The organism is Variovorax sp. 278MFTsu5.1 (genome assembly GCF_048305045.1).
GTDB lineage: Bacteria > Pseudomonadota > Gammaproteobacteria > Burkholderiales > Burkholderiaceae_C > Variovorax > Variovorax guangxiensis.
Genome location: NZ_CP157622.1, coordinates 5,992,295 through 6,103,566, shown reverse-complemented (window position 1 = coordinate 6,103,566; position 111,272 = coordinate 5,992,295). Strand labels below are relative to the sequence as shown.

Below are 111,272 nucleotides of genomic sequence, written 5' to 3'. Positions count from 1 at the left end.
GGCACGGAGGGGCTCGTGATGGCGCTGGTCGATCCCGCGTTCGCTACGCTCGCCGGGCCGCCGAGCCTTGCGTCGTGCACACGCGACGTCTACGCCGAAGAGGCGAAGTGGACCGCCGGCGAGGCGATGCGCATCGCACGCGACATCGCCTCGGCCATGCAGCATCTGCATGCGCGCGGGATTCTTCACGGCGACCTCTACGCCCACAACATCCTGTGGCATGCGCAAGGCGGCGGCCGCCTGGGCGACTTCGGCGCCGCATGGCTCACCGGCGCGCTCGATGCGAGGCAGACACAGGCGTTCCAGGCGCTGGAGGTGCGCGCCTTCGGCTGCCTGCTGGAAGAACTTCTGGACCGCTGCATCGACGTGCCTGCGCCGGAGGCCGCAAGGCTGAAGGGCCGCTGCCTGCACCCCGACGCAGCAGCGCGCCCGACCTTCGCCGAAGCCCTGTCGATACTGCAGCAGCACGCCCTCCAGCCATGACCCGTCGCCGCCCTGCGCAGATGCCACTGCCCACGCGCGACGGCGTGGGCCCGAGCTGCATCGGCCTGCCTTACGGCGCCTGGCCGACCATCGCGGAGTTCCTGATCGAGCGCTTTCCCGTCATCACGCCCCAGGCCTGGATGGAGCGCATCGAGGCGGGAGACGTCGTCGACGAGCACGGCGTGCCCGTGACCGCCGCGCGCCGCTACCAGTCGCCGCTGCGCGTGTACTACTACCGCACGCTCGACGGCGAGGTGAGCATTCCTTTCGAGGAGGAGGTCGTCTTCCAGGACGACCAGCTGCTGGTCGTCGACAAGCCTCCCTTCGTGCCCGTGACGCCCAAGGGCAAGTACCTGAAGGAAAGCCTGCTGGTGCGCCTCAAGCGCAAGCTGGGGCTCGACGACCTCGTGCCGCTGCACCGCATCGACCGAAGCACCTCGGGGCTGGTGCTGTTCTCGGTGAAGCCCGCGACACGAGGCGTCTACCAGTCCCTGTTTCCGGAGCGCCGCATCGTCAAGCACTACGAGGCCGTGGTGCCGTGGCGGGAGGGCGTGTCGTCGGTGCCGGAGGTCTACCGCAGCCGCCTTGTGGACGACGACCATTTCATGCGCGTACGCGAGGAGCCCGGCGAGCCCAACTCCGAGACCCGCATCGAAGTGCTGAACGTGCAGGACGGCCTTGCGCTGCTGCGGCTGTCGCCCATTACCGGCCGCAAGCACCAGCTGCGCGTGCACTGCCTGGCGCTGGGCATGCCGATCGTGAACGATCCGATCTATCCCGTGCTGCTGCCCGAGGGCGCCGACGACTTCGCCCGGCCCATGCAGTTGCTCGCGCGTTCGCTCTCCTTCGTCGACCCGGTGACGGGGGCGCAACGCAGCTTCGGCAGCCGCCGCAGCCTGCTGCTGACACCGAGGTGACGCGCGCGCGGAGCGGCGCGCAATAAGCTCGGTTTCCTGAATCCGATCACTCTTTCAGGAGACATCCGCACCATGGACACCACCCAACTCTTCTCGCTGAAGGGCCGCACCGCGCTCATCACCGGCGGCTCGCGCGGCATCGGCCGCATGATCGCCGAGGGCTTCCTCGCGCAGGGCGCGCGCGTCTACATCTCGGCGCGCAAGGCCGCGGCCTGCGACCAGACGGCGAAGGAGCTGTCGGCTTTCGGGCATTGCGTTTCCTTGCCGGCCGACGTGTCGACGGTCGAGGGGGCGCAGGCGCTGGTCGATGCCTATGCGAAGCATGAAGGCTCGCTGGACATCCTCGTGAACAACGCCGGTGCCGCCTGGGGTGCGCCGTACGAGGAGTTTCCGGAAAGCGGATGGGACAAGGTGGTGGACCTGAACCTGAAGACGCCGTTCTTCCTGACCAAGGCGTTGACGCCGATGCTCAAGAAAGCCGCCACCGACCATCTGGCGAAGGTGATCAACATTGCGTCGATCGACGGGATCTCGGTCAATCCGCAGGAGACGTACTCCTATGCGGCGAGCAAGGCGGGGCTGATTCAGCTTACCCGGCGCATGGCGCTGCGGCTGGCGCAGGATCGCATCGTGGTCAGTGCGATTGCGCCTGGGGCCTTTGCTTCGGATATGAACAAGGTGGCTCGGGATCATGGGGATGAGATCAAGGGGCGGATTCCTGCGGGGCGGATCGGGGTGCCGGAAGACATGGCTGGGGCTGCCATCTACCTGGCCTCTCGGGCTGGGGACTATGTGATGGGGTCTACGTTGGTGGTTGACGGGGGTGTTACGCACGCTCGTTGAGTTTTTGGCTGGGTGTTTGTTTCCCGGGGCCGGGACTCGCCCCGGCGGGCGACCTACTTTCTTTTGCTTCGCCAAAAGAAAGTAGGCAAAGAAAAGGCGACCCCACTGTCTGCGACCCCTTCGCTTTGCGAAGGGGCAACCTGCGGTGCTCGCGTTTCGCGGGGTCTCGCAGAACTCGCTTCGCTCAGACAGCTGCGAGCCCTGATCCGCGAAACGCTGCGCTCCTCGGCGCAGCCAGAGGGGAGGGGAGATGCCCGGGCCTTTGCTTCGCTCGGCCCCCGGGGCACGACAGGCGCTTCGCGCCTGCCGTGCTTGGAATGGGGCGGTGAGGTTGCTGCGCGCGCTGCTGGCGCCGTCAAGACTAGTTCTGAACCTGTATCCCCGGCCGAGCGAAGCGAAGGCCAGTCCAAGGCTGTTCAGAAGCCGAGCGTAGCGATGGCGCGTGGAGATCCCTTCTGGCTGCGCCGAGGAGCGCAGACGTAGGAGGGACAAGGGCCGCAGCTGTCTGAGCGCAACGCAGTGGAGCGAGTTCTGCGGACCCCCTCCTACGTCGAGCACCGCAGGTTGCCCGTAGCGAAGCGGAGGGACGCGGACAGTAGGGTCGCCTTTTCTTTGCTTACTTTCTTTTGGCGAAGTGTATGGACCGGGGACCTGGGTAACGGGTGTGCGCGGACATAGGAAACACTTTCTGGGTCGAGATGACCGAGGAAGTGCCCCATGCCCTGGCAACCGAGAGACCTGATGGACACCAAGCGAGAGTTCGTGGAACTGGCTTTGCAGGAGGGGGCGAACCGGCGCGAGCTGTGCCGGCGCTTCGGCATCAGCCCCAAGACCGGCTATTCGCTGCTCAAGCGCCATGCGCTGCAAGGCATGGCGCAAGCATGCACACCGCGCAGCACGCGACCGCTGAACTCTCCTACGCGCAGCACCGATGCGCTGGAGCAGGCCGTGGTCCAGCTGCGGCTGGCCCACCCCAGTTGGGGTGGCCGCAAGATCGCCCGCCGGCTGGCCGACCAGGGCCTGGGCGAGGTTCCTGCGCCCAGCACCGTCACCAACATCCTGCATCGCCATGGGCTGATCACTCCAGAGTCCAGCAAGGCAAGCGAACACTGGTGCCGCTTCGAGCACGAGCAGCCCAATGCCCTGTGGCAGATCGACTTCAAGGGCGACTTCGCCATGGCTGCGGCGCGCTGCTATCCACTGACCGTGCTGGACGACCATTCGCGCTTCAATCTCGCGCTGAGGGCTTGTCCCAGCGTGGGCACCGACAGTGTGCGACCGCACCTGGAGCAGGTCTTTGCCCGCTATGGGCTGCCGGTGCGCATCAACACGGACAACGGCGCTCCCTGGGGCGCTCCGCGTCAACCGGCGCATGGACTGTCCGAGCTGGGCGTGTGGCTCATCAGGCTGGGGATTCGGCTGAGCCACAGCGCGCCGTACCACCCTCAGACCAACGGCAAGATCGAACGCTTCCACCGCTCGCTGAACACGGAGGTGCTCGCCGGGCGCAGCTTCGCCGATCTGGGCCAGGCCCAGGCGGCCTTCGAGCGCTGGCGCGGCATCTACAACCACGAGCGCCCACACGACGCGCTGGACCTTCTCACGCCCGCCAAGCGCTACGCGATCAGCCCCAGGCCCTATCCGCGGGCGTTGGCTCCCATCGAGTACCAGCAGGGGGACACGGTGGTGATCGTCAAGCACAACGGCGAGGCCAGCTTCCGCGGCCACAAGCTGAAGGTGCCAAATTGCCTTCTGAAACTGCCCATCGCATTCCGCGCGGATCCACAACACGACGGCCACTTCGACGTGTTCTTCTGCCATCAGCCGTTCATGCGACTGGACTTGAACTGCCTGACAGCAAGGCGATAACCTGCCAGAGTGTTTCCTATGTCCGCGCACACCCGTTACCCAGGTCCCCGGTCCATACAGCGAAGCAAAAGAAAGTGAGTCGGCCGCCGGGCCGAGACCCGGCCCCGGAAAGCAAACCCCAAAAGCCGATTGCTACCATCAACGGCACTCCAAAGGCCCAAAAACACAATGTCCCCTTTCCCCTTCTCAGCAGTCCTATTCGACTGCGACGGCGTCCTAGTCGACTCCGAACCCATCACCAACCGCGTCCTCGCCGAAATGCTCGGCGAGCTGGGCTGGCAGATCACCACCGAAGAATCGATGAACACCTTCACCGGCAAGGCCGTGAAGGACGAAGCCGCACTGATCGAGCAGAAGACCGGCTTCAGGATCACCGACGACTGGCTCAAGACCTTCCGCGCTCGCCGCAACGAGGCCCTGGAGCGCGACCTCGTCGCCATTCCGCGCGCCCCCGAAGCGATCCGCGAGATCCACGCCAGGCTCGACGGCCGCATCGCCTGCGCCTCGGGCGCCGACCGCCACAAGGTCGAGCTGCAGCTCGCCAAGGTCGGCCTGCTGGAGTACTTCGAAGGGCGCATCTTCAGCGGCCACGAGATGCCGCGCTCCAAGCCGCACCCCGACGTGTACCTCGCCGCAGCCAGGGCGCTGGAGGTGGACCCTGCGCGCTGCGCCATCGTCGAGGACACGGTCACCGGGGCGATGGCCGGCGTGGCGGCGGGCGCGACGGTGTTCGGCTACAGCACGGGCGAATCGGGCCACAGCGGGCCGGGGCCGCTGCTGAGCGTGGGCGCGGTGAGGGTGTTCAGCGACATGTCCGATTTGCCTGCGCTGCTTTCGGGGTACGGGCTGCAGGCGGCCTGAGTTTCTGTTGGAATGCGGGAGGAAGCCCGGGCACCCCCGAGCCAACCCCGAGCCGAAGGCAGGCAGGAAGGAAGTAAGCACATCCATGACCTCCGAATACAAAACCGAGCAGCCCGAGCGCAGCGAGATCGACGCGCTCACCGGTCCCGCCGTGGTCGAGTTCGGCACCAACTGGTGCGGCATCTGCAAGGCCGCGCAGCCGAACATCACCGAAGCATTCACCCAGTTCCCGAACGTGCGCCGCATCAAGGTGGAAGACGGCAGCGGCCGCCCGCTGGGCCGCTCGTTCAACGTGCGGCTGTGGCCCACGCTGGTGTTCATGCGCGACGGCAAGGAAGTCGCGAAGCTGGTGCGTCCGGAGGACAGCAAGTCCATCGCCGATGCGCTGGCGCTGATCGATCGGCCGGCCTGACCGCTCCCGGCATGGTGCCTGCCCATCGGTGCAGCGCCGCGAACCCATGAACGCCGAACTGCATCAGCTCGCGAAGACGGCCGATCTCGACTCGGAAGCGCGGCGGCTGCTGCGGCTGCGTTTCGGCTTCGCGTGCGTGCAGCGTGTGCGGCACCTGCTGGAGTCGCCGGAGGCCCTGGAAGGGCTGGACACGCTGGGCGCATTCCTCGAAGGCAAGATCAACTCCGCCGCCCTGGCATTGGCCGAACAGCGGATGGCTGTGGTGGCAGGAAGCCATCCGGGTTCCCGCTCCATCGACGGAACGGCCCATGCGGCAGTCTCGGCGACCTATGCGGTGTTCCAGGCGGTTGCCGGCCGCGCACTGCAGGCCGCGGAGTACGCGGCCTACGCAACCGTCTATGCATACGGCGCCTATGCGATCACCGATCCCGAGGCTTTCGCCGAGGAGTTCGCCTGGCAGGTCTCGGCGTTCGAGGCACTGCTGCGCGAAGAGCATCCACTGCCGGCGCGGGCTGGCTGACCCCGCAGCCGAACGCAGCGCCTATTTGTCCCGCTGCCTGAAGTCGCGCGGCGCCTGCCCAGTCCATTGCTGGAAGGCGCGCGAAAAGCTCTTCTCGTTGCGAAAGCCCACGGCCAGCGCGACCTGCTTGATGGGGCGGTTGGTCCGGCGCAATTGATCCACGGCCATCTCGTGGCGCACCTCGTTCTTCAGCGCCTGCAGCGAGGTGCCTTCCTCGTGCAACTGCCGGTGCAGCGTGCGGCCCGACACGTTGAGCAGCGCGGCCAGCGCCTCGGCGGTGGTGGCCTCGTTGGTGCGCGAGCGCAGCAGCTCGCGCACGCGCTGGCCCAGCAGGCGATCGCGGCGGTATTGCAGGATGGTGAGCGGCAGCGCGCGCTTGAGCATGGCACGCAGCGCGCGTTCGTCGCGCTGCAGGGGCAGGGCAAGGTAGCGCTCGTCGAAGGCGATGCCGGCCTGCGGCGCGCCGAAGCGCACGTCGGGTGCGAACATCAGCGGGTAGGCGTCGCTGTGCGGCGGCGCGGCGAACGGAAAGGCCGCATGGCGCAGCGAGATGCGCGAATCGATGGCCCAGCACATGTAGCCGTGCACGAAGCGCAGGATGGTCACCAGGCAGAACTCGCGGAAGGCGTCGTCGAGCGGGCGGTTCTCGGCGATGCGCAATGTGGCCACGCCGCCGGCCACGTCGAGCGACAGGCCGATGTCGTCGGTCAGCAGCCGGTGGTGGCGGCACCAGCGCTTGAGGGCCACGCCCAGGTTGGGCGAGCTCAGCGAAGCACGGCACAGCATGCCGTAGCTGCCCCAGGGCAGGCGCCGGGAGAACCAGCCGAGCGTTTCGTCGTCGAGTTCCTGCATGGCGTGGCTCGACAGCGCCTCGAACTGCGCCGCCGTCACCCGCGCCCCCGGCCGGGCCAGTTCGCGCGGCGTGATCTGTGCCACCCTCAGTGCCTCCGCTGGGTCCTTCCCGTAGCGCTCGTAGGCCTGCACGATGGCTCTCACGAAGGCCATCGGCGTGACGGCGCGGGTGGGGCGGAGGAACGACGGGGGGGGCATGGCTTGGGCGGCGGGTCGTGGCGCAATTTGCAACCATTGTGGCGCCAATTGAGGCGCAGCGAAGCGTAAGCTGCGGACTTTCAAGCAAGCGCCATTCCGCGCGGGTAGCTCTGCGCGCCGACCTCAGAGGAGACAAACCCCATGCACGATCCCGGCCTGAACTTCGACCTGGGCGAGACCATCGACTCGCTGCGCAGTGCGATCCAGGACTTCGCCGCCAACGAGATCGCCCCCCGCGCCGCCGACATCGACCGCGACAACCTGTTCCCGCACGACCTCTGGAAGAAGCTCGGCGACCTCGGCCTGCACGGCATGACGGTGAAGGAGGAGTACGGCGGCACCGAACTGGGCTACCTGGCCCACATCGTGGCCATGGAAGAGGTTTCGCGCGCATCGGCCTCGGTGGGCCTGTCGTATGGCGCGCACTCCAACCTGTGCGTGAACCAGATCCACCGCAACGGCAATGACGCGCAGAAGAAGAAGTACCTGCCCAAGCTGGTGAGCGGCGAACACGTGGGCGCGCTGGCCATGAGCGAGCCCAACGCCGGCTCCGACGTGGTGAGCATGAAGCTCAAGGCCGAGAAGAAGGACGGCTACTACGTGCTCAACGGCGGCAAGATGTGGATCACCAACGGCGGCGACGCCGACACGCTGGTGATCTACGCCAAGACCGAGCCCGAGATGGGCGCGCGCGGCATGACGGCGTTCATCGTCGAGAAGAGCTTCAAGGGCTTCTCGGCCGGCACCAAGCTCGACAAGCTGGGCATGCGCGGCTCCAACACCTATCCGCTGTTCTTCGACAACTGCGAAGTGCCGGAAGAGAACGTGCTCGGCGGCGAAGGCATGGGCGCCAAGGTGCTGATGAGCGGCCTCGACTACGAGCGCGCCGTGCTCTCCGGCGGCCCGCTCGGCATCATGGCCGCGTGCATGGACGCGGTGATCCCCTACATCCACGAGCGCAAGCAGTTCGGCCAGAGCATCGGCGAGTTCCAGCTGATGCAGGGCAAGATCGCCGACATGTACTCGACCTGGCAGGCCACGCGCGCCTACGTGTACGCCGTGGGCAAGGCCTGCGACCGCAACGACCATGCGCGCACCTTCCGCAAGGACGCGGCCGGCGCCATCCTGTACTCGGCCGAGAAGGCGACCTGGATGGCCGGCGAGGCGATCCAGACGCTGGGCGGCGTGGGCTACACCAAGGAATTCCCGGTCGAGCGGCTGTGGCGCGACGCCAAGCTGTACGAGATCGGCGCGGGCACGAGCGAGATCCGGCGCATGCTGATCGGTCGCGAGCTCTTCTCCGAAACGGCCTAGGATGTTTTGCGCCTTCCCCAGCGGGGAAGGTGCCGGACGAAGGAGACAAGGAAGGAAATGAGCATGACCGCCGCATTGACCGAGAGCTACAACAAGGGCGCCACCGATGTCCCGCTGATCGAACAACCCATCGGCGACTTCTTCGACGACATGGTCGCGAAGCAGCCCGATCGCGAGGCGCTCGTCAGCCGCCACGAAGGCAAGCGCTACACCTACCGCGAGCTGCAGGCCGAATCGAACCGCCTTGCCAGCGCGCTGCTGGGCCTGGGCCTCGTGCCCGGCGACCGCGTGGGCATCTGGTCGCACAACAACGTGCCGTGGGTGCTGATGCAGATCGCCACCGCCAAGGCCGGCCTGATCCTCGTCAACATCAACCCGGCCTACCGCACCTCGGAGCTCGAATACGCGCTCAACAAGGTCGGCTGCAAGGCGCTGGTGACGATGGCGCAGTTCAAGACCAGCGACTACCTCGGCATGCTGCGCGAGCTGGGCCCGGCGAAGCTGCCTCAGCTGGCCCACACCTTCTGGATCGACGCGAAGCCGGGCGAGGGCGAGGAGCAACCCGGCATGAAGCGCTTCTCGCAGCTGCTCGCCAGCGGCGACGCCAACGACCCGCGCGTCGCGCAGGTGCAGAAGACGCTGAAGGCCACCGACCCCATCAACATCCAGTTCACCAGCGGCACCACGGGCTTTCCCAAGGGCGCGACGCTCACGCACCGCAACATCCTGAACAACGGCTTCTTCATCGGCGAGTGCATGAAGCTCTCGCCGGCCGACAGGCTGTGCATCCCGGTGCCGCTGTACCACTGCTTCGGCATGGTGCTGGGCAACCTGGCCTGCCTCACGCACGGCTCGGCCATCGTGTATCCGAACGACGGCTTCGATCCGCTCACCGTGCTGGAGACGGTGCAGGCCGAGAAATGCACCGGGCTGCACGGCGTGCCCACGATGTTCATCGCCGAACTCGACCATCCGCGCTTCAAGGAGTTCGATCTGTCGACGCTGCGCACCGGCATCATGGCCGGCTCGCCGTGCCCCATCGAGGTGATGAAGCGCGTGGTCAGCGAGATGCACCTTAGCGAGATCACCATCGCCTACGGCATGACCGAGACCAGCCCCGTCAGCTGCCAGAGCAGCACCGACACGCCGCTGGACCGCCGCGTGTCGACCGTGGGCACGGTGCAGCCGCACCTGGAGGTGAAGATCGTCGACCCCGAGACCGGCGCCGTGATGCCCCCGGGCAAGTCGGGCGAGCTGTGCACGCGCGGCTACTCGGTGATGCACGGCTACTGGGACGACGAGGCCAAGACCCGCGAGGCCATCGACGCCGAGCACTGGATGCACACCGGCGACCTCGCCACCATGGACGCCGAGGGCTACGTCAACATCGTCGGGCGCATCAAGGACATGGTGATCCGCGGCGGCGAGAACATCTACCCGCGGGAGATCGAGGAGTTCCTCTACCGCCATCCGAAGGTGCAGGACGTGCAGGTCGTCGGCCTGCCCGATCGCAAGTACGGCGAGGAACTGTGCGCCTGGATCATCGTCAAGCCCGGCCAGAGCGCCACCGAGGAAGACATCCGCGAGTTCTGCAAGGGCCAGATCGCGCACTACAAGGTGCCCAAGTACATCCGCTTCGTCGCCGAGTTCCCGATGACCGTGACCGGCAAGATCCAGAAATTCAAGATCCGCGACGAGATGAAGGCGCAGCTGGGGCTGGACGAAGCTCGTACAGCGTAGAGGCCGTCCATGAACAGCCGAACGTAGAAGAAAGACAAGGGTACGCAGAAGTCGCAGAAGGACATCATCCTGTTTGAAGGTTTTCTTTGGCGACCTTTGCGAAACCTTTGCGCTCTCTGCGTTCGGTTCCCGCTTCCGAATTCCGAATACCCATGACCCAACTCGAAACCAAGCTCAATGCCCGCTCGGCCGACTTCCAGGCCAACGCCGCAGCCATGCGTGCACTGGTCGACGACCTGCGCGCGCAGTTCGCGAAAGTGGAGCAGGGCGGCGGCGAGGCCGCGCGCGCCAAGCACACGGCGCGCGGCAAGCTGCTGCCGCGCGACCGCGTGGCCGAGCTGCTCGACCCGGGCACGCCTTTCCTCGAGATCGCGCCGCTGGCCGCGCATGCGATGTACCTCGATGGCAAGGGCGTGGAGTCGGCGCCGGGCGCCGGCATCATCGCGGGCATCGGCCGCGTCAACGGCGTGGACTGCATGATCGTATGCAACGACGCCACGGTGAAGGGCGGTACCTACTACCCGATGACGGTGAAGAAGCACCTGCGCGCGCAGGAGATCGCCGAGCAGAACCGCCTGCCGTGCATCTACCTCGTCGACTCGGGCGGCGCCAACCTGCCGAACCAGGACGAGGTGTTTCCCGACCGCGAGCACTTCGGCCGCATCTTCTACAACCAGGCCAACATGAGCGCCCAAGGCATCCCGCAGATCGCTGTGGTGATGGGCTCGTGCACGGCCGGCGGCGCCTACGTGCCGGCGATGAGCGACGAATCGATCATCGTGAAGAACCAGGGCACCATCTTCCTGGGCGGCCCGCCGCTGGTGAAAGCGGCCACGGGCGAGGTGGTGACGGCGGAAGACCTGGGCGGCGGCGACGTGCACACGCGCCTTTCCGGCGTGGCCGACCATCTTGCGCAGAACGACCTGCATGCGCTGGCGCTCGCGCGCTCGGCGGTGGCGAACCTCAACGCCAAGACTGCCGAGGCCCCGGCGGGCGGCGAGGTGCGCGAGCCGGCGTACCCGAGCGAGGAGCTCTACGGCGTGATCCCCACCGACACGCGCAAGCCCTTCGACGTGCGCGAGATCATCGCGCGCATCGTCGACGGCAGCGAGTTCCACGAGTTCAAGGCGCGCTTCGGCGCCACGCTGGTGTGCGGCTTCGCCGAGATCGAGGGCATGCCCGTGGGCATCGTCGCCAACAACGGCATCCTGTTCTCCGAGTCGGCGCAGAAGGGCGCGCACTTCATCGAGCTGTGCTGCCAGCGCAAGACCCCGCTGGTGTTCCTGCAGAACATCACCGGCTTCATGGTGGGCCGCAAGTACGAGAACGAGGGCATCGCGCGCCACGGCGCCAAGATGGTGACGGCCGTGGCCACCGCCAACGTGCCCAAGTTCACCATCATCATCGGCGGCAGCTTCGGTGCCGGCAACTACGGCATGTGCGGCCGCGCGTACAGCCCGCGCTTCCTCTGGATGTGGCCCAACGCGCGCATCAGCGTGATGGGCGGCGAGCAGGCCGCGAGCGTGCTCGCCACCGTGAAGCGCGACGGCATCGAAGGCAAGGGCGGCAGCTGGAGCAAGGAGGAGGAAGAAGCCTTCAAGACGCCGATCCGCCAGCAGTACGAAGACCAGGGCCACCCCTACTACGCCACCGCGCGGCTGTGGGACGACGGCATCATCGATCCGGCCGACACGCGCCGCGTGCTGGCACTGGGCCTGGCAGCCGCGCGCAATGCGCCGGTGCCGGAGCCGAAATTCGGCATCTTCCGGATGTGAGGAGGCTGGCATGAGCGAATACACCAAGCTCCAGCTGAGCCTCGACGGCGCCATCGCCCGCGTCTGGCTCGACCAGCCCGACGCACGCAATGCCTTCGACGACGTCGTCATCGCCGAACTGACGCGCGCCTTCACCGAAGCCGGCGCCGCGCCGCAGGTCAAGGCCATCGTGCTCGGCGCGAACGGCCCGGCCTTCTGCGCGGGCGCGAACCTCAACTGGATGCGCCGCATGGCCGACTACACGCGCGACGAGAACATCGCCGACGCGGGCAAGCTCGCCGAAATGTTGCGCACCATCGCCGAGTGCCCCAAGCCGACTATCGCGCGCGTGCAGGGCGACGTGTACGCGGGCGGCATGGGGCTGGTGGCGGCCTGTGACATGGCCGTGAGCGTGGACACCGCCTGGTACTGCCTGAGCGAAGTGAAGATCGGCCTCGTGCCCGCGACCATCAGCCCCTACGTGCTGCGCGCGATGGGCACGCGCGCCTCGCAGCGCTACTTCCTCACGGCCGAGCGCTTCACCGCGGCCGAGGCGCATCGCATCGGCTTCGTGCACGAGGTGGTGGCCGCCGACGCGCTCGACGCGAAGGTCGACGAACTGCTGAAGGCGCTGACCGGTGCGAGCCCGGCGGCAGTGCGCGCCTGCAAGAAGCTGATCGCCGACGTGGCGGGCCGTGAGATCGACGACGCGCTGATCGCGCAGACGGTCGAAGGCATCGCGGACATCCGCGCCAGCGATGAAGGCCGCGAGGGCGTGCAGGCCTTCCTGCAGAAGCGCAAGCCCTCGTGGCTCGAGGCGAGCAAGTCCTGAAGACCCATTCTCCGGAGGTCGCGCCATGAACACCAGCCTCGACATGCCGCAGCTGCTCGCACTGGCCGCCGCCATCGGCTGGGCCAGTGGCGTGCGGCTTTACCTCGTCGTGCTGCTGACGGGCCTGGCCGGCTATTTCGGCTGGGTGCCGTTGCCCGGCGGGCTGCAGATGCTGGCGCATCCGGTAGTGATCGCGGCCAGCGGCTTCATGGTGTTCATCGAATTCTTCGCCGACAAGATCCCGGGCCTCGATTCGCTGTGGGACGTGGTGCACACGGCCATCCGCATCCCGGCGGGCGCGGCGCTCGCGGCCAGCGTGTTCGGTGTCGACCACGGCGTGATGGCCATCGTGGCGGCGCTGCTGGGCGGCAGCTTTGCGGCCACGGCGCATGCGGCCAAGGCCACGACGCGCGCGGCCATCAACACCTCGCCCGAGCCGTTCTCGAACGTCGGCGCCTCGCTGGCGGAAGACACCATGGTGCCCGCGGGGCTGTGGCTCGCGGTGGCGCATCCCTTCGTATTTCTCGTGCTGTTCGTGCTGGTGCTGGTGGCGAGCGTGTGGCTCATCCGCAAGAGCTGGCGTTTCCTCAAGGCGCTGTTCGCCCGCGTGGCCCGCATCTTCAGCGGCCGGCCCGATCCGGGCGTGGTGCCCGCGTTTCAACTGAAAAAGAATCCTCCGGGAGACACTCCGAATGTTTAAGAAGATCCTCATTGCGAACCGTGGCGAGATCGCCTGCCGCGTCGCGGCAACTGCCCGCCGCATGGCCATCCGCACCGTCGCCGTTTATTCCGACGCCGACGCGCACGCCAACCACGTGCGTGCCTGCGACGAGTCGGTCCATCTTGGCGGCAGCGCGCCCAAAGACAGCTACCTGCGCTGGGAAAAGATCCTCGAGGCCGCCAAGGCCACGGGCGCCGAGGCGGTTCACCCCGGCTACGGCTTCCTCAGCGAGAACGAGGAATTCGCGCAGGCCTGCGCCGACGCGGGCCTGGTCTTCATCGGTCCGCCGCCCTCGGCCATCAAGGCCATGGGCCTGAAGGCCGAGTCGAAGCAGTTGATGGAAAAGGCCGGCGTGCCGCTGGTGCCCGGTTATCACGGGCACGACCAGAACCCGCAACTGCTGCAGCGCGAGGCCGACCGCATCGGCTACCCGGTGCTCATCAAGGCCAGTGCAGGCGGCGGCGGCAAGGGCATGCGCGCGGTCGACAGGGCGGAAGACTTCGCCGCCGCGCTCGCCTCCTGCCAGCGGGAGGCCATCAACAGCTTCGGCGACGACGCGGTGCTGATCGAGAAGTACGTGCAGCGCCCGAGGCACATCGAGATCCAGGTGTTCGGCGACACGCACGGCAACTATGTCTACCTGTTCGAGCGCGACTGCTCGGTGCAGCGGCGCCACCAGAAGGTGCTCGAAGAAGCGCCCGCGCCTGGCATGACGGAGGCGATGCGCAAGCAGATGGGCGAGGCTGCGGTTGCTGCGGCGCGCGCGGTGAACTATGTTGGCGCAGGCACTGTGGAGTTCATCGTCGAGCAGCGAGAGGGCGGCGAGATGAACTTCTTCTTCATGGAGATGAACACGCGGCTGCAAGTGGAGCATCCGGTGACCGAGGCCATCACGGGTCAGGATCTCGTCGAATGGCAGCTGCGCGTGGCTTCGGGCGAGGCGCTGCCCGCGAAGCAGTCGGAGCTGCAGATCCACGGCCACGCCATCGAGGCGCGCATCTGCGCCGAGAACCCCGACAACAACTTCCTGCCCGCCACCGGCACGCTGCGCGTCTACCGCAAGCCTGCTGCCACGGCCTTCCAGCGCAGCCGCGTGCGCATCGACGACGGCGTGCGCGAGGGCGGCGAGATCTCGCCCTTCTACGACTCGATGATTGCCAAGCTGATCGTGCACGGCAGCACGCGCGAAGAGGCGCTGGCGCGGCTCGACGCCGCGCTGGCGCAGGTGCAGATCGTGGGCGTGGCGACCAACGTGCAGTTCCTGCGCGGCATCCTGGCGACCGAATCGTTCTCGAAGGCCAACCTCGACACCGCGCTGATCGAGCGCGAGCGCGCGGTGCTGTTCGACCGCGAGCCGCTGGGGCTGCCGCTGGCGGCAGCCGCCGCGATCACGCGCACGCTGATCGGCGAATGGCCCGGGAAGATGCCCGATCCCTTTGCGCGGCGCGACGGCTGGCGCTCGCTGGGCGAGTACCGGCGCCACTTCGACTTCGAGTTCCGCGGAGCGGAGCAGACCGCGCTGCTGACCTACAAGCGCGACGGCGGCCTGTGGCTCGAAGCCGGTGGCGTTGCGGGCCCGCTGGTCATCGGCCGGTTCCCGACCGGCGAGTTCGAGGTGGAGTTCGCGGGCAGCCGGCAGACGCTCGACGTGCACCTCGACGGCGCCGTGGCCCACGTCTTCGCCTCGAAGGGTGCGACGAAGATCACCGCCATCGACCGGCTGGCGCATGCCGGCGACACGCAGGCCGAGGGCGGCCGGCTCACCGCGCCGATGCCGGGCAAGGTGGTGTCCTTCGCGGTCAAGGCCGGCGACAAGGTCAGCCGCGGCCAGCCGCTGGCAGTGATGGAGGCCATGAAGATGGAGCACACCATCGCCGCGCCGGCCGACGGCACGGTGGAGGAACTGATGTTTGCGCCGGGCGAGCAGGTGGCCGAAGGCGACGAGTTGCTGCGCATGAGCGCCGCAGCCGCTGCGGCAGCCTGAAAAAAGTTAACCCCGTTGCGGGCGCCCGCCCGTATGAGCTGCGGTAGTCAACATTCAAGGGAACTCCTTCCATGACCTATCGCATGCCCAGTTTCTCCGTCCGCCGCCAAGCGGGCATCGCCCTGCTGGCTTTGACCGCGGCTCTTTCACTGGCCGGCTGCGGCCGCAACGGCGAGGAGAAGCGGGCGGCCGCCGTGCTCTCCGAGCCGGCCCCGCCGCCCGCGCCCATGCAGGCCGCGAGCGGGTACGCAGGCGGCGCGGACATGCGGATGCGGTCGGCCGAGGCGGCCACCGACGAGTCCCGGAACAGCCAGGACACACCCCTGCAGCGCTTCCTGGCCGTGCGCCAGGAGCTGAACGTCGAGGTGCCGGCCGACCAGCTCGCCGATGCCTGGGGCAAGGTGCGCGACCTCTGCGGCACGCTGAAGTGCGAGTTGCTGTCGTCGTCGCTGCTGCGCGAGACGCCGCAGCAGCCCGGCAACGCCATGCTGGAGATGCGCGTGGAGCCCGCCGACGTAGACAAGCTGCTCGGCGGCCTGGCGGGCGTGGCCAGCGTGGTCTCGCACACCACCACCAGCGAGGACAAGACCGCCGAAGTGATCGACGTCGAGGCCCGCATCAGGAACCGCACCGAATTCCGCGACAGCCTGCGCGCGATGCTGCGCGACACCGTCACCAAGCGCACCATGACCGACCTGCTGGCCATCCAGCGCACGCTGTCGGACACGCAGGCCGAGCTCGACGCCATCGCCACGCAGCGCAAGGTGCTGGCGCAGCAGACCAGCAAGCAGCACATCCAGATCCAGTTCACGGCCAGGCGCGCGCTGGTGAGCGGCGGCGACGGCTACAGCCCGATGCGCAATGCGCTGCGCAACGCGGGCTCGGTGCTGTCGGAAAGCGTGGGCTCGCTCATCACCTTCATCGCGGCCGTGCTGCCGTGGCTGCTGCTGGTGGTGCTGCCGCTGGGCTGGCTGGCGCGGGTGCTGTGGCGCCGCCGCCGCGCCAGCTAAGACGCGCCAGCTAAGAATCAGTCAGTAAGATCGCGCACCTACCGCTTCAAGGCCTTTTGTTTTACAGGCCCCCATTCGCGCAGGAGCCTTCTTCCCGATGCCGGACCCGCTACGCCTCCATGTGGACGCCCAGTTCGCCAGCCCCTATGCCATGTCCGTGTACGTGGCGCTGAACGAAAAGCAACTGGACTTCCACATCTCCCCGGTCGACCTGGGTGCGCTGGAGCACCGGGCGGCCGGCTTCTCCCGTTTGTCCTTGACCCAGCGCGTGCCGACGCTGGTGCATGGAGATTTCGCGCTTTCCGAATCGTCCGCCATCACCGAGTACATCGACGAGACTTTCGCCGGGACGGCGCTGTATCCCTCCGAACCCCGTGCCCGCGCCCGTGCGCGCCAGCTGCAGGCCTGGCTTCGCAGCGACCTCATGCCGGTGCGGCAGGAACGCTCCACGGAGGTGATCTTCTACGCTCCGGCGGGCGCTCCACTGTCGGCGGCCGCGCACCGCGCGGCGCAGACGCTCTTCCAGGTCGCGCAGGCGCTGCTGCCGGAAGGCGCGGAAAACTTGTTCGGCGACTGGTCGATCGCCGACGTCGACCTGGCGCTGATGCTCAACCGCCTGGTGATGAACGGCGACGCCGTGCCGCAGCGGCTGGCGTCCTATGCCGACAGGCAGTGGCAGCGGCCGTCGGTGCAGCGCTGGGTGGCGCTGGAGCGGCCGCCGCGCTGAGGCCGCGTCAGGGCTCTTTCGGTCAGCCCACCACCACTTCGCTGATCTGCGTCAGCGGCACGATGTCGGTGTAGTTCTTCACGTCGTCCCTGACCTCCTTCTGGTGCGGGCCGAAGGCCTTCAGGAAGGATTCGACCGATTCGGCGAACACGTGGCACATGGCGACGTAGGTGGGCGCGGAGCCCGGCGCGCCGCCGGACAGGCCCTTGTCGATGGCGTACGAGAGGCATGCATCGCCCATGCGGGCCTTGATCATGGGCATGTGCTTGTCGCGGTAGTAGTCGTGATCGAACCGTGCGCCGGGGGTGTGGGGGTACATCACGCTGAACTTGATCATTCCAAGAGTCTCCTGAGGTGGGCGTTCGAGGATAGGAGATGGCCAGTGCCCGCACAAGCCGATGGCGACGCGGGCGCGACCTAAGATGCGTGCCCATGCGAATCACCGTCTACCTCACCGACAACCGCCCAGACCCCTGGATCGAAGGCCTGAAGGCCGAACTCCCCGATGCCGTCATCGAAGCCTGGAAGCCCGGCGCGCCGCAGGCCGACCATGCCGTGGTGTGGGCGCCGCCGCAGGAGTTCCTCGACGAGCAGCCGAAGCTGCGCGGCATCTTCAACATCGGCGCGGGCGTCGATGCGCTGCTCAAGCTGAAGGTGCCGGCGCACACGCGCATCGTGCGGCTCGACGACGCGGGCATGTCGGTGCAGATGGCGGAGTACGTGTGCCACACGCTCATTCGCCATTTCCGCGAATTCGACGCCTACGAGGCCGACGCGCGCGAGGGCAAGTGGAGCTACCGCAAGCCGAGGATGCGGCGCGACTTTCCGGTGGGCATCATGGGCCTGGGCGTGCTCGGCGAGCGCGTGGCGAAGGCCGTGGGGCAGTTCGAGTTCCCGGTGCTGGGATGGAGCCGCTCGCCGAAGGAGATCGAGGGCGTGCGCGTGTTCAGCGGCGAGGCGCAGTTCGACGAGTTCCTCTCGTCCACGCGCGTGCTGGTCAACCTGCTGCCGCTGACCGATGCGACGCGCGGCATCCTCAACCGCGACACGCTGGGCAAGCTGCGGCCGGGGGGCTACCTCATCAGCATCGCGCGCGGCGGCCACCTGGTGGAAGACGACCTGATTCCGATGCTCGACGCCGGCCGGCTCGCGGGCGCGACGCTGGACGTATTCCAGGTCGAGCCGCTGCCCGCCGACCACGCCTTCTGGCGCCATCCGAAGATCACCGTGACGCCGCACGGCTCGGCACGCACGTTGCGCGAAGAGTCCATCGCGCAGATCGCCGGGAAGATCCGCGCGATGGAGCAGGGGCTGCCGATCGCCGGCGTGGTCGATCCGGTGCGCGGCTACTGACGACGGGGGCGCGTCCCCTCTCCGGGCCTGCCGGAGTGCATCGCGGGCAGGGGAAACCCTGAAACACTGATTTTTCACAAGTATGAAAATATTTTCATGACTGTGAAAACCGCGTTTCGGGTGATCGAGATCGTCGAACTCTTCGCCCGCGAGAAGCAGCCGCTGGCCCTTTCGGAGATGGCGCGCCTGCTCGACATGCCGGTGTCGAGCTGCCTGGGCCTGATCCGCACGCTCGAGGAGCAGGGCTACATGTACGAGACCGGCCGCCGCCAGGGCTACTACCCGACCGGCCGGCTGCTGGCGATGGCGCAGGTCATCGCCGCCCACGACCCGGTGCTCGACCGGGTGAAGGCCACGCTGGAGGAGCTGCGCGACGCGGCGCGCGAGACGGTGGTGTTCGGCAAGTTCCGCGACGCGGGGCAGGTGGTGTACCTGGAAGTGCTGAGCGCGCCGCAGAGCATCCGCTACACGGCCGAGTCGGGCGAGACGCGCCCGGCGTACGCCAATTCCATCGGCCGCGCGCTGCTTTCAACGCTGGACCCGGACGAGCGCCGCCGGCTGCTCGAAGGCGCGACGCTCGCGCCGCTGACCGACGCCACGCTCACCACCGCCGACGCCATCGAGGCCGAACTGCAGCGCTCCGCCACGCGCGGCTGGTACGGCAATCTCGGCGAGAGCATTCCCGACCTGATCGGCCTGGCCTGGCCGCTGCGCATCGGCGGCGAGGCCTACGCCATTTCCGTCGCAGGTCCGCGCTACCGCATGGAGGCGCGCATCGAGGAGATCGCCGCGATGCTGCGCTCGGCCTGCCTCGCCATCGAACCCAAGAACGAAAGCCCCCGATGACAGCAACGACAGCAGCAGCCCCCCGCTATTTCGTCCGCGAGGCCGAGATCGCCGGCTACCACCCCGCCAACCACACCGGCACGCTGAACAAGCGGCTGATCGGCCCCGAGACCGTGGGCGCGAGGCAGCTCGAAGTGCTGGTGGGCCACATCCAGAAGGGCAAGGGCGCGCTGCCGCATGCGCACCCGGGCATCGAGCAGGTCTGCTACATGCTCGAAGGCCGCGCGGTCGCCGAGGTGGGCGGCCAGCGGCAGGAGCTGCACCCGGGCGACAGCTGCTTCTTTCCCGCCGACGCGATGCACACCTTCACCGTGGTGAGCGACGAGCCGGTGCGCGTGCTGGTGATCTACAGCCCGCCCTACGAGGAATCGCCGGAGCGCGTGATCCGGCCCTGAAGCGACAGCAAACGACAACCGGAGACAAACCATGCAGACAACGAAGAACGCGACCGGGCAACCGGCCGCGATGGCGAACCGTCGCCGTTTCATTTCCATCGGCGCCGCCGCGGGCCTCGCGGGCGCCATGCCCTGGGCCTTCGCGCAGGACGGCTATCCGAAGCAGCCCATACGCATCGTCGTGCCTTTCGCGGCCGGCAGCGGCACCGATGCGGTGGCGCGCATCGCGGGACAGATGCTCGGCGATGCGCTCAAGGCCTCGGTCATCATCGACAACAGGGCGGGCGCCAACGGCGTGATCGCGGCCGAGTACGTCGCCAAGGCGGCGCCCGACGGCTACACGCTGTTCATGACCACCAACACCACGCACTCGGCCAACCCGAGCCTGATGAAGTCGCTGCCCTACGACCCGGTGAAAGACTTCGCGCCCGTCAGCCGCATGGGCAACCTGCCCTTCATGCTGGTGGTGAACAATGACCTGCCCGTGAAGAGCGTGGCCGAGCTGCTGGCCTGGGGCCGCGCGCATCCCGGCAAGCTGACCTACGCGAGCGGCAACAGCACCGGCATCGTGAGCGGCGCCACGCTCTCGCGCATGAGCGGCGTGCCGATGCTGCACGTGCCGTACAAGAGCACGCCGCCGGCCATCGCCGACCTGATCGGCGGGCAGGTGTCGATGATGGTGGTCGACCTCGCGGCGGGCCTTGTCACGGTGAAGGCCGGCAAGATGCGGGCGATCGCCGTCACCACGCAGGAGCGCACCAAGCTCTTCCCCGAACTGCCGCCGCTGGCCGACACGCCCGAACTCAAGGGCTTCGACATCACCTCGTGGAACGGCGTGTTCGCGCCGGCGGGCACGCCGCGCGACATCGTGCTGAAGCTCAACAAGGTGCTGGCCGACATGGCCAACGGCCCGGTCTTCCGCGAGCGCGTGGCGAAGCTGGGTTTCGATGCCTTCGGCAGCACTCCTGAAGAGCTGGGCGCGTTCACGGTTGCCGAACTGGCGAAGTGGAAGAAGCTGATCCAGGCGGCGGGGATCCAGCCCGAATGAGCGCCGGCGGACCTCTCCAGGGCATCCGTATCCTCGACCTCACGGCCGTGGTGATGGGCCCCTATGCCACCCAGACGCTGGGCGACCTGGGCGCCGACGTCATCAAGGTCGAGCCGCCCGGCGGCGACAACCTGCGCGCCGTCGGCCCGATGCGCAACCCGGGCATGGGCGCGATGGCGATGCACCTCAACCGCAACAAGCGCTCCATCGTGCTCGATCTCAAGCAGCCCGAGGGCCGCGAGGCCTGCCTGCGGCTGGCCGCGGGCTGCGACGCGCTCATCTACAACACGCGGCCGCAGGCGATGGCGCGGCTCGGGCTGGGCTACGAGGCGGTGTCGGCGGTGAACCCGAAGATCGTCTACCTCGGCGCATTCGGCTATGGCGAGCAGGGGCCGTATGCGGGCAAGCCTGCCTACGACGACCTGATCCAGGGCGCGGCCGGCGTCGCCTCGCTGTTCGCTCAGCAAAGCGGCAGCGCGCCGCGCTACGCGCCCGTCACGCTGGCCGACCGCGCGGTGGGGCTGCAGGCGGCCATCGCGCTGCTCGCGGCCGTGCTGCATGCGCAGCGCACCGGCAAGGGCCAGGCGGTGGAGGTGCCGATGTTCGAGGCGCTGTCGCAGTTCGTGATGGGCGACCACCTCGGCGGCCACAGCTTCGAGCCGCCGCTGGGGCCCACCGGCTACGCGCGCCTGCTCGCGCCGCACCGCAAGCCCTACGCCACGGCCGACGGCTACCTCAGCGTGCTGATCTACAACGACAAGCACTGGCAGGCCTTCTTCGACGTGATCGGCCGGCCCGAACTGCGCGACTCGCCGATGTTCGGCACGCATACCGCGCGCGCCGCGAACATCGGCGCGGTGTATGCCTTCGTGGCCGAGGTGATGGCCACGCGCACCAGCGACGAATGGTTTGCCGCGCTGTCCGCCGCCGACATCCCGGTCGCGCGCCTGCACAGCACCGAAAGCCTGCTCGACGACCCGCACCTGCGCGCCGTCGGCTTCTATCCCGAGCTCGACCATCCGAGCGAGGGCCGCATCCGCACGCTCGCGCCGGTCGGCCGCTACAGCGCCACGCCGGCCGCCATCCGCCGCCCCGCGCCGCGCATCGGCGAGCAGAGCGTGGAGCTGCTGCGCGAGGCGGGCTACGGCGAAGAGGCCATCGCCCGCATGCTCGAAGGCGGCGCCACGCTGCAACCTGAACCGACGAAAGACAGCGAAGAATGAATTTCTCCTTGAACGAAGACCAGCGCTCGCTGGTCGCCGCCATCGAACGCCTCTGCGAGGACTTTCCCATCGACTACTGGCGCGACCACGACGACCGCGCCGTGTTCCCGCACGAGTTCCACCGCGCCGTGGCCGAGAGCGGCTGGCTCGGCATCGCCATGCCCGAGGCGCAGGGCGGCGCGGGGCTGGGCATCACCGAGGCGGCGCTGATGATGCGCGCCATCAGCGCATCGGGCGCGGGCATGTCGGGTGCGTCGTCGGTGCACATGAACATCTTCGGGCTCAACCCGGTGGTGGTGTTCGGCAGCGAGGAACAGCGCCAGCGCTTCCTGCCGCCGCTGATCGCGGGCACCGAGAAGGCCTGCTTCGCAGTCACCGAGCCCGACGCGGGGCTCGACACCACCCGCCTCAAGACGCAGGCGGTGCGCCAGCCCGATGGCGGCTACGTGCTGCACGGGCGCAAGATCTGGATCTCGACCGCGCAGGTGGCCGACCGCATGCTGATCCTCACGCGCACCACGCCGCTCGACCAGGTGAAGAAGCCCACGCAGGGCCTCACGCTGTTCTACACGCCGCTGGACCGCGCCCGCGTCGAAGTGCGCGAGATCCACAAGCTGGGCCGCGCGGCGGTGGACTCCAACATGCTCTTCATCGACGGGCTCGAAGTGCCCGAGGAAGACCGCATCGGCGAGGAGGGCAGGGGCTTCGAATACATCCTGCACGGCCTCAATCCCGAGCGCATATTGATCGCGGCGGAAGCCATCGGCATCGGCCGCGCGGCGCTGCGCATCGCATCGCAGTACGCGCAGGAGCGCGTCGTGTTCGGCCGGCCCATCGGCCAGAACCAGGGCGTGGCGCATCCGCTGGCGCGCGCCTGGGCCAACCTGGAGGCGGCCGACCTGATGATGCTGAAGGCCGCCACGCTCTACGACGCGGGCGAGCCCTGCGGCATCGAGGCCAACGCCGCCAAGTACCTCGCGGCCGAGGCGGCGCACGACGCCTGCCAGAACGCGGTGCTCACGCTCGGCGGCATGGGCTACGCGAAGGAATACCATGTGGAGCGGCTGCTGCGCGAGAGCTACATCCCGCGCATCGCGCCCGTCAGCCCGCAGATGATCCTGAACTTCATCGCCGAAAAGGCGCTGGGGCTGCCCAAGTCGTACTGATCTCTCTGGAGCCATGAACACCGTCGCCCGCCATCTCGCCATCCGCGGCCTCGTGCAGGGCGTGGGCTATCGCTGGTCGATGGTGCAGGCGGCGAAGCGCCTGCGTGTGCGCGGCTGGGTGCGCAACCGGCGCGACGGCAGCGTCGAGGCGCTCGTGGCCGGTGAGGCTTCTGCGGTGGAAGAGCTGATCCGCTGGGCGCGCCAGGGGCCGGAAGGCGCGCGCGTCGATGCGGTCGATGTCGGCGTTCCGGCCGGTGCCATCGCGGCTCAGGCCCCGCCCGACGGCTTCGAGCAAAGGGAAACGGCCTAGTACCGATCGCCTGGCGCCATTTGCAACCTCGCAGGCGCGCATTGCTACCTTCCCCGGCTTCTGTACCAGGCAGGGGATTTCCATGTGGCCGACAATCGAAGGCGGTCTTCCATCCTCAAGCGATACAAGAGACATCCCATGAAACTCCCCACCCAAGTCAGGCTCGTCGACGTCGGCCCGCGCGACGGCCTGCAGAACGAAAAGCAGCCCGTGTCCGCCGAAGTGAAGATCGGCCTCGTGCACCGCCTGCAGGACGCGGGCCTGAGAGAGATCGAGGTCACCAGCTTCGTGAGCCCCAAGTGGGTGCCGCAGATGGCCGACAACGCAGAGGTGATGCACGGCATCAGCCGCAAGCCCGGCGTGCTCTATTCGGTGCTCACGCCCAACATGAAGGGCTTCGAGGCGGCCATCGCCGCGCCGCGCGAGGAGTGGCCCGACGAGATCGTGGTGTTCGGCGCCGCCAGCGAGGCCTTCAGCCAGAAGAACATCAACTGCTCCATCGCCGAGAGCATCGAGCGCTTCGCACCCGTGGTGGCGGCGGCACTCGAGAAGGGCATCCGTGTGCGCGGCGCGATGTCGTGCACGGTCGGCTGCCCCTACGAGGGCGAGATCGCGCCGGCCAAGGTCGGCTACCTCGCGCAGCTGATGAAGGGCATCGGCGTGCAGCGCGTGGACGTGGCCGACACCATCGGCGTGGGCACGCCGCGCAAGGTGCAGGCCGCGATGGAAGCCACGCTGGCGCACTTCGGCGTCGACGCCATTTCCGGCCACTTCCACGACACCTACGGGCAGGCGCTCGCCAACACGCTCGCGGCGCTCGAACTGGGCGTGTGGAACTTCCAGTCGTCGTCCGCCGGCCTGGGCGGCTGCCCCTATGCCAAGGGCGCGACCGGCAACGTGGCGACCGAGGACGTGGTCTACATGCTGCACGGCATGGGCATCGAGACCGGCATCGATCTCGACAGGCTGATCGACGCGGGCGTCTACATCAGCGAGGCGCTGGGCCGCGAGCCGAACTCGCGCGCCTCGAAGGCCATCCGCACCAAGCGGGCCGGCTGAAGCGCTGAATCGAACAGATAGATAAGCGGGAGTAGTCAGTGGATCTGCATGTGTGGCTTGCATTCCTGGTGGCCAGTTGCGTCATCGCGGTGTCGCCCGGTTCGGGCGCTGTGCTCAGCATGAGCCACGGGCTCAGCTACGGCGTGCGGCGCACCACGGCGACCATCGTGGGGCTGCAGTTGGGGCTCGCGGTGATCCTGTTGGTGGCCGGCCTTGGCGTGGGTGCGGTGCTCACCGCCTCGGCCAGCGCGTTCCTGGTCGTCAAGGTGGTGGGCGCGTGCTACCTGCTGTGGCTGGGCTGGCGCCAGTGGCGTGCGCCCGTCGCGAAGATCGAGGGCGGCGCGACGCAGGCGGCTGAACCCGACCTCACGGCACCGCAGCGCGTGCTGCGCGGCTTCCTCACCAACGTGACCAACCCCAAGGGCATCGTCTTCATGGCCGCGGTGCTGCCGCAGTTCATCCAGCCGACGCGGCCCCTGTGGCTGCAGCTGCTGGTGCTGCTGGCCACCACGGTGATGGTCGACGTGACCGTGATGCACGGCTACGCCTGGCTGGCCGCGCGGCTGCAGGGCATGCTGCGCAGCGTGCGCGCACGGCGCGCGCAGAACCGCGTCTTCGGCGGCGTGCTGATGGCGATGGGCGCGATGCTGTTCCTGTTCAAGCGCAGCGCCTGACGGAGCCCGCGCCCATGGCCCGGCAGCCTGATAGATTCGAAGCCATCATGTGCGGATCCGAACTCCATAACCTCCCTGAAGGCGTCCAGCGCGTTTCCCGCGCCCTGCAGGATGCCGGCCACCCCCACTCCCCACGCATGCTCGACGACGCCTGCCGCACCGCGCAGCAGGCGGCCGACGCGCTCGGCATCGCGGTCGGGCAGATCGCCAAGAGCATCATCTTCCGGCGCAAGAGCGACGAGTCGGCGGTGCTGGTCATCACCTCGGGCGACAAGCGCGTGGATGAGAAGAAGGTCGACGCGCTGGTCGGCAAGACCGGCCGCGCCGACGCCGACTTCGTGAAGTCGCGCACCGGCTTCACCATCGGCGGCGTGTCGCCCGTGGGCCACCTGACGCCGCCCGTGGTGCTGATCGACCGCGAGCTCTTCCGCTTCGAGGAGATCTGGGCGGCAGCCGGCCATCCGCACGCCGTGTTCCAGCTGCGCCCGCACGACCTCGAGAAGCTCACCGGCGCGCCGGTGGCCGACGTGGTGTGAATTTCGCGGAAGCCGAGACGCTGGCCGAACGCGCCGTGGCGGTGCAGGCCGCGGCGGGCGATGTGCCTTCGCCGTGCTGCTCGGTGTGCCGCATGGATCGCCTGAGCGGTTTCTGCGAAGGCTGCCTGCGCACCATCCCCGAGATCGCGGGCTGGAGCAGGATGGAAGACGAGACCCGGCGCCACGTGTGGCGGGCGATAGAGTTGCGGGCGAAGGCCGGCATCTGGCGCGTGCCCGCGGCGAACCCAGGAGACAGCAGCCCATGAAGCACATCGACTTCCATCTCGACTTCATCTCGCCCTACGCGCACCTCGCCTTCGAGCACCTGCCCGAAGCGCTCGAGGGCCTGAGCTACAGCGTGGCCTACAGGCCGGTGCTGCTGGGCGCGCTGCTCAAGCAGCACGGCCAGCTCGGGCCGGCGGAAATTCCGTCGAAGCGCGGCTGGACCTACCGCCACGTGCTCTGGCTGGGCCACACGCACGGCATCGAGATCCGGATGCCGGCCTCGCATCCTTACAACCCGCTGGCGCACCTTCGGCTGGCGGTATCCACGGGCGACGACGGCACCATCAGCCGCCTCGTGGCCGAGACCATCTTCCGCCACGTGTGGCGCGGCGGCGAGGAAGCGGGCGACCCCGCGCGGCTCGCCGCGCTCACCGCGCAGCTCGGGCCGAAGCGCGACGCGAACAGCGACGAGAGCAAGGCCCTGCTCAAGCGCAACACCGAAGAGGCCCTGCGCCAGGGCGTGTTCGGCACGCCGACCTACGTGGTCGACGGCCGCCTGTTCTGGGGTTTCGACGGCCTGCAGATGCTGCGCGCCTACCTGTCGGGCGATGCGTGGTTCGACGGCCCCGAGTGGGCTGGGGCGGACCAGCGCCCGGCCTTGCTGCGCAGCAGCAAACAGGGCTGAGTACAAACCCGCGGGCGCCGGAAAAGCGCCCCGATTTCTTACAGGCTGAAACGTGCTGCGCGGGTTTCACCCTAAACCGTAAGCGCCGGTTCAGTTTCGCGAAAGGCTCGGGTCAGTCGCGCCTCCAAGAATGCCGCACGGTCCCGGATTCCGGGAACGAATGAACGCATACACACAGGAGACGACCAATGGCAGCCACACTAGATTCGAGGGGAGTGCCGCACCCGGCCCCCCGGCCCATGTCCTCGGAGGAGAAGAAAGTCATCTTCGCCTCCTCGCTGGGCACCGTGTTCGAGTGGTACGACTTCTACCTCTACGGTTCGCTGGCCGCGATCATCGCGAAGCAGTTCTTCAGCGGCCTGGATGCGGGCGCCGCCTTCATCTTCGCGCTGCTGGCCTTCGCCGCCGGCTTCCTGGTGCGTCCGTTCGGCGCCATCGTGTTCGGCCGGCTGGGCGACATGATCGGTCGCAAGTACACCTTCCTGGTGACAATCCTGATCATGGGCCTGTCGACCTTCATCGTCGGCCTGCTGCCCAGCTACGCGACCATCGGCGTCGCGGCGCCGGTGATCCTGATCGCGCTGCGCATGCTGCAGGGCCTCGCGCTCGGCGGCGAGTACGGCGGTGCCGCCACCTACGTGGCCGAGCACGCGCCGCACGGCAAGCGCGGCGCCTACACCTCTTGGATCCAGACCACCGCCACGCTCGGCCTGTTCCTGAGCCTGCTGGTGATCCTGGGCGTGCGCGAGTTCATGGGCGAGGCGGCCTTCAACGACTGGGGCTGGCGCGTGCCGTTCCTGGTGTCGATCCTGCTGCTGGGCATCTCGGTGTGGATCCGCCTGACGCTGTCGGAGTCGCCCGCCTTCCAGAAGATGAAGGCCGAGGGCAAGACCTCCAAGGCGCCTCTGGCCGAATCCTTCGGCCAGTGGAAGAACCTGAAGATCGTGATCCTGGCGCTGGTGGGCCTGACGGCCGGCCAGGCGGTGGTCTGGTACTCGGGCCAGTTCTACGCGCTCTTCTTCCTGACGGCGCAGCTGAAGGTCGACGCCACCACGGCCAACCTGATGATCGCCGCCGCGCTGCTGCTGGGCACGCCCTTCTTCGTGGTGTTCGGCACGCTGTCGGACAAGATCGGCCGCAAGCCGATCATCATGGCCGGCTGCCTGCTGGCCGTGGTCACCTACTTCCCGGTCTTCAAGATGCTGACCGAAGCCGCCAACCCCGACCTGGCCCGCGCACAGGCCACCGCCGGCGTGACGGTGACGGCGGACCCCGCGACCTGCTCCTTCCAGGGCAACCCGGTGGCGCGCGAGATCGACTTCAAGAGCTCGTGCGACATCGCCAAGCGCTACCTGGTTCAGAACTCGGTGAGCTATGAGAACGTGGCCGGCGCGCCGGGTTCGAAGGCCATCGTGAAGATCGGCGACAAGTCGGTCGAGGCACCCGTCGGCAACGTCGTGAATTCGAAGTTCGACGAGAACTCCGTCAAGGAAATCGCCGCCTTCAAGAAGGGCGTGGCCGAAGACCTGAAGGTCGCCGGCTACCCGGCCAAGGCCGACCCCGCGAAGATGAACAAGGTGCTGACGGTGGTGCTGCTGTTCTGGCTGGTGCTGCTGGTGACCATGGTCTACGGCCCGATCGCCGCGATGCTGGTGGAGCTCTTCCCCACGCGCATCCGCTACACCTCGATGAGCCTGCCCTACCACATCGGCAACGGCTGGTTCGGCGGCCTGCTGCCGACCACCGCCTTCGCCATCGTGGCCTCGACCGGCAACATGTTCAACGGCCTGTGGTATCCGATCATCATCGCCGGCATCACGCTGGTGGTGGGCACACTCTTCATCCGCGAGACGAAGGACGTGGACATCTACGCTAACGACTGACCGTCGCCGAAGAACAGGCAGGAGGGCGCCGCCCTCCGTTCAACAAAGAGGCTTCATGCCGACCGCATGAGGCCTTTTTCTTGAACCATCCAGGAGACAAAACCCATGTGGAAACTCGTCGTCGGCTTCGTCATCTTCGCCGCCATTGCCCTGTACGTGATCTCGAAGGCCGGTGACAAGGTCGACATGTCGGGCGAGAAGCATGGTGGCGACACCACCACGCACGAACCCGCGCCCGCCGCCGCGCCGAAGTGAGGCCGGGCGAGCCTATCTCTTGAACTTGCCGTCGCTGACGATGGACAGGTCTACGTAGTCGATGCCGGTGTGGTCGGTCGGCGAGTAGCTGATGTCGAGCCCGCCGCCCACGTCGTACTGGAAGGCATTCAGCGTGGCGATCAGCTTCGCGCGCGTGGGCTTCGGCCCCGTGCGGCGCAGAGCCTCCACCATCACCTTCGTGGCGACGAAGCCTTCGAGCAGCGCGGGCGAGAGTTCGTTCTGGCCCTTGGCCTTGGCCAGCGCCAACGCTTCCTTGATGAGCGGATGGCCGAAGGAGCGCTCGTAGGGCAGCACCTGCGTGATGATCACGCCCGCGCTGGCCGAGCCCAGTTCCTTGATGAAGCCCGAGGCCGCGTTGTTCGACAGCGTGATGATCTGCGCCGCCGAGCCGGCAGCACGCAGCGCCTTCACGCCGTCGGTCACGGCCGTGCCCGAGCCGATCCACAGCACCGCCTGCGCGTTGGCCTTGGTGAGTTGCGGGACGATGGCTGCGTAGTCGGGCTTGTTGCGGTCGGCCAGCGCCACCACGGCCGGCTTCAGGTTGGCCTTCTCGAAGCCCTTGTTCGCTCCTTCCATCGCGTCCTTGCCGAAGGAGTCGTCGGCCTGCACGACGGCGATGCGCTGGATGCCGGTGGTCTGCAGGTGCTGCACCGCCTTCTCTGCCTCGCGCTGGTAGGTGGAGCGCACGTTGAAGATGTTCTTCTGCAGCGGCTTGTGCAGCGCCATCGCGCCGGTGGAGGGGCCGACCAGCGCCACCCCGTACTTGTCGAGCAGCGGGATCACCGCGAGCGTGTTGGGCGTGCCGCGGTTCAGCAGCAGCGCGACGACCTTCTTGTCCTCGATGAGCACGCGCGTGTTCTCCAGCGAGCGCTTGGCGTCGAGACCGTCGTCCATGCGGATGACCTCGATCTGCTCGCCGTTGATGCCGCCCTGGGCGTTGACCTGGTCGATGACCAGCTGCGAGCCCATGATCGTTTCCTTGACGCTGGCCGCCACGGGGCCCGAGAGGTCGGCCGACTGGCCGATCAGGATCTGGGCCGCCGCCCCCGGCGCCATCATGGCCAGGAACAGCGCAGCGGCGCAGGACGTGAACGTCTTCTTCATCGAGCAAAGCCTTTCCAGGAAGCGGTCGCCTCTGTCAGAAACTGTGTAATGTGTTGCTGAACGTCACGTCTCGCTAGCTCGCGCAAACCCTGTCAAACCAAGGTTTCCAGCGCCCGGAAAAAAAGCGGCCCGCCGGTTGTGCCGGCGGGCCGTTCAAACTCGCCCCTCTCGGGGCGGGGACTCAACGCTTGAAGCGACCGTCGCTGATGATCGAGAGGTCCGCGAAATCGATGCCGCTGTGGTCGGTGGGCGAATAGCTCACCTCCAGCCCGCCGCCCAGGTCGTAGCCGCGCAGGCTGTCGAGGGCGGCCACCATCCTGGCGCGCGTGGGCTTGGGGCCGGCGCGGCGCAGCGCCTCCACCAGCACCTTGGCCGAGGCGAAGCCTTCGAGCGCGGCCGGCGACAGTTCCGATTGGCCCCTGGCCTGCGCGAGAGCCAGGGCTTCCTTCACCATCGGATGGCCCAGCGAGCGCTCGTTGGGAAACACCTGCGTCACGATCACGCCGCGGCTCGCGTCGCCGAGCTGCTTGATGAAGCCCGAGGAGGCGTTGTTCGACAGCGTGACCACCTGCGCGGCCGAGCCCGCGGCGCGCAGCGCCTTGATGCCGTCGACCACGGCCACGCCGGAGCCGATCCACACCACGGCCTGCGCGTCGGCGCCCTTGATGGCGGGCACGATGGTCTTGTAGTCGGGCTTGTCGCGGTCGGCCGGGATGATCACGGTCGGCTTGGCGTTGCCCTTGCTGAAGCCGGTCATCGCGCCTTCGAGCGCGTCGGTGCCGAAGGAGTCGGTCACGTGCACCACCGCGATGCGCGTGAGGCCGATGGTCAGCAGGTGCTGCACCGCTTTCTCGGCCTCGCGCTGGTAGGTGGCGCGCACGTTGAACACGTGCTTCTGCAGCGGCTTGTGCAGCACCATCGCGCCGGTGGAAGGACCGATGAGCGCCACGTCGTTCTTGTCGAGCCAGGGAATGATCGCCTGCGAATGGGGCGTGCCGCGGCTCATGAAGAGCGCCAGCACCTTCTTCTCCTCGATCAGCACGCGTGCGTTCTCGCTGGCGCGCTTCACGTCGAAGCCGTCGTCCATGCGCAGCACTTCGATCTTCTCGCCATGAATGCCGCCCTGCGCGTTGACCGCGTCGATCACCAGGTTCGCGCCGCCGATGGTCTCGTTCACGCTCGCGGCCACCGAGCCGGTCATGCCGGCGGTCTGGCCGATCAGGATCTGGGCAGACGCCCCCAGGGCGCTGAAGGCCAGCAGGGCGGCGGCGCAGAGCGTGCGCGTTTTCGTCATGGAGTCCTTTCGAAGCAATGCTGGCGCCCGGCCGGGCGAACGTGAAAACAAATGTGCTATTTGTTTCTGAAAGTGTTTTTAACTCCATCCGGACAAACCCCTGCGCAGCCACCGACCTTGTGACGTAGTGCGCAAACCCGTCACGAGGCACTCCCTAGAATGTTTGCCCCACCCCCCAAGGCACTCATGACACAGGGCTCCATCCGGATTCGCGGCGCGCGCCAGCACAACCTCCAGAACCTCGATCTCGACATCCGCACAGGCGAAATGACGGTGGTCACCGGGCCCAGCGGCTCGGGCAAGTCGAGTCTCGTCTTCGACACCCTCTATGCCGAAGGCCAGCGGCGCTACGTGGAGACCTTCTCCGCCTACGCGCGCCAGTTCCTCGACCGCATGGACAAGCCGGCCGTCGACAAGGTGGAAGGCGTGCCGCCCGCCATCGCCATCGACCAGACCAACCCGGTGCGCTCCTCGCGCTCCACGGTCGGCACGATGACCGAGCTGAACGACCATCTGAAGCTGCTCTTCGCGCGCGCGGCCAACCTGTTCGACCGCGAGACCGCGCTGCCGGTGCGCCACGATTCGCCCGACAGCATCTACGCGCAGATCGTCGAGCGCGCGGCCGCTGCGGGTGATCCGCGCCTGGTCGTCACCTTCCCGGTCGAGCTGCCCGCGAGCACCACGGCCGAGGAAGTCACGCAGTGGCTCTCCGCCAGCGGCTTCACGCGCGTGCAGTCCGAGCGCGAGGTGGCCACGCCCACCGGTCCGCGCAAGGTGCTCGACGTGGTGGCCGACCGCTTCCGTGCGTCCGGCGCCGAGCGCTCGCGCGTGGTGGAAGCCATCGAAGTGGCGCTCAAGCGCGGCAGCGGGCGCGTCACGGTGCACGCCACCGGCTCGGAAGAGAACGCAGTGACCGACGTGTGGAAGTTCTCCACCGGCCTGCACTGCCCCGAGAGCGACATCCGCTACGCCGACCCGATCCCGTCGATGTTCTCGTTCAACTCGGCCGTGGGCGCCTGCGACACCTGCCGCGGCTTCGGCCGCGTGATCGGCGTCGACCTGGGGCTGGTGATTCCGAACGACAAGCTCACGCTGCGCGCCGGCGCCATCAAGACCATCCAGACGCCCGCCTGGAAGGAGGCGCAGGACGACCTCATGCGCCACGCGGAGGCGGCCGGCATCCCGCGCGACACGCCCTGGAACAAGCTCACCGACGAGCAGAAGCACTGGGTGATCGAGGGCACGCCCAACTACAAGGAAGGCAACTGGAACAAGCAGTGGTACGGCGTGCGCCGCTTCTTCGGCTACCTGGAGAGCAAGGCATACAAGATGCACATCCGCGTGCTGCTGTCCAAGTACCGCAGCTACACGCCGTGCCCCACCTGCAGCGGCGCGCGCCTCAAGCTCGAGAGCCTGCTGTGGCGCATCGGCAGCAAGGAAGACGCCGACGCCGTCCTGCCGCCCGAGAAGCGCTTCATGCCCAACGGCGTGAAATGGACGCGCGCCCAGCTCGAGGCGCTGCCGGGCCTGTGCCTGCACGACCTGATGCTGCTGCCCATCGAGCGGCTGCGCCAGCTCTTCGACCGCATCGAGCACCACGGCAACGGCCAGGCGGCCAGCGAGGGTGAGATCCAGGCGCTGAAGCTGCTGTTCGAGGAAATCACCACCCGCCTGCGCTACCTGCACGACGTGGGCATCGGCTACCTCACGCTCGACCGCCAGAGCCGCACGCTCAGCGGCGGCGAGGTGCAGCGCATCAACCTGACCACGGCGCTGGGCACCTCGCTGGTCAACACGCTCTTCGTGCTCGACGAGCCCAGCATCGGCCTGCACCCGCGCGACATGAACCGCATCACCGAAGCCATGCTGCGCCTGCGCGACGCGGGCAACACGCTGGTGGTGGTCGAGCACGACCCGGCCGTGATGCTGGCCGCCGACCGCGTGATCGACATGGGGCCCGGCCCCGGCGCGCGCGGCGGGCAGGTGGTGTTCGACGGCACCACCGACCAGCTGCGCGACGCCGACACGCTCACCGGCCTGTACCTGGGCGGTCGCAAGAAGATCGGCATGGGCTTCAAGCGGCTGGTGAGCGAGAACACGCACCGGCTCATCCTCGAAGGCGTGCGCGAGCACAACCTGAAGAACGTGACGGTCGAGTTCCCGCTGGCGCGCCTGGTGTGCGTGACCGGCGTGAGCGGCTCGGGCAAGTCCACGCTCATCCAGGACGTGCTGGCGCCCGCGCTGATGCGCCACTTCGGCAAGGCCACCGAGACGCCCGGCGCGCACGACCGCCTGCTCGGCGCCGACCACCTCGGCGACGTGGTGTTCGTCGACCAGTCTCCCATCGGCAAGACCGCGCGTTCCAACCCCGCGAGCTACGTGGGCGCGTGGGACGCGATCCGCGAAATCTTCGCCACGGCCACGCTCTCGCGCCAGCGCGGCTACACCGCGAGCAAGTTCAGCTTCAACTCCGGCGACGGGCGCTGCCCGACCTGCGGCGGCTCGGGCTTCGAGCACGTCGAGATGCAGTTCCTGTCCGACGTGTACCTGCGCTGTCCCGACTGCGACGGCAAGCGCTACCGCCCCGAGATCCTCGAAGTGCGCGTGGAGCGCAAGGGAAAAAGCTACAACGTGGCCGACGTGCTCGAACTCACCGTGGCCGAGGCCGCGGCGGTGTTCGAGGCCGACCGCGACGTGCTGCGCGTGCTGCAGCCCATTTCCGACGTGGGCCTGGACTACGTCAAGCTCGGCCAGCCCGTGCCCACGCTCTCAGGCGGCGAGGCGCAGCGCCTGAAGCTCGCGGGCTTCCTGGCCGAGGCCGCGAAGAACGCCACCGCCAGCAAGCAGTCGGTGGCGCGCAAGGGCACGCTATTTTTGTTCGACGAGCCCACCACGGGCCTGCACTTCGACGACATCGCGCGGCTCATGCGCGCGCTGCGCAAGCTGCTGGACGCCGGCCATTCGCTGATCGTGATCGAGCACAACCTCGACGTGATCCGCGCGAGCGACTGGCTCATCGACCTCGGCCCCGAAGGCGGCGAGGGCGGCGGGCAGGTGGTGGCCGAGGGCACGCCCGAGCAGCTGCGCGAGAATCGCGCCTCGCTCACCGGAGCCGCGCTGGCCGACTACGAACTCGCCATCGGCCCCGAGGCCTACAAGGTGGCCGAGCGCGCCGCGCGCCGCTACATCGCCAACGCCAAGGCGGCGCCGGGTGCCGATGCGGTGCAGATCGTCAACGCGCGCGAGCACAACCTGAAGAACCTGAGCGTGGACATTCCGCGCGGCAAGTTCAGCGTGGTGACGGGCGTGAGCGGATCGGGCAAGTCGACGCTGGCCTTCGACATCCTCTTCAACGAAGGGCAGCGCCGGTACCTCGAATCGCTCAACGCCTACGCGCGCAGCATCGTGCAGCCGGCGGGCCGGCCCGAGGTGGACGCGGTGTACGGCATTCCGCCGACGGTGGCCATCGAGCAGCGCCTGTCGCGCGGCGGCCGCAAGAGCACGGTGGGCACCACCACCGAGGTGTGGCACTTCCTGCGCCTGCTGTACGTGAAGCTGGGCATCCAGCATTGCATCCACGACGGCGCGGCCGTGCAGCCGCAGACCCCCGACAGCATCGCCGCGCAGCTCATGCGCAACTTCAAGGGCCAGCACATCGGCCTGCTCGCGCCGCTGGTGACCAACCGCAAGGGCGTGTACACCGAGCTGGCCGACTGGGCGCGCCCGCGCGGCTTCACGCACCTGCGCGTGGACGGCGACTTCCTGCCGACCACCGGCTTCCCGCGCATCGACCGCTTCAAGGAGCACAGCATCGAGCTGCCGGTGGCCAGCCTCGACGTGCTGCCCTCGAACGAGAACGAGCTGCGCGCGGCGCTGGCCAAGGCGCTCGAGCACGGCAAGGGCGTGGTGCACGTGCTCAGCGAACTCGACGGGCTGCGCGCCGCGATGATGGCGGGCGTGTCCGCCGCCGGCATCGGCCGCGTCCACGTGTTCTCCACGCTGCGCGCCTGCCCGGTGTGCAGCACCAGCTACGCCGAGCTCGATCCGCGCCTGTTCAGCTACAACAGCAAGCACGGCTGGTGCCCCGACTGCGTGGGCACCGGCGTCAAGCTCAGCAAGGACCAGCGCAAGGTGTTCGACGACTCCGTGCTGGCCGGCGACGACAAGGGCCGCGAGCAGACCTTCGCCGAGCCCGAGGTGGAAGACCTGGCCGACGTGGCCTGCCCGACCTGCCAGGGTACGCGCCTGAACGCCACGGCGCGCGCCGTGGGCTTCGGCACCGCGGCCGACGGCTCGGGCGGCATCGGCATCACCGAACTCGCGCGCATGAGCGTGACCGAGGTGCGCCAGTGGTTCGAGGGGCTCGCGCTCAGCGGCCGAGAAGCCGAGATCGCGCGCGACCTCGTGCCCGAGATCCGCAGCCGGCTCGAGTTCCTGGAAGAGGTGGGCCTGGGCTACCTCACGCTGGACCGCGGCGCGCCCACGCTCTCGGGCGGCGAGGCGCAGCGCATCCGCCTGGCGGCGCAGCTCGGCAGCAACCTGCAGGGCGTGTGCTACGTGCTCGACGAGCCGACCATCGGCCTGCACGCGCGCGACAACCAGATCCTGCTCGACGCGCTGCACAAGCTCGGCGACAAGGGCAACACGCTGGTGGTGGTGGAGCACGACGAGGACACCATCCGCCGCGCCGACCATATCATCGACATCGGCCCGAGCGCCGGCAAGCGCGGCGGCCGCCTGGTCGCCGAGGGTACGGTCGCCGACATCCAGAAGGCCGACGACTCTCAGACCGGCCGCTACCTGCGCGACGCCATCCGGCACCCGCTGCAGGCGCGCCGGCTGATCCCTTCGCCCGACCCCAAGGCCGAGGAGAGCGGCGAATGGCTCACCGTGCACGGCGCCAACCTGCACAACCTGCAGGACGTGACGGCCACGCTGCCGCTGCGCCGCCTCGTGGTGGTCACCGGCGTGAGCGGTTCGGGCAAGTCCACGCTCGCGCGCGACGTGCTGCTGGCCAACGTGCAGGCCATCGTGGCGCAGCGCTCGACCAAGGCCGGCCGCGACGCCGACGCCGCCGGCAAGCGTCCCGCGTGGGCGGGCTGCCGCAAGGTCGAGGGCTACGAGACCGTCGACCGCGTGCTCGAGGTCGACCAGACGCCCATCGGCAAGACGCCGCGCAGCTGCCCGGCCACCTACATCGGCTTCTGGGACACCATCCGCAAGCTCTTCGCCGACACGCTGGAGGCCAAGGCGCGCGGCTACGGCCCGGCGCGCTTCAGCTTCAACACCGGCGAAGGCCGCTGCCCGGGCTGCGAGGGCGCGGGCGTGCGCACCATCGAGATGAGCTTCCTGCCCGACGTGAAGGTGCCCTGCGAGGTGTGCCACGGCGCGCGCTTCAACCCCGAGACGCTGGCCGTGAGCTGGCGTGGCAAGAGCATCGGCGACGTGCTGAAGATGGAAGTCGACGAGGCCGTCGAGTTCTTCGCGAGCATGCCCAACATCAGCCACCCGCTGCAGCTGCTGAAGGACGTGGGGCTGGGCTACCTCACGCTGGGGCAGCCCTCGCCCACGCTCTCGGGCGGCGAGGCGCAGCGCATCAAGCTGGTGACCGAACTCAGCAAGGTGCGCGACGACATCACCCGCCGCGGCCAGAAGGCGCCGCACACCCTGTACGTGCTCGACGAGCCGACCGTGGGCCTGCACATGGCCGACGTCGAGAAGCTGATCCACGTGCTGCACCGGCTGGTGAACGGCGGCCACAGCGTGGTGGTGATCGAGCACGACCTCGACCTGATCGCCGAGGCCGACTGGATCCTCGACCTCGGGCCCGAGGGCGGCAGCGCGGGCGGGCGCGTCGTCGCGTCGGCGCCGCCCGAAGAGGTGGTGCGGCTGGGCACGCACACGGGCGTCGCGCTGAAGCCCGTGCTGGCGCGCTGAGCGCCGCCGCTCAGGCGGGGCCTTCCGAGCGGGCGGCCTCGCGCAGTGCCGCCAGGCAGGCGGCGACGGCCGGGCTGTCGTTCTCCGGGCTCTGCAGCACGCCGAGGCCCTCGAATTCGCCGCCGAACTCGTAGGGCACGCGTGCGACCAGGCCCCACTCGACGAAGGGCGCGATGATGCTGCGCGGCACCAGCGTCAGCACGCGGTGGCTGCGCAGCAGCTCGAGCACCAGCGGCAGCGAGGTGGTCGAGATCGGATGCAACTCGGGTTTCGGCGCGTCGGGCGGGTCGAAGAGCGCATCGAAGACGCGGCGCACGCCGATGCCCCGGACAGGCTCCATCCAGCGCGCGGCGCGCAGATCGGCCAGCGTCGGCTGGGCCTTGCGCACGAGCGGATGCCGGCGGCCCGCCGCGATCCAGGGCACGTCCGGCGCGAGCCGCTCGAAGGTGCAGGGCGCGGGCAGTTCGCGCGGCCGGCGGCACAGCGCCATGTCCACGCGGCCGGACATCACGTCGGCCAGCAGCTGATCGCCGGGCGCCTCCAGCACCTCGATGCGCAGGGCCGGGTAGCGCGCTGCGAACGACGGCAGCACCCGGCACAGCAGCCCGGAGACGCCGGCCGTGATCGCGCCCACACGCAGCACGCCGCCCGCGCCGGCCTGCAGCGCGTGCACCGTGTCGGTCGATGCGCGCAAGGCGCTCAGCGTGTTGCGCGCCATCGGGACCACCGCGCGGCCCGCGGCCGTGAGCCGCATGCCCCGCACGTGGCGCTCGAACAACGGCGCGGCGAGCAGGCCTTCGATGTCCGCCAGCGCCTGCGTGGCGGCGGGCTGGCTCATGCCGATCTGCTCGGCCGCGCGCCGCACGCTGCCCGAATCGGCAACGGCCACCAGCAGCTGCAGGTGCCGCAGGCGCGCCTTGGCGACCAGCCGGGCGTAGAGGACGGAGGAGGCTGGCGTCGCGTTGGACATGGCGGACCTGGGGTATCGGGTTTGCTTATCGCAGTGGCCGCGAATCTATTGGAAGCCGGTCGAAGGCGTCAACATAATCCGCCCACTTTCGTCTTACACGGACCACCGACCTCATGCAATCCTCACGTCGCCGGCTCGCCGCCCTCCTGGTCCTGCTGGGCTCGTTCGCGCTCCAGGCGTCCGCGCAGGACGGCTATCCGCAGCGACCGGTCAAGCTGATCGTGCCCTTCGCGCCGGGCGGCTCGACCGACATCGTGGCCCGGCTGGTGGCCGACAGGATGCAGGTCGAGCTGGGCCAGCCGGTGGTGGTCGACAACCGTGCGGGCGGCGGCGGCATGATCGGCTCCGAAGCCCTGGCCCGCGCGGATGCGGACGGCTACACGATCGGCATCGGCACCGTGAGCACGCTGACGGTGAACCCGATCCTGCTGAAGGCGAACCGCGTCGATCCGCTGAAGGAACTCGCGCCGATCACCATGCTGGCGACCGTGCCCTCGGTGTTCATGGTGCATCCGTCGTTCCCGGGGCGCACGTTCGAGCAGGTGATCGCCGAGGTGCGCGCCAAGCCCGATTTCTACAACATGGGCTCCTCGGGCCCGGGCTCCATCAGCCACTTGCTGATCGAGGCGATGAACACCGATCTCAGGATCAAGCTGCGGCACATTCCGTACCGCGGCATGGGGCCCGCCCTGACGGCGGCGCTGGCGGGCGAGACCCTGGTGTCGATCGACCAGCACCCCTCGTCGGCCGCGCACATCAAGAGCGGCAAGCTGCTGCCCTTCGCGGTGGGCGCCCCGAAGCGGCTGGAGGCGCTGCCTTCCGTGCCCACGCTCAAGGAGCTCGGCCAGCCGGATCTCAACGAGCTTGCGATGACCTGGTTCGGCCTGGTGGCTCCGGCGAAGACGCCGTCCGCCATTCAGAAGAAGCTGCACGACGCGGCCGTGGCCGCACTGCGCGACCCGGCGCTGGTCGCGCGCCTGAAGGAGGTGGGTGCGGAGGCCGTCGGCGGGTCCGCCGATGCCTTCCACTCGCAGATCGAAAGCGGGCTGGCTCGCAACCGCCGCATCGTCCAGGCCGCGGGCATCAGCCCCGAGTGAGCGACGGCACCATGAACGTATTCAGCACGCGTTTCTCGCTCGGCGACATCGCCGAAACCATCGACGCACAGTCGCAGCGCCAGCATGCCGAGGTCGTCGCATGGCGACGCCACATGCACCGCCACCCGGAGCTGTCGTTCAAGGAGGTGGATACCGCCAACTTCCTCGAGCGCGAGCTTGCCGCCATCAAGGGGCTGGAAGTGAGCCGTCCCACGCCGACCAGCCTGCTCGCGCGGCTGGCCGGCGGCAGGAAAGGACGCACGCTGGCGATGCGCGCGGACATCGACGCACTGCCCCTGCAGGATCGCAAGCGCTGCGACTACGCTTCGGGAAAGCCCAACGTCATGCACGCCTGCGGCCACGATGGCCACGCCGCGATGCTGCTGGGCGCGGCGCGCATCCTCGCCGGCCTGCGCGCGCAGGTGCCGGGCGAGGTGCGCTTCTTCTTCCAGCACGCCGAGGAGCAGCATCCGGGCGGCGCCCAGCAGATGGTGGATGCGGGCGTCATGAAGGGCGTGAACCAGGTGATCTCGGCGCACGTCATGTCCACGCTGGACACCGGCAGCATCGCGGTGCTCGACGGGCCGGCGCTGGCCAGCTCCGACCGCTTCGTGCTGCGCCTGCACGGCCGTGGAGGCCATGCGGCCAATCCCGACCGCTGCATAGACCCCATCATGATCGGCGCGCAGATCGTCTGCAACCTGCAGGCCGTGGTCTCGCGCAACGTCGATCCGCACGAGGCGGTGATCCTGTCGGTCACCCGCTTCGACGGCGGCACGGCCTTCAACGTGATTCCGGACACGGTGGAACTCTGGGGCTCGGTGCGCTGCTTCAGCGAGCATGTGCGTGAACTGGTACCGGCGCTCGTGGAGCGCATCGCCAACGGCGTGGCGGGTGCGCACGGCGCGAGTTGCGAGCTGGAGTACATCCGCGGCTACAGCCCGGTGGTCAACGATGCTTCGGTGGCCGCCCGGATGCGCGCGGTGGTGAAGCAGGGCATTGCTACCGCGGTGCTCCAGACCATCAAGCCGCTGCCGAACAGCGAGGATTTCAGCGCCTTCCTGAAGCATGCGCCGGGCGCCTACGTCTTCATCGGTGCGCGCAGTGCGGCCAAGGGCATCGTGCACCCGCATCACCACCCGAATTTCGACTTCGACGAGGACGCGCTGCTGCACGGCGTGCAGCTGTTCGCGAACGCGCCTTTCCACCTGAACGCATAGGCCTTTGAAGAGGCGCTTCTGAAGAGGCGCGCCCGTCCTCCTTCCCGTCCTATTTCTGGATGTCGCCCAGGCAGAGGTACTTGATCTCGACGTAGTCGTCCATGCCGTGGTGCGAGCCCTCGCGTCCCAGGCCCGACTGCTTCACGCCGCCGAAGGGCACGTGCTCGGTGGCGATCACGCCGGCGTTGATGCCGACCATGCCGTACTCCAGCGCCTCCGCCACGCGGAAGATGCGGCCCACGTCGCGCGTGTAGAAATAGCTCGCCAGGCCGAACTCGGTATTGTTCGCCGCGTCGATGCCTTCCTGTTCGGTCTTGAAGCGGAACACCGGCGCGAAGGGGCCGAAGGTTTCCTCGCGCGCGCACAGCATGTCGGCCGTGGCGTCGGCGATGACGGTCGGCTCGAAGAACTGGCCCTGCATCCTGTGGCCGCCGGCCAGCACCTTGCCGCCCCTGGCGACGGCGTCGTCGACGTGGCGCTGCACCTTGTCGATGGCCGCATCCTCGATCAGCGGGCCCTGCACCACGCCGTCGTCGAAGCCGTTGCCGACCTTGAGCGCCTTGACCCTGGCCGCGAACTTCTCGACGAAGGCGTCGTAGATGCCCTCCTGCACGTACAGCCGGTTCGCGCAAACGCAGGTCTGGCCGGCGTTGCGGTACTTGCTGGCAATCGCGCCTTCGACGGCCGAATCCACATCCGCGTCGTCGAACACCAGGAAGGGCGCGTTGCCGCCCAGTTCCAGCGACAGCTTCTTGACCGTCGGCGCGCACTGGCTCATGAGGATGCGGCCCACCTCGGTGGAGCCGGTGAAGCTCAGGTGGCGCACGACGTCGCTCTCGCACAGCTCCTTGCCGATCGAGATGCTGTTGGCGCTGTCGGCCGTGAGCACGTTGAGCACGCCCGCCGGAATGCCGGCCCGCACGGCCAGCTCCGCCGCGGCCAGCGCGGTCAGCGGCGTGAGCTCGGCCGGCTTGATGACCACCGTGCAGCCGGCAGCGAGCGCCGGAGCCACCTTGCGGGTGATCATCGCGAGCGGAAAATTCCACGGCGTGATCGCCGCGCACACGCCGATGGGCTGCTTCATCACCAGCAGGCGGCGGTTGTTGTCGAACTGCGGCAGCACCTCGCCGTTCACGCGCTTTGCTTCTTCGGCAAACCATTCGATGAAGCTCGCGCCGTAGGCGACCTCGCCCTTGGCCTCGGCGAAGGGCTTGCCCTGCTCGGCGGTCATCAGGCGGCCGATGTCCTCGGTGTTGGCGATCAGCAGGTCGAACCACTTGCGCAGCACGATGCTGCGCTCCTTGCCGGTCTTGCCGCGCCAGGCGGCGAGCGCCCCGTTCGCGGCGGCGATGGCATGCGCGGCATCCGCGCGCGTGAGGTTGGCCACGTCGACCAGTTTCCGGCCGGTGGCCGGGTCGTTCACGTCGAAGCGGCTGGCACCCTTCGTCCACTCGCCGGCGATCAGCGCATCGGTCTTGAGCAGGGTCGGGTCGTTCAGCAGCGCGAGGGGAGAAGTCTTCGTGTCCATGTTCTCGTGTTGTCTCGGAAGGAAGGAATGAATGAGTAACCGGTAATGGCCTGCGCGGGCAGCGGCCGTGTCAGCGGAAGGGCACGCCGGGGAGCACGCAGAGCATTTCGTAGAGCAGGTTGGCGCCCAGCAGCGCGGTGTTGCCGCTCGTGTCGTAGGGCGGGCTGACCTCCACCAGGTCGGCGCCCACCACGTTCAGGCCGCGGCAGCCGCGCACGATCTCCAGCGCCTGCGGCACGGTGAGCCCGCCGATCTCGGGCGTGCCGGTGCCGCCCGCGAACGAGGGGTCGATGCCGTCGATGTCGAAGCTGATGTAGACCGGATGCGCGGGCCCGATGCGCTCGCGCACCTGCGCCATCAGCGGCGCGAGCGACTGGTACCAGACCTCGTGCGCCTGCACCACGGTGAAACCCTGCGCGCGCGGCCAGTCGAAATCGTCGGCCGCGTAGCCGGTGCCGCGCAGGCCGATCTGCCAGACCTTGTCGCAGGCCAGCAGGCCCTCTTCGACGGCGCGCCTGAACGGCGTGCCGTGGGCGATGCGCTCGCCGAACATGTCGTCGTTCACGTCCGCATGCGCATCCACGTGCACCAGCGCGACCGGGCCGTGCTTACGCGCCACCGCGCGCAGGACCGGCAGTGCGATGGTGTGGTCGCCGCCCAGCGTCAGCGGGGCGCATCCTGCTGCCAGCACCGTGTCGTAGAAGGCCGAAATGATGGCCAGCGACTTGTCCAGCGAATAGGTGTTGATCGGCACGTCGCCCAGGTCGGCCACGTTCAGCCGGTCGAAGGGCGCGGCGCCGGTGGCCATGTTGTAGGGGCGCAGCAGCGCCGACTCGGCGCGGATCTGGCGCGGCCCGAAGCGCGCGCCGGGGCGGTTGGAGGTGCCTATGTCCAGCGGCACGCCGATGAACGCGGCGTCCAGTCCTTCCGGCGACGTTGCCGGGGACAGCCGCATCATCGTGCCGGGGCCGGCGAAGCGCGGCATGGTGTTGCCGCCTAGCGGCTGGTTCGGGGTCGTGGAGGGCATCGCGCGAATGGAGTGTTCAGCGCCGCCGTCCGCGCAGCCATTCGAGCGCGAGCAGCAGCGTGGTGGTGAAGATGATCAGCAGCGTCGCCACGGCGGCGATGGTGGGCGAGATGTTCTCGCGGATGCCGGTGAACATCTGGCGCGGCAGCGTGACCTGGTCGGGCCCCGCGAGGAACAGCGTGACCACCACCTCGTCGAACGAGGTCGCGAAGGCGAACAGCGCGCCTGAGATCACGCCCGGCGCGATCACCGGCAGCGTGACGCGCATGAAGGTCCGCAACGGCGTCTCGCCCAGGCTCAGCGACGCGCGCACCAGGTTCTGGTTGAAGCCTGCCAGCGTGGCGAGCACGGTGGTCAGAACGAAGGGCGCGCCCAGCGCCGCGTGCACCACGATCAGGCCGAGGTAGGTGTCGGCCAGACCGAGCGGCGCGAAGTAGAGGTAGGTGGCTACGCCGACCACCACGATCGGCACGACCATCGGCGAGATCAGCACGCTCATGAGCAGGCCCTTGAACGCGAAGTTCGTGCGCGACAGCCCCACCGCCGCGAGCGTGCCCAGCACGGTGGCCAGCACCGTGGCGGCGGGCGCGACGATGAAGCTGTTGCGCGCCGCGCGCGCCCACTCGGGCGAGTCGAAGAGATTGCGGTACCAGCGCAGCGACCAGCCCGGGATCGGATACGCCAGGAACGAACTGTCGGAGAACGACAGCGGAATCACCACCAGGATCGGCGCCAGCAGGAAGGCCAGCACCGCGACGCAGCCGGCGCGCACCAGCCACCAGCCGAGCTTGTCGGCGAAGGTGGCGTAGGCCGGGAATTGGGGGAGCTTCAGCATGATGACTCCTGTCTTTGTGGCTGCTCAGCCCAGGCTCAGCTCGGCCTTGCCGATGCGGCGGTACACGGCGTACAGCAGCAGCGTGGCGACCAGCAGCACGGCGCCCAGCGCGCAGGCCATGCCCCAGTTGATTTCCACGTTGGTGTAGCGCGCGATGTAGTAGCTCAGCATCTGGTCGTCCGCGCCGCCGAGCAGCGCCGGCGTCACGTAGTAGCCGATCGCCAGGATGAAGACCAGCAGCGCGCCGGCGCCGATGCCGGGGTAGGTCTGCGGCACGTAAACGCGGAAGAAGGCCGCCAGCGGCGAGCTGCCCAGCGAGACGGCTGCGCGCAGGTAGGTGGGCGGCACGCTCTTCATGACGCTGTACAGCGGCAGGATCATGAAGGGCAGCAGGATGTGCACCATCGCGATGATCACGCCGGTGCGGTTGAACAGCAGCGCCAGCGGATGGTCGATGAGGCCGATGCCCATCAGGCCGCGGTTGACCAGGCCCTCGGACTGCAGCAGCACGATCCATGCGGCCACGCGCACCAGGATGGACGTCCAGAACGGCACCAGCACCAGGATCATCAGCACGTTGGCCTTGCGCGCCGGCAGCGTCGACAGCCACCACGCCAGCGGATAGGCCAGCAGCAGGCAGAAGAAGGTGACCACGGCGCTGATCTGGAAGGTGCGCAGCAGGATGCCTGCAAAGGCGCGCTGGTCGGCGGGCATGCGCTCCACCTCGCCGGCCACGTCGCGCCGCAGGTCGACCGAGGCGAGCAGGTAGTCGGGCGTCCAGCGAGAGCCGTTCTTGGCGATCGCCTGCCAGTACGGCGCTTCGCCCCAGCGCGGATCGAGCTCCAGCATGCGTGCCTTGATCTCCTCCGGCGTGCCGGCGATGGGCAGCGCCCTGAAGGCACCCATCACCAGCGAACGGGCGCCCGCGATCTCGGTGTTGAGGCGGCGCGCGAGGGCGCCCGCGTCGGAGCTGTCGGGCAACTGGCCGAGGTCGGCCGCGATGGCCGCATAGGCCGCTGGCGCGGGCGCCTCCTTGCGGTTCCAGCCGTCGAGCGCGCGCACGGTGCGCGGCAGCGCGTTGGCCACTTCGGGGTTCTCCACCGCGCGCTGCAGCAGCGCCACGATGGGCACCAGCAGCGTCAGCAGAAGAAACACCAGCAGCGGCGCCGTGAGCGCGAAGGCGCGCCACTTGCGGCGGGCCTCGGCGCGCGCCAGTGCGCGCCGCAGTTCGCCGGGGGGCGCTTCCGCTGGAACCGGGGGAACAGACGTTGCCGCGTGCATGGCCTCTTTCGCGTTCGCTGGTTCGTCTGCCGGTTTACTGCGTGGCCCAGGCCGCGAAGCGCTTCTCCAGCGCCTCGCCCTGGTCGGCCCAGAAGCCGACGTTGAACTGCAGCGCGTCCTTGGCGTTGGTCGAGGAGGTCGGCAGGTCGGCAAGCACCTTGGGGCTGAGCGAGGCCAGCGCCTTGGTGTTGGTGGGGCCGTAGGCGATGTTCTGGGCATACACCGCCTGGTTGGCGGGCTGCATCGCGAACTGGATGTACTTCAGCGAGGCTTCCTTGTTCGGCGCGCCCTTGGGGATCACCAGGTAGTCGAGGTCGTAGATGCCGCCCGGCCAGTAGATCTTGAGGTCGCGGCCTTCGCGGTTGGCCGCGTCGATGCGGCCGTTGTAGACGGTGGTCAGCACCACGTCGCCGGCCACCAGGAACTGCGGCGGCTGCGCGCCGGCCTCCCACCACTGGATGTTGGGCTTGAGCTCGGTGAGCTTCTTGAATGCGCGGTCGGCGCCTTCCTTGGTGCCGAGCACCTTGTAGACGTCGGCCGGCTTCACGCCGTCGGCCATGAGCGCGAACTCGAGGTTGTAGCGCGCGCCCTTGCGCATGCCGCGCTTGCCGGGGATCTTCTTCACGTCCCAGAAATCGGCCCAGCTCGTGGGCGCGGTCTTGAGCTTCTCGCCGTTGTAGGCCATCACGGTCGACCACACGAACAGGCCCACGCCGCAGTCGGTGACGGCGGCCGGCAGGAAGTCGGACTTGGTGCCGATCTTGGAATAGTCGAGCTTCTCGAAGAGGCCCTCGTCGCAGCCGCGCGCCGCGTCGGGCGATTCGACCTCGACCACGTCCCAGGTGACCTTTTTGGTCTCCACCATGGCCTTGATCTTGGCCTGCTCGCCGTTGTATTCGACCGCGACGATCTTGGTGCCGGTCTTCTCGTAGGGCTCGTAGTAGGCCTTTTTCTGGGCGTTGGCATTGGCGCCGCCGAAGTTGACCACGGTGAGCTGCTGCTGGGCGAGGGCCGGCAGGGCGAAGCTGGCGGCGACGGTGCAGGCGAGAAGTGTCTTTTTCATGGTGGAAATCTTCCTGGGTGATGAACGGGAACGAGGGGGAATGCGAACGGGAACGGAAGGCCGGCTTCAGGGGGCGTAGATGCGCGCGTGCGCGGTCGGGAACTCGAGCACCACCGCCTCGCCGGCCCGCGGCGCGGCGGCGCCGTCGAGGCCGTCCAGCGGCAGCTTCACGGTGGCGTCGGCCTGGCCGCCGCCGACGCTGCACAGCAGCCGCAGGTGGTCGCCGAAGTAGATGACGCGCGCCACCTCGGCCTCGAGCATGTTGGCGCGCTGCACGTCCGTGCGGCGGTGCAGCACCACGCGCTCGGGGCGGATGCAGGCCTCGACGGCCGCGCCAGAAGCCGCGCCGCTCACGTTGAGCCCGTGCAGCACGCGGCCGTCGGGCAGCGTCATTTCGGCATGCTCGCCGCCATGACCCTGGCGTTGGCCCAGCTGGCCCCTGAGCACGGTGTTGTCGCCGACGAAGCCGGCCACGAAGCGGTTGGAAGGCGTCTCGTAGAGACGGTCGACCGTGTCCAGCTGCTGGATCACGCCTTCGTTGAACACCGCCACGCGGTCGCTCATGGTGAGCGCCTCGCCCTGGTCGTGCGTCACGTAGACGAAGGTAACTCCCAGCTGGCGGTGCAGGTCCTTGAGTTCGATCTGCATGTGCTCGCGCAGCTGCTTGTCGAGCGCGCCGAGCGGCTCGTCCATCAGCACCAGCTGGGGCTCGAACACCAGCGCCCGCGCCAGCGCCACGCGCTGCTGCTGGCCGCCCGAGAGCTGGCCGGGCAGGCGGTCGGCCATGCCGCGCAGCTGCACCATGTCGAGCGCGCGCTGCACGCGGCGCTGCTGCTCGTCCTTCGGCACCTTGCGCACGGTGAGCGGATAGGCCACGTTCTGCCCCACGCTCATGTGCGGGAACAGCGCGTAGTTCTGGAAGACCATGCCGAAGTTGCGCCTGTGCGGCGGCGTGCGGGTGATCGGCTTGCCGTCGAGCAGGATCTCTCCCGAGGTCGGCGACTCGAAGCCCGCCAGCATCATCAGCGTGGTGGTCTTGCCCGATCCCGAAGGGCCGAGCAGGCTCAGGAACTCGCCGCGGTGGATGTCCAGGTCGAGCTGGCGCACCACCAGGTGCTCGCCGTCGTAGGTCTTCTGGACGCGCTGGAAGCGCACCAAGGGTTCTGCGGTCATGGAGGATTCAGGAAAAGGATCGGTCGATCAGCGCAGTGCGGCGAAGCTGTCCGCGAGAAGCGCCAGGCCTTCGTCCACAAGCAAGTCGGATGCCGTGAGCGGCACCAGCACGCGAATTACATTGCCGTAGGTGCCGCATGACAGCAGGATTAACCCGCGCCGTGCCGCCTCCGCGACCACCTTGCGGGTCAGCGCGGCGTCGGGCCGCGCGGTGTCGCCCTCCTCGAACAGCTCGATGGCCACCATGGCGCCGAGCCCGCGCACGTCGCCGATGGACGGCTCGCCCGCCGCGATGCGGCGCAGGCCGGCCATGAGCCGCTCGCCCAGCGCACGGCTGCGCGCCAGCAGCTGCTCGTCGTCGAACACCTTGAGCACCGCGAGCGCCGCGGCGCAGCCGATGGGGCTGCCGGCATAGGTGCCGCCCAGGCCGCCGGGGGCGGGGGCGTCCATCACCTCGGCGCGGCCCACCACGCCGGAGATCGGGAAGCCGCCCGCCATCGACTTGGCGGTGGTGATCAGGTCGGGCGCCACCGGCCACTGCTCGCTGGCGAACCAGGTGCCGGTGCGGCCGGCACCGGTCTGCACCTCGTCGGCGATGATCAGGATGCCGTGGCGGTCCGCCAGCGCGCGCAGGCCCTCGACGAAATCGTTGGGCGCCACGTAGAAGCCGCCTTCGCCCTGCACCGGCTCCAGGATGAAGGCCGCCACGCGCTCGGGCTCGATGTCGTTCTTGAACAGCAGCTCGACCGAATGCAGGGCCTCGTCCACGCTCACGCCGTGCAGCGCGTTCGGGTACAGCGCATGGAACACCTCGCCCGGGAAGGGGCCGAAGCCGACCTTGTAGGGCGCGACCTTGCCGGTGAGGCCCAGCGTCATCATCGTGCGGCCGTGGTAGCCGCCGGTGAAGGCGATGACGCCCGGGCGCCGGGTGTGGGCACGGGCGATCTTGACCGCGTTCTCCACCGCCTCGGCGCCGGTGCTCAGGAAGACCGACTTCTTCGCGAACGCGCCCGGTGCCAGTGCATTCAGGCGCTCGGCCAGTTCCACATAGGGCTCATAGGCCAGTACCTGGAAGCAGGTGTGCGAATAGAGCTCGGCCTGCGCCTTGACTGCAGCCGTGATCTCCGGGTGGCAGTGGCCGGTGTTGAGCACCGCGATGCCGCCCGCGAAGTCGATGTAGCGGCGGCCCTCGACGTCCCAGAGCTCGGCGTTGGCGGCCCGGCTGACGAAGATTTCATGGGCCTGGCCGACACCGCGCGCGACGGCCGCGCTGCGGCGGGTCATGAGGGCGGCGTTGCTGAGGTGGGGTTCGCGTTGCATGGGGGACGACCTGTGCTTGAGTGCTGGAAGGAAGGGAATGCCGGCACTCTAGGTCGCCCGATCCGGACCGGCCATGTACACCGGAAGCGGTCGTCCGGAGGACTGTACTGGTCTTGTATCCTGTACATACTTTCCTCAATATGGTGCAGGCCGGACCGCCGGAGACACCCCCGATGCTCATTCTTCGCCCCGAACAGCCGACGCCACTGGTGAGCCAGATCGTGGAAGGGCTGCGCGGCCTGATCGGCGCCCAGAAGCTCAAGGCCGACACCAAGCTGCCGTCGATCCGCGCCTTCGCCGCCGCCCATGGCGTCAGCGTCTTCACGGTGGTCGAAGCCTACGACCGGCTGGTGGCGCAGGGCCTGCTGGTCTCGCGGGCCAACGCCGGTTTCTTCGTCAAGCGGCGCAGCGAGGAGAGCTCCGCCGGCACGGCCAGCGCGCCCCGCGCGGACCCCCGCTTCGACGCGCGGTGGTATCTCCAGCAGATCTTCGAGAACCGCAACCTGCCACTCAAGCCCGGTTGCGGCTGGCTGCCGCACGACTGGCTCTTCGAGGACGGCATGCGCCGCAGCCTGCGCCACCTGGCCTCCGAAGGCAGCGACATCGGCGGCTACGGCCTGCCCTTCGGCCACATGGCGCTGCGCATGGCGACGGCCGAGGCGCTTTCGGAGCAGCAGATCGTGGTCGAGGCCGCCCAGGTGCTGCTGACCCAGGGCTCGAGCCAGGCGCTGGATCTCGTCGCGCGCCGCCTGCTCAAGCCGGGCGACCGCGTGCTCGTGGACGATCCCGGCTATCCGAACCTGATGTTCATGCTGCGCTTCCTGGGCGTGGAGATCGTCGGCGTGCCGCGCACTCCCTCGGGCTACGACATGCCCGCGCTCGAAGCGCTGCTGGCGGTGCACCGCCCCAAGGCCTTCTTCACGCAGCCGCGGCTGCAGAGCCCGACCTGCTCCATGGCCTCGCTGCCCCAGCTGGTGCAGCTGCTGCAACTCGCGCAGGCGCACGACTTCACGCTGGTGGAGAACGACATCTACGCCGAAATGGACGCGTCGATGCGTCCCTCGCTGGCCAGCCTGGGGCAGCTGCGCCGCGTGGTGTACGTGGGCAGCTATTCGAAGACCATCTCGCCGAACATCCGCGTCGGCTACGTCATCGCGCAGCCCGAGCTGCTCGACGAGCTGGCGCAGCTCAAGATGATCTCGGGCCTCACATCGTCCGACATCACCGAGCGCCTGGCCTTCGGCACCGTGACCGACGGCCGCTGGCGCAAGCATCTCAAGGCCCTGCGCGAGCGCCTCGCGCAGGCGCACGGCAGTGTCGCGCGGCGGCTGGGGGGACTGGGCTTCGAGCTGTTTCATGAGCCCGCGGCCGGCATGTACCTTTGGGCCCGGCATCCGGACATCACCGACAGCGCCGAGCTCTCGCGGCGCGCCGCGGCCGAGGGAATCATGCTGGGCCCGGGCCAGCTGTTCCTGGTCAACCCGCGCCCCACCGGCTGGCTGCGCTTCAACGTCGCCTTCAGCGAGGACGAGCGCCTCTGGCGCTTCCTGGAGCGCAGCATCGAGGAGCGCCGCAGCGACTGAAGGCGGCAGCCGCAGAGGGCTCGCAAAGGTTCGCGAGCAGGCGCACAATGGCTCTCAACCCTTGGCGCAGGCGCATCCTGAATCAGCCATGGTGGAGTAAACATGCGATGGGATGAAGCGCCGCGGCGGGGCTACGCAAGGAGCCATGTCATGACCCGCTTCATCGATGTTCACAGCCTGGTCCGCCTGGTGGACGAGACCGGGGTTCCGCAGTTCCTCACCGCGCTGGCCGACGCGCTGCGCGACGATTTCATGCGGTGGCGCGAGTTCGACAAGAAGGCGCGCGTGGCGAGCCATTCGCACCTCGGCGTGATCGAGCTGATGCCGGTGGCCGACGACGGCGCCTATGCCTTCAAGTACGTCAACGGGCATCCGCACAACACGCAGGTCGGGCTGCCGACCGTCATGGCCTTCGGCGTGCTCGCCGAGGTCGACACGGGCTACCCCGTGCTGCTTTCCGAACTCACGCTCACCACAGCGCTGCGCACGGCCGCCACCTCGGCGATGGCCGCGAAGGCACTGGCGCGGCCCGATTCGCGCAGCCTCGCGCTGATCGGCAACGGCTCGCAGAGCGAGTTCCAGGCGCTGGCCTTCCATGCGCTGCTGGGCATCGAGGAAGTGCGGGTGTACGACATCGACCCGCATGCCACCGACAAGCTGGTGCGCCACCTCGCGGCCTGCACGCCGCTGGAGATCGTGCGCGCCCGCTCGGTGGCCGAGGCGGTGCGCGGCGCGGACATCGTCACCACCGTCACCGCCTACCAGGGGCGCGCGACGGTGCTCACGCCCGACATGATCGAGCCGGGCATGCACATCAACGCGGTGGGCGGCGATTCGCCCGGCAAGACCGAGCTGCATCCCGGCGTGCTCGGCAAGGCGCGCGTGTTCGTCGAGTACGAGCCCCAGACCCGCGTCGAGGGCGAGATCCAGCAGGTGGCCGCCGACTTCCCGGTGCACGAGCTCTGGCGCGTGCTGCTCGGCGAGGTGCCGGGGCGCGAGAGCGCGGCGCAGGTCACTCTGTTCGACTCGGTGGGCTTCGCGCTGGAGGACTACACGGCGCTGCGCTACATCCAGCGCATCGCGACCGAGCGCGGCATCGGCCGGCAGATCGCGCTGGTGCCGGAGCTCGACGACCCGAAGGACCTGTTCGGGCTCACGGCCTCCGGAAGGCGCCGGGCGGTGCTGCGGCGTGCGGCATGATGGGCGGCTTCGCCACAGCCGCTTCTGTCGCACATCTTCATGCTCACCATCTACAACGACCAGCACGTTCTTCACCAAGGCAAAGTCGAGATGTTCCGCGGCGAGCTCGTGCCGTGCTTCGAGGTGCCCGCGCGCGTCGATCATGTGAGGCATGAGCTGGAGCGCAGGAACATCGGCCCGCTGCAGGCGCCCGATGCCTTCGACGAAGCGGTGCTGGCCAAGGTGCATGCGCCGCGCTACCTGGACTTCATCGCGCATGCGTGGGAGGAGTGGGTGGCGCTCGACCCGTCCAACGCGACGCGCGACGCGCTGCCTTCGTACTGGCCCACGCGCGGCATGCGCAGCGACGTGCTGCCGAAGAGCTTTCCGGCGCGCCTGGGGCTTTTCTCCTTCGACGCGGGCACGCCGCTGATGGCGGGCAGCTGGACGGCGGCGCGCCACGGCGCGGCATGCGCGTGGACCGCGGCGCAGCGCGTCATCGGCGGCGAGCGTGCCGCTTTCGCGCTCACGCGGCCGCCGGGCCACCATGCGGGCGCGGATTTCTTCGGCGGCTATTGCTTCCTCAACAACGCTGCCGTCGCCGCGCAGGCGTTGCGCGACGCGGGCGTCGAACGCGTGGCCGTGCTCGACGTCGACTACCACCACGGCAACGGCACCCAGGCCATCTTCTACGAGCGCGACGACGTGCACTTCGCGAGCCTGCATGGCGATCCGCTGACCGACTATCCCTACTACCTGGGCCATGCCGACGAGCGCGGCGCCGGGCGGGGCGAGGGCTTCAACCACAACCTGCCGCTGCCGCGCGGCACCGACTTCACCGCGTGGCGCGCCGCGTTGGGAACCGCGCTGGCCCGCATCGTCGAAGTGAAGGCCGGCGCGCTGGTGGTTTCGCTGGGCGTCGACACCTTCGAGGGCGACCCGATCTCCGGCTTCAGGCTGAAGAGCGACGACTACCTGCGCATGGGCGAGGACCTGGCACGCGCCGGTCTGCCGACGGTGTTCGTGTTCGAGGGCGGCTACGCGGTGGCGGAGGTGGGCGTCAACGCGGCGAACGTGATCGAAGGCTTCGCGCAGGCCTAGCAGCTGACGCGCAGGCGACTCGGACGCCGGAATTCGCCCCTGTTTCCCACGGAAATCAGGGCAGCCCCGATTGCCTTCGCCGGTGCGGCGGGGCCCAATCGGCGCTTTCCCAAGTCAGGACCCAGTCAGCCATGCTCCGCCGCTCCACCTTCCTCCGTACCGCCGCCGCATTCGCCGCAACCGGCGGCCTCGCTTTTCCGATGGCGGCGCTCGCGCAGGCCTTTCCCGCCAAGCCCATCAAGCTGGTGATCGCCTTCCCGGCGGGCGGCCCGACCGACATCACCATGCGCCAGCTCGCGGAGAACGCGAGCAAGATCCTCGGCCAGCCGGTGATCATCGACAACAAGCCCGGCGCCGGCGGCACGCTGCCCGCGCAGGCGCTGCAGACCGCGCAGCCCGACGGCTACACCGTCGCGCAGATTCCGCTGGGCGTGTTCCGCCTGGGCTACACCACCAAGATCAACTGGGATCCGCTCAAGGACATCACCTACGTCATCAACGTCACCGGCTACGCCTTCGGCATCGTCGTGCCGGCCGACAGCCCCTTCAAGACCTGGGCCGACTTCGTCGCATACGCCAAGGCCAACCCCGGCAAGCTCACCTACGGCTCCACGGGCACGCTCACCAGCCCGCACCTGACGACCGAGATCGTCGCGCAGAAGGCCGGCATCCAGCTGCAGCACGTGCCTTACAAGGGCAGTGCCGACCTGATGCTCGCGGTGGTCAGCGGCCAGCTGATGGCCGCGGCCGACAGCACCGGCTTCGCGCCGCAGGTCGAGGCCGGCAAGCTGCGCGTGCTCAACACCTGGGGCGAGAAGCGCCTGGCCAAGTTCCCCGACGCGCCCACGCTGAAGGAACTCGGCTACGACGTGGTGCAGAACTCGCCCTTCGGCATCGGCGCACCCAAGGGCACGTCGCCCGAGGTGGTGAAGAAGCTGCACGACGCCTTCAAGCAGGCGATGGAGGAGCCGAGCTACGTCGCCGCGCTGGGCCGCTACGACATGCTGCCGAACTACATGAGCTCGGCCACCTATACCAAGTTCGCGCAGGACACGGTGGTGAAGGAGAAGGCCATCATCGACAAGCTGGGGCTGGCGAAGGAAGTCAAGACGAACTGAGGACGAAGAGCTCGTCCACCAGCCGGGACGCCAGTTCCGGCTGCACCCCGTCTCCACCGAACACCAGCCGGAACACGATCGGCGCGATCAGGTGATCGATCACCTGCTGCGGCTCGGGTGCGGGCTCGCCGCGGGCGCGGGCCTGCTCGACAAGCGTGAGCGCCTCCCTGCGGCGGTTGCGCAGGCAGTCGGTGTCGGCGCCATCGTTGGCCAGCGCGGCCGCGGCTTTCAGCAACGAGGTATTGCACGGCCTGGCCAGGTGCTCGATGAGTTCGCGCGCCCAGGCTTCCAGGTCGGCGCGCAGTGTTCCCGTATTCGGCAGTGGGCGGTTCGGGTCCAGCCGATGGGTTGCGGTTTCGGCCAGCAGCCCCTGCAGGTCGCCCCAGCGCCGGTAGATGCTGGAGGCGCTGACACCCGCGCGCTCGGCCACCGCCGGCACCGTGACGCGCTCCCTTCCTTGTTCCGCCACGAGTTCTTCGAGGGCAGTGCGCACCAATGCCTGCACCTGGGCGCTGCGGCCGCCGGGGCGTTTGTTGGGGAGGGCGATGTCGGTCATGGTCTGGACTTTAACGCAAAGATATTTGCTTTAGAGGATTCGCATGTCTAGAATCACAAAAGCAAAAAAAGTTGCATTAAGGATTAGCCATGCCGTCCTCCTGCCCCGAACTCGCTTCCGCCACCGCCGACCTCGCGGCGCGCTCCAGGCCCTGGCGCCTGCCGCAGCGCGCGGCCTTTCCGCTGCTCGCGGCTGTGCTGTTCGCCTTTTTCTTCGCGGCTGCCGCGCCTTCGCCGCTGTTCGTGGTGTTCCAGCACGCCTGGCATTTCTCTTCGTCGCTGCTCACGGTGGCCTTCGCGGTCTACGCGATCGCGCTGCTGGTTTCTCTGCTGGTAGCCGGGTCGCTGTCGGACCACATCGGGCGACGGCCGGTGGTGCTGTCGGCGCTGGTGGTGCAGGCGGTGGCGATGGGGCTCTTCCTGCTGGCGAACGGCATCGGCGGGCTGATCGTCGCGCGCGTGGTGCAGGGCATCGCCACCGGCATCGCGAGCGGCGCGCTGAGCGCGGCGGTGGTCGAGGCGGCGCCGGCTTCGCGCAAGCGGCTGGGGGCGCTGATCACGAGCGTGTCGCCGCTTGCAGGCCTTGCCGCGGGTGCGCTGCTCACGGGCATGGCGGTGAAGTTCTCGGTGCAGCCGGTGATGCTGGTGTTCGGCGTGCTGGCCGCGGTGTTCGTGCTGGGCGCGGCGGTGGTGCTGTGGATGCCCGAGACCGTCACGCCGCGCGCCGGGGCGCTGGCCTCGCTGGTGCCGTGCGTGTCGATTCCGGCGAAGGCACGCGCCGAGTTCGCGCGCGGGCTGCCGGTGTTCATCGTGGTGTGGGCGCTCGGCGGGCTGTACCTGTCGCTGGCGCCTTCTCTGATGCTGCATGTGTTCGGCATCGACAACGGCGTGGTCAACGGCCTCACGGTGGCGGTGCTTTCCGGCATGGGAGCCATCGCGCCGACGCTGCTCGGCCGCCTTGCGGCTCCGCGCCCGGCCATCGTCGGCATGGCCAGCATCGCGCTCGGCCTGGTGCTGCTGCTGGCCTCGCTTGCCACCCGTTCGCTCGCGCTCTTCTTCGTCGGCACGGCGGTAGCGGGCATCGGCTTCGGCGGCGCGTTCTCGGCGCTGGTGCAGACGCTGGCGCCGATGGCGCAATCGCACGAGCGCGGCGAGCTCTTCGCGGCGATCTTCGTGGTGAGCTATCTCGCGTTCAGCCTGCCGGCCATGCTCGCGGGCTTCCTGGTGGCGCCGCTGGGGCTGCTGAACACGGCCGAGGGCTATGCGGCGGTGCTGCTGCTGATCGCCGCCTTCGGCACGTGGAGCCAGTGGATGGTGCTGCGACGCCGGCAGCGCGAATTGCCCATGAGCGAGTGAGTGGCCGGAACGGCGTTCCGGGTCAGGAAACAGTCAGGACACCTATGTCAAGAGGCTTGGCCCTTCGGGGGTGGGTACTTGCCCTATGTAATTCGTTTGTCTTCCGCGATGGAAACACTCCGATGCAGTCTTGTGGCGCAAAAGCCCGGGCTCTCAGCAGCTGCATCCGGCATCGGAGCGGCAACTTCCCCATCCTGGAGTGATACGAATGAAAAAATCCCTGCTTGTTCTGGCTGCGATGGCAGCCTGCGGTGCCGCGTCGGCGCAATCGACCGTGACGCTGTTCGGCGTCGTCGATGCGGCCTACCGCAACGTCTCGAACAAGAGCGAGTCGGTCCCGGCCACCCTTTTCACCCCCTACTACAGCGTGAAGGCCAGCCGTACCGAGCTGGCCAACTCGGGCCTGAGTTCCAGCCGCCTGGGCTTCCGCGGCGTCGAAGACCTCGGCGGCGGCCTGTCGGCCAGCTTCTGGCTCGAAGCCCCGATCACCAACGACGACGGCGCCACCGGCGTCTCCAACTTCAGCCGCCGCTCCACCGTGAGCCTTGCCGGCAGCTTCGGCGAGTTCCGCATCGGCCGCGACAAGACCGCCACCGTGCTGAACGACGAGCAGTTCGATCCATTCGGCGACACCGGCATCGGCGGCTCGCTGATCATCGACGCCAACGAAGGCAGCCTCTCGGGCACCGGCTACGGCAGCAACAGCACCTACAAGCGCGCCGGCAACATGGTCCAGTACTTCCTGCCGCGCAACCTGGGCGGCTTCTACGGCAACCTGGGCTACAGCTTCCACGAAATCACCCGCATGTCCCCCGACACCATCACCGGCGCCGACCGCACCAACACCGGCCGCCATATCGGCGGCCGCGTCGGGTACGCCTCGGGCCCGGTCGACGTCGCCGTCAGCTACGCGCAGAACGACACCAGCTTCACCTCCGGTTCAGGCTCCTCCGTCGTGGCACGTCCGGGCAAGATCAAGACCTTCAACCTCGGCGCGACCTACGACTTCGGCGTGGCCAAGCTGTTCGGCGAGTACTCGCGCTCGAAAGACCAGCGTGATCCGCTGAACATCTTCACACCGGTGCCGAGCACCGACCTCACCGGCTACCTGATCGGCGTGACCGTGCCGATCGGCCCGGGCCAGATCCGCGCCTCGTACTCGCAGGTCAAGTACGACTACAACCGTGTGCCGGCCCTCTTCGCCGTGAACACCCCCGACCCGAAGTCGAACAAGTTCGCGCTGGGCTACGTGCACAACCTGTCGAAGCGCACCGCGCTCTACGGCACGATCGCGCGCGTGACCAACAAGAACGGTGCCGGCAACACAGTCGGCGCCGGCCCGTCGTACGTGGCAACGTACAACCGCGTGGCGCTGCAGCCCAAGTCGTCGATGGGCTACGAGTTCGGCATCCGCCACAGCTTCTGATCGCAGCGAACCCCGAGACTGTTTTCTCCAAGGACCCCATCGAACGGTCCCTTCGCCCGCCTCGTGCGGGCTTTTTTTCGTCCGTATTTTTTCGCGCAGAGTGTTGTTTGTCCGCAGCGTCCGGCGGTGTTCAGCGCGCCGAGAGAATCGCGCTCGCCGCCTCGGCGAAGCCGGTGCCGCGTTCGGCCTGCGTCACGTAGCGCGGCAGGTGCTCCAACTGCGGCACGAAGCGCGCGACGTTCGCCACGCCGATGCTGTGCGCGAAGCTGCGGAACATCAGCTGGTCGTTGGTGGAGTCGCCCACGTAGGCCCAGCGGTCCATCTCGCCGTCGAGCGTGCGGCCCCACAGCTCGCGCACGATCCAGCGCGCGCCTTCGAGCTTGTCGTTGTCGCCGTACCAGCCGTTGACGTGGATGCTGCTCACGGTGGCGTGCATGCCCTCGCCGCGCATCAGCGCCACCACCTGCGCGATGGTGGCGTCGCTCAATTGCACGAACTCGCTGTGGTCGATGGCGATGTCGGTCTCGCGCCCCGGCGAGTCGGTGGCGCGACCCACGCCCGGCAGCTCGCGTTCGATGCGCTCCAGCACCGCCTGCATGCGCGCGAAGTTGGCCGCGCGCGTGGGCTCGTCCTGCTGGTAGCGCTTCTCCACCTTGCCATCGGCCGAGGGCAGCAGCGCGACCGCGCCGTTCTCGGCCACGATGGCGTCGACCGGCCAGGCGTTGACGAAGGGCAGGCTCCAGCCCACCGGCCGGCCGGTGATCGCCACCACCGAAAGCCCCGCCGCCTTCAGATCGCCCAGCGCCTGCAGCGCATCGGGCGTGATGGCGCCGTCGTACGTGAGCGTGTCGTCGATGTCGGTGAACACGCCGATGAGCGCACCGCGCGCGGCCTGCGGCCATTGGGCCAGCGGCAGCAGATGGTGGGGCGAAGAAGGCAAGGTGGGCATGGAGAGAGCAATGCAGGGGGAGCGCCGATCGTACCGGCGCTTTCGTGTAGCATCCCGCCCCCCGCCGTGCCATCGAGGCCGGCGCGGCGCCCGTCATGCCCCACATCCTCGTCGACGACCTCCGCAAGACCTACCGCATCTCCGAACGCGACCCTGGCGTGATCGGCGCGCTGCGCGGCCTCGTGCAGCGCCGCCATCGCACGGTGGAGGCGCTGTCGGGCGTGTCGTTCGCGCTGGAGCGCGGCGAGCTGCTGGGCTTCATCGGGCCGAACGGCGCGGGCAAGTCGACCACCATCAAGATCCTCTCGGGCATCCTGCGCCCCGACGGCGGGCGCGTGGAGATCGACGGGCGCGATCCTTTCGCCGACCGCGAGCGCCACGTGGCGCGCATCGGCGTGGTCTTCGGCCAGCGCACGCAGCTGTGGTGGGACCTGCCCGTGGGCGACGGCTTCGACCTGCTGCGCGACATCTACCGCGTGGACCCCGCGCGCTACCGCCGCACGCGCGACGAGCTGGTGGCGCTGCTGAACCTGGAGCGCGTGCTCGCGCAGCCGGTGCGGCAACTCTCGCTGGGCCAGCGCATGCGCGCCGAGATCGCCGCGGCGCTGCTGCACGAGCCCGAGATCCTTTTTCTCGATGAGCCCACCATCGGCCTCGACGCGCCCTCCAAGCTCGCGGTGCGCGACTTCGTGCGCCGCGCCAACCGCGAGCGCGGCACCACCGTGCTGCTGACCACGCACGACATGCACGACATCGAGGCGCTGGCCCGTCGCGTGATCATCATCGGTCACGGCCGCGTGCTGGCCGACAGCCCCGTCGAGGCATTGCGCGCGCAGGTGATGGCCGAGCGGCGCCTCGTCGTCGATTTCGCGCAGGGTGCCGAACTGCCTGTGGAAGTGGCCGGCGCCAGGGTGCATTCGCGCGACGGCCAGACGCTGGTGCTCGACTTCGATCCATCGCAGACCGCGGCGCCAGCGCTCATAGCGCGCATCGCCGCCGCGCACCCCGTGGAGGACATCCGCCTCGAAGGGCTGGCGATCGAAGCCGTCATCGCGCGCTTCTACGCCATGCACGGGGCGGCAGAGGCATGACGGCGGCCAGCCCGCGCGATCTTGCGCGCCCGTACCTCGCGGCCTTCGCATCGCGCTTCCTGCAGATGCTGCAGTACCGCACCGCCGCGCTCGCCGGCTTCGCCACGCAGTGCTGGTGGGGCGGCATCAAGGTGATGGTGTTCGCGGCCTTCTACGGCCATGCGGCAGTCACAGGTGCGAGCAGCTCGATGTCGCTCGCCCAAGCCATCACCTACACCTGGCTCGCCCAGGGGCTGCTCGTGCTGCTGCCCTGGCTGGGCGATCCGGAAGTGGCGCAGGCCGTTCGCACCGGCGCCGTCGCCTACGATCGGCTGCGGCCCGTCGACGCCTACGCGCTGTGGTTCGCGCGCAGCGCCGGCTGGATCGCCGCGCGCGTGCTGCCGCGCGTGGCGCTGATGGCGGCCTTCGCGATGGTCGCGCTGCCGCTGCTCGGCCTGGGCGAGTGGGCCTGGCAGCTCCCGGCGGGCGTGGCGGCGGGGCTCGCGTTCGTGCTGTCGGCCGTGCTGGCGCTGCTGCTGTCGACGTCGATGGTGATGTTGCTGAACGTGGCGGCCACCGCCGCGCTCAACGAACGCGGCATCAGTGCGGTCGCCACGCCGGTGGTCATCGTGTTCTCGGGCAACCTGCTGCCGCTCGCGATGCTGCCCGACGGCTGGCAGACCGCGCTGCTGCTGCAGCCCCTGGCCGGGCTGATGGACATTCCGGCGCGCCTGTACTTCGGGCAGCTGCAGGGCTGGCAGGCCATCGGCGGGCTGGGGCTGCAGGTCTTCTGGATCGCGGTGCTCGTGGCCTTCGGCCATTTCGCCATGGGCTGCACCATGCGCGGCCTGCAGGTGCAGGGCGGGTAAGGGCAGGTGAGCGCGATGGGATCGATTCCGCTCTTCTTCCGGCTGGTCGGTGCCTCCCTTGGCGGACAGGCGCGCTACCCGGCTTCGGCGCTGATGTTGACCGTCGGCCAGTTCCTCGGCACCGGCATCGAGGTGATCGCCGTGTGGGCGCTGTTCCACCGCTTCGGCGACGTGCAGGGCTGGCGCATCGGCGAGGTGGCGCTGTTCTACGGGCTGGTGAACTGCATGTTCGCGCTGGCCGATGCGCTGGGCCGCGGCTTCGACGTGCTCGGCACGGAGTTCCTGCGCACCGGCGCCTTCGACCGCCTGCTGCTGCGGCCGCGTCCGCTCGCGCTGCAGCTGATGGGCAACGACTTCCGCATCAGCCGCCTGGGCCGGCTGCTGCAGGGGCTGGCGATGGTGGCGTTCGCCACGCAGCAGATGGGCATCGCGTGGACGCCGGGCGCGGTGGCCATCGCGCTGATCGCCATCGCGGGCGGCGTGGCGCTGTTCCTCGGCATCCTGGTGCTGCAGGGCACGCTGGCCTTCTGGACCGTCGAGAGCCTCGAGATCGCGAACGTGCTGACCTACGGCGGCGTGCAGGCCGCGCAGTACCCGCTGGCGCTCTATGCGCGCTGGTTCCGGCGCGTGCTGACCTTCATCGTGCCGCTGGCCTGCGTGGCCTATTACCCGGTGCTGGCGATCCTGGGAAAGGCCGACCCGCTGGGGGCGCCGGCGTGGGTGGGCCTGGTGTCGCCGCTCGCCGGGTTCGTGTTCCTGGCGGCGGCTTTCGGGGTGTGGCGCTTCGGGTTGCGCCGCTATGCGTCGACGGGCAGTTGAGGGACTGCGAACCGGCAGGAAAGCCGAACGCAGAAGTCGCAGAGGACAAATCCAGAAATGACCAGGTTCTCTTCTGCGATCTCTGCGTAGTTTTTGTCTTCCTTCTGCGTTCGGCTGCCCGATCCCGTCTCTTTACCCCGCGCTCTGCAGCGCCAGCCCCGCATGCTCGCGCAGCGGATGGAAGTGGATCTTCGGAAACCGCTCCTGCGCCAGCCGCACGTCGTAAGGTGACGTGCACAAAAAGGCCAGCGTATCCGCCGCGTCCTTCGCCATGCGCTGCGGGTACGCGTTGACGAACTCGCGCAGCTCGGCGGGCGTGTCGGCCGTGATCCAGCGTGCGCCGGTGTACTGGCAGCCTTCGAGGCGCACGTCGGCGTCGTACTCGGCCTTCAGGCGGTGCTGCACCACTTCGAACTGCAGCTGGCCGACCGCGCCCAGCAGCATCGGGCCGCCGATCTCGGGGCGAAACACCTGGATCGCGCCTTCCTCGCCGAGTTGGGCCAGACCCTGCTGCAGCTGCTTGGTGCGCAGCGGGTTCTTCAGGATCACGGTCATGAAGAGCTCGGGCGCGAAGAAGGGCAGGCCTGTGAACTGCAGGCTGGCGCCATCGGTGATGGTGTCGCCCAGCTGCACGCCGCCGTGGGTGGTGAAACCCACGATGTCGCCCGCGTAGGCCTCTTCCACTGCCTCGCGGCGCTGGCTCATGAAGGTCACGACGCTGGTGGGGCGCAGTTCCTTGGCGGTGCGCTGCACCTTCAGCTTCATGCCCGGCGTGTACTTGCCCGAGGCCATGCGCACGAAGGCGATGCGGTCGCGGTGGTTGGCGTCCATGTTGGCCTGCACCTTGAAGACCACGCCCGCGAAGTCCTTGTCCTCGGGCTGGATCTCCTTGGTCACCGGCTGGCGGTTGACCAGGGTGGTGCTGGTGCGCGAACGTGGCGAGGGCGCCAGGTCGACCAGCGCGTCGAGCACTTCCATCACGCCGAAGTTGTTCACGCCGGAGCCGAAGAACACGGGCGTCTGCTTGCCGGCCAGGAAGGCCTCGCGGTCCCAGGCGGGCGATGCGCCGGTGGCGAGCTCCATGCTTTCCATGGCGGTCTCGAAGTCGGCGCCGAAGCGCTCGACCAGCGTATCGCGCTCGCTCAGCGGAATGGTCTCGAAGTCCTGCGGCAGGCGCTCGCTGCCCGACTCGAACACTGTCATCGCCTGCGTGCGCAGGTTCATGATCCCGCGGAAGCTCTTGCCCTGGCCCACCGGCCAGGTCATGGGCACGCAGGGCATGCCCAGCTCGCGCTCCACCTCGTCGAGGATGTCCAGCGGCTCGCGCACTTCGCGGTCCATCTTGTTGACGAAGGTGATGATGGGCGTGTCGCGCTGGCGGCAGACCTCGATCAGCCGCCGCGTCTGCGCTTCCACGCCGTTGGCCGCGTCGATCACCATCAGCGCCGAGTCGACGGCGGTGAGCACGCGGTAGGTGTCTTCGGAGAAGTCCTTGTGGCCCGGCGTGTCCAGCAGGTTGATGACGTGGTCGCGGTACACCATCTGCATCACCGACGAGGCCACCGAGATGCCGCGCTGCTTCTCGATCTCCATCCAGTCGGAGGTGGCATGGCGCGAGGCCTTGCGCGCCTTCACCGAGCCGGCGATCTGGATCGCGCCGGAGAAGAGCAGCAGCTTTTCAGTCAGCGTGGTCTTGCCGGCGTCAGGGTGGGAAATGATCGCGAAGGTGCGGCGGCGGCGGGTTTCGGCTACGAAAGACAAGGTGGGCAATCTGCGGGGGGAATCCGCGATTTTAAAAGGCCGGCGGTTTCCGGCCCCGCCGCCCCCGTTCCAGGGGCATTTCAGCCCCCGAGCGCCTCGTTCATCCCGTACGCCCGCATCTGCGCCTCGAACCGCGCCACGTCCTGGCTCAGCACCACGATGTCGTGCGCCATGCCCTGGCGGTCCTTCACGTGCTTGCCCAACAGCGCCTCGGGCTTGAAGCCCAGGGCCTGGAAGACCGCGATGGCGCCGCGCTGGTCGACGGTCATGCGGGCGACGAGCTTTTCGGCCCCGCGCTCGATGGCCAGCGCGCAGGCTTCGCGCGCGAGCTTGTGGCCCAGGCCGCTGCCGCGCAGCTCGGGCGCGGCGAGCACGCGCAGTTCGGCGACGTGGCTCGACCAGGAGTGCGGATCGCGGATGACCGCCGCGCAGCCGAGCACGGCCTTTTCGCGCACCGCGAGCACGCTGTCGATGTCGCCGCGCTCGATGGCGCGCACCCAGGCGTTCATCACCTTGGGCTGGGTGATGTCGCGCGGCAAAAAGAGCAGGTCGTGCGCCGGGAGGGCCTGCGCGAAGGCGAGCACGGCATCGGCGTCTTCGGCGGCCATCAGGCGCAGGACGATGCTGCCCTCGCTGCTGGTCACGGTGCGCGGGTAGGTCCGCGAGAAGGAGTCGGTCACGGTGGTGATGCTCATGTCGATCGCACTCCAAGCCATTCGTCCAGTTTGGGCCACAGCCGGCGCACCGCGTTGGGCCCGGCGGCGAGGCTGACGTGGCCGCCCTTGAGCACCACCTCCTCCTTGTCGGTGGAGCCGACGCCGGCCACGAGCGGCTGCCCGGCCTCGTAGGGAACGATGTGGTCGTGCTGCGCGAGCGCGTGCAGCACCGGCACCTTGATGTTGTTCAGCTGCACCTTCTGCCCGTCGAGCACCAGCTCGCCCTTGTGCAGCTTGTTGCCCCACATGAGCTCCTTGACGGTCTGGCGGAAGTACTCGCCGGCCAGCGGCAGCATCTCGTTGCCCCAGCGGTCGAACATGCGGTACGACTTGACGAATTCGTCGTTGTCCATGTTGTCCCACAGCTGCACCATGCCCGCGCTGCGGCCGGCGGGGCGCAGCATGTCGAAGGAGGTGAAGAGCATCTCGGGCGGCACGTTGCCCACGGTGTCGATGAGCCGGTCGACGTCGAAATACCGGCGGTCCGACCACGCGTGGAACAGCTTCATGCGGCTGAAGTCGATGGGCGTGGTGAAGAGCGCGAGGTTCTTCATCGGCCCGCCGGGATGCAGCGCGGCGTAGAGCGTGGAGAGCACGCCGCCCATGCAGTAGCCTACGAGCGTGACGTCTTCCTCGCCCGAGCGCTCCTGCACGCGGCGGATGGAATCGGGGATGAAGTCGAGCACGTAGTCCTCGATGCGCAGGTACTTCTCCTGCGGGCGCGGCGCGTTCCAGTCCATCATGTAGACGTCGTAGCCCTGCAGCAGCAGGTGCTCGACCATGCTCTGGCCCGGCGCGAGGTCGAGGATGTAGCCGCGGTTGGTGGTCGCCATCACGATCAGCAGCGGCACGCGGTAGATCTCGTCGGCCATGGGCCGGTAGTGGTACAGGCTCAGCGTGCCGCGCCGGTGGATCTCGTCCTTGGGCGTCTGGCCGACGGCGGGCGCGGCGGTGGTGAGGAAGTCCAGGCCCTTGAGGTTGCGCTGGATCGCGCGCTCGATCTCGGCGGCCATGTCGACCGCGATGTCGGGCAGGGCGAAGGGCGTGTCGGCGGTGGTGCTCATGCCTGGCGCTTTCCTGCCGGGGGCTTGCGCGTGCGGCGCGGGGTGGCGGGCGCCGCCGCAGGTTCTGCAGGTGCTGCCTTCGGAGGCTGCCGGGTGCGGCGCGGTCCTGGCGCTGCCGCAGCGGAGGAAGCGGGCCCGCCCTCCACGGCGCGGGCAATGCGCGCCAGATGATCGTCGATGCGCTGCAGCTGCTCGCCCAGCACTTGCAGGTCGGCGCGCGTCGGCAGGTTCAGCATCGTGAGATAGCGCGCCATCAGCTCGCCCAGCGCCTTCTGCGCGGTGAGCGAGGCGTTCATGCCGCCATGCATGCCCTGGCGGAACGGGTCCGAGGCCATGGTCTCGTTGGCGAACTCGTTGGTGCTTTTTTCCCACTGGGCCGTGAGTTCGCGCCACATGGCCATCGGGTCGAGAGGGGAGAACTTGTTCGTCATGGCGGATGCTCCCTTGTCGCCTTGTTGTTTCTTCTGCTTCAGTCGCCTGGGTGCCGCGCCGTGTGCGCCGCGATGGCGTCGACGATCTGCGGCCACATCGGGATCGGCAACGCATGCCCCATGCCGGGGATGCGCAGCAGCTGCGAGCCCGCTATCGCATCGGCCACGTCGACGCCGCAGGCCACCGGCACCAGCGGGTCGTCGTCGCCGTGGATCACCAGCGTGGGCACGCGCACGTTGCGCAGCGCGGGCTTGCGGTTGCCCGAGGCGAGGATGGCAGCGAGCTGCCGCGCCACGCCGGCCGGGTTGAGCCCGCGCAGGAAGACGAGCTGCGCCTTCTCGGCGTCGCGCGCTTCGTCGAGCGGAAAGCTGCCGGGTCCGCGCAGCACGCGCCACACCTTCGCGTAGTGCGCCTGGTAGGCCGCGAAGGTGGTCGGCGCCGGCGAGAACAGCACTGCCATCGCCTCGGGCGTGGGCGGCGGCAGTCCCGGCGCGCCGGTGCTCGACATGATGCTGGTGAACGACAGCATGCGCTGCGGATGGTGGATGCACAGCTCCTGCCCGATGGCGCCGCCCATCGAGGCGCCCACGATGTGCGCCCGGGCGATGCCCAGCGCGTCGAGCAGCCCGACGCAGTCGGCCGCCATGTCGCGCAGGTCGTAGGGCGCTCGCAGCGGCAGCCCGGCCATCGCCTGCGCCATCAGCGCCTGGATGTCGGGCACGCCCAGCAGCGTGAGGTGCGTCGAATGGCCGATATCGCGGTTGTCGAATCGGATCACGCGGTGCCCGCCGGCCTCGGCGAGCCGGGCGCAGAAGGCGTCGTCCCACGCCACCATCTGCGCGCCGAGGCCCATGACCAGCAGCAGCGGCTCGGCGGCCGGATCGCCGAAGCTGTCCCAGGCCAGCTCGATGCCGTTGGCGCGCGTGCGTTGTTCGACGCGGGGCGGGGCTGCGGTCATGGCCGGGCGCGCAAGCGTATTACTTGCGCTGCAGCATCTTCGTCACTTCGTCCACGTTCGCCTGGATGCGCTGGCGCACCACGTCGAAGGCATCGGCCTGCGACTTGGCGGCGAGGTTGGCCAGCTCCTTGATGTCGTCGATGGCGCGCTGGAACGACTGGCGGCCGAGCTCGTCGAGCTTGGCGAGGTTTTCCTTCGGGTCCTTGCCGGGCATTTCCTTGGCGGCGGTCTGCCACTCGGAGATGGCGCTCTTGATCATTTCCGTCTGCCGCTGCACGACGGTCTGCAGGCCCTTGTACGACTTCTCGTTGGCCTCCATCAGCGCCGCCAGGTCCTTGCGGCCGCTTTCCAGCAGCTTGCCGGCGCCACCGGTCAGGTTGAGGCTCTGCAGCCGGTCGGCCATGCCCTTCAGCGGATTGAGCATGTCCGCGGCATCGGGCGCCGCCTTCTTCGCGCCGGCGGTGCTGGTGCTGCTGCTGGCGGTGGTCTTCTTGGCGGCGGCTTTCTTGGCAGTGGCCATGGTGCGGAATCTCCTGTGACGGTGGACGTTTGGATGGCGAGGACCAGCCTGACGGCAAAAATCCCTCGCCACGATACGCCGCGCCGGTGCGCCGGAGGTCGCCGCAGCGACAAAAATGCCTGCGGGATTTCCCTTGGGTGCGTGCCCGCGTTCGTTGCCGGCTTCGGGGCTACATCGGCGGCGCGAAGCCGTTGCGCCCGGCCGTCACGCGCAAGGCCGTGGGCGTACCGTTCTTCTCCTGCGCATTGACCAGCACCCGGGCGCCGGGTACCAGCAGCGCATCGGTGCCGGGTCGGAAGGTGACCACCGGCACGTCGGGCGGCACCACGACGGTTTTCTCTCCACCCTTGTAGGTCAGGTGCAGCTGCTGGCCGCCGCGTACCGACTTCGGCGCCGCGGCCAGGTCGGCGACGGTGGCGTTGGTCATGGTGCTTTCGGGCAGCAGGTCCCATGGACGATGGCCTTCGCCGGTGCCGCGCGCGGCCTCGGGGAACACGACCACTTCGAGCGCCTTCTGCGTGCCGTCGGCCTGCGGCATGGCGGCGGTGCCGATGAAGCTGCCGCGCCTGATGTCCGAGAGCTTGACCGGATAGACCTCGGATACCGACAGGTCGGCCGGGCGCGCGAGCGAGACGACCTCGCCGGTGCGGTCCTGCACGACCAGGGTGTTCGCATCGACGCGCACGAGAGTGCCGCGGATGCGGACGGTGTCGGCGCTCTGGGCGGACGCGATGGCCGGAAGCAGGGCGGCGGTCAGGCCGGCGGCGGCAGCAAGGGCCGAGAGCAAGGTCCTGGGCGTGCTGGAGGAGTGGATCTGCATGTTGGCTTTTCAGGGGAGGGGCTGTGGGCCGGCCAATGTACGTCGCGTCGGCGAAACGTGCAGGCGGCCGTCTTAGGCCTGAATGAGCAATGAAAAAAGGCCGCATGCCACGAGCGCGGCATGCGGCCTTCCTGGCCTTTAGGCGAAGCGCCCGCGGCGTCAGTCGATCAGGTCGATCTCCATCGCGCCGGCCGTGGCCGGGTTGCGCGAGCCGACCATCGCGAAGAGCTTGCTGCTCTGGCTGGCGAAGTGGTAGTTCGGGCCGGTGAAGGTCGCCGCGCGCATGTTGAGCGGGCCGTTCGTGCCCATCGAACCCAGCGTCGCGGCGAGCGTGGCGCTGGTGCCGTCGGGCAGCGTCTGGGTGCGCGTGTAGTACGAAGCGTCGAGGCCGGTACTGCCCCAGCCGCCGCTGGTGGCGCCGCCGCGCGCGATGACGGTGGGCCATGTGGCGCGTTCGGGCAGGCCGATGCGGAACACCGACCTCGGGGGCGTCGACGCCACGTTGCCGGCCGAGAGGTAGATGTTCTCGCCTCCGACGCGCGCGACCGCGAAGGTGCCGTTGTCCGACGGATTGGCCACGTTCACGATGCGCCAGGTGTCCACGGTGGTGCCAGCCGACACGGTGTACGTCAGCACGGATGCGGAAGGACAGTTGTCGATCCGGTAGATCACGTTGTCGTTGCACAGGTAGAGCAAGGTGCCGCCGTTGGTGATCTGGATCTGCGTGATCGACGAGTCGCCGCCGGTGGCCGTCATGTTGATGCCCAGCCGGTTGTAGGTGCCGTCGAGGGACACCTGAGCCTTCACCAGCGCACGCGATGCCACGAAGGGCCGTACGGCGTAGCTCTCGGGTGTGACCTGCGCGACCGCGAACGGGAACGCGCCGACCACGGTGTCGGTCGTGAAGCGGAAGCGCGCCGTGTTCGCGGGGCTCGTGATGCGGCTGCTGTCGAAGACGAAGCTGCCGGCTTCCGTGGTGTCCTCCGCGAAGCTGCCCGACGCGACGGCGCCGGCGGCATCGGTCATCTCGTAGCGCTTGCTGTCGAGGTTCAGCGCCAGCGTCTGCCGCGAGCCGTTGGTAGCGTAGACCTTGTAGCGGCCGTTGCGCGCGTCGGGCGTGGCGCCGGTGTCGATCAGGTTGAGCTGGATGTAGCCCTGCGTGGCGGTGTTGTTGCGTGCGCCGACCAGCACCGACAGCTCGCCGACCTGCATCGCGAAGTACTTGCTCGCGCCGGTGAAGTTGACGCCGCGGATGCCCAGGGGCTGGTTCGTGTAGGCCGTGCTGTCCACCGGCATCGTGAGGGTGCCGAAGGTGTCGTCCGTGCCGGTGGAGGTGCGCACCGAGCTGGTGGTGCTGATCAGGTTCGTGCCCCAGCTGCCCGTGGTCGATGAGCCGATGCCGCGCGTGGTCGGCCAGCTCGAAGACTCGGGCAGGCCGATGCGCATGAACTGCTGGGCCGGCGAGACGCTGACGCCGCCGCCGAGGTACACGTTCTGCCCGCCGATGCGCGCCACGCGGAAGTTGGCGACGTCGCTGCTGTTGGCCACGTTGGTGGCGACCCAGGCATCGTCGACGCCCGGCGTGACGGCGTAGGTGCGCTTCGAGGCGGCGGGGCAGAGGTCGATCTTGTAGATGATCGAGTCGTTGCAGAACTCCAGCACCGTGCCGCTGCCCGACAGGCGCATCGAGAGGATCGTCGAGTCCTGCACGCCGCCGGGGCTGCGCGTGATGCTGAAGCGGTTGTAGGTGCCGTCGATCAGCGCGGCGGTGGTGACGAAGTCGCGCGCCGCCACGAAGGGCTGCGCGGCGTAGGCAGCGGGGCTCGAGTACGCGGTCTGGAACGGGAAGGCGCCGACGATGGTGTCGGTGGTCACGCGGAAGCGCGAGGTGTTGGCCGCGGTGGTGATGCGGCCGCTCGCGAACACGTAGGTGCCGGGCTCGGTGAAGTCTTCGGCGAAGGTGCCGGACTCGGCCGCGCCGAGGTTGTCCGTCATCGTGTAGCTGCCGGCGTCGAAATCGACCGAGAGCTGCTGCTGCGTGCCGTTGGCCGCGTAGACGCGGTAGCTGCCGTTGCGCGCGTCGGGCGTGCCCAGGGTCTTGGCTGCCGCGACCTCGGGTTTCCCGCTGCCGCCCGACGACAGCGAGAGGCCGGAGCCTCCTCCTCCTCCGCCCCCTCCGCAGGCCGCCAGCAAGGCGACCATGCCCCAGCTCGCGAGATACCTCGTCATCCTCTTCCTCATGTCGTGTCCTTTTGTTTTCAAGTGGGCTCGGCAGCAAGCCGGCGGCTCCTGAACCGAACCTGTTGAAATCGTAACCAGAGGTCAATGACATGCCGGGGATGACAAATGCCGGCCAAACCCCGAGCATTGGCGCCCGCTCGTGCCCCGTCTACAATCCGCCGCTCCGAGGAGCGTTGCAGCGCCATCAGGCGTGAGGCTCGGACCACATCGCAACGACGCTCACCCGCTGTTCTTGCGGTGAGTCTTTTTCCGTACGCAGCGGCATCTTCAAACCAGTTTTGTTGGAGTTCCCATGAGCGCTGTTCTCAAACCCACCCCCGTTTCGACCGCCGACCAGGCGATCGCCGACCTGTCCCTCGCCGCCTGGGGCCGCAAGGAAATCCGCATCGCGGAAACCGAGATGCCCGGCCTGATGGCCATCCGCGAGGAGTTCTCGAAGTCGCAGCCGCTGAAGGGCGCGCGCATCACCGGCTCGCTGCACATGACCATCCAGACGGCCGTGCTGATCGAGACGCTGCAGGCGCTGGGCGCGCAGGTGCGCTGGGCCTCGTGCAACATCTTCTCGACGCAGGACCACGCCGCCGCCGCCATCGCCGAGAAGGGCACGCCGGTGTTCGCGATCAAGGGCGAGTCGCTCAAGGACTACTGGGACTACACCCACGCCATCTTCGACTTCGGCGCCAAGGGCTCGAAGGGCGAAGGCCCGAACATGATCCTGGACGACGGCGGCGACGCCACGCTGCTGATGCACCTGGGCCAGCGCGCCGAGAAGGACCAGAGCGTGCTCGCCAACCCGACCAGCGAGGAAGAGCGCATCCTCTACGCCGCCATTAAGGCCAAGCTGGCCGTCGACGGCACCTGGTACACCCGCAAGTCGGCCGAGATCATCGGCGTGACCGAAGAAACCACCACCGGCGTGCACCGCCTGAACGAAATGTCGGCCAAGGGCACGCTGCTGTTCCGCGCCATCAACGTGAACGACTCGGTCACCAAGAGCAAGTTCGACAACCTGTACGGCTGCCGCGAGTCGCTGGTGGACGGCATCAAGCGCGCCACCGACGTGATGATCGCCGGCAAGATCGCCTGCGTGGCCGGCTACGGCGACGTGGGCAAGGGCTCGGCCCAGGCGCTGCGCGCGCTGTCGGCGCAGGTGTGGGTGACCGAGATCGACCCGATCAACGCCCTGCAGGCCGCCATGGAAGGCTACAAGGTCGTGACGATGGAATACGCCGCCGACAAGGCCGACATCTTCGTGACCACCACCGGCAACCGCGACGTGATCCGCCACGAGCACATGGCCGCCATGAAGGACCAGGCCATCGTCTGCAACATCGGCCACTTCGACAACGAGATCGACGTCGCTTCAATCGAGAAGTACGAGTGGGAAGAGATCAAGCCGCAGGTCGACCACATCAAGTTCCCCGACGGCAAGAAGATCATCCTGCTGGCCAAGGGCCGTCTCGTGAACCTGGGCTGCGGCACGGGCCACCCGAGCTTCGTGATGTCGTCGTCGTTCGCGAACCAGACCATCGCGCAGATCGAGCTGTTCACCAAGCCCGACGCCTACCAGGCCGGCAAGGTCTACGTGCTGCCGAAGCACCTCGACGAGAAGGTCGCGCGCCTGCACCTGAAGAAGGTCGGCGCCATGCTCACCGAGCTGACCGACACGCAGGCCGCCTACATCGGCGTGGACAAGAACGGCCCCTACAAGCCGGACACCTACCGCTACTGAGCGGCGACAGCCAACGCATGCGCGCCGATCAGTTGCTGGTGGAGCGCGGCCTTGCCGCATCGCGTTCGCAGGCCGTGCGGCTCATTGCCGGCGGCTTGCGCTGGCGTGATGCGGGCTCGGGCGACGCGTGGCGCGACGTCGTCAAGAACAAGGACGACGTGCCCGAATCGGCCGAGCTCGAGCTGCTCGACGCGGCGGAAGCGCGCTACGTGTCGCGCGGCGGGCTCAAGCTCGAAGGCGCTCTGGCGGCGAGCGGTATCGACGCCGCCGGCAAGCTGTGCCTCGACGTGGGCCAGTCGACCGGCGGCTTCACCGATTGCCTGCTGCAGCGCGGCGCCGCCAGGGTGGTGGGCGTCGACGTCGGCCATGGGCAGCTGCATGCGCGGCTGCGCGAGGACGAGCGCGTGGTGGCCATCGAGGGCGTCAATGCGCGCGCTCTCTCGGCCGACGATCTGGGCGAGGAGGGCGAGTCGCGCTTCGACCTGGTCGTGGGTGACCTGTCCTTCATCTCGCTCACGCTGGTGTTGCCGGCGGTGGTCGAGTTTCTGGCCGACGAGGGCCGCTTGCTGATGCTGGTCAAGCCGCAGTTCGAGCTGCAACCGGGCCAGGTCGGCAAGGGCGGCATCGTGCGAGACGAGTCGATGTACGCGGTGGTCGAGAAGCGCCTGCGCGATGCCTGCGAGGCGCTCGGCCTGCGGGTGCTGCAGTGGTTCGACAGCCCGATCGCCGGTGGCGACGGCAACCGCGAGTTTTTCATTCATGCCGAGCGCGCCGTGCGCGCGAACGGTTCCTAAGGAGACGCAGGTGCGCCTTCCGTTGAGTTTCGAATTCTTCCCGACCAAGACGCCCGAAGGCGCGGTCAAGCTGCGTGCGGTGCGCCAGCAGCTCTATGCGCGCAAGCCGCAGTTCTGCTCGGTCACCTACGGCGCGGGCGGCTCCACGCACCAGGGCACCTTCGGCGCGGTGCAGGAGATCCTGGCCGAGGGCGTGGACGCCGCGAGCCACTTCTCGTGCATCGGCGCCACGCGCGCCACCGTGCGCGAGCAGCTCGCCGAGCTGAAGGCCATGGGCGTCAAGCGCCTGGTGGCCCTGCGCGGCGACCTGCCCAGCGGCTACGGCATCGGCGGCGAGTTCCAGTACGCGAGCGACCTCGTCGGCTTCATCCGCGAGGAGACCGGCCGCGACTTCCACATCGAGGTGGCCTGCTACCCCGAGATCCACCCGCAGGCCCGCTCGCCCGAGGCCGACCTGCAGGCCTTCGCCGCCAAGGTGAAGGCGGGCGCTGATTCGGCGATCACGCAGTACTTCTTCAGCCCCGAGGCGTACTTCCGCTTCGTCGACGACGTGCGCAAGCTCGGGCTCGACACCCCGATCGTGCCGGGCATCATGCCGATCACGAGCTCGACGCAGCTCATGCGCTTCTCCGACGCCTGCGGCGCCGAGATTCCGCGCTGGATCCGCCTGCGGCTGCAGGGCTTCGGCGACGACACGGCGTCGATCAAGGCCTTCGGCCTCGACGTGGTCACCGACCTGTGCGCGCGCCTGCAGGAAGGCGGCGCACCGGCGCTGCACTTCTACACGATGAACCAGTCGGCGGCCACGCTGGCTGTGCTGGAGCGCCTCGATTGAGAGGGCGCGCGGGGCTTCGGGCGGCGCTTGCCGCGGCGACCTGCGTTCTCGCGGGATGCGCCATGCCGCCTGCGACCGACGCCGAGGGCAACGCGAAATTGCTGCCCCTGCCTCGCGCCATCGCGGTGCCTCCGGGCGCGGCCGCGCGCTCCAGCGTGCCGGCGGTGCGCTATGACCTCGCTGTCTCGGGCACGGGCGAGCAGGCGCCGGACGACGGCGTGCCCGACGACGGGCCGCGCGAGATCTTCGAGCGCGGCGGCGCCTCGTGGTACGGCATCCAGTTCCACCAGCGCAAGACCGCCAGCGGCGAGCGCTTCGACATGACCGCCATGACGGCGGCGCACAAGACCCTTCCCTTCAACACGCGCGTGTGCGTTCGCAGCCTCGTCAACGGCAGCGAGGTGCTGGTGCGCATCAACGACCGCGGGCCGTACGCGGCAGGCCGGGTGATCGACCTGAGCCGCGCGGCGGCCGACCGCATCGGCCTGACGGGGCTGGGCATCAAGCAGGTGGCGCTGACGGTCGTCGACCGCGACGGCATGCGCTGCGGCGGCTTGCCGGTGGAAGCCGGCGATGCAGCGGCGCCGGCGGCGTCGAGCGAGCCGTCGCAGCAACGGGCGCGGGCACCGGTTCCGGTTCGGCGCAAGGCGGCGGTACCGCCCCGGCGTCGCAAGTAAAGGTTGGGAGATTCGGCCGGCTCAGCCGCCCGAATCGAGCGAGAAGGCGGCGTTGCGGTCCTGGCCCAGGCGCTCCACCAGCTGCGGCAGTGCGGCCGCCAGCATCGGCTTCAGCGTGTAGGGCGGGTTGATCAGGAACATGCCGCTGGCCGGCAGGCCCGGCCGGTGCGTTTCACCCGAGGCGGCATCTTTCGTGATCTTGCTGGACTTGACCGTCAGCGTGGCGTGCAGCCACGACTTGCCGGCCTTCGTCGCCATCGTCTTGAGCCGGCGAGGCAGATCGTGCGCCTCGGGGCGCGGAATGATCGGATACCAGACCGCATAGGTGCCGGTGGCGAAGCGCTTGAGCGCCTCGGCCATGAAGTCGAGCACGCGGCCGTAGTCGGTCTTCATTTCGTAGCTGGGGTCCATCAGCACCAGCGCGCGGCGCGACGGCGGCGGCAGGAACTTGGTGGCGCTGCCGAAGCCGTCCTCGCGCAGCACGGCGATCTGGCGGCCGGCCTCGAGCTGGGCGATGTTGGCGTCCAGGGTGCGCGCGTCGGTGGGGTGCAGCTCGAACAGCTTGAGCTTGTCGTGGTCGCGCAGCAGGTGCTGCACGATGAAGGGCGAGCCGGGGTAGACGCGGGCGCCGCCCTTGGGATTGAAGTCGCTGATCACGCTCAGGTAGCGGGCAATGGCGTCGGCCAGCGGGGCTTCGGCTTCGGGTGCTGCCTTTTTGATAGCAGGCTTTGTCGCAGGAGCCAGCGTGGCGGGCTCTTTCTTGTCCGAAAGAAGGCGCAGGACGCCGTCTGCCGCCTCGCCGCTGGTGCCGGCGTAGTCGCCGTCCAGGCGGTAGAGGCCGGCGCCGGCGTGGGTGTCGACGACCGTCAGCGCCGCCTCTTTTTCGAGCAGGTGGTCGAGCGTGGCAATCAGCACCGTGTGCTTGAGCACGTCGGCGTGGTTGCCGGCATGGAAGGCGTGGCGGTAACTGAACATAGGGGGAGGATGGTAACGGTGTTGGGGCTGGATACGGGCGAATTTGCCCGCCCAGGGCCATTCTTCGTATAATCACGGGCTTCGCAGCGTTTTTGTGGCCCCGCGGCGAAGACTTCGAAACCCACCTAAGAGATTCCCGTCAGAGGAACGCCGACCGTGGAAAAGGGCCCGCCAAACCCTCTTTTCAAGAGAAAACTCATGACCAAAACGTTCAGCGCAAAGCCCGCTGACGTGACGCACGAGTGGTTTGTGATTGACGCGACCGACAAGGTCCTCGGACGAGTAGCCAGCGAAGTTGCTCTCCGTCTGCGCGGCAAACACAAGGCCATTTACACGCCTCACGTCGATACCGGTGACTTCATCGTCATCATCAACGCATCGCAACTGCGCGTCACCGGCGCCAAGTCCATCGACAAGGTGTACTACCGTCACTCGGGCTACCCGGGCGGTATCACGGCGACGAACTTCCGCGACATGCAATCGAAGCACCCGGGCCGCGCCCTGGAAAAGGCTGTCAAGGGCATGCTGCCCAAGGGCCCGCTCGGTTACGCAATGATCAAGAAACTCAAGGTGTACGGTGGTGCTGAGCACCCGCACGCCGCCCAGCAGCCCAAGACGCTGGAAATCTAAGGAGCCTTGAGAATGATTGGTGAATGGAACAATGGCACCGGCCGTCGCAAATCGAGCGTCGCCCGCGTGTTTCTGAAAAAGGGCTCGGGCAAGATCACGGTCAACGGCAAGGACATCCAGGATTTCTTCGGCCGTGAAACCTCGATCATGATCGCGAAGCAACCCCTCGCGCTGACCAACAACCTCGAAACCTTCGACGTGATGGTCAACGTGCACGGCGGCGGCGAATCGGGCCAGGCCGGCGCTACCCGCCACGGCATCACCCGCGCGCTGATCGACTACGACGCAGCGCTGAAGTCGGTGCTGAGCCAGGCTGGCTACGTCACGCGCGATGCACGTGAAGTCGAACGTAAGAAGGTCGGTCTGCACTCCGCCCGTCGCCGCAAGCAGTTCAGCAAGCGCTGATCCGCTTCCTGCGAGCGAACAAGAGCCGCCTTCGGGCGGCTTTTTCGTTGGAGGCCCCTGGTACCGGGTTGCTCCGACCCCACTTGCAATGGGGTGCGAGCCGGCCATGGCCTGCCGGGATCGCGTCATTGCAGTAGGATTCGTTTCATTGGCCGCACATCCGGCCCCCCAAGGAGTTATTAGCCCATGAGCGCCGTAGCCGAAAACATCCAGACCCAGATGCCCGAGCCGATCATCTTCACCGACAGCGCGGCAGCCAAGGTGGCCGACCTGATCGCCGAAGAAGGCAACCCCGACCTCAAGCTGCGCGTGTTCGTGCAGGGTGGCGGCTGCTCCGGCTTCCAGTACGGGTTCACCTTCGACGAGATCACCAACGAAGACGACACCACCATGACCAAGAACGGTGTGTCGCTCCTCATCGATGCCATGAGCTACCAGTACCTGGTCGGCGCAGAGATCGACTACAAGGAAGACCTGCAAGGCGCCCAGTTCGTGATCAAGAACCCGAACGCCACCAGCACCTGCGGCTGTGGGTCGAGTTTCTCGGCCTGATGCCTGGATGCCGCTGACCAGCCTCCCCCCAGAAAGCCGCCTTCGGGCGGCTTTTTCGTTCCCGTTTCCTTTCGCGCCATGACGACTCCCGAGGCTGAGCCCGCCGATCAACCCGTTCGCAGGAGCCTGCTGTGGCTCGTGGCCGTCGGCTTCTTCATGCAGACGCTCGACGCGACCATCATCAACACGGCGCTGCCCGCGATGGCCGCGAGCCTGGGCGAGAGTCCGCTGCGCATGCAGTCGGTGGTGGTGGCCTACGCGCTCACCATGGCGATGCTGATCCCCGCCTCGGGCTGGATCGCCGACCGCTTCGGCACCCGGCGCATCTTCTTTTCGGCCATCGTGCTGTTCGCGCTGGGCTCGGTGCTGTGCGCGCTGTCGCACAGCCTGGGCCAGCTGGTGGCGGCGCGGGTGGTGCAGGGGCTCGGCGGAGCGCTGCTGCTGCCTGTCGGGCGGCTGTCGCTGCTGCGCACGGTGCCGCGCGGGGAGTTTCTCCAGGCGATGAGTTTCGTGGCCATCCCGGGGCTGATCGGGCCCCTGCTGGGCCCCACGCTGGGCGGGTGGCTGGTGCAGTACGCCTCCTGGCACTGGATCTTCCTGATCAACGTGCCCGTGGGGCTGGCCGGTTGCATCGCCACGCTGAAGTACATGCCCGACCTGCGGGGCGCGGCGCTCAAGCGCTTCGACAGCGTGGGCTACGCGATGCTGGCCTTCGGCATGGTGGCGATTTCGCTCGCGCTCGACGGCGTGGGCCTGCGCCAGGGCGGGGTGATGGTGGTGCTGATCTTCGGCTTCGCGAGCATCGCCGGCTACTGGCTGCGCGCCGCGCGCACGCCCGAGCCGCTGTTCGCGCCCTCGCTCTTCCACGTGCCCACGCTCAGCATCGGCCTGATCGGCAACCTGTTCTCGCGGCTGGGCAGCAGCTGCATGCCCTTCCTGGTGCCGCTGCTGCTGCAGGTGTCGATGGGCTACTCGCCGGTGCACGCCGGGCTGATGATGCTGCCGATCGCGCTGGCCGGCATGGCCATGAAGCGCTTCGCCACGCCGTTGATCACCCGCCATGGGTACCGCAAGGTGCTGGTGGTCAACACCATCCTCGTCGGCTGCACCATGGCCAGTTTCGGGCTCACGGCGCCGGGCCAGCCGATGGCGCTGCACGTGCTGCAGCTGCTGGCCTTCGGCGCGGTCAATTCGCTGCAGTTCACGGCCATGAACACCATCACGCTGAAGGACATGGACGGCAGCACGGCCAGCAGCGGCAACAGCCTGCTGTCGATGGTGCAGATGCTCGCGATGAGCATGGGCGTGGCCGCCGCGGGCGCGGTGCTGGCGGGCTACAACGGTGTCTTCGGCACCGACACGCCGGCCCATACGCTGGATGCCTTCCAGGCGACTTTTGCGACCATGGGGCTCATCACGATCGCTTCCGCGCTCATCTTCTGGCATCTGCCCTCGGAGGTGCGTGCGCCGCACCCGGCGCAGCCGGAGGTTTCCGGCCAGGGCTGATCGGGTCAGGCGGGGTAGATCGCGCCCAGCACCCGGGCGCCGCGCGCGCCGGTCACGCTGGCGAGGTTGCCCGGCTCGCGGCGCACCGTTGCGCGGGCAAGCCAGGCGAAGGCGGCGGCCTCGACCTGCAGGGGCGGCAGCCCGTGATCGGTGGAAGCCGCGACCGTCACGCCTGGCAGCAGGGCGCGCATCCGGGCGAGCAGGTGGTCGTTCAGCGCGCCGCCGCCGCAGACGATCAGCAGCTTGCTATCTTTTCCGTAGCTCTTGAGGTCCGCCGCGCAAGCATGCGCGGTCAGTTCGGCCAGCGTGGCCTGTACGTCTTCGGGCGCCATGGCCGCGGTGCCGAGCTGCGCGGCCAGCCAGGCGGGGTTGAACAGGTCGCGGCCGGTGCTCTTGGGCGGGGTCCGGGCGAAATACGGGTCGGCCAGAAGCTGCGCGAGCAGGCCGGGCAGCACCTTTCCACTGGCCGCCCACTGGCCGCCGCGGTCGAAGGGCTGGCCCTGATGGGCCTGGCACCAGTGGTCCATCAGCGCGTTGCCGGGGCCGCAGTCGAAGCCGAGCACCGTGGGCGCGCCTGCCGGCCGGTTGGTGGCCGGCAGCAGGCTCAGGTTGGAAATGCCTCCGATATTCAGCACCGCAACCGTCTCGTCCGGCCTGCCGAACAGCGCGCGGTGGAATGCCGGCACCAACGGTGCGCCTTGGCCGCCGGCCGCGAGGTCGCGGCTGCGGAAGTCGGCCACCACGTCGATGCCGCTCAGCTCGGCCAGCAGCGAGGGGTTGTTGATCTGCAGCGTGTAGCCGACTTCGTCGAACTCGAGCGGCCGGTGCCGCACGGTCTGGCCGTGCGCGCCGATGGCGGTGATCGCGCCGGCATCGGTGCCGCTGTCGGCCAGCAGCTGGGCGACGACGCCGGCGTAGGCGCGGGCCAGGCCGTTGCCGGCCAGCGCCGCGCGGTGGAGTTCGTTGTCGCCCGGCGTGTTCAGCGCCAGCAGCTCGGCGCGCAGTGCCACCGGAAACTGGGCTGTGGCGTAGGACTTGACCGCGATGCGGCCGCCCGAAAAGTCGGCTAGCACGCCATCGACGCCGTCGAGCGAGGTGCCCGACATGAGGCCGATGAAAAGCTCCTCGGCCGCCATCGCCGGGAGGTCAGTCGGCGCTGGCCTGGATGACGGAGAAGGCCGCGGCCAGCTCGGTGCGCGCGCCCACGGCAACGCGCTCGAAGGCGGGACGCATGGCGGCGGTGATCGGAGCACCGCCTTCCTGTGCGATGGAGGCTGGGTCCTGGTAGACGCCGCCCACGCGGAATTCGAAGTGCAGGTGCGGGCCGGTGGCCCAGCCGGTGGAGCCCACCGCGCCGACCGTCTGGCCCTGGCTCACCGCTTGGCCGGCCTTGACGTCGATGCGGCTCAGGTGAGCGTATGCCGTCTGCTGGTTGTTGCGGTGGTTGATGATGACGATGTTGCCGTAGCCGTTCTGCGTGCCGGCGAAGTCGACCGTGCCGTCGCCGACCGAGCGCACCGAGGTGCCGGTGGGCGCTGCGTAGTCGATGCCGTTGTGCTGGCGCCAGCTGTTCAGGATCGGATGCATGCGCATCGCGAAGCCGCTGGACACGCGCGAGAACTCGACCGGCGTCGCCAGGTAGGCCTTGCGCAGGCTGTCGCCGTTCGGGCGGTAGTAGCTGCCCTTCTGGCCCGCGCCCGGGGGCTGGAACCAGACGGCCTGGTGGATCTTGCCGTTGTTCTCGAACTCGGCCGACAGCACGCGGCCGCTGCGCAGCGCCTGCCCGTCGGCTTCGAAGGTCTCGTACACCACGGCGAAGCGGTCGCCCTTGCGCAGGTTGCGCACGTCGACGTCGCCCGCGAAGATGTCCGCGAGCTGGCTGGCCACTGCGTCGGGGATGCGCGAGTCGTCGGTGGCGGCGAAGAGCGAGGTGCGGATGGTGCCGCTCGCCAGGCGCGTGCCGGGGGTGAGCGAATCGCGCTCGGTGACGCCCGAGAAGCCGGTGGGCGTGCGCTCGATGACGAAGCGCTTGAAGCCGCCGTCGCCGTCGGGAATCCAGCGGGCGCTGAGCTTCTTGAGCTGGTTTTCCTGCGTGGCCTCGGCCGTCACGGTGCGGCCGGCACGCGAGAAGAGCGCGTTGCGGGCCTCGACGCTGCCGCGCACGAAGGCGGTGGCGGCCGGGTCGGAGATGCCCAGGCGCTTCATGAGCGCATCGGCCGTGTCGCTGGAGCGGGTGACGTCGGTGCGGAAGAGGGTGAAGCTGAAGTTCTCGAGCGATTCGCTCTGGTCGGCGAACGAGACGGGCGCCGTGGCTTCGAGGATCTGGTGGACGGGGAGGTCGGATGCGTCGGGGCCCAGGGAGGCCACCGCGAGGGTGCCGGCGCTCAGCAGCGCGCCCGCGATGATCGCGGTGATCTGCCTGGGGTACGTCCGGAATGTGTAAGCCACGCGGGAAGCGAGAAGCTCCTCGGCGGCAAGGATGCCGTTGATCAAACTATGAATTCCAGCTCAGGTTCTGCAGGTCCGTGCTGCAAGGCCCAGTAACGTTCAGGGCGGCAGGAGACGGTGCGGAAAGAGCGCCGCTTAGAATTCGGCGCTAGAAAAGTCGGGCTGAGTATAGCTTCGGCACCCCAAAAATCAGCTAAAAAAGCCCGTAAAGGCCGATTCTGTTACATCCATGAGCCTCTCGAATAGTGTAGGACGCGCGCTCGAAATCTCCCTCCGGGGCGCCGACGAGCTGCTGCCGCAGGACGAATGGGTGCGCAAGCTCCAGCGCTCCGAAGCCACCGGAACCCCGCTGCGCATCAAGCTGGGCCTGGACCCCACCGCGCCGGACATTCACGTCGGCCATACCGTGGTGCTCAACAAGATGCGCCAGCTGCAGGACCTGGGCCACCGGGTGATCTTCCTGATCGGCGACTTCACCACCACCATCGGCGACCCCTCCGGCCGCAACAGTACCCGCCCGCCGCTCACCCGCGAGCAGATCGAGGCCAACGCCCAGACCTACTACAAGCAGGCCAGCCTTGTGCTGGATCCCGAGAAGACCGAGATCCGCTACAACTCCGAATGGAGCGACCCCCTGGGCGCCCGCGGCATGATCCAGCTGGCCGCCAAGTACACGGTGGCCCGGATGATGGAGCGCGACGATTTCAACAAGCGCTTCAAGGCCGGCCAGTCGATCTCGGTGCACGAATTCCTCTACCCGCTGATGCAGGGCTACGACTCGGTCGCGCTCAAGAGTGACCTGGAGCTGGGCGGCACCGACCAGAAGTTCAACCTGCTCGTCGGCCGCCATCTCCAGCAGGAATACGGCCAGGAACCGCAGTGCATCCTCACTATGCCGCTGCTGGAAGGGCTCGACGGCGTCGAGAAGATGTCCAAGAGCAAGAACAACTACATCGGCATCAGCGAAGACGCCAACACCATGTTCGCCAAGGTGCTGTCGATCTCCGACGACCTGATGTGGCGCTGGTACACGCTCCTGAGCTTCCAGTCGCTGGAGCAGATCGCGGCGCTGAAGGCCGAGGTGGAGGGTGGGCGCAACCCGAAGGACGCCAAGGTCGCGCTGGCCAAGGAAATCACCACCCGCTTCCACAGCGCGGCGGTGGCCGATGCGGCCGAGCAGGACTTCATCAACCGCAGCAAGGGCGGCGTGCCGGACGAGATTCCGGAGGTGTCGCTCTCGGGCGCCCCGCTGGGCATCGCCCAGGTGCTCAAGCAGGCGAACCTCGCGCCCTCGACCTCGGAAGGCAACCGCCTGATCGACGGTGGCGGCGTGCGCATCGATTCCACCGTGGTCAGCGACAAGGCGCTGAAGCTGCCTGCAGGCAGCTACGTGGTTCAGGTCGGCAAGCGCAAGTTCGCGCGCGTGACCCTGAACTGATCGCCCTCCGGGGCGACCTGCTCGATCCCTCTCATATCTAATTAGCGGACCTCGATGGTGACGCGCCGGTTGCGCGGCTCGTCCACGTCGTCGGCGGTCTGGATGGCGAGGTCTCGTTCGCCGCGGCCCACGGCCTCGATGCGGTTGGCCGGGAACTGGCGCTCCACGAAGAGCTGGGCCACTTCCTGCGCGCGGCGGCGCGACAACTCGTCGTTCTGGTCGCCGTTGCCCTTGGTGTCGGTGTGGCCGGTGACCACGATGTCGCCGCCGCTGCGCGCCAGCGCCGCCGCCAGCGCCTCGCTCATGATCTGCTGCGACGCCGCCGTCAGCGTGGTGCCGCCGAGTTCGAAGTACACCGTGTAGCGCTGCGGCGGGGGCGGGCGCATGTCGAACAGCGGCTTGTTCTCCGCCTGCACCTTGGCCGGATCGACGTTGTCGACCACCGGTGCGCCCTTGGCGCCGACCGCGGCCGTGGCGCGCTGGTAGGGCGTGGAGAGCACTTCCTCGCCGTCCTTGGCGCGAACCACCACCGCCGAGGGCCTGCCGTCGGCCTGCGGCAGCAGCACCACACGCGTGCCGGGCGTGGAGCAGGCGGCCAGAAGCGCTGCGGCCAGCGTGGCCGCGAGAAGGGAGGGGAAACGGGAGGATTGGAGTTTCGGCATCTGCGTCTTCATCATGGCTGGCCGTCGGCTTGCACGATGAAGTCGGTGCCGCGTATGCCGATGGTGGCGGTCTGCGTCTCGACCCGAACCGCGTCGGGGTTGGTCTTGCCGATGAGGCCGGTGATCATGCGCATCGAGCCGCGCAGCAGCGACAGCAGGATGCCGCCCTCGCGCGTGGTGCCGTCGAAATGGAATTCCTTGAGATCGAGCCGCGAGGAGGGGCCGACCACCAGCGTCGTGTCGTCGCGCAGCACCACGGCGGCGGAGGAGTCGGGGCCGGTCACGATGCGGTCCACGGCGCCCAGCGCGTCACCGGGGCTGGCGGTGCGGGCGGCGCCCGCGCCGTTGAGCAGCTGGACGTTGCCGCGCACCGACTTCACGAAGCCGGCCTGGAGATCGGCCTTGGCGGCGGCAGCGGCGGGCACTGGAGCCGGCACGGCTGCTGCGGGAGCAGGCGCTGCTGGAGCGGGAGCAGGTGCCGGAGCGGGAACAGTCGCGGGGGAGGCCGCGGGTGCGGCCGGCGGCGTCTGGGCCTGCGCCAGCATGGCGGCTCCCGCGATGGCGAGGCCGCCGAGGGCGGTCACGAGGTTTTTCATCATCTGGCTCTCTGCGAATAACAGTTGCGCAACGTTTGCCAAACATTATTAATGCGAAGGCGTTACATATGGACACGAGGCCGATAATTCAGGCTGTTTCTGCGGTCTTTTACCGCTTTTCGCGTTGCTTCCTGCTCCATTCCTGATGGCATTTGCATGATGTTTACCCCTAAGACGCTGCTGCGCGCCTCGATTGCCGTGGCTTTGATCACGATCGCGCTCAAGGGTTTGGCCGGCTACATGACCAACTCCATGGGCCTGATCTCGGACGCCATGGAGTCCTTCGTAAACCTCGCGAGCGCCGTCTTCGCGCTGGCCATGGTGACCATCGCCGAGCGGCCGGCCGACGATGGCCACCCCTATGGCCACCACAAGGCCGAATATTTCTCCTCGGGCTTCGAAGGCATCCTGATCGTCGGGGCCGCCGTCGCCATCCTCTGGGTCTCGGTGCAGCGCCTGCTGTCGCCCCAGCCGCTGGAGCAGCTGGGCTGGGGCCTGGCGCTGTCGGTGCTCAGCTCGGGCTTCAACGCGGGGCTGGCCTTCCTGCTGTTCCGCGCGGCGCGCGCCCACCGCTCGATCGCCCTGGAGGCCGACGGCCGCCACCTGATGGCCGACGTCTGGACCTCCGCCGCCGTGCTGGTCGGCATCGTCGGCGTGATGCTCACCGGCTGGCTCTGGCTCGACCCAGTGCTGGCCATCGGCGTCGCGCTGAACATCGCCCGCGAGGGCGTCAAGCTGGTGTGGCGCTCCTCGCAGGGCCTGATGGACAAGGCCCTCGACCCCGAGACCCTCGCCACCGTGCGCGCCACCATCGACGCCTTCGCTACCCGCGTGCCCGAAGGCAGGCGGCTGCGCTTCGACGACATGGTCACGCGCAGCGCCGGCCAGCGCCGCTTTGCCGACCTGCACATGCACGTACCCGGCGACTGGACGCTGCAGCACGCCGCCAGCATGCGCGACGAACTCGAGCAGGCGCTCATGGACGCCGTGCCCGGCCTGCGCGTCACCATCCAGCTGTTGCCCCTGACCATGGAAGCCCGCGCCACCCAGGCCGGCGAACATCACCCCCTATGAAAGCCGTTCTCCAGCGCGTGGCGAATGCCCGCGTAGACATTTCCGGCCGCACCGTCGGCGCCATCGATGCGGGCCTGCTCGTGCTGCTGTGCGCCGAGCGGGGCGACGTCGACGCGCTCGCCGACCGCATGCTCGCCAAGATCCTCAAGCTGCGCATCTTTGCCGACGAGGCCGGCAAGATGAACCGCAGCGTGCAGGACATCGGCGGCGGCCTGCTGGTGGTGAGCCAGTTCACGCTGGCGGCCGATGCGAGCGCCGGCAACCGCCCCAGCTTCATCCAGGCCGCGCCGCCCGACGAAGGCCGGCGCCTCTACGAATACTTCGTGGCGCAGGCCCGCGCCGCGCACCCGGTGGTGGCCACCGGCGAATTCGGCGCCGACATGCAGGTGCACCTGCTCAACGACGGGCCAGTCACGATCCCGCTGCAGATGACGGCGTAGCGCCGCGGCCCGCTGCCTACTTGCCGTAGGGGCTGCGGATGCCCAGCCCCGCGAGGATCTCGATCTCGTACGCCTCCATCTCGTCGGCGTCGGCCTCGCTGGTCTCGTGGTCCCAGCCCTGCGCATGCAGCGCGCCGTGCACCAGCAGGTGGGCGTAGTGGTCGGCCAGCGTCTTGCGGTTCTCCTTCGCCTCGCGCGCGACCACCGGCGCGCACAGCACCAGGTCGGCCATCACCAGCGGGCCCTGCGCATAGTCGAATGTGAGCACGTTGGTCGCGTAGTCCTTGCCGCGGAACTCGCGGTTCAGTCGCTGGCCTTCGTCGGCATCGACGATGCGCACCGTGATCTCGCCATCGATGTCGAGTGCATGGCGTATCCAGCGCGTCACGCTGTGGCGCGGCAGCGCGGCGCGATGGCGCTCCACGCCCTTGAAGCGGCCGAACTGCAGCGAGAGCGAAAGCGCCGGGAGCTTCGATGCCGCCATCTCAGTGGCCTCCCGCGCGCTTGCGCTGGCCGTCGTAGGCATCGACGATCTTCGCCACCAGCGGATGGCGCACCACGTCCGCGCTGGTGAAGTGCGTCATGGCGATGCCGTTCACCCGCTTGAGCACGCGCTCGGCGTCGATCAGGCCGCTCAACTGGTTCTTGGGCAGGTCGATCTGGCTCACGTCGCCCGTCACCACCGCGCGCGCGCCGAAGCCGATGCGCGTCAGGAACATCTTCATCTGCTCCGGCGTGGTGTTCTGCGCCTCGTCGAGGATCACGAAGGCGTTGTTCAGCGTGCGCCCGCGCATGAAGGCCAGCGGCGCGATCTCCAGCGCGTTGCGCTCGAAGGCCTTCTGCACCTTCTCGAAACCCATCAGGTCGTAGAGCGCGTCGTACAGCGGCCGCAGGTAGGGGTCGACCTTCTGCGTCAGGTCGCCGGGCAGGAAGCCCAGCCGCTCGCCCGCTTCCACCGCCGGGCGCGTCAGCACGATGCGCTGCACTGCCGCACGCTCCAGCGCGTCGACCGCGCAGGCCACAGCCAGGTAGGTCTTGCCGGTGCCGGCCGGGCCGATGCCGAAGGTGATGTCGTGCTTGGCGATGTTGTCGAGGTAGATCGCCTGCGTGGGCGTGCGCGGGCGCAGGTCGCCGCGGCGGGTGACGAGCATCGCCACGTCCTCGTCGCCTTCGAGCATGCCGCCGTCGCCGGCCAGCGTGAGCTGCACCACCGCAGCGTCGATAGGCCGCTGGGCGATCTCGTAGAGCGCCTGCAGCACGTCCATGGCCCGCTGCGCGGGGGCCTTGGGGCCGTCGACCTTGAACTGCTCGTGGCGGTGCGCGATCTTCACGCCCAGCGCGTCCTCGATGCGGCGCAGGTGCGCGTCCAGAGGGCCGCACAGGTGGCTGAGGCGCGAATTGTTCAGGGGGGTAAAGGTGTGTCGCAGAATCACGCGGTATCCATTTCCATCTAATCGGCAGCCCTATGCAAGACCAGCCACGCTCGAAAAAACGCAGTCCAAGGCGGGGAACACCGCGGAACCGGCTTCGCCGGGCCGCCGGTGTCGCCCCCTTGAGGGGGGAAGCGGCTACACGAAGTGAGCAAGCAACGGGGGGGAGCCAATGATAGGCAAACTGACCGGCATTCTGGCGGAGCGCAATCCGCCGCAGGTGGTGGTGGACTGCAACGGCGTCGGCTACGAAGTCGACGTGCCGATGAGCACGTTCTACAACCTGCCGAACGTCGGCACCAAGGTGTCGCTGCTCACGCACTTCGTCGTGCGCGAGGACGCGCAGATTCTCTACGGCTTCGGCACGGCGGAAGAGCGTGCAGCCTTCCGCCAGCTCATCAAGATCACCGGCGTGGGCCCGCGCACCGCGCTGGGCCTGCTCTCGGGCATGAGCGTAGGCGAGCTCTCGCAGGCGATCACCACGCAGGAGCTGGGCCGGCTGGTGAAGATCCCGGGCATCGGCAAGAAGACGGCCGAGCGGCTCCTGCTGGAGCTCAAGGGCAAGCTCGGCGCCGACATCGGCCTGCCGGCGCACGCCGCCTCCGACGCGCAGGCCGACATCCTGCAGGCGCTGGTCGCGCTGGGCTACAGCGACAAGGAAGCCGCGCTCGCGCTGAAGGCGCTGCCCAAGGATGTGGCGGTGAGCGAGGGCATCAAGCTGGCGCTGAAGTCGCTGGCCAAGTAAGGCGGGCGCGGCCGGGGCTTCACTCCAGCGTGAGCCCGATGTCCTTCACCAGCACGCTCCAGTCGTGCAGGTCCTTCTGCATCGTCGCGGCGAACTGCTCGGGCGTGTTCTGCGGCAGGTCGGTGAAGTTCAGTTCGCGCAGCCGTTGCACCACGGCCGGGTCCTTCAGCACCTGGTTCACCGCCGCGTTGAGCTTCTTCACGATGGCCGGCGGCGTCTTCGCGGGCGCCAGCACGCCGTACCACGAGTAATTGCCGAAGGGGTAGCCGGCCTCGGTCATCGTCGGCACGTCGGGCAGCATCGGGATGCGCGAGGGGCCGCTGTTGGCCAGCGCCTTCAGGCGCCCGGCGCGCACCAGCTCCACCGTGGACGACATGTCGGCGAAGGCCGCATCCACCTGCCCGCCCATCAGGTCCTGCACGCAGGGGCCGCTGCCCTTGTAGGGCACGTGCGTCATCGACAGGCCGGCCTGCTTCCCGAGGCTCTCCATCGCGAGGTGGCCGCCGGAGCCGCTGCCCCACGAGCAATAGTTGAGCTTGCCGGGGCGGGCCTTGGCATAGGCGACGAATTCCTTGAGCGTCTTCACCGGCAGGTCCGGCCGCACCAGCAGCAGGTTGCCGCCGCGTCCGATCTGCGCCACCGGCGCGAAGTCCTTCAGCGGGTCGTAGGGCAGCTTCCTGTAGAGGCTGGGGTTCACCACCATCGCCGCCGCGTAGGTGAACAGCAGCTTGTAGCCGTCGGGCGTGGCGCGCGCTGCGAGTTCGGTGCCGAGGATGCCGTTGGCGCCCGGGCGGTTGTCGATGATGAAGGGCTGCTTCAGCGACTTGGAGAGCGCGTCCGCGATCAGCCGCGAGATGGTGTCGGTGCCGCCCGCCGCCGCCGTCGGCACGATCAGCGTCACCGGCTTGTCGGGATACGCGTCGGCACTGCCCTGCGCATGGCCGGAGGCTGCGGCCCATGCCGCGAGCGCCCCCACGGCCAGGGTGCGCAGATGGCGTCGGAGGAGTGTTGTGCTTCTCATGTCTTGTCTCCTGGTCTCTCTACTCTCTATCTATCCACCTGTTTGTCAGTGGATGCCGAAGCGCGCCTGCGTTCCCTGCTCGATCATGTCCGCGCCCACGCGATACAGGTTGCGCGAGACGTAACTCGGCACCTGCCGCGCGCGCTCGCGCAGCCATTCGGCCTTCAGCGAGCGCGCCTCCACGATCTCGGGCGCGTCGCCCTCGGCCGTGGCCAGCAGGTCGATCACGTGCAGCGCGAGCTGCCAGCGGCCTTCCTTCGCGAAGCCGCACGCCCGCACGATCACGCCGCGCTTGTCGGTGATGGCCTCCGCCACGGCCCGGCCGATGGCCTCCGGCGCCTCGGGATGCAGCGAGGTCGGGTTGCGGTCCCACCAGCCGTTCTCCGAGCGGTAGATGTCGCGCACGATGTAGCCGGGGTCGCCATAGGTGGGCTTCATCCACTCGACGCCGAACAGCTCGTCGGGAAAGCGCATGCGCGCCAGCACGCCGCGCTCGTTGTGCCCCTCGTTCATCAGCCGCACGACCTCGGCGCGCAGCCAGCGCAGCGCGCGCGCGGTGTGCGTGAGCACGTGCCGCACCTGCTCCTCGCCTTCGAGCGTGGCGCCGAACTCGCGCACCGCCTTGCGCGCACCGAGCGCGGCGAGCGCTTCGAGCGTGTCGGCCCAGCGCACCGTGTCGCGCATCGTGCGAAACGGCGTGCCGATGTTGGGAATCGAGTCGATCAGCGCCGCGCCGCCGTACAGCACGCGCTGCGACGGGCTCCACAGCGCGATCGCATCGTCGGTCTCCGAAGGTGCCCAGCGCAGCTCGATGCGGCTGTCGCCCTGGCCGATCTGCAGCCGGTCGTCGAAGATCTCCGTGGGCGGATGCATGGCGAGCCGGTGGTCGAAGAAACCGGCGGGCCGGTTGAACTGGATCTCCGCCATGCGGTGCTGCAGCGTCTCGGTCTCGCGGTAGCGCGCGTGGCGCTTCGGCACGTTGCGGTGCGCGATGACGCGCGGCGGCGCATCCCCGCGCTGCGCGGCATGCGCGAGCCACATCGGCACGCCGGAGTTGTAGCCCACGTGCCCGTGGCTGAAGCACAGCGCATGCAGCGGCGCGTTGCTGATCTGGCGCACCGCGTCGATCATGCCCTGCGTCACCGCGCCGCCCGGCCCGGCGTCGATCACCACGAGGCCGGCATCGGTCTCGGCCACGAAGGACTGTCCCTGCCCGCGCAGGATGTGCAGCCCCGGCGCAACCGTCTCGGTGCCCGTGCCGACGATGAGGAAGGGCTTTTCCTGTTCAGTGTTGCCCGTACTGTTGTTGGTGCTCATGCGGCCTCCGCGATACGCACCAGCGCCGGCAGCGCATAGCGGCCGTCCAGCATTTCCTCGCGCGGCATGTAGGCGCGCAGGCACAGGTAGAAATCGCCGGGGGGCGCCGGCAGCCAGTTCGCGCGCGCGGTCTCGCCCTCGGGGCTCGCATGCTGGATGTGCAGCGTGAGCCCGCCGTCCGCATCGCGGCGCAGCGCCGGCGTGCGGTCGCCGATGGCGTAGCGGTCGATGGGGTTGTCCACCAGCATGTAGTCGCGGCTGTCGTACATCGTGAGCGACCAGAAGGCTTCGACCGGCGGCAGCGCGCCCGGCGCGAAGCGCAGTGTGTAGCGGCCGCTGCCCTCGAGCTTGCGCCCCGTGGCGTCGTGCCAGGCCAGCGGATAGGTCGCCTCGCGGCTTTCGAGCATGCCGATGTACTTGAGCGCCACCAGCGCGCGCGCCAGGTGGTCGTCGCCGAAGCTGCCTTCGACCAGCGGCATCTGCACCCAGCCCGAAGGCGCCGTGGTGCCCGACTGCGCATTGCGCAGGCGCGGCAGCACGGCATCGAGCGCGTCCTGCAGCAGGCCGAGCTGCGTTTCGTCGGGCGTGCCGGCATCGGGGCCCAGCCCGAGCCGCGCGAAGCGGGCGAGCACAGCGGCATCGCGCGCGGGCGGCAGGTTCTCGCGCAGCGCGCGGTTCACCTGGGTGGCGAAGTTCTCGGCGCCCAGCGGCGCCTTCGGGTCGCAGGCCGGGTCGAAGTGCTTCGACATCGATGCCGCCTTGCCGGCCCGCCAGTCGCCGAGCGTGCGCACGACGAAGCCATCCTGCAGCGCATTGACTGCGGGCACGTCGCCCGGCCCGTCGACCAGGATGCGGCCGATGACCCACAGCCAGCGCGTCGGCGCCTCGATGTGCGAGCCGGGTTGCGCGAACGCGGCCGGCACTTCCCCGCGCCAGCCCGGAGGCGTGACGAGGAAGGAGCGCGCGGCCGTGCCCGTGAGCCGCTGGCCGATATGCGCGAAGGGGTTCGTGTAGAAGTCCAGCAGGCCCAGCACGTAGTAGCGCCCGGCCGTGTCGGGCACGTCGATCACCAGCGGGCCGTCGCCCAGGTCCAGCCATGCGTTGGTGTAGAGCGTGTCGTTGTTCGGCGTCACCACGCGGCTCTTGCCCGCTCCCAGCAGCTGGCGCGCGTGGGTGAACACGTTGCACCAGCGATGGGGCTTGGGCGCTTCGCCGGCGCTGTCGGTGCGTTGCGGCGAGGTGGCGGCGCGCATGCGGCTCATCTCGTATAGCGGAAAGGCGTAGACGACGGCCTTCTCGGCCAGCGTGCGCAGTTCGTCGTCGATGGTTGTCGTCTGCATCGCTCAGGCCTCCCGCGCCTGCAGGGCGGGAATGCGCCAGCTCTGCACGCCTTCGCGCGGGTAGTACATGCGCAGGATCAGGTAGAAGCGGCCGGCCGGCGCGGGCAGCCAGTTGGATGTGTCGGCCGGGCGCGCGTGGCTCAGGCTGAGCTCCAGGCTGCCGTCGGCCGCGCGCTTCAGTCCGGGCGTGCGGTCGCCGATCGCGTGGCGCCTGATCTCGTTGGGGTAGAGAAAACGGTCGGCGTCGTAGAGCGTCACCGACCAGAAGGCATCTGCGGGCGGCAGGTCATCGGCCTCGAAGCGCATCGTGTAGCTGCGCTGGCCGTCCAGCGGCTCCTGCTTTTCGTCGTAGTGCGCGGCGGCGTACACCGCCTCGCTGGTGGCCAGCGCGCCCAGGCCCAGGTAGGCGGTGCGGGCGCGGCCGAGGAACTCGTTGCCGTAGCGGCCGGTGGAAGGCGTCATCGACCAAGGCTTGGGGCGGCGGTTGCGGCCCGCGGCACCTACCAGCTGCACGCCTTCGGCGAAGCCTTCGATCAGCCCTTCGCGCGCGGGCTCGTCCAGCGTGTCCCACGAGAAGGCGGCGTCCGGCCGCAGCCCGGCCTGGCCGAACCAGGCGACCAGCGCGCGGTCTTCCACGCGGCCCGGCGCCTCCGCGAGCTCCAGGCACATGTTGATGAAGAAGCGCGGCGCCACCTGCGCGGCCGGCTCACCGTTCTCGAAGGCGGCGGCCATGGCATCCACCGCCGGGCCGTCCCAGTGTTCGACGGCGGCGGGCCGTTCCTGCAGCACTGTGCCGGGGGCGGGCTCCAGCCTGATCTCGGACTGCAGCGCGCGCGCGGCCGGCCAGTCACTCTCGTCGCCGACGAGGATGCGGCCGATCAGCCAGACGAGGTCGGTCGGGCAGCGCACCACGCGGTGGCCCGCGAGCGATGCCGGCACCGTGCCGCCGGGGCCGACGAGCACCACCGTCTCGCCCTCGGGGTTGCAGTTGCGTGGCCCCAGGTTCTCGAAGTTCTCGGTGTAGGCGTCATACAGCGGCAGCACGAAGTAGCGGCCCGGGTGGCGCGACGACGCGGGCACGGTCAGCAGCATCGGCCCCTGCGCCAGGTGCACCCAGGCGATGGTGTAGAGCAGGTCGTTGGCTGGCGTCACCACGTCGCGGTCTTCATCGGTGGAAGGGCGCGGCGCATGGTGCAGCGTGTTCACCGGCGCGCGCACGTCCGAACCGTGCGAGGCACCGGTGCGGCGCTCACCCCGGGGCGCGGTCTGCATCGCGCAGGTGCGGTAGGTCTCGGTGAGCGGATAGCCGTAGACGAAGGCAGCCAGGCCGATGGAGCGGGCCAGCGCCTTGCGCGCGGCAGTGACGGTGGAATCGGGAGCGGTCATCGGGATGTCTCTTTGCTGGAGTTCATGGATCGGTTCAATCGAGCTTCACGCCCGTGGCCTGCGTGAGCCGCAGCGTCACGGGAAGGAATGCCTTGTAGGCAGCGGTGGCCTCGGCCGGCAGGTTGCCCACCGGCTCGGCGCCGAGTTCCTCGATGCGGCGGCTGACCTCGGGCTGGCGGATCACCGCGCTGACTTCGCGCCCCAGCCGCTCGACCACCGCGTCGGGCGTCTTCGCGGGCGCCATCAGCGAGGTCGGGCCGGTCAGCGCATAGACCTCGTCGGCGTAGCCCTGCTCGGCGAAGGTCGGCACGTCGGGCAGCGCCTTGGCGCGGCGCGGGCCGGCCACCGCGAGCGCACGCAGCTTGCCGGCCGCGATGTACGGCTGCAGCGTGGTGACCGAGCCGACCGTCATGTTGATGACGCCGCTGATCAGGTCCACCGCCATCGGGCTCTCGCCCTTGTAGGGCACGTGCAGCGTCTGTAGGCCGTAGGTCTTGTCCATGTAGACCTGGATCTGGTGCGGCTGCGTGCCCGGGCCCCACGAGCCCATCGTGTACTTGCCGGGCGCTGCCTTCACCGTGGCGATGAGGCTCCTGAAGTCCTTCGCCGGCACGGAAGGATGCACCGCCAGCACGGTGCGCGTGGTGGCGATGTCCGAGACCATGCGCAGGTCGGTGCGCGGGTCGTAGGGCAGCTTGCTGTAGAGCACCATGTTCGCGGTGACCGGGCCCGGCACCGTCAGCAGCAGCGTGTAGCCGTCGGGCGCGCTCTTTGCGACGTAGTCGGTGCCGATGATCCCGCCCGCGCCGCTGCGGTTCTCGACCACCACCGGCTGGCCCAGCCGCTTCGACAGCCCCTCCGCCACGATGCGCGCGAGGATGTCGGTGGAGCCGCCCGCCTGGTACTGCACGACGATGCGCAGCGGCTTCGACGGAAAGGGCGCTTCGGCGTGCGCGATGGCGGCGCCCATGCCGAGGATGCCGAGCATGGCAAGTTGTCTCTTCGATGTCGTCATGCGGTCTGTCTCCCGTGGTTGTTCATGCGGCGCGTCCGACGATCAGCGCATCGACCGCCACGCAGCCGCCGTCGGCCCGCGGCCGCGCGATCAGCGGGTTGATCTCGGCGCTGTCGAGCGAATCGCCTGCGCGCAGCGCGAAGCCCGCCAGCGCGCACAGGGCATCGGCGATCGATTCGAGATCGACCGGCGCCCGCCCGCGCGCGCCGTGGAGGATCGCGAAGGCGCGCAGCTCGCGCACCATGGCCAGCGCGTCGTCGCGCGTGATCGGCAGCGCGCGCAGCGACACGTCGCGCAGCGTCTCGACGTGGATGCCGCCCAGGCCGAACATCAGCACCGGCCCGAACACCGGGTCGCGGTGCACGCCCGCGATGCATTCGACGCCGCCGGTCAGCATGCGCGCCACCAGCGCGCCGTCGAGCCGCGCATCAGGCCGTGCCGAAAGGGCATGGTCGCGCGTGCGCTCGAAGGCCTCGCGCGCCTGCGCCGCGCCGCGCAGCCCGAGCGCCACGCCGCCGACGTCCGACTTGTGCGGGATGTCCGCGCTGACGATCTTCACCACCACCGCGTCGCCGATGGCCTCGGCGGCTGCGGCTGCCTCGTCGGCGCTGCGCACCACCCGGTGCTCGACCACCGGCACGCCGGCCTCGGCAAGCAGCGCCAGCGCGTCGGGCTCGGACATGGCGCCGGGGGACAGCTTCAGCGGATTCGAGGCGAGAGCCGGGACCGTCGAAGGCCGCACGCCGGTCTTCAATCCGGCCAGCGCGGCGATCGTGCGGATGCCGTCCGAGGGATCGGCGAACACCAGGCAGCGCATCGCTTCCAGCTCCGCGCGGCGCTCGGGCGCCAGCAGCGTGCTGATGGCCAGCAGCGTGTCGGGATAGGCCGCGCGCAGCGAGCCCACCAGTTCGCGCAGCACCGGCCAGAAGGCGTCCGACGCGCCCGCGGCCGCGAGGAAGCCCATCCACGATGAGAAGCCCCGGTCGTCGAGCATCACACGGGCGCTGCGCTCCAGCAGGCTCATGTCGTTGGTGACCTGCCCGGTGATGTCGACCGGGTTGCGCGGCGCCGCGAAGGGCACCCAGCTGCGCAGCGTGTCCTGTGCCGCATCGCTGAGCGGCTGCACGTCCAGGCCCTGCGCCGAGGCCTCGTCGGCCATCAGCGCGCCCACGCCGCCAGAGAGCGTGAACAGGCCGATCGAGCGGTCGCGCGGCCGGCCGGCCACGGCCGCGCTGTGGGCCAGGTCGAAGAACTCGGTGAGATTGCGCGCGCGCAGCACGCCGTACTGGCGGAACACAGCGTCATACACCGCGTCGTCGCCTGCCAGCGCGGCGGTGTGCGAGGCCGCGGCCTGCGCGCCAAGCGCCGTGCTGCCGACCTTGACCATCACCACCGGCTTGCCGTTCGCCTGCGCGAGGGCCAGCGCGGCGCGCAGGCGAGGGCCGTCGCGGCAGCCTTCCATGTAGCCCATGATCACGTCGGTGGCCGGGTCCTGCGCCAGCCAGGCGAGGCAGTCGGCGAACTGCACGTCGGCCTCGTTGCCGGTGGTGGCCCACAGCGACAGGCCCACGCCGCGCGCCCGCGCCATCGAGTACGCATACGCGCCGAACGCGCCCGACTGGCTCACCAGCCCGATGCGCCCTGCCGCCACGCGGCCCACGCCGGGCGCCGGCGAGAAGGTCGCGTAGACATGGCGCGCGATGTTCATGAAGCCCAGGCAGTTGGGCCCGATGAGCCGCACCCCGGCCGCGCGCGCCTTGTCGCCCAGCCGCGCCTGCGCGGCCGCGCCCTCGGCGCCGGTCTCGGCGAAGCCCGACGAGAACAGCACCACGCCCTTCACCTTCGCGGCGATTGCGTCGTCGAGCGCGCCGTCGACCAGCGCGGCGGGCACGGCGAGGATGGCCAGATCCACCGGCTTGCCGATGGACCGCAGGTCGGGCCAGGCCTGCAGCTCCTGGATGCGCCCGGCGTTGGGGTTGACCGGGTAGAGCGCGCCGTCGAAGCCGAAGCGGCGCTGGTAGTCGATGGGGATGCCGCCGATCTTCTGCGGGCTGGACGAGGCGCCGACCACCGCGATGGAGCTTGGCGCGAACAGGGCCGAGAGCGATTCGGCCTGGGACGAGAAGAAATCCATGGATAGAGGAAAGAGGAGCGGTTTCAGAAGTTGTGGCGGATGCCGGCGGCGAGCACGCGCACGCCGGCGCCGCTGTCGGGCGCGACGGCGATGGTCGCGAGCGAGGCCGAGGCACCGTGCCGGTTGAGCAGGCGCAGCCAGCGCGCATAGAGCACGGTGCGCTTGCTCAGGTAGTAGTCGTAGCCCAGCGTCCAGGCCAGCTGTGCGCGCCCAGTGCCGTCCACCTTGCGCTGCATGGCCTCGAACATCAGGTTCGAGGCGGGCGTCACGTTGTAGGTGACGCCCAGGCTCGCGAGCTTCGCCGTGGGCACGCGCGGCAGGTTCGAGCTGTTGCGCACGTAGTTGGCATAGAACTGCAGCCCGATGTCCGGCAGCTCGTAGGCGCCGCTCAGTGCCTGGTAGGTGGTGGTGGCCGGTTCGGCAACGGGCGCGGCGGCCGAGCCGGAGCGCGCGCGCTGGAAGGCGTAGGCGATGTAGTAGGGCTTGCGCGACCAGCCCAGGCTGCCGCCGTAGAAGTTGCCGCTCTGGTGGCTGGGCGCGCTCGATTCGCCCGGCGCGTAGGCGATGTCCGCGAAGAAGTCGCTGCTGGCCGGCGTGCGGTAGCGCACCATGTTGCTGGCACGCGCGGCGAAGGGCGTGAGCCCCGGCTGCGCGTCGGTGGCGGCCACCAGGTTGATCGGCGAGAACACCGAGTTCACGCCGTACGGGTCGGCCTTGAACAGCGTGTAGAACATCGGCGTGTACATGCGGCCCGCATCGATCTGGCCCCACGGTCCCGACAGGCCCACGAAGGACTGCCGGCTGAACGACATGGCCGGCCCGGGCAGCGTGCCGTTGCCGGTGTCGGGCGCGAAGCCGCTTTCGAGCGTGAAATGCGCGCTGAGCCCGCCGCCGAGGTCCTCGGTGCCGCGAAAGCCCAGGCGCGAGGCGGTCTGGCCGCCATCTTCGAGCCGCTTCGACGAGGTGATGCCCGACTTGGCGAAGGCCATGTAGAGGTCGACCGTGCCGTAGATGGTCACGCTGCTCTGGGCCAGGGTGAGCGAGGAGTAGGCCGCCAGCGCGAGGCCGGCGGCGGCTGTCTTCTTCATGTGCTGCTTGTCTCCGGTAGGGCTTGCCGCATGCGGATGCATGGCGGTGCCGCTTGTGTGCTTGTGGATGTCCGGTGCTTACGATAGAAATGACGCCCTCCCGAATCTGTCAACGCTTTGACAGATTCATGAACATCACGGCAGGGAGAACCCGCTGACCCGATCGCCCCGCTCCACCCCCAGGAACGCCGAAGAGAGCGCCGCGCTCATCGAGCGCGCACTGCGCTGGAACGAGCTGTTCTCGCGCTGGCCCGACGCGCGCCGCACCGAGCTCATGAAGTCCGCGCGCATGGAGCGCTACAGCCGGCGCACGCAGGTGCTCGCGCACGACCGCCACCGGCGCGAGCTGCTGGTGGTGGTGTCGGGCTGCCTCGAGATCAGCAGCATGAGCGCCAACGGCCGCAAGTACGTCAACGCACTGCTGGGCCCGGGACAGGTGGCGCCGCTGGTGCGGCTGCTGGAAGACGTTCCGCTGGCCTACGACTACCACGCGCACGAGGATTCGGTGATCGTCCACCTGCCCAGCGACGCGGTGATCGCGGTGCTCGACGCCGAGCCGGTGCTGTGGCGCGACGTGGCCAAGCTGGGCCTGCAGCGCCAGCGGCTGAGCATCGTGCTGCTGCAGAACCAGATGCTCAACTCGATCCACGGGCGTGTGGCGGCCACGCTGATGAGCCTGGTCCACTTCTACGGCGGGCAGGGTCCTGGAACCGCAGAGGACGCCGGGGGCCCGCTGGTGCGGCTGTCGCAGAACGACCTGGCGGCCATGCTGGGCCTGTCGCGCCAGACCATCAACAAGGAACTGGGGCGCCTGGTGGAAGAGGGCGCCATCGACATGCGCTACAAGCGCATCCGCATCGTCGATGCGGACCGGCTGGCGCGCATCGCCGCCGGCACCTGAGGAGGAGCCGGATGAGGCTCAGGGGTGGATCCTCTCGCCCTTGGCGAGCATCTCCACGAACTGCGCGATGCGGCGCGCGCGGGTCTCGGGTTTCTTCGCGCCCTGGATGCGGAACAGCACCGCGAAGCGGTTGCGCGAATCGAGCGTGGCGAAGAACTTCGCGGCCTTCTTGTTGGCGTCGAGCGCGGCCTGCAGGTCGGGCGGCACCGTCGCGGCGCTGACGCCCTCGTAAGCCGCCTCCCAGCGGCCGTCGGCCCTGGCGCGTTCGATCTCGCCATGGCCGGCCGGCTGCATGCGGCCTTCCTCGATGAGCTTGAGCACCTTGGCGCGGTTGATCTGCGACCAGATGCTGCGCTTGGTGCGTGGCGTGAAGCGTTGCTGGAAGTACTGCGCGTCGTCGCTCCTGCGCTGGCCGTCGATCCAGCCCCAGCACAGCGCTTCTTCGAGCGCGGCGGCGTAGTCGACGGAGGCGATGCCGCTGTCCTTCTTCGCGATGCGCAGCCATATTCCGGCGGCGCTGGCGTGGTGGCGCCCGAGCCAGCGCGCCCACGCGGCTGCGTTGGCGCACTCCAGGGGCGCCTCGTGCACGACGCGCTCTTCTTGCTCTCGCGCCTTGCTCATGGCACCCACCAGTAGCGCAGCGCGTGGAAGTAGATGGGCGCCGCGAAGATCACCGAGTCGAGCCGGTCGAGCATGCCGCCATGGCCCTCGATCATCGAGCCCCAGTCCTTCACGCCGCGGTCGCGCTTGATGGCCGACATCACGAGCCCGCCGAAGAAGCCCATGAGGCAGATGGTGAGCGCCATCAGCGCCGCCTGCCATGGGTTGAAGGGCGTGGCCCAGTACAGCGCCGCGCCCAGCGCGGTGGCGCTGGCCACGCCGCCGACCAGGCCTTCCCATGTCTTGGAGGGCGAGAGCTCGGGCGCCACCTTGCGCTTGCCGAAGAGCTTGCCCCACACGTACTGCAGCACGTCGCTGCCCTGAACCACGATCACGAGGAAGGCGATCAGCAGCAGGTTGCGGCCCTCGAAGCCCGGAATCTGCAGCGTGAGCAGCGCGGGCACGTGGCTGATGCAGAACACGCACACCATCAGCCCCCACTGGATCTTCGAGGTGCGCTCCAGGAAGCGCCGCGTGTCGCCGCCCACCGCCGCCAGAATGGGCAACAGCAGGAAGGCGTAGACGGGGATGTAGATGGCGTAGAGCCCGTACCAGTCGATCCAGATCAGGAAGTACTGCCCCGGCAGCGCGAGGTAGAAGGCCAGCGCGATCGGCGCATGGTCGCCGCGGCGCGTGTAGGCCAGGCTGATGAACTCGCGCAGCGCGTAGAACGAGATCAGGTAGAACAGGACGATCACGCCGCCCTTGCCGAAGGCGAAGGCGATGCCGATCACCGCCACCATCACCCACCACGCGTTGACGCGCGAGTTGAGGTTGTCGATCACGGAGTGCGGCTGGCCGTGCGCCACCTTCCACTTGAGCAGCGCGCCGATGGCCGAGGCCAGCACCAGCACGCCGGCCACGCCGCCGAAGAGCTTGAGCGTGGTCCACGCGAAGGGAGAGAGCTCGATCATGCTGCGGCTCCTCCGTTGCCGTTCTGGCTGCCGGCCGTACCGTTCTCCTCGATGCGGTCGTACTCGGGCCGCAGGTCGAGCATGGCGGCGCGAGCGCGGGCAATGAAGCTGGTCTTGTCCTCGCCCTCTGCCAGCGAGATCGGCGCTCCGTAGCGCACCGTGCACGCCAGCGGAATCGGCACCAGCGTGCCCTTGGGCAGCACGCGCTTGAGGTTCTCGATCCACACCGGCACCAGCCGCACGTTGGGGCAGGCGCGCGCCAGGTGGAAGAGGCCGCTCTTCAGGGGCAGCAGGATCTCGTCGCCGGTGTTGCGCGTGCCCTCGGGGAACATGATGAGCGAGTCGCCAGCGTCCAGCGCCTGCTTCATCTGCTCCACCGGGTTCTCGCCCTGGCCCGAGCCGTCGCGGCGGATCATCAGCGCGTTGAACACGTCGATGCCGATGAACTGCCTCAGCTTCGAGGCCATCCAGTAGTCCTGCCCCGCCACCGGCCGCGTCAGCGCGCGCAGGTCGGGCGGCAGGGTGGCCCACAGCAGCACGAAGTCGCCGTGGCTGGTGTGGTTGGCGAAGTACAGCGTCTGCTCGGCCTTGGGCGTGGTGCCCGACCAGATGGCGCGCACGCCGGTCAGCAGCCCCGCCGCGCCGATGATGAGCTTGCCCGCCACGATGGCGAGCCCGCGCCGCAGCACGGTGCTTTCGGGCTTGTCCGTGCTATCGCTCAAAGCGTCGCCTCCGGCGTGAACGCCTGGTTCGGTGCGCACCGCGGAACTGGCTTTGCCGGGCCGCCGGTGCGGCCCGCGGCGAGGGGGGAGGAGGCCACACGCAGTGGGCAAGCCTGGGGGAGAGTCATGACAAGTCCTGTGTCATCAAGGCTAGTAGGAACAAGGCGCTCTGGCAGGCCACCACGATGGCGTGGCGCTGCATGAGCTGGCGGGTGCCCTGCACGCGGTCGTCGAGCGGGCGGGGCGCATGCTGCGAAGGCGGCGGCTCGCGCAGCCCGAGCGAGGAGAGCGCGCGATCGAGCGCCTCGAGCGAGGCGACGGTGTTGCGCGCGAGGCCGTCGAACAGCGCCTCGTCGAAGCGCAGGCGGAACGCGAAGTAGCGCTCCAGCGCGCCGAGGATGACGACGGCGCCGAAGCCCATGGTGGCGGTGGTCGAGAGCGAACGCAGCGTCAGCGCGAGCACCAGCGCCGAGATGCAGGTGAGCGCGAAGCCCCAGAGGGCCAGCAGCGCCATGGCGCGCAGCAGCGCCGCGAGCGCGGCGCATGTGGTTCTGTCGTTGTCATCGGTCATGGTGCGGCACCTCCTGCAAGGGCTCGAACGGCTCCAGGGAGACCCGCCACGCATCCCGCAGCACGATCTGCGGCCGTGCCCGGCGCACCGTGTCCTCGGCCTGGGCGACGCCACCGGCCGCGCCGTAGCGGCCCAGCCAGGCGATCACCGCCGCCGCGCTGCGCGAGAAGCCGAGCGCGCAGCAGACCCACACTGTGGCACCGTCCGCGTTCCTGCGCTGGCCTTCGATGACCGCCGCCGCGCGCTGCAGGCGCACGGTGGGTGGCACCGTCAGGTCGAGGATAGGTACGCAGCGCGCGTGCGGCACGCCGGCGGGCAGCTGCAGCTCGGCGCACAGGCTCACCAGCCGGGGCCGACCGGCCGCCAGCCATTCGGCGTGCGTCGGCCGGCGGCCCAGCCGCAGGCCCGGCACGATCTCGACCGAGGCCGGCAGGCTGCGCGTCCAGAGCCAGGCGTTGATGGCGGCGCCGAGCCGGTAGGGCGCGAGCATCCACCGCGCCGCCCAGGCCATGCGGCCATGGCCGTCCATCTGGAAGCCGCGCGCGCCGAAGCCCGCGTAGTTCAGCGCCACCAGCGCCAGCGAGGCGGCCGGCCAGGCGAGCCACAGCGCGATGCCGCCGCCGTAGAGCGCCGCCGCCAGGAACAGCGCCGCGCCCACCGCGTAGAAGCCCGCCAGCTTCCAGCGCTGCGGATCGCGGGTGGTGCGCCAGGCGCGCGGCATGGCCACCACGCGCTCCAGCGGCCACAGCCAGACGCAGAAGATGCCGAGCAGCGCGCCGGTCGGAATGTCGATGAAGTGGTGCTGCCAGGTCGTGAGCACCGACGCGCAGATGGCGAAGGCCCACACGTGCAGCACCAGCCGCGCCCACAGCGGCTTCAGGAACTGGCGATACCAGTCCCACAGGATCACCGCCAGCGCGATGTGCAGCGAGGGCGCCTGGTTGAAGGGCTGGTCGAAGCCGCGCAGCGCGTTGAACAGGAAGGCCGGCGCCCCGTCGACCGGCGGCTGCCCGAAGCTGAAGTGCAGCGGCCAAAGCACGAAGCAGGTGCAGGCGACGATGGTGGCCGTCAGCAGCCGCAGCGCGTGGCGGTCGAGCGCATGCTTGCTGCGCGCGAGGAAGAGCGACAGCGCGTAGAAGGCGTTGATCGTCCAGTACGGAAAGATGGTCCAAGGCCAGAACGGCACATGCCGCTCCCACTCGAAAGCCATCGACGGCACGTTGGCGCGCGTGGTGGCCCACCAGTTGGCGAAGCCGTAGGTCGCGTAGAACAGCGGCCCCAGCAGCACCAGCCAGGCGGCTGCGCGCTTCCAGGGCCGTCGTGCCGGCGGGGCGGTCGTCATTGCGCGACGCGCACCGCCAGCGACACCGTGAAGATGCCCCACTCGTCGACCCGCTGGTCGATCTTGCGGAAGCCCGCTTCTTCCACCAACTGGTCCATTTCGTACTGCGTGCGGCGGCGCATCACCCAGGCCTCGCCCTGGCGGTGGCTGGTGAGGGCGCGCGCGATCATCTCGAGCTGCGGATGCCAGGGCTGGCCGGTGTAGACCAGGTAGCCGCGGTCTTCCACCGCGTCGCCCACGCCCGCGAGCGAGCGGCGCACCATCTCGTTGTTGGGGAAGAGCTCGTACAGGCCCGACACCACCGCCAGCGTGGGCCGCGGCGTGACGCTGGCCAGGCTCATGCGGTCGAAGGCGTCGGCCTGCACGAACTGGGCGATGTCCTCCAGGCCCTTCTCGGCGATGAGCGCGCGGCCGTCGCGCACGTTGATGTCGCTGTAGTCGCGCAGCAGGATCGAACTGGCCTTCACCGGGCTGGCCTGCACCGCGTCGAGCACGTAGCGGCCGTGGCCGGCGGCGATGTCCATCACGCGCACCTCGCGGTGCATCTCGGCCAGCCGCTCCATCGCGATGCGCAGCAGCTCCTCGACGTGGATCTTGCGCTGGCGGATGCCGCGCCAGCCGATCGATTCCAGGTAGGTCTTGTCGATGGAGCGGCCGATGAACGAGCTGCCCTGCGGATGGTTGCGGTAGACGTAGTCGAGCGTGCTGCCGGAGTCGAAGCCGGTTTCGTGGCCCAGCTTGATGCCCTCCGACATCGTGCCGCCCAGCTTCAGCCCGGCGCGCGTCATGGCCCAGTAGGCGCCGCGCGGCGACAGGGGCGACAGCGGCTCGGCCAGCGCGCGCGACTCGTCGGCCGTCTCGCCGCTCAAATGCGCCTCACGGCGGTCCACCGGCACGGCGGGCTCGTCGAAGCGCTGCAGGATGAATTCGCGGATCTGCGCCACGGCCGGCGCGCGGTCCTTCTCGCCCAGCGTGTCGTGGAAGAAGCCCGGCAGCTCGGTCTTGGTTTTCACGGCGCTGCCCAGCCGCTCGAAGAACTGGTGCTGCGGCTTGTGGTGCACCACCCAGTCGGCGCCCGAGATGAGCAGCTGCACCGGCAGCGTGATCGCGTTGGCGTCGGCCACCACGCGTTCGGCCGCTTCGTAGAGGCCCAGCAGGATGTTGACGGCGATCGGCCGGCTGATGAGCGGGTCGCTCTCGTAGCTGGCGATGCGCTCCGGGTCGTGCGTGAGGAACTTCGCCTTCACGTAGCTGTTGACGAAGAACAGGCCGCGCAGCTTGTGCATCAGCGCCAGGCCGGGCCGCGCGAAGGGCACGTAGAGCTTGACCTTGAAGGCCGGCGAGGCGAGCGTGAGGCCGCGCACCTTGGGCGCGTAGTCGTGCGCCCAGGTGGCGATCAGCACCGCGCCCACGCTCTGCGCGACCACGTGGATGTCCTGCTCGGGCACGCCGTGCACCGCGCCGATGTGCTGCACGAAGGTCTGCACGTCGCGCACCAAATTGCCGAAGCTGGGGCTGTAGCCGCGCTGGCCCGGCGAGCGGCCGTGGCCGCGGGCGTCCCAGGCGTAGAAGTCGAAGTCGGGCAGGTCGAGCTCGTCGACCAGGTGCGCCATGCGCGCGCCGTGCTCGTGGCCGCGGTGGAAAAGCAGCACGGCGCCGCGCCGCGCGGCCCCCGTGGCGGGCCAGCGGCGATAGAAGAGCGATTCGCCGTCGTGCGTCTGGAAGTGGAGTTCCTCGGCGATGCGTGGAGTGGTGTTCGTCATTGAGTCCCTGTCTGATTCTTGTCGTCTGCCTCCGCCAGCGCCCGGCGGATGCGGTTGGTGATGGTCCAGGCCACGAGCGCGGCCACGAGCGGCATCAGCCAGGCCGTCCAGCCCGGCAGCGGCCCGCCCAGCGCCACGTACAGGCCGAGCGCGCCGAACACGAAGGCCCGGTCGCTCTTGCCCAGCGGGCCGTCGTAGCGGCGCGAGGCGCCCACGGTGGGGCCCAGCGCGCCGGCGAATTCGCTCAGCCCGGCCAGCACGATGACGGTGCCGACCCAGAAGCCGCCGAAGGGCTGGACCAGCGCGAAAGGCAGGTACAGCGCCGCGTCGGAGACCACGTCGGTCAGTTCGTTGAGGAAGGCGCCCAGCTTGCTCTGCTGGTTGTGCTCGCGCGCCAGCATGCCGTCGATGGCGTTGAAGGCCATGCGCAGGAACATCCACAGCGGGATGAGCCCGAAGGCCGCCAGCGAGGGCGCCGCGAAGAAGAGCCAGAGTCCGAGCGCCACCGATACCGCGCATGCCGCCAGCGTGACCTGGTTGGCGGTGACGCCCATCGCATGCAGCCGGATCACCAGAGGCCGCAGCAGGGCCTGGAAACGCGGCTTCAGTTCGTAGATCGACACGTGCTGGCTTCCCCTCGTTCGTTATATGGCCGAAGCATTCTGCCAGCGAAGAACAGGCCCCCACGCTCGGCACTGCGTGTCCTCGCTGCCCCCCGAGGGGGCGCTCGCTTGCTTGGGGCGGCCCGGCGCGGCGCTCGGGACTAAACTTGTAGTCGCACACCCCCAGCAAATGACCATCCAGACAGACGATTTCGCGCCCGCTCCCCAACGCGTGGTGTCCGCAGCCCCCGCTTCGCCCAACGAGGAGGCGATCGAACGGGCCCTGCGCCCCAAGCTGCTCGACGAATACGTCGGCCAGGCCAAGGTCCGCGAGCAGCTCGAGATCTTCATCGGCGCCGCGCGCAAGCGGCAGGAAGCCCTCGACCACGTGCTGCTTTTCGGCCCGCCGGGCCTGGGCAAGACCACGCTGTCGCACATCATCGCCGCCGAACTGGGCGTGAACCTGCGCCAGACCTCCGGCCCCGTGCTCGAGAAGCCCAAGGACCTGGCGGCGCTGCTGACCAACCTGGAGCCGAACGACGTGCTCTTCATCGACGAGATCCACCGGCTGAGCCCGGTCGTCGAGGAAATCCTGTACCCCGCGCTGGAGGACTACCAGATCGACATCATGATCGGCGAGGGCCCCGCGGCGCGCAGCATCAAGCTCGACCTGCAGCCCTTCACGCTGGTGGGCGCGACCACCCGCGCCGGCATGCTGACCAACCCGCTGCGCGACCGTTTCGGCATCGTCGCGCGGCTGGAGTTCTACACGCCCGAGGAGCTGGCGCTGATCGTGCACCGCAGCGCCGGCCTGCTCAAGGTTGAGGCCGACCCGGCCGGCGGCTTCGAGATCGCCCGCCGCTCGCGCGGCACGCCCCGCATCGCCAACCGCCTGCTGCGCCGCGTGCGCGACTACGCCGAGGTCAAGGGCACCGGCCGCATCACCGAAGACATCGCCCACCGCGCGCTGGCCATGCTCGACGTCGATCCGCAGGGCTTCGACCTGATGGACCGCAAGCTGCTGGAGGCCGTCATCCACCGCTTCGACGGCGGCCCGGTCGGCCTGGACAACGTGGCCGCCAGCATCGGCGAGGAGCGCGACACCATCGAGGACGTCATCGAGCCCTACCTCATCCAGCAGGGCTATCTGCAGCGCACCCCGCGCGGGCGCATCGCCACGCTGGCCGCCTACCGCCACCTGGGCGTGGCGCCGCCTTCGGGCCGCGCCGCCGACGGTCCCGATCTCTTTGGAGCCTGAATTCCATGCACACCCATGACCTGAGCGCCTGGCAGCACGACCACCATTTCGGCGCGGACACCTCTTCCGCCGAGCGCAGCACGCGCCTGGTGATGTGGATCACCTTCGCGATGATGGTCGTCGAGATCGGCGCCGGCTGGTGGTTCAACTCGATGGCGCTCCTGGCCGACGGCTGGCACATGAGCTCGCACGCGCTGGCCATCGGGCTGAGCGCCTTCGCCTACGCCGCCGCGCGCCGCTACGCGCGCGACCCGCGCTTCGCCTTCGGCACCTGGAAGATCGAGGTGCTCGGCGGCTTCGCGAGCGCGCTGGCGCTGCTGGGTGTGGCGGCGCTGATGGTGGTGGGCTCGCTGGAGCGGTTGTGGTCGCCCTCGGCCATCCATTACCCCGAAGCGATCGCGGTGGCGGTGCTGGGGCTGGTGGTCAATCTGGTCTGCGCGCGGCTGCTGGGCGGGGCGCATCACCATCACGGGCACGACCACGGCCATGCGCACGATCACCATGGGCACGGCCATCACGACCACCATGGCCACGACCTGAACCTGCGCTCGGCCTACCTGCACGTCGTGGCCGACGCCGCCACCTCGGTGCTCGCGATCGCGGCGCTGCTGGGCGGCTGGTTCTACGGCTGGGCCTGGCTCGACCCGGCCATGGGCATCGTCGGCGCGGTGCTGGTGGCGGTCTGGGCCAAGGGACTGCTGAAGGAAACCGGCAAGGTGCTGCTCGACCGCGAGATGGACCACCCCGTCACGCAGGAGATCAGGGAAGGCGTCGAGACCCTGCTGGCCGACTCCGAGACCCGCGTGGCCGACCTGCACGTTTGGCGCGTGGGCCGCGACGCGTATGCCTGCGCGCTCACGGTGGTGACCCACTCGCCGACGCTCACGGCCGACGAGGTGCGGGCCTGCTTCTCGATGCACGAGGAGATCCGCCACTCGACGGTGGAAATCCAGCGCTGCGCCGATTAGGTCCAGCGGGGAGCGAGCGAGCCGAAGTCAGGCCTTGGGCCGGGCGTGCCGCACGATCAGCACCTGCGCCGCGTAGTACGTCGCCAGCACCCACAGCTGCGCCAGCGGCAATGGCGCCACGAACTTGTTGGTTGCCAGCAGCGAGTCGCTCAGCATGAAGAAGCACGCGCCCACCGCCACCCATGGGGCCGATGGGTCGGCCCGGCGCAGCACCGCGGCGCGCCCGATCGCCTGCGCCGCCATGCAGGCGATCACCACCACGTAGGCGCCGACCGGGATCCGCAGCGCCGCAGGCAGCCCGCCGTGCCAGAGAAAGGCGTACATCCCCGCGCCGACCAGCAGCGTGGCCGCCAGCGCCCCCGGCCGCGGGAACAGGCCCACGCCGATGCGAAACAGCGCGATGTAGGCAAGGTGGGCCAGCAGGAAGCACACGAGGCCCGGCACGAACATCCCGCCCGGCCCCATCAGCAGCACGTCGCCTGCCAGCGAGGCGACCAGGCCCGCCAGCAGCAGGCCATCGAAGCCGGTGATCGGGCCGGCCGAAAGCGCCCGCCGGGCCGCGAGGAAGATCGCGATCGACAGCGCCAGCGGCTTGAACAGGTAGTGCAGCCAGCCGATGCCCAGTGCCGCGCTGGCCGTGGCAAGCGCGCAGGCCTCGATCAGCAGCACCTCGGTGACAGACAGCCGCCCCTGCAGAACGCCGCCGATAGCCCACAGCATGGCCGTCAGCGCGGCCAGCCACACGGCCGAATGCGACAGCGGCAGGAGGTCGGAGAACCACAGGAACACCACCGCGCACCCGACCAGCAGCAGGAACTGGATGCCCGCGAACCACTGAACGCCCGCGCTAACCACCGGTTCGTAGCGCGTCACCTTCGCGATGTCGAAGGGCGGCTTCGGAAAGCGCGCCGCCACGTCGGCCGGCCGCCAGCCCGGCGGCCTGATCCATACGCGCAGCTTGTCGGCCCAGCTGCGCGCGTGCCATGAATCCTTCGCGAGCGCCCAGTAGACCTCGGCGTTGGCCCACAGCGGGTCCCAGCTGCGCAGCCCGCCGCGCGTGCCGTAGACGCAGCGCTCGTCCTCCTCGCGGAAGGTGCCGAACATGCGGTCCCACACGATCAGCACGCCGCCGTAATTGCGGTCGAGGTAGCGGTCGTTCACCGCATGGTGCACGCGATGGTTGGAAGGCGAGCAGAACCAGCGGTCGAACCAGCCCAGCTTGCCCACCTGCTCGGTGTGCACCCAGAACTGGTAGAGCAGGTCGACGAGCGACACCACGACGAACACCAGCGGCGGCACGCCCGCCACCGCCATCGGCAGGTAGAAGATCCAGCCCAGCAGCGCGCCGCTGGAGGTCTGGCGCAGCGCAGTCGAGAGGTTGTAGTGCTGGCTCTGGTGGTGCACCACGTGCGCGGCCCACAGCACGGCCGACTCGTGGCCCATGCGGTGCAGCCAGTAGTAGCAGAAGTCGTAGAACACGAGCGCCAGCAGCCAGCCGTACCAGGCGGTCCAGAACTCCTTCGCTGCTTCCTGCGGAAAGAGCGCGATCGACGAGTACACGGCTGTGTAGATGCCGATGCGCAGAAGGCCGGTGAGCACCGCGCTGATCTGGCTCAGCATGCCCAGCCCGACGCTGTTGACGGCGTCGGCGAGGCGGTAGGTGTCCTGTCCCGTGCCACGGCGGGCACGCGCGCGGCCGACCGCGAATTCGATCCCCATCAGCAGGAAGAAGACAGGGGTCGCTAGAACGATGATCTGGCCAGGTCGCATCGCGCGATTGTGCGTTGCTGCGCTGCGACAAGTCATCGGGATGTCACGGGGACGCCATCGTATGGTCACCCGGCGGTGGGAGCCTACCCGGCCATGCAACGCGACGACGCTTTCCTTCGCGCATGGCGCGACACCGCGACCCGGGCCCTCGACCCCGAGGACGACGATCGCGGGCGTCCGCCACTGCAATTCCGCACCCTCTGGATCTCCGACCTGCACCTGGGCACCCCCGGCAGCCAGGCCCGGGCCCTGCTCGATTTCCTCAAGCACACCGAGTGCGAGACCCTGTTCCTGGTCGGCGACATCATCGACGGCTGGCAGCTCAAGCGGCACTGGTACTGGCCGCAGGCGCACAACGACGTGATCCAGAAGCTGCTGCGCAAGGCGCGCAAGGGTACGCGCGTGATCTTCATCCCGGGCAACCACGACGAGTTCGCCCGCAAGTACCTGCACCACAACTTCGGCGGCATCGACGTGGCCGACGAGTGGATCCACGAGACGGCCGACGGCCGCAAGCTCTGGATCATCCACGGCGACCTGTTCGACGGCGTGATCCAGTGCGCCAAGTGGCTGGCCTACGTGGGCGACTCGCTCTACGAGTTCACGCTCAAGCTCAACCGCCACCTCAACTCGCTGCGCGCGCGCATGGGGCTGCCGTACTGGTCGCTGTCCAAGTACCTCAAGGGCAAGGTCAAGCGGGCCGTGAGCTACGTGGGCGACTTCGAAGTGGCCGTGGCGCGCGAGGCCAGCAAGCGCGGCGCGCAGGGCGTGGTCTGCGGCCACATCCACCATGCCGAGATGCGCGACATCGACGGCATCCTCTACTGCAACGACGGCGACTGGGTCGAAAGCCTCACGGCGCTGGCCGAGCATGCCGACGGCACGCTGGAAATCATCGACTGGGCCAAGCACATGCCCGTGCCTGCTAAGGCGGTGCCGCAGCGCGAAGCCGTCGCCGCCTGAGCCTGGCGGCCGGTCGTCAGCCCTTGCGATCGGGGCCGTTCGCCGTCGCGTGGCCGAGCTGCTCGCGCCAGGCGTCGTAGTGCCTGAACATGCTCTTGCCCAGCTCGTCCATCCACAGCCACCAGGCCAGCGCGAGCTTCTCGGGGCCGTCGGCTTCCGGCAGGTTCTGGAAAAGGGTGGAGGCGGCGGCAGGCGGTTCCGGCAGTTCGTAGTCGCACAGCCGCTCGACGCTGGCGTGCGGGAAGCCGGGAATGACAGTGCTCACTGCGGTGCTCCTTCAGCGCGGCGCATTTTTCTGCGCCCGGAACGACTCCCCGGCAGATTGAAACAGGAAGCGGCGCGGCGGCGTATCGGACTATCCCGGATGAAAACAAAAGTCCACTGGAATCCGTAGGTCGCTGGCGGCCAAACCACGTTCGTCCGATCCGACGATGCCACCGGCCCCCGCCGGCATCACACTCGCCGCAGCATCCCGATTGGAGACGACAAACACATGGCCTGGGCACTCACGGCCGCGGAAACCGCATTCCGCGACGAGGTTCGAGACTTCCTGGCGCGCGAGCTGACGCCCGAGCTGCGCGCCGCCGGCCGGCGCAGCTCGGGCATCTTCAGCGACTACGAATACGGCAACCGCTGGCACCGCATCCTCGCCAGGCGCGGCTGGAGCGTGCCGCACTGGCCGGTGGAGCATGGCGGTACCGGCTGGACGCCGATGCAGCACTACATCTTCTCGGCCGAGCTGGCGGCCGCCGACGCGCCGGCGCGCGCGCCCATGGGCCCGGGCATGGTCGCGCCGGTGATCATCGCCTTCGGCACCGAGGCGCAGAAGCGCGCCTGGCTGCCCGGCATCCGCTCGGGCGAGGACTACTGGTGCCAGGGCTACTCGGAGCCGCAGTCGGGCTCCGACCTCGCCTCGCTGCAGTGCAAGGCCGTGCGAGATGGCGACCACTACGTCATCAACGGCACCAAGATCTGGACCACCCACGCCCAGTACGCCAACCGCATGTTCTGCCTGGTGCGCACCGCGTCGGGCGGCAAGCCGCAGCAGGGCATCAGCTTCCTGTGCTTCGACATCCCGGCGCCGGGCATCACCATCCGGCCGATCATCAGCATCTCGGGCGACCACGAGCTCAACCAGGTGTTCTTCGACGACGTGCGCGTGCCGGCCGAGGGGCTCATCGGCGAGGAGAACCAGGGCTGGACCATCGCCAAGTACCTGCTGCAGCACGAGCGCGGCGGCGCGTGGGCGCCGATGCTGCGCGCGCGCCTGCGCCGGCTGCAGCAAGCCGCCGACGCGGCCTTCGCGGCAGGCGACACGCGTGAAGCCGACGACATGGCCCTGCGCCTCGCCGAAGCCGAATGCGCCATCGACGCGCTCGAGGCCACCGAGCTGCAGTCGCTGCGCGCCCAGGCCCGCGGCGAGCCGCACGGCATCCGCCCGTCGATGGGCAAGGTGCTGGGCTCCGAGCTGCGCCAGCGGCTGACCGAGCTGGGCGTCGAAATCGCCGCCCACTACGCCGCCGCCGACCTGCCGCTGGACGACGGCCTGCAGGGCGGCGCGCTGCCCGTTCCCGAGGATGCCGTGTTCTCGATGTCGGCCTACCTCAACGACCGCGCGGCCTCGATCTATGCGGGCTCGAACGAGGTGCAGCGCAATATCGTCGCTGCCCATCTGCTGGCGAACTGAGAGAGAAGCCGCTCCATGAACGCCACCACCGAACGCGACGACACCCTGGCGATGCTGCGCGACAGCCTCGCGCGCTACCTCGACGACAACCACGGCTTCGAGCAGCGCCTGTACGCGCTGCGCAAGGCCGACGACGCGCCGCCGCCGTTCTGGCGCGGCCTCGCCACCGAACTCGACCTGCTGCGCGCGCCACTGCCCGAGTCGCAGGGCGGCCTCGGCGGCGGCATGGCCGCGCATCTCGCGATGATGGAAACGCTGGGCGGCGCGCTCGCCGCCGAGCCTTATCTGTCGACGATGGTGATCGGCGCCAGCCTGCTGCAGCGCAACCCCGGCACGCGGGCCGATGCGCTGCTCGCTCGCGTGGTCGCCGGCGACGCCGTACTCGCCTTTGCGCATGCCGAGCCGCAGAGCCGGCACGACCGCGCCGAAGTACAGGCCCAAGCCGTGCGCGATGCCGACGGCTCCTTCCGCCTCGACGGCCGCAAGGCCGTGGTGCACGCCGCGCCATGGGCCAGCCACCTGCTCTTGAGCGCGCGAAGCGGTGCCGGCCTCTCGCTCTTCGTCGTTCCGAAGAACGCGCCCGGCCTGCGCCTTCGCGCCTACCCGACGCGCGACGGCGGCCGCGCAGCCGACATCGCCCTCGACGACCTGCGCCTGCCCGCCGATGCCTTGCTGGGCACGGAAGGCGCCGCGCTGCCGCAGATCGAACAGGCGCTCGACGAAGCCACGCTCGCCGTCTGCGCCGAGTCCGTCGGCGTCATGCGCCGCCTGATGCGCGACACGCTCGACTACGTGCGCCAGCGCAAGCAGTTCGGCGTGCCGATCGCGAGCTTCCAGGTGCTGCAGCACCGGCTGGCCGACATGCACATGGCGCTGGAACAGGCGGCGGCGCTCACCGCCAGCGTGGGTGAAGCCATCGACACGGCATCCGCGCCGGAACGCGCACGCGCCGTTTCGTCCGCCAAGGTGGCCGCCGCGAAGGCCTGCAAGGCCGTGGGGCAGGGCGCGGTGCAGCTGCACGGCGGCATGGGCATGACGCAAGAGCTGGCGGTGGGCCACTACGTGCGCCGCGCCACGCTCATCGAAGGCCAGTTCGGCCCGCCTTCGTGGCATCTGCGGCGCGTGGCGAAGCTGCGTGCCGCCGCCGCGATGGCATAGCGCCGCGCATTCGTCGCTTTCGACGATGCGGCGCCGTGGGCCCGGCGCCAAGATGCCTCCACACACAGGAGACGCACCATGGCTGGTCCACTGCAAGGCCTTCGGGTGATCGAGATGGCGGGCATCGGCCCGGGGCCGTTCTGCGCGATGCTCTTCGCCGACATGGGCGCGGAGGTGATCCGCATCGAGCGGCCTGGCACGCGCACTGCGCCGCACGACATCCTCGCGCGCGGGCGCAGCACGCTGCAGGTCGATCTGCGCGCGGAAGGCGCCGCGCAATCGGTGCTCGACGCCATCGCCAGGGCCGACGTGCTCATCGAGGGCTTCCGTCCTGGCGTGATGGAGCGGCTGGGGCTCGGTCCCGCCGAGTGCCACGCGCGCAACCCGCGGCTGGTGTACGGCCGCATGACCGGCTGGGGCCAGCACGGTCCGCTCGCGCATGCGGCGGGCCACGACATCAACTACATCGCCATCAGCGGCGCGCTGCACGCCATCGGCCGCGCGGGCGAGCCGCCGGTGCCGCCGCTGAACTACGTGGGCGACTTCGGCGGCGGCGCGATGCTGCTGGCCTTCGGCATCCTCGCCGCGCTGCACGAGGCCAAGGGCTCGGGCCAGGGGCAGGTGGTCGACGCAGCCATGACCGACGGCGCG

Annotated in this window: 106 protein-coding genes and 1 riboswitch (2 of these 107 running past the window's edge); of the genes, 60 read left to right on the top strand and 46 right to left on the bottom strand. The window is 68.8% G+C overall.

Annotated elements, in window-relative coordinates:
- The 7 genes from ABL844_RS28400 to ABL844_RS28370 form a co-directional block, all read left to right on the top strand.
- Positions 1-483, top strand: partial view of a leucine-rich repeat-containing protein kinase family protein gene (locus ABL844_RS28400; protein WP_418129732.1) — the end only. 828 nt of this gene lie to the left of the window's left edge; 483 of the gene's 1,311 nt are visible here — the last part of the coding sequence; the start codon falls outside the window, past its left edge; it ends in the stop codon at positions 481-483.
- A complete protein-coding gene (locus tag ABL844_RS28395; protein WP_126023761.1) occupies positions 480-1,400 on the top strand; it encodes a pseudouridine synthase in 921 nt (306 codons plus the stop codon). The genes ABL844_RS28400 and ABL844_RS28395 overlap by 4 nt, the downstream gene beginning before the upstream one ends.
- 72 nt (positions 1,401-1,472) lie before the next feature.
- Positions 1,473-2,243, top strand: coding sequence for an SDR family oxidoreductase (locus ABL844_RS28390; RefSeq protein WP_126023760.1), 771 nt, complete (start codon positions 1,473-1,475; stop codon positions 2,241-2,243).
- Positions 2,244-2,960: 717 nt separating this feature from the next.
- Positions 2,961-4,112 carry an IS481 family transposase gene (locus ABL844_RS28385; RefSeq protein WP_418129051.1) on the top strand — a complete coding sequence of 384 codons (1,152 nt, stop codon included), beginning with the start codon at positions 2,961-2,963 and terminating at the stop codon, positions 4,110-4,112.
- A 168-nt stretch (positions 4,113-4,280) separates the two neighbouring features.
- Positions 4,281-4,973, top strand: coding sequence for an HAD family hydrolase (locus ABL844_RS28380; RefSeq protein WP_418129731.1), 693 nt, complete (start codon positions 4,281-4,283; stop codon positions 4,971-4,973).
- An 85-nt stretch (positions 4,974-5,058) separates the two neighbouring features.
- Positions 5,059-5,385: a thioredoxin family protein gene (locus ABL844_RS28375; RefSeq protein WP_369660691.1), complete on the top strand. Its 327-nt coding sequence runs from the start codon at positions 5,059-5,061 to the stop codon at positions 5,383-5,385.
- 46 nt (positions 5,386-5,431) lie between these two features.
- Entirely contained in the window at positions 5,432-5,905 is a 474-nt protein-coding gene (locus ABL844_RS28370) for a hypothetical protein (protein ID WP_184640912.1), read from the top strand.
- A gap of 21 nt (positions 5,906-5,926) precedes the next feature.
- Here the strand turns inward: ABL844_RS28370 and ABL844_RS28365 are convergent, their stop codons facing one another.
- Positions 5,927-6,955, bottom strand: a complete 1,029-nt coding sequence (locus ABL844_RS28365) for an AraC family transcriptional regulator (protein WP_184640911.1) — start codon at positions 6,953-6,955, stop codon at positions 5,927-5,929.
- A 141-nt stretch (positions 6,956-7,096) separates the two neighbouring features.
- Between ABL844_RS28365 and ABL844_RS28360 the strand changes: the two genes are divergently transcribed.
- The 8 genes from ABL844_RS28360 to yfcF all read left to right on the top strand — a co-directional run bounded on the left by ABL844_RS28360 (position 7,097) and on the right by yfcF (position 17,037).
- The gene (locus tag ABL844_RS28360) at positions 7,097-8,269 is read left to right on the top strand and encodes an isovaleryl-CoA dehydrogenase (protein ID WP_369660694.1); all 1,173 of its coding nucleotides are present in this window, start codon (positions 7,097-7,099) and stop codon (positions 8,267-8,269) included.
- 57 nt (positions 8,270-8,326) lie between these two features.
- Positions 8,327-10,009, top strand: a complete 1,683-nt coding sequence (locus ABL844_RS28355) for an AMP-binding protein (RefSeq protein WP_418129730.1) — start codon at positions 8,327-8,329, stop codon at positions 10,007-10,009.
- A gap of 152 nt (positions 10,010-10,161) precedes the next feature.
- A complete protein-coding gene (locus ABL844_RS28350; RefSeq protein WP_418129729.1) occupies positions 10,162-11,784 on the top strand; it encodes a carboxyl transferase domain-containing protein in 1,623 nt (540 codons plus the stop codon).
- Between the two features lie 10 nt (positions 11,785-11,794).
- Positions 11,795-12,595, top strand: coding sequence for an enoyl-CoA hydratase/isomerase family protein (locus ABL844_RS28345; protein ID WP_184640906.1), 801 nt, complete (start codon positions 11,795-11,797; stop codon positions 12,593-12,595).
- A 25-nt stretch (positions 12,596-12,620) separates the two neighbouring features.
- Positions 12,621-13,295 carry a DUF4126 domain-containing protein gene (locus tag ABL844_RS28340; protein WP_126023750.1) on the top strand — a complete coding sequence of 225 codons (675 nt, stop codon included), beginning with the start codon at positions 12,621-12,623 and terminating at the stop codon, positions 13,293-13,295.
- Positions 13,288-15,300: an acetyl-CoA carboxylase biotin carboxylase subunit gene (locus ABL844_RS28335; RefSeq protein ID WP_418129728.1), complete on the top strand. Its 2,013-nt coding sequence runs from the start codon at positions 13,288-13,290 to the stop codon at positions 15,298-15,300. Before ABL844_RS28340 ends, ABL844_RS28335 begins: the two co-directional genes overlap by 8 nt.
- Positions 15,301-15,371: 71 nt before the next feature.
- Positions 15,372-16,310, top strand: a complete 939-nt coding sequence (locus ABL844_RS28330; protein ID WP_418129727.1) for a DUF4349 domain-containing protein — start codon at positions 15,372-15,374, stop codon at positions 16,308-16,310.
- Positions 16,311-16,407: 97 nt separating this feature from the next.
- Entirely contained in the window at positions 16,408-17,037 is a 630-nt protein-coding gene (yfcF, locus tag ABL844_RS28325; protein WP_126023747.1) for a glutathione transferase, read from the top strand.
- Between the two features lie 22 nt (positions 17,038-17,059).
- Here the strand turns inward: yfcF and ABL844_RS28320 are convergent, their stop codons facing one another.
- Positions 17,060-17,374, bottom strand: a complete 315-nt coding sequence (locus tag ABL844_RS28320; protein WP_418122891.1) for an EthD family reductase — start codon at positions 17,372-17,374, stop codon at positions 17,060-17,062.
- A gap of 95 nt (positions 17,375-17,469) precedes the next feature.
- Here ABL844_RS28320 and ABL844_RS28315 point away from each other — a divergent pair, with 95 nt between their 5' ends.
- The 14 genes from ABL844_RS28315 (at position 17,470) to ABL844_RS28250 (ending at position 28,695) form a co-directional block, all read left to right on the top strand.
- Entirely contained in the window at positions 17,470-18,390 is a 921-nt protein-coding gene (locus ABL844_RS28315) for a 2-hydroxyacid dehydrogenase (RefSeq protein WP_418122889.1), read from the top strand.
- Positions 18,391-18,486: 96 nt separating this feature from the next.
- Positions 18,487-19,236 carry an IclR family transcriptional regulator gene (locus tag ABL844_RS28310; protein WP_126023744.1) on the top strand — a complete coding sequence of 250 codons (750 nt, stop codon included), beginning with the start codon at positions 18,487-18,489 and terminating at the stop codon, positions 19,234-19,236.
- Positions 19,233-19,631, top strand: a complete 399-nt coding sequence (locus tag ABL844_RS28305; RefSeq protein WP_418122888.1) for a cupin domain-containing protein — start codon at positions 19,233-19,235, stop codon at positions 19,629-19,631. Before ABL844_RS28310 ends, ABL844_RS28305 begins: the two co-directional genes overlap by 4 nt.
- A gap of 31 nt (positions 19,632-19,662) precedes the next feature.
- The gene (locus ABL844_RS28300) at positions 19,663-20,679 is read left to right on the top strand and encodes a Bug family tripartite tricarboxylate transporter substrate binding protein (protein ID WP_418129726.1); all 1,017 of its coding nucleotides are present in this window, start codon (positions 19,663-19,665) and stop codon (positions 20,677-20,679) included.
- A complete protein-coding gene (locus tag ABL844_RS28295) occupies positions 20,676-21,902 on the top strand; it encodes a CaiB/BaiF CoA transferase family protein (RefSeq protein WP_418129725.1) in 1,227 nt (408 codons plus the stop codon). Before ABL844_RS28300 ends, ABL844_RS28295 begins: the two co-directional genes overlap by 4 nt.
- Positions 21,899-23,068, top strand: coding sequence for an acyl-CoA dehydrogenase family protein (locus ABL844_RS28290; protein WP_418129724.1), 1,170 nt, complete (start codon positions 21,899-21,901; stop codon positions 23,066-23,068). Before ABL844_RS28295 ends, ABL844_RS28290 begins: the two co-directional genes overlap by 4 nt.
- A 13-nt stretch (positions 23,069-23,081) precedes the next feature.
- Positions 23,082-23,378, top strand: coding sequence for an acylphosphatase (locus ABL844_RS28285; RefSeq protein WP_418129723.1), 297 nt, complete (start codon positions 23,082-23,084; stop codon positions 23,376-23,378).
- Between the two features lie 138 nt (positions 23,379-23,516).
- Complete coding sequence (locus tag ABL844_RS28280; RefSeq protein WP_418129722.1) at positions 23,517-24,437, top strand: hydroxymethylglutaryl-CoA lyase; 921 nt, start codon at positions 23,517-23,519, stop codon at positions 24,435-24,437.
- Positions 24,438-24,475: 38 nt separating this feature from the next.
- A complete protein-coding gene (locus ABL844_RS28275) occupies positions 24,476-25,111 on the top strand; it encodes a LysE family transporter (protein WP_126023737.1) in 636 nt (211 codons plus the stop codon).
- Positions 25,112-25,158: 47 nt separating this feature from the next.
- The gene (locus tag ABL844_RS28270) at positions 25,159-25,647 is read left to right on the top strand and encodes a YbaK/EbsC family protein (RefSeq protein WP_126023736.1); all 489 of its coding nucleotides are present in this window, start codon (positions 25,159-25,161) and stop codon (positions 25,645-25,647) included.
- Positions 25,644-25,913, top strand: a complete 270-nt coding sequence (locus ABL844_RS28265) for a DUF1289 domain-containing protein (protein WP_126023735.1) — start codon at positions 25,644-25,646, stop codon at positions 25,911-25,913. The genes ABL844_RS28270 and ABL844_RS28265 overlap by 4 nt, the downstream gene beginning before the upstream one ends.
- A complete protein-coding gene (locus ABL844_RS28260) occupies positions 25,910-26,557 on the top strand; it encodes a 2-hydroxychromene-2-carboxylate isomerase (protein ID WP_418129721.1) in 648 nt (215 codons plus the stop codon). Before ABL844_RS28265 ends, ABL844_RS28260 begins: the two co-directional genes overlap by 4 nt.
- Positions 26,558-26,745: 188 nt before the next feature.
- Positions 26,746-28,440: an MFS transporter gene (locus ABL844_RS28255; protein ID WP_184640895.1), complete on the top strand. Its 1,695-nt coding sequence runs from the start codon at positions 26,746-26,748 to the stop codon at positions 28,438-28,440.
- Positions 28,441-28,545: 105 nt separating this feature from the next.
- On the top strand, positions 28,546-28,695 hold the full coding sequence (locus tag ABL844_RS28250; protein WP_019656389.1) for a hypothetical protein: 150 nt from the start codon (positions 28,546-28,548) through the stop codon (positions 28,693-28,695).
- 12 nt (positions 28,696-28,707) lie between these two features.
- Here ABL844_RS28250 and ABL844_RS28245 read toward each other — a convergent pair whose 3' ends face one another.
- A complete protein-coding gene (locus tag ABL844_RS28245; RefSeq protein WP_126023732.1) occupies positions 28,708-29,820 on the bottom strand; it encodes an ABC transporter substrate-binding protein in 1,113 nt (370 codons plus the stop codon).
- Between the two features lie 181 nt (positions 29,821-30,001).
- A complete protein-coding gene (locus ABL844_RS28240; RefSeq protein ID WP_184640893.1) occupies positions 30,002-31,114 on the bottom strand; it encodes an ABC transporter substrate-binding protein in 1,113 nt (370 codons plus the stop codon).
- A gap of 186 nt (positions 31,115-31,300) precedes the next feature.
- Between ABL844_RS28240 and uvrA the strand changes: the two genes are divergently transcribed.
- Positions 31,301-37,051, top strand: coding sequence for an excinuclease ABC subunit UvrA (uvrA, locus tag ABL844_RS28235; protein WP_418131964.1), 5,751 nt, complete (start codon positions 31,301-31,303; stop codon positions 37,049-37,051).
- A gap of 10 nt (positions 37,052-37,061) precedes the next feature.
- On the opposite strand, the gene ABL844_RS28230 is transcribed toward uvrA, so the two are convergent.
- Positions 37,062-38,021 carry a LysR family transcriptional regulator gene (locus ABL844_RS28230; protein WP_126023730.1) on the bottom strand — a complete coding sequence of 320 codons (960 nt, stop codon included), beginning with the start codon at positions 38,019-38,021 and terminating at the stop codon, positions 37,062-37,064.
- Positions 38,022-38,134: 113 nt separating this feature from the next.
- On the opposite strand from ABL844_RS28230, the gene ABL844_RS28225 reads away from it, so the two are divergent.
- Positions 38,135-39,118, top strand: a complete 984-nt coding sequence (locus ABL844_RS28225; protein WP_418129720.1) for a Bug family tripartite tricarboxylate transporter substrate binding protein — start codon at positions 38,135-38,137, stop codon at positions 39,116-39,118.
- A gap of 11 nt (positions 39,119-39,129) precedes the next feature.
- Entirely contained in the window at positions 39,130-40,338 is a 1,209-nt protein-coding gene (locus ABL844_RS28220; RefSeq protein ID WP_126023728.1) for an amidohydrolase, read from the top strand.
- Positions 40,339-40,387: 49 nt separating this feature from the next.
- On the opposite strand, the gene ABL844_RS28215 is transcribed toward ABL844_RS28220, so the two are convergent.
- The 7 genes from ABL844_RS28215 to gabT form a co-directional block, all read right to left on the bottom strand.
- On the bottom strand, positions 40,388-41,866 hold the full coding sequence (locus ABL844_RS28215) for an NAD-dependent succinate-semialdehyde dehydrogenase (RefSeq protein ID WP_369660710.1): 1,479 nt from the start codon (positions 41,864-41,866) through the stop codon (positions 40,388-40,390).
- 70 nt (positions 41,867-41,936) lie between these two features.
- Positions 41,937-42,893, bottom strand: a complete 957-nt coding sequence (gene speB / locus ABL844_RS28210) for an agmatinase (protein ID WP_418129719.1) — start codon at positions 42,891-42,893, stop codon at positions 41,937-41,939.
- Between the two features lie 16 nt (positions 42,894-42,909).
- Positions 42,910-43,728, bottom strand: a complete 819-nt coding sequence (locus tag ABL844_RS28205) for an ABC transporter permease (protein ID WP_184640891.1) — start codon at positions 43,726-43,728, stop codon at positions 42,910-42,912.
- A 24-nt stretch (positions 43,729-43,752) separates the two neighbouring features.
- Positions 43,753-45,009, bottom strand: a complete 1,257-nt coding sequence (locus ABL844_RS28200; protein ID WP_126023724.1) for an ABC transporter permease — start codon at positions 45,007-45,009, stop codon at positions 43,753-43,755.
- 34 nt (positions 45,010-45,043) lie between these two features.
- Positions 45,044-46,072 carry an ABC transporter substrate-binding protein gene (locus ABL844_RS28195; RefSeq protein ID WP_184640890.1) on the bottom strand — a complete coding sequence of 343 codons (1,029 nt, stop codon included), beginning with the start codon at positions 46,070-46,072 and terminating at the stop codon, positions 45,044-45,046.
- Between the two features lie 66 nt (positions 46,073-46,138).
- Positions 46,139-47,245 (bottom strand): ABC transporter ATP-binding protein, encoded by a 1,107-nt coding sequence (locus tag ABL844_RS28190; protein ID WP_184640889.1) that lies wholly within the window; start codon positions 47,243-47,245, stop codon positions 46,139-46,141.
- A 27-nt stretch (positions 47,246-47,272) separates the two neighbouring features.
- A complete protein-coding gene (gabT, locus tag ABL844_RS28185; RefSeq protein WP_369660713.1) occupies positions 47,273-48,565 on the bottom strand; it encodes a 4-aminobutyrate--2-oxoglutarate transaminase in 1,293 nt (430 codons plus the stop codon).
- A 173-nt stretch (positions 48,566-48,738) separates the two neighbouring features.
- Here gabT and ABL844_RS28180 point away from each other — a divergent pair, with 173 nt between their 5' ends.
- From ABL844_RS28180 to ABL844_RS28165, 4 genes are all read left to right on the top strand, one after another.
- Positions 48,739-50,148 (top strand): PLP-dependent aminotransferase family protein, encoded by a 1,410-nt coding sequence (locus tag ABL844_RS28180; RefSeq protein ID WP_418129718.1) that lies wholly within the window; start codon positions 48,739-48,741, stop codon positions 50,146-50,148.
- A gap of 150 nt (positions 50,149-50,298) precedes the next feature.
- On the top strand, positions 50,299-51,348 hold the full coding sequence (locus tag ABL844_RS28175; protein WP_126023719.1) for an ornithine cyclodeaminase: 1,050 nt from the start codon (positions 50,299-50,301) through the stop codon (positions 51,346-51,348).
- A 39-nt stretch (positions 51,349-51,387) separates the two neighbouring features.
- A complete protein-coding gene (locus tag ABL844_RS28170) occupies positions 51,388-52,428 on the top strand; it encodes a histone deacetylase family protein (protein WP_418129717.1) in 1,041 nt (346 codons plus the stop codon).
- A 131-nt stretch (positions 52,429-52,559) separates the two neighbouring features.
- On the top strand, positions 52,560-53,546 hold the full coding sequence (locus tag ABL844_RS28165; protein WP_418129716.1) for a tripartite tricarboxylate transporter substrate binding protein: 987 nt from the start codon (positions 52,560-52,562) through the stop codon (positions 53,544-53,546).
- Here the strand turns inward: ABL844_RS28165 and ABL844_RS28160 are convergent.
- A complete protein-coding gene (locus ABL844_RS28160; protein WP_369660717.1) occupies positions 53,533-54,102 on the bottom strand; it encodes a TetR/AcrR family transcriptional regulator in 570 nt (189 codons plus the stop codon). The genes ABL844_RS28165 and ABL844_RS28160 overlap by 14 nt on opposite strands.
- 89 nt (positions 54,103-54,191) lie before the next feature.
- Between ABL844_RS28160 and ABL844_RS28155 the strand changes: the two genes are divergently transcribed.
- The gene (locus tag ABL844_RS28155) at positions 54,192-55,457 is read left to right on the top strand and encodes an MFS transporter (RefSeq protein WP_418129715.1); all 1,266 of its coding nucleotides are present in this window, start codon (positions 54,192-54,194) and stop codon (positions 55,455-55,457) included.
- Between the two features lie 208 nt (positions 55,458-55,665).
- Positions 55,666-56,883, top strand: coding sequence for a porin (locus ABL844_RS28150; RefSeq protein ID WP_418129714.1), 1,218 nt, complete (start codon positions 55,666-55,668; stop codon positions 56,881-56,883).
- Between the two features lie 130 nt (positions 56,884-57,013).
- Here ABL844_RS28150 and ABL844_RS28145 read toward each other — a convergent pair whose 3' ends face one another.
- On the bottom strand, positions 57,014-57,832 hold the full coding sequence (locus tag ABL844_RS28145) for an HAD-IIB family hydrolase (protein WP_418129713.1): 819 nt from the start codon (positions 57,830-57,832) through the stop codon (positions 57,014-57,016).
- 95 nt (positions 57,833-57,927) lie between these two features.
- Between ABL844_RS28145 and ABL844_RS28140 the strand changes: the two genes are divergently transcribed.
- The 3 genes from ABL844_RS28140 to ABL844_RS28130 are packed head-to-tail and all read left to right on the top strand — an operon-like array spanning position 57,928 to position 60,590.
- Entirely contained in the window at positions 57,928-58,923 is a 996-nt protein-coding gene (locus tag ABL844_RS28140) for an ABC transporter ATP-binding protein (RefSeq protein ID WP_418129712.1), read from the top strand.
- The gene (locus ABL844_RS28135; RefSeq protein ID WP_418129711.1) at positions 58,920-59,771 is read left to right on the top strand and encodes an ABC transporter permease; all 852 of its coding nucleotides are present in this window, start codon (positions 58,920-58,922) and stop codon (positions 59,769-59,771) included. Before ABL844_RS28140 ends, ABL844_RS28135 begins: the two co-directional genes overlap by 4 nt.
- 15 nt (positions 59,772-59,786) lie before the next feature.
- Positions 59,787-60,590: an ABC transporter permease gene (locus ABL844_RS28130; RefSeq protein WP_126023710.1), complete on the top strand. Its 804-nt coding sequence runs from the start codon at positions 59,787-59,789 to the stop codon at positions 60,588-60,590.
- 132 nt (positions 60,591-60,722) lie between these two features.
- On the opposite strand, the gene ABL844_RS28125 is transcribed toward ABL844_RS28130, so the two are convergent.
- From ABL844_RS28125 to ABL844_RS28090, 8 genes are all read right to left on the bottom strand, one after another.
- Positions 60,723-62,351, bottom strand: a complete 1,629-nt coding sequence (locus ABL844_RS28125) for a peptide chain release factor 3 (protein ID WP_418122854.1) — start codon at positions 62,349-62,351, stop codon at positions 60,723-60,725.
- A gap of 80 nt (positions 62,352-62,431) precedes the next feature.
- On the bottom strand, positions 62,432-63,046 hold the full coding sequence (locus tag ABL844_RS28120; protein ID WP_418129710.1) for an N-acetyltransferase family protein: 615 nt from the start codon (positions 63,044-63,046) through the stop codon (positions 62,432-62,434).
- Positions 63,043-64,131 (bottom strand): alpha/beta fold hydrolase, encoded by a 1,089-nt coding sequence (locus ABL844_RS28115; RefSeq protein ID WP_418129709.1) that lies wholly within the window; start codon positions 64,129-64,131, stop codon positions 63,043-63,045. The genes ABL844_RS28120 and ABL844_RS28115 overlap by 4 nt, the downstream gene beginning before the upstream one ends.
- Positions 64,128-64,562, bottom strand: a complete 435-nt coding sequence (locus tag ABL844_RS28110) for a hypothetical protein (protein ID WP_418129708.1) — start codon at positions 64,560-64,562, stop codon at positions 64,128-64,130. Before ABL844_RS28110 ends, ABL844_RS28115 begins: the two co-directional genes overlap by 4 nt.
- 38 nt (positions 64,563-64,600) lie before the next feature.
- Positions 64,601-65,521: an alpha/beta fold hydrolase gene (locus ABL844_RS28105; protein WP_418129707.1), complete on the bottom strand. Its 921-nt coding sequence runs from the start codon at positions 65,519-65,521 to the stop codon at positions 64,601-64,603.
- 19 nt (positions 65,522-65,540) lie between these two features.
- Positions 65,541-66,041: a TIGR01841 family phasin gene (gene phaP, locus ABL844_RS28100; protein ID WP_126023703.1), complete on the bottom strand. Its 501-nt coding sequence runs from the start codon at positions 66,039-66,041 to the stop codon at positions 65,541-65,543.
- Positions 66,042-66,210: 169 nt separating this feature from the next.
- On the bottom strand, positions 66,211-66,861 hold the full coding sequence (locus tag ABL844_RS28095) for a hypothetical protein (protein WP_418129706.1): 651 nt from the start codon (positions 66,859-66,861) through the stop codon (positions 66,211-66,213).
- A 159-nt stretch (positions 66,862-67,020) separates the two neighbouring features.
- A complete protein-coding gene (locus ABL844_RS28090) occupies positions 67,021-69,090 on the bottom strand; it encodes a hypothetical protein (RefSeq protein WP_418129705.1) in 2,070 nt (689 codons plus the stop codon).
- A 171-nt stretch (positions 69,091-69,261) separates the two neighbouring features.
- A riboswitch (S-adenosyl-L-homocysteine riboswitch) is annotated at positions 69,262-69,330 on the top strand.
- 64 nt (positions 69,331-69,394) lie between these two features.
- Between ABL844_RS28090 and ahcY the strand changes: the two genes are divergently transcribed.
- The 4 genes from ahcY (at position 69,395) to ABL844_RS28070 (ending at position 73,140) form a co-directional block, all read left to right on the top strand.
- Complete coding sequence (gene ahcY, locus ABL844_RS28085) at positions 69,395-70,834, top strand: adenosylhomocysteinase (protein WP_418129704.1); 1,440 nt, start codon at positions 69,395-69,397, stop codon at positions 70,832-70,834.
- Positions 70,835-70,851: 17 nt separating this feature from the next.
- Positions 70,852-71,628 (top strand): TlyA family RNA methyltransferase, encoded by a 777-nt coding sequence (locus ABL844_RS28080; RefSeq protein ID WP_184640872.1) that lies wholly within the window; start codon positions 70,852-70,854, stop codon positions 71,626-71,628.
- A 10-nt stretch (positions 71,629-71,638) separates the two neighbouring features.
- The gene (gene metF / locus ABL844_RS28075; RefSeq protein WP_184640871.1) at positions 71,639-72,463 is read left to right on the top strand and encodes a methylenetetrahydrofolate reductase [NAD(P)H]; all 825 of its coding nucleotides are present in this window, start codon (positions 71,639-71,641) and stop codon (positions 72,461-72,463) included.
- 62 nt (positions 72,464-72,525) lie between these two features.
- The gene (locus ABL844_RS28070) at positions 72,526-73,140 is read left to right on the top strand and encodes a septal ring lytic transglycosylase RlpA family protein (protein ID WP_184640870.1); all 615 of its coding nucleotides are present in this window, start codon (positions 72,526-72,528) and stop codon (positions 73,138-73,140) included.
- Between the two features lie 21 nt (positions 73,141-73,161).
- Here ABL844_RS28070 and ABL844_RS28065 read toward each other — a convergent pair whose 3' ends face one another.
- Entirely contained in the window at positions 73,162-74,115 is a 954-nt protein-coding gene (locus ABL844_RS28065) for a 23S rRNA (adenine(2030)-N(6))-methyltransferase RlmJ (protein WP_184640869.1), read from the bottom strand.
- A 198-nt stretch (positions 74,116-74,313) separates the two neighbouring features.
- On the opposite strand from ABL844_RS28065, the gene rplM reads away from it, so the two are divergent.
- The 4 genes from rplM (at position 74,314) to mdtD (ending at position 77,208) form a co-directional block, all read left to right on the top strand.
- The gene (gene rplM, locus ABL844_RS28060; protein ID WP_019656360.1) at positions 74,314-74,745 is read left to right on the top strand and encodes a 50S ribosomal protein L13; all 432 of its coding nucleotides are present in this window, start codon (positions 74,314-74,316) and stop codon (positions 74,743-74,745) included.
- Positions 74,746-74,757: 12 nt separating this feature from the next.
- The gene (rpsI, locus tag ABL844_RS28055; RefSeq protein ID WP_126023695.1) at positions 74,758-75,150 is read left to right on the top strand and encodes a 30S ribosomal protein S9; all 393 of its coding nucleotides are present in this window, start codon (positions 74,758-74,760) and stop codon (positions 75,148-75,150) included.
- Positions 75,151-75,336: 186 nt separating this feature from the next.
- Positions 75,337-75,702, top strand: a complete 366-nt coding sequence (gene erpA, locus ABL844_RS28050) for an iron-sulfur cluster insertion protein ErpA (RefSeq protein ID WP_019656358.1) — start codon at positions 75,337-75,339, stop codon at positions 75,700-75,702.
- A 78-nt stretch (positions 75,703-75,780) separates the two neighbouring features.
- Positions 75,781-77,208 carry a multidrug transporter subunit MdtD gene (mdtD, locus tag ABL844_RS28045; RefSeq protein WP_126023694.1) on the top strand — a complete coding sequence of 476 codons (1,428 nt, stop codon included), beginning with the start codon at positions 75,781-75,783 and terminating at the stop codon, positions 77,206-77,208.
- A gap of 5 nt (positions 77,209-77,213) precedes the next feature.
- Here mdtD and ABL844_RS28040 read toward each other — a convergent pair whose 3' ends face one another.
- On the bottom strand, positions 77,214-78,344 hold the full coding sequence (locus ABL844_RS28040) for an anhydro-N-acetylmuramic acid kinase (protein WP_418129703.1): 1,131 nt from the start codon (positions 78,342-78,344) through the stop codon (positions 77,214-77,216).
- Positions 78,345-78,354: 10 nt separating this feature from the next.
- Entirely contained in the window at positions 78,355-79,701 is a 1,347-nt protein-coding gene (locus tag ABL844_RS28035) for a M23 family metallopeptidase (RefSeq protein ID WP_126023692.1), read from the bottom strand.
- Positions 79,702-79,885: 184 nt separating this feature from the next.
- Here ABL844_RS28035 and tyrS point away from each other — a divergent pair, with 184 nt between their 5' ends.
- The gene (gene tyrS, locus ABL844_RS28030) at positions 79,886-81,094 is read left to right on the top strand and encodes a tyrosine--tRNA ligase (protein WP_418129702.1); all 1,209 of its coding nucleotides are present in this window, start codon (positions 79,886-79,888) and stop codon (positions 81,092-81,094) included.
- A gap of 41 nt (positions 81,095-81,135) precedes the next feature.
- Here the strand turns inward: tyrS and ABL844_RS28025 are convergent, their stop codons facing one another.
- A complete protein-coding gene (locus tag ABL844_RS28025; protein ID WP_369660734.1) occupies positions 81,136-81,756 on the bottom strand; it encodes an OmpA family protein in 621 nt (206 codons plus the stop codon).
- A gap of 11 nt (positions 81,757-81,767) precedes the next feature.
- Entirely contained in the window at positions 81,768-82,355 is a 588-nt protein-coding gene (locus tag ABL844_RS28020; protein ID WP_184640865.1) for a FecR family protein, read from the bottom strand.
- A 153-nt stretch (positions 82,356-82,508) separates the two neighbouring features.
- On the opposite strand from ABL844_RS28020, the gene ABL844_RS28015 reads away from it, so the two are divergent.
- Both ABL844_RS28015 and dtd read left to right on the top strand, forming a co-directional pair.
- Positions 82,509-83,426: a cation diffusion facilitator family transporter gene (locus ABL844_RS28015; protein WP_369660735.1), complete on the top strand. Its 918-nt coding sequence runs from the start codon at positions 82,509-82,511 to the stop codon at positions 83,424-83,426.
- Positions 83,423-83,866: a D-aminoacyl-tRNA deacylase gene (dtd, locus tag ABL844_RS28010; protein WP_126023687.1), complete on the top strand. Its 444-nt coding sequence runs from the start codon at positions 83,423-83,425 to the stop codon at positions 83,864-83,866. The genes ABL844_RS28015 and dtd overlap by 4 nt, the downstream gene beginning before the upstream one ends.
- 16 nt (positions 83,867-83,882) lie before the next feature.
- On the opposite strand, the gene ybeY is transcribed toward dtd, so the two are convergent.
- Together ybeY and ABL844_RS28000 are read right to left on the bottom strand one after the other, a co-directional pair.
- A complete protein-coding gene (gene ybeY / locus ABL844_RS28005; RefSeq protein ID WP_418118006.1) occupies positions 83,883-84,350 on the bottom strand; it encodes an rRNA maturation RNase YbeY in 468 nt (155 codons plus the stop codon).
- Position 84,351: 1 nt separating this feature from the next.
- Positions 84,352-85,299 (bottom strand): PhoH family protein, encoded by a 948-nt coding sequence (locus tag ABL844_RS28000; RefSeq protein WP_184640862.1) that lies wholly within the window; start codon positions 85,297-85,299, stop codon positions 84,352-84,354.
- 169 nt (positions 85,300-85,468) lie between these two features.
- On the opposite strand from ABL844_RS28000, the gene ruvA reads away from it, so the two are divergent.
- Entirely contained in the window at positions 85,469-86,041 is a 573-nt protein-coding gene (ruvA, locus tag ABL844_RS27995) for a Holliday junction branch migration protein RuvA (protein ID WP_126023684.1), read from the top strand.
- 19 nt (positions 86,042-86,060) lie between these two features.
- Here the strand turns inward: ruvA and ABL844_RS27990 are convergent, their stop codons facing one another.
- The 8 genes from ABL844_RS27990 to ABL844_RS27955 all read right to left on the bottom strand — a co-directional run bounded on the left by ABL844_RS27990 (position 86,061) and on the right by ABL844_RS27955 (position 95,633).
- The gene (locus tag ABL844_RS27990) at positions 86,061-87,062 is read right to left on the bottom strand and encodes a Bug family tripartite tricarboxylate transporter substrate binding protein (RefSeq protein WP_418129701.1); all 1,002 of its coding nucleotides are present in this window, start codon (positions 87,060-87,062) and stop codon (positions 86,061-86,063) included.
- A 45-nt stretch (positions 87,063-87,107) separates the two neighbouring features.
- Complete coding sequence (locus ABL844_RS27985) at positions 87,108-88,379, bottom strand: alkyl sulfatase dimerization domain-containing protein (RefSeq protein WP_418122827.1); 1,272 nt, start codon at positions 88,377-88,379, stop codon at positions 87,108-87,110.
- Positions 88,376-89,719, bottom strand: coding sequence for a DUF1254 domain-containing protein (locus ABL844_RS27980; protein WP_418129700.1), 1,344 nt, complete (start codon positions 89,717-89,719; stop codon positions 88,376-88,378). The genes ABL844_RS27985 and ABL844_RS27980 overlap by 4 nt, the downstream gene beginning before the upstream one ends.
- Positions 89,720-89,722: 3 nt before the next feature.
- Complete coding sequence (locus ABL844_RS27975) at positions 89,723-91,105, bottom strand: DUF1254 domain-containing protein (RefSeq protein WP_418129699.1); 1,383 nt, start codon at positions 91,103-91,105, stop codon at positions 89,723-89,725.
- 34 nt (positions 91,106-91,139) lie between these two features.
- On the bottom strand, positions 91,140-92,093 hold the full coding sequence (locus tag ABL844_RS27970; RefSeq protein WP_418120527.1) for a Bug family tripartite tricarboxylate transporter substrate binding protein: 954 nt from the start codon (positions 92,091-92,093) through the stop codon (positions 91,140-91,142).
- Positions 92,094-92,142: 49 nt separating this feature from the next.
- Positions 92,143-94,254 (bottom strand): acetate--CoA ligase family protein, encoded by a 2,112-nt coding sequence (locus tag ABL844_RS27965; protein ID WP_418129698.1) that lies wholly within the window; start codon positions 94,252-94,254, stop codon positions 92,143-92,145.
- A 23-nt stretch (positions 94,255-94,277) separates the two neighbouring features.
- A complete protein-coding gene (locus ABL844_RS27960) occupies positions 94,278-95,342 on the bottom strand; it encodes a porin (protein WP_418129697.1) in 1,065 nt (354 codons plus the stop codon).
- A 135-nt stretch (positions 95,343-95,477) separates the two neighbouring features.
- The gene (locus ABL844_RS27955) at positions 95,478-95,633 is read right to left on the bottom strand and encodes a hypothetical protein (RefSeq protein WP_354425458.1); all 156 of its coding nucleotides are present in this window, start codon (positions 95,631-95,633) and stop codon (positions 95,478-95,480) included.
- On the opposite strand from ABL844_RS27955, the gene ABL844_RS27950 reads away from it, so the two are divergent.
- Complete coding sequence (locus ABL844_RS27950) at positions 95,632-96,243, top strand: Crp/Fnr family transcriptional regulator (RefSeq protein WP_126023815.1); 612 nt, start codon at positions 95,632-95,634, stop codon at positions 96,241-96,243. The genes ABL844_RS27955 and ABL844_RS27950 overlap by 2 nt on opposite strands.
- A gap of 18 nt (positions 96,244-96,261) precedes the next feature.
- Here the strand turns inward: ABL844_RS27950 and ABL844_RS27945 are convergent, their stop codons facing one another.
- From ABL844_RS27945 to ABL844_RS27915, 7 genes are all read right to left on the bottom strand, one after another.
- On the bottom strand, positions 96,262-96,864 hold the full coding sequence (locus tag ABL844_RS27945) for a YdeI/OmpD-associated family protein (RefSeq protein ID WP_418129696.1): 603 nt from the start codon (positions 96,862-96,864) through the stop codon (positions 96,262-96,264).
- On the bottom strand, positions 96,861-97,817 hold the full coding sequence (locus ABL844_RS27940) for a phosphatidate cytidylyltransferase (protein WP_369660743.1): 957 nt from the start codon (positions 97,815-97,817) through the stop codon (positions 96,861-96,863). Before ABL844_RS27940 ends, ABL844_RS27945 begins: the two co-directional genes overlap by 4 nt.
- Entirely contained in the window at positions 97,814-98,539 is a 726-nt protein-coding gene (locus ABL844_RS27935; protein ID WP_221297648.1) for a lysophospholipid acyltransferase family protein, read from the bottom strand. Before ABL844_RS27935 ends, ABL844_RS27940 begins: the two co-directional genes overlap by 4 nt.
- Positions 98,540-98,663: 124 nt before the next feature.
- Entirely contained in the window at positions 98,664-99,110 is a 447-nt protein-coding gene (locus ABL844_RS27930; protein ID WP_126023676.1) for a hypothetical protein, read from the bottom strand.
- A complete protein-coding gene (locus ABL844_RS27925) occupies positions 99,100-100,452 on the bottom strand; it encodes a phosphatase PAP2/dual specificity phosphatase family protein (RefSeq protein ID WP_418129695.1) in 1,353 nt (450 codons plus the stop codon). Before ABL844_RS27925 ends, ABL844_RS27930 begins: the two co-directional genes overlap by 11 nt.
- Positions 100,449-102,215, bottom strand: a complete 1,767-nt coding sequence (locus tag ABL844_RS27920) for a bifunctional alpha/beta hydrolase/class I SAM-dependent methyltransferase (protein ID WP_418129694.1) — start codon at positions 102,213-102,215, stop codon at positions 100,449-100,451. Before ABL844_RS27920 ends, ABL844_RS27925 begins: the two co-directional genes overlap by 4 nt.
- Positions 102,212-102,838: a CDP-alcohol phosphatidyltransferase family protein gene (locus ABL844_RS27915; RefSeq protein WP_126023673.1), complete on the bottom strand. Its 627-nt coding sequence runs from the start codon at positions 102,836-102,838 to the stop codon at positions 102,212-102,214. The genes ABL844_RS27920 and ABL844_RS27915 overlap by 4 nt, the downstream gene beginning before the upstream one ends.
- A gap of 169 nt (positions 102,839-103,007) precedes the next feature.
- On the opposite strand from ABL844_RS27915, the gene ruvB reads away from it, so the two are divergent.
- On the top strand, positions 103,008-104,075 hold the full coding sequence (ruvB, locus tag ABL844_RS27910) for a Holliday junction branch migration DNA helicase RuvB (protein ID WP_418129693.1): 1,068 nt from the start codon (positions 103,008-103,010) through the stop codon (positions 104,073-104,075).
- A 5-nt stretch (positions 104,076-104,080) separates the two neighbouring features.
- Positions 104,081-105,043, top strand: coding sequence for a CDF family Co(II)/Ni(II) efflux transporter DmeF (gene dmeF, locus ABL844_RS27905; RefSeq protein WP_184640854.1), 963 nt, complete (start codon positions 104,081-104,083; stop codon positions 105,041-105,043).
- A 27-nt stretch (positions 105,044-105,070) separates the two neighbouring features.
- Here the strand turns inward: dmeF and ABL844_RS27900 are convergent, their stop codons facing one another.
- The gene (locus tag ABL844_RS27900; RefSeq protein WP_418129692.1) at positions 105,071-106,813 is read right to left on the bottom strand and encodes a lysoplasmalogenase family protein; all 1,743 of its coding nucleotides are present in this window, start codon (positions 106,811-106,813) and stop codon (positions 105,071-105,073) included.
- 93 nt (positions 106,814-106,906) lie between these two features.
- On the opposite strand from ABL844_RS27900, the gene ABL844_RS27895 reads away from it, so the two are divergent.
- Positions 106,907-107,776 carry a UDP-2,3-diacylglucosamine diphosphatase gene (locus ABL844_RS27895; protein ID WP_418129691.1) on the top strand — a complete coding sequence of 290 codons (870 nt, stop codon included), beginning with the start codon at positions 106,907-106,909 and terminating at the stop codon, positions 107,774-107,776.
- Positions 107,777-107,792: 16 nt separating this feature from the next.
- Here the strand turns inward: ABL844_RS27895 and ABL844_RS27890 are convergent, their stop codons facing one another.
- Complete coding sequence (locus ABL844_RS27890) at positions 107,793-108,041, bottom strand: hypothetical protein (protein WP_126023668.1); 249 nt, start codon at positions 108,039-108,041, stop codon at positions 107,793-107,795.
- A gap of 228 nt (positions 108,042-108,269) precedes the next feature.
- Between ABL844_RS27890 and ABL844_RS27885 the strand changes: the two genes are divergently transcribed.
- The 3 genes from ABL844_RS27885 to ABL844_RS27875 all read left to right on the top strand — a co-directional run.
- Positions 108,270-109,463, top strand: coding sequence for an acyl-CoA dehydrogenase family protein (locus tag ABL844_RS27885; RefSeq protein WP_418129690.1), 1,194 nt, complete (start codon positions 108,270-108,272; stop codon positions 109,461-109,463).
- A 15-nt stretch (positions 109,464-109,478) separates the two neighbouring features.
- The gene (locus ABL844_RS27880; protein WP_418129689.1) at positions 109,479-110,621 is read left to right on the top strand and encodes an acyl-CoA dehydrogenase family protein; all 1,143 of its coding nucleotides are present in this window, start codon (positions 109,479-109,481) and stop codon (positions 110,619-110,621) included.
- 78 nt (positions 110,622-110,699) lie between these two features.
- Positions 110,700-111,272: the 5' portion of a CaiB/BaiF CoA transferase family protein gene (locus ABL844_RS27875; RefSeq protein ID WP_418129688.1), read on the top strand. The gene runs 540 nt beyond the window's last position; the window shows 573 of its 1,113 coding nt (coding positions 1-573); the start codon lies at positions 110,700-110,702; its stop codon lies beyond the right edge, outside the window.

Bases quoted from the DNA above. Each gene is read 5' to 3' on its own strand.
- ABL844_RS28365 (WP_184640911.1), bottom strand. From the start codon at position 6,955: ATGCCCCCCCCGTCGTTCCTCCGCCCCACCCGCGCCGTCACGCCGATG.
- ABL844_RS28395 (WP_126023761.1), top strand. From the start codon at position 480: ATGACCCGTCGCCGCCCTGCGCAGATGCCACTGCCCACGCGCGACGGC.
- ABL844_RS28335 (WP_418129728.1), top strand. From the start codon at position 13,288: ATGTTTAAGAAGATCCTCATTGCGAACCGTGGCGAGATCGCCTGCCGC.
- ABL844_RS28200 (WP_126023724.1), bottom strand. From the start codon at position 45,009: ATGCACGCGGCAACGTCTGTTCCCCCGGTTCCAGCGGAAGCGCCCCCC.
- ABL844_RS27970 (WP_418120527.1), bottom strand. From the start codon at position 92,093: ATGCTCGGCATCCTCGGCATGGGCGCCGCCATCGCGCACGCCGAAGCG.
- ABL844_RS27950 (WP_126023815.1), top strand. From the start codon at position 95,632: ATGGAGCGCTACAGCCGGCGCACGCAGGTGCTCGCGCACGACCGCCAC.
- phaP (WP_126023703.1), bottom strand. From the start codon at position 66,041: ATGGCCACTGCCAAGAAAGCCGCCGCCAAGAAGACCACCGCCAGCAGC.
- ABL844_RS28250 (WP_019656389.1), top strand. From the start codon at position 28,546: ATGTGGAAACTCGTCGTCGGCTTCGTCATCTTCGCCGCCATTGCCCTG.
- ABL844_RS28175 (WP_126023719.1), top strand. From the start codon at position 50,299: ATGACCCGCTTCATCGATGTTCACAGCCTGGTCCGCCTGGTGGACGAG.
- ABL844_RS28340 (WP_126023750.1), top strand. From the start codon at position 12,621: ATGAACACCAGCCTCGACATGCCGCAGCTGCTCGCACTGGCCGCCGCC.
- ABL844_RS28350 (WP_418129729.1), top strand. From the start codon at position 10,162: ATGACCCAACTCGAAACCAAGCTCAATGCCCGCTCGGCCGACTTCCAG.
- ABL844_RS28115 (WP_418129709.1), bottom strand. From the start codon at position 64,131: ATGAGCACCACCGCCGACACGCCCTTCGCCCTGCCCGACATCGCGGTC.
- ABL844_RS28305 (WP_418122888.1), top strand. From the start codon at position 19,233: ATGACAGCAACGACAGCAGCAGCCCCCCGCTATTTCGTCCGCGAGGCC.
- ABL844_RS28315 (WP_418122889.1), top strand. From the start codon at position 17,470: ATGCGAATCACCGTCTACCTCACCGACAACCGCCCAGACCCCTGGATC.
- ABL844_RS28205 (WP_184640891.1), bottom strand. From the start codon at position 43,728: ATGCTGAAGCTCCCCCAATTCCCGGCCTACGCCACCTTCGCCGACAAG.
- ABL844_RS28230 (WP_126023730.1), bottom strand. From the start codon at position 38,021: ATGTCCAACGCGACGCCAGCCTCCTCCGTCCTCTACGCCCGGCTGGTC.
- ABL844_RS28345 (WP_184640906.1), top strand. From the start codon at position 11,795: ATGAGCGAATACACCAAGCTCCAGCTGAGCCTCGACGGCGCCATCGCC.
- ABL844_RS27980 (WP_418129700.1), bottom strand. From the start codon at position 89,719: ATGCAGACGACAACCATCGACGACGAACTGCGCACGCTGGCCGAGAAG.
- ABL844_RS27975 (WP_418129699.1), bottom strand. From the start codon at position 91,105: ATGACCGCTCCCGATTCCACCGTCACTGCCGCGCGCAAGGCGCTGGCC.
- ABL844_RS27960 (WP_418129697.1), bottom strand. From the start codon at position 95,342: ATGAAGAAGACAGCCGCCGCCGGCCTCGCGCTGGCGGCCTACTCCTCG.
- ABL844_RS28330 (WP_418129727.1), top strand. From the start codon at position 15,372: ATGACCTATCGCATGCCCAGTTTCTCCGTCCGCCGCCAAGCGGGCATC.
- ABL844_RS28260 (WP_418129721.1), top strand. From the start codon at position 25,910: ATGAAGCACATCGACTTCCATCTCGACTTCATCTCGCCCTACGCGCAC.
- yfcF (WP_126023747.1), top strand. From the start codon at position 16,408: ATGCCGGACCCGCTACGCCTCCATGTGGACGCCCAGTTCGCCAGCCCC.
- ahcY (WP_418129704.1), top strand. From the start codon at position 69,395: ATGAGCGCTGTTCTCAAACCCACCCCCGTTTCGACCGCCGACCAGGCG.
- rplM (WP_019656360.1), top strand. From the start codon at position 74,314: ATGACCAAAACGTTCAGCGCAAAGCCCGCTGACGTGACGCACGAGTGG.
- ABL844_RS28320 (WP_418122891.1), bottom strand. From the start codon at position 17,374: ATGATCAAGTTCAGCGTGATGTACCCCCACACCCCCGGCGCACGGTTC.
- ABL844_RS28290 (WP_418129724.1), top strand. From the start codon at position 21,899: ATGAATTTCTCCTTGAACGAAGACCAGCGCTCGCTGGTCGCCGCCATC.
- ABL844_RS28155 (WP_418129715.1), top strand. From the start codon at position 54,192: ATGCCGTCCTCCTGCCCCGAACTCGCTTCCGCCACCGCCGACCTCGCG.
- gabT (WP_369660713.1), bottom strand. From the start codon at position 48,565: ATGCAACGCGAACCCCACCTCAGCAACGCCGCCCTCATGACCCGCCGC.
- ABL844_RS28140 (WP_418129712.1), top strand. From the start codon at position 57,928: ATGCCCCACATCCTCGTCGACGACCTCCGCAAGACCTACCGCATCTCC.
- ABL844_RS28285 (WP_418129723.1), top strand. From the start codon at position 23,082: ATGAACACCGTCGCCCGCCATCTCGCCATCCGCGGCCTCGTGCAGGGC.
- tyrS (WP_418129702.1), top strand. From the start codon at position 79,886: ATGAGCCTCTCGAATAGTGTAGGACGCGCGCTCGAAATCTCCCTCCGG.
- ybeY (WP_418118006.1), bottom strand. From the start codon at position 84,350: ATGGCGGCATCGAAGCTCCCGGCGCTTTCGCTCTCGCTGCAGTTCGGC.
- ABL844_RS28240 (WP_184640893.1), bottom strand. From the start codon at position 31,114: ATGACGAAAACGCGCACGCTCTGCGCCGCCGCCCTGCTGGCCTTCAGC.
- ABL844_RS28280 (WP_418129722.1), top strand. From the start codon at position 23,517: ATGAAACTCCCCACCCAAGTCAGGCTCGTCGACGTCGGCCCGCGCGAC.
- ABL844_RS28180 (WP_418129718.1), top strand. From the start codon at position 48,739: ATGCTCATTCTTCGCCCCGAACAGCCGACGCCACTGGTGAGCCAGATC.
- speB (WP_418129719.1), bottom strand. From the start codon at position 42,893: ATGCCCTCCACGACCCCGAACCAGCCGCTAGGCGGCAACACCATGCCG.
- ABL844_RS28025 (WP_369660734.1), bottom strand. From the start codon at position 81,756: ATGCCGAAACTCCAATCCTCCCGTTTCCCCTCCCTTCTCGCGGCCACG.
- ABL844_RS27930 (WP_126023676.1), bottom strand. From the start codon at position 99,110: ATGACCGATGACAACGACAGAACCACATGCGCCGCGCTCGCGGCGCTG.
- ABL844_RS28270 (WP_126023736.1), top strand. From the start codon at position 25,159: ATGTGCGGATCCGAACTCCATAACCTCCCTGAAGGCGTCCAGCGCGTT.
- ABL844_RS28135 (WP_418129711.1), top strand. From the start codon at position 58,920: ATGACGGCGGCCAGCCCGCGCGATCTTGCGCGCCCGTACCTCGCGGCC.
- dtd (WP_126023687.1), top strand. From the start codon at position 83,423: ATGAAAGCCGTTCTCCAGCGCGTGGCGAATGCCCGCGTAGACATTTCC.
- ABL844_RS28355 (WP_418129730.1), top strand. From the start codon at position 8,327: ATGAGCATGACCGCCGCATTGACCGAGAGCTACAACAAGGGCGCCACC.
- ABL844_RS28375 (WP_369660691.1), top strand. From the start codon at position 5,059: ATGACCTCCGAATACAAAACCGAGCAGCCCGAGCGCAGCGAGATCGAC.
- ABL844_RS28225 (WP_418129720.1), top strand. From the start codon at position 38,135: ATGCAATCCTCACGTCGCCGGCTCGCCGCCCTCCTGGTCCTGCTGGGC.
- ABL844_RS27955 (WP_354425458.1), bottom strand. From the start codon at position 95,633: ATGCGCGCGGACTTCATGAGCTCGGTGCGGCGCGCGTCGGGCCAGCGC.
- ABL844_RS28310 (WP_126023744.1), top strand. From the start codon at position 18,487: ATGACTGTGAAAACCGCGTTTCGGGTGATCGAGATCGTCGAACTCTTC.
- uvrA (WP_418131964.1), top strand. From the start codon at position 31,301: ATGACACAGGGCTCCATCCGGATTCGCGGCGCGCGCCAGCACAACCTC.
- ABL844_RS28110 (WP_418129708.1), bottom strand. From the start codon at position 64,562: ATGACGAACAAGTTCTCCCCTCTCGACCCGATGGCCATGTGGCGCGAA.
- ABL844_RS28245 (WP_126023732.1), bottom strand. From the start codon at position 29,820: ATGAAGAAGACGTTCACGTCCTGCGCCGCTGCGCTGTTCCTGGCCATG.
- ABL844_RS28360 (WP_369660694.1), top strand. From the start codon at position 7,097: ATGCACGATCCCGGCCTGAACTTCGACCTGGGCGAGACCATCGACTCG.
- ABL844_RS27895 (WP_418129691.1), top strand. From the start codon at position 106,907: ATGCAACGCGACGACGCTTTCCTTCGCGCATGGCGCGACACCGCGACC.
- ABL844_RS28390 (WP_126023760.1), top strand. From the start codon at position 1,473: ATGGACACCACCCAACTCTTCTCGCTGAAGGGCCGCACCGCGCTCATC.
- ABL844_RS28195 (WP_184640890.1), bottom strand. From the start codon at position 46,072: ATGAAAAAGACACTTCTCGCCTGCACCGTCGCCGCCAGCTTCGCCCTG.
- ABL844_RS27985 (WP_418122827.1), bottom strand. From the start codon at position 88,379: ATGAGCACCAACAACAGTACGGGCAACACTGAACAGGAAAAGCCCTTC.
- ABL844_RS27940 (WP_369660743.1), bottom strand. From the start codon at position 97,817: ATGATCGAGCTCTCTCCCTTCGCGTGGACCACGCTCAAGCTCTTCGGC.
- ABL844_RS28070 (WP_184640870.1), top strand. From the start codon at position 72,526: ATGCCGCCTGCGACCGACGCCGAGGGCAACGCGAAATTGCTGCCCCTG.
- ABL844_RS28020 (WP_184640865.1), bottom strand. From the start codon at position 82,355: ATGATGAAAAACCTCGTGACCGCCCTCGGCGGCCTCGCCATCGCGGGA.
- ABL844_RS28105 (WP_418129707.1), bottom strand. From the start codon at position 65,521: ATGACCGCAGCCCCGCCCCGCGTCGAACAACGCACGCGCGCCAACGGC.
- dmeF (WP_184640854.1), top strand. From the start codon at position 104,081: ATGCACACCCATGACCTGAGCGCCTGGCAGCACGACCACCATTTCGGC.
- ABL844_RS28165 (WP_418129716.1), top strand. From the start codon at position 52,560: ATGCTCCGCCGCTCCACCTTCCTCCGTACCGCCGCCGCATTCGCCGCA.
- ABL844_RS27990 (WP_418129701.1), bottom strand. From the start codon at position 87,062: ATGAGAAGCACAACACTCCTCCGACGCCATCTGCGCACCCTGGCCGTG.
- ruvA (WP_126023684.1), top strand. From the start codon at position 85,469: ATGATAGGCAAACTGACCGGCATTCTGGCGGAGCGCAATCCGCCGCAG.
- ruvB (WP_418129693.1), top strand. From the start codon at position 103,008: ATGACCATCCAGACAGACGATTTCGCGCCCGCTCCCCAACGCGTGGTG.
- rpsI (WP_126023695.1), top strand. From the start codon at position 74,758: ATGATTGGTGAATGGAACAATGGCACCGGCCGTCGCAAATCGAGCGTC.
- ABL844_RS28300 (WP_418129726.1), top strand. From the start codon at position 19,663: ATGCAGACAACGAAGAACGCGACCGGGCAACCGGCCGCGATGGCGAAC.
- ABL844_RS28215 (WP_369660710.1), bottom strand. From the start codon at position 41,866: ATGGACACGAAGACTTCTCCCCTCGCGCTGCTGAACGACCCGACCCTG.
- ABL844_RS27945 (WP_418129696.1), bottom strand. From the start codon at position 96,864: ATGAGCAAGGCGCGAGAGCAAGAAGAGCGCGTCGTGCACGAGGCGCCC.
- ABL844_RS28380 (WP_418129731.1), top strand. From the start codon at position 4,281: ATGTCCCCTTTCCCCTTCTCAGCAGTCCTATTCGACTGCGACGGCGTC.
- ABL844_RS28090 (WP_418129705.1), bottom strand. From the start codon at position 69,090: ATGACGAGGTATCTCGCGAGCTGGGGCATGGTCGCCTTGCTGGCGGCC.
- ABL844_RS28190 (WP_184640889.1), bottom strand. From the start codon at position 47,245: ATGACCGCAGAACCCTTGGTGCGCTTCCAGCGCGTCCAGAAGACCTAC.
- ABL844_RS27900 (WP_418129692.1), bottom strand. From the start codon at position 106,813: ATGCGACCTGGCCAGATCATCGTTCTAGCGACCCCTGTCTTCTTCCTG.
- ABL844_RS28080 (WP_184640872.1), top strand. From the start codon at position 70,852: ATGCGCGCCGATCAGTTGCTGGTGGAGCGCGGCCTTGCCGCATCGCGT.
- ABL844_RS28160 (WP_369660717.1), bottom strand. From the start codon at position 54,102: ATGACCGACATCGCCCTCCCCAACAAACGCCCCGGCGGCCGCAGCGCC.
- ABL844_RS28295 (WP_418129725.1), top strand. From the start codon at position 20,676: ATGAGCGCCGGCGGACCTCTCCAGGGCATCCGTATCCTCGACCTCACG.
- ABL844_RS28255 (WP_184640895.1), top strand. From the start codon at position 26,746: ATGGCAGCCACACTAGATTCGAGGGGAGTGCCGCACCCGGCCCCCCGG.
- ABL844_RS28015 (WP_369660735.1), top strand. From the start codon at position 82,509: ATGATGTTTACCCCTAAGACGCTGCTGCGCGCCTCGATTGCCGTGGCT.
- ABL844_RS27965 (WP_418129698.1), bottom strand. From the start codon at position 94,254: ATGGATTTCTTCTCGTCCCAGGCCGAATCGCTCTCGGCCCTGTTCGCG.
- ABL844_RS28095 (WP_418129706.1), bottom strand. From the start codon at position 66,861: ATGCAGATCCACTCCTCCAGCACGCCCAGGACCTTGCTCTCGGCCCTT.
- ABL844_RS28120 (WP_418129710.1), bottom strand. From the start codon at position 63,046: ATGAGCATCACCACCGTGACCGACTCCTTCTCGCGGACCTACCCGCGC.
- ABL844_RS28150 (WP_418129714.1), top strand. From the start codon at position 55,666: ATGAAAAAATCCCTGCTTGTTCTGGCTGCGATGGCAGCCTGCGGTGCC.
- ABL844_RS28065 (WP_184640869.1), bottom strand. From the start codon at position 74,115: ATGTTCAGTTACCGCCACGCCTTCCATGCCGGCAACCACGCCGACGTG.
- ABL844_RS28145 (WP_418129713.1), bottom strand. From the start codon at position 57,832: ATGCCCACCTTGCCTTCTTCGCCCCACCATCTGCTGCCGCTGGCCCAA.
- ABL844_RS27880 (WP_418129689.1), top strand. From the start codon at position 109,479: ATGAACGCCACCACCGAACGCGACGACACCCTGGCGATGCTGCGCGAC.
- mdtD (WP_126023694.1), top strand. From the start codon at position 75,781: ATGACGACTCCCGAGGCTGAGCCCGCCGATCAACCCGTTCGCAGGAGC.
- ABL844_RS27920 (WP_418129694.1), bottom strand. From the start codon at position 102,215: ATGACGAACACCACTCCACGCATCGCCGAGGAACTCCACTTCCAGACG.
- ABL844_RS28130 (WP_126023710.1), top strand. From the start codon at position 59,787: ATGGGATCGATTCCGCTCTTCTTCCGGCTGGTCGGTGCCTCCCTTGGC.
- ABL844_RS27885 (WP_418129690.1), top strand. From the start codon at position 108,270: ATGGCCTGGGCACTCACGGCCGCGGAAACCGCATTCCGCGACGAGGTT.
- ABL844_RS28040 (WP_418129703.1), bottom strand. From the start codon at position 78,344: ATGGCGGCCGAGGAGCTTTTCATCGGCCTCATGTCGGGCACCTCGCTC.
- ABL844_RS27925 (WP_418129695.1), bottom strand. From the start codon at position 100,452: ATGACGACCGCCCCGCCGGCACGACGGCCCTGGAAGCGCGCAGCCGCC.
- ABL844_RS28385 (WP_418129051.1), top strand. From the start codon at position 2,961: ATGCCCTGGCAACCGAGAGACCTGATGGACACCAAGCGAGAGTTCGTG.
- ABL844_RS28370 (WP_184640912.1), top strand. From the start codon at position 5,432: ATGAACGCCGAACTGCATCAGCTCGCGAAGACGGCCGATCTCGACTCG.
- erpA (WP_019656358.1), top strand. From the start codon at position 75,337: ATGAGCGCCGTAGCCGAAAACATCCAGACCCAGATGCCCGAGCCGATC.
- ABL844_RS28170 (WP_418129717.1), top strand. From the start codon at position 51,388: ATGCTCACCATCTACAACGACCAGCACGTTCTTCACCAAGGCAAAGTC.
- ABL844_RS28220 (WP_126023728.1), top strand. From the start codon at position 39,130: ATGAACGTATTCAGCACGCGTTTCTCGCTCGGCGACATCGCCGAAACC.